Annotated in this window: 109 protein-coding genes and 5 pseudogenes (1 of these 114 cut by a window edge); 81 read left to right on the top strand and 33 right to left on the bottom strand. The window is 70.1% G+C overall.

Going from position 1 to position 113,068, the window contains the following annotated elements; genetic code table 11:
* The 14 genes from ACFPP6_RS30435 to ACFPP6_RS30370 all read left to right on the top strand — a co-directional run.
* Positions 1-286: the end of an NAD-dependent epimerase/dehydratase family protein gene (locus ACFPP6_RS30435; protein ID WP_382049261.1), read on the top strand. The gene continues 752 nt to the left of window position 1, outside the view; the window shows 286 of its 1,038 coding nt (coding positions 753-1,038); its start codon lies off the left edge, out of view; its stop codon occupies positions 284-286.
* A 17-nt stretch (positions 287-303) separates the two neighbouring features.
* Positions 304-1,080 (top strand): hypothetical protein, encoded by a 777-nt coding sequence (locus tag ACFPP6_RS30430; RefSeq protein WP_382049258.1) that lies wholly within the window; start codon positions 304-306, stop codon positions 1,078-1,080.
* Positions 1,061-2,419 (top strand): hypothetical protein, encoded by a 1,359-nt coding sequence (locus ACFPP6_RS30425; RefSeq protein ID WP_382049255.1) that lies wholly within the window; start codon positions 1,061-1,063, stop codon positions 2,417-2,419. Before ACFPP6_RS30430 ends, ACFPP6_RS30425 begins: the two co-directional genes overlap by 20 nt.
* A gap of 86 nt (positions 2,420-2,505) precedes the next feature.
* Entirely contained in the window at positions 2,506-3,381 is an 876-nt protein-coding gene (locus ACFPP6_RS30420; protein WP_382049252.1) for a glycosyltransferase family 2 protein, read from the top strand.
* 723 nt (positions 3,382-4,104) lie between these two features.
* Positions 4,105-4,296, top strand: a complete 192-nt coding sequence (locus tag ACFPP6_RS30415; protein WP_382049249.1) for a hypothetical protein — start codon at positions 4,105-4,107, stop codon at positions 4,294-4,296.
* Between the two features lie 240 nt (positions 4,297-4,536).
* Positions 4,537-4,752 (top strand): hypothetical protein, encoded by a 216-nt coding sequence (locus tag ACFPP6_RS30410; RefSeq protein ID WP_382049246.1) that lies wholly within the window; start codon positions 4,537-4,539, stop codon positions 4,750-4,752.
* Positions 4,753-4,828: 76 nt separating this feature from the next.
* On the top strand, positions 4,829-5,320 hold the full coding sequence (locus ACFPP6_RS30405; RefSeq protein ID WP_382049243.1) for a hypothetical protein: 492 nt from the start codon (positions 4,829-4,831) through the stop codon (positions 5,318-5,320).
* A gap of 41 nt (positions 5,321-5,361) precedes the next feature.
* The gene (locus ACFPP6_RS30400) at positions 5,362-7,749 is read left to right on the top strand and encodes a type IV secretory system conjugative DNA transfer family protein (protein WP_382049240.1); all 2,388 of its coding nucleotides are present in this window, start codon (positions 5,362-5,364) and stop codon (positions 7,747-7,749) included.
* Positions 7,746-8,864 carry a replication-relaxation family protein gene (locus tag ACFPP6_RS30395; protein WP_382049237.1) on the top strand — a complete coding sequence of 373 codons (1,119 nt, stop codon included), beginning with the start codon at positions 7,746-7,748 and terminating at the stop codon, positions 8,862-8,864. The genes ACFPP6_RS30400 and ACFPP6_RS30395 overlap by 4 nt, the downstream gene beginning before the upstream one ends.
* Positions 8,865-8,975: 111 nt before the next feature.
* The gene (locus ACFPP6_RS30390; protein WP_382049234.1) at positions 8,976-10,307 is read left to right on the top strand and encodes a ParB N-terminal domain-containing protein; all 1,332 of its coding nucleotides are present in this window, start codon (positions 8,976-8,978) and stop codon (positions 10,305-10,307) included.
* Positions 10,304-11,446: a hypothetical protein gene (locus ACFPP6_RS30385; RefSeq protein WP_382049231.1), complete on the top strand. Its 1,143-nt coding sequence runs from the start codon at positions 10,304-10,306 to the stop codon at positions 11,444-11,446. Before ACFPP6_RS30390 ends, ACFPP6_RS30385 begins: the two co-directional genes overlap by 4 nt.
* The gene (locus ACFPP6_RS30380) at positions 11,433-12,980 is read left to right on the top strand and encodes an amidoligase family protein (RefSeq protein ID WP_382049228.1); all 1,548 of its coding nucleotides are present in this window, start codon (positions 11,433-11,435) and stop codon (positions 12,978-12,980) included. The genes ACFPP6_RS30385 and ACFPP6_RS30380 overlap by 14 nt, the downstream gene beginning before the upstream one ends.
* A 26-nt stretch (positions 12,981-13,006) precedes the next feature.
* Positions 13,007-13,558 carry a hypothetical protein gene (locus tag ACFPP6_RS30375; RefSeq protein WP_382049225.1) on the top strand — a complete coding sequence of 184 codons (552 nt, stop codon included), beginning with the start codon at positions 13,007-13,009 and terminating at the stop codon, positions 13,556-13,558.
* The gene (locus tag ACFPP6_RS30370; RefSeq protein WP_382049222.1) at positions 13,558-15,186 is read left to right on the top strand and encodes an amidoligase family protein; all 1,629 of its coding nucleotides are present in this window, start codon (positions 13,558-13,560) and stop codon (positions 15,184-15,186) included. Before ACFPP6_RS30375 ends, ACFPP6_RS30370 begins: the two co-directional genes overlap by 1 nt.
* Before the next feature lie 76 nt (positions 15,187-15,262).
* Here ACFPP6_RS30370 and ACFPP6_RS30365 read toward each other — a convergent pair whose 3' ends face one another.
* The 3 genes from ACFPP6_RS30365 to ACFPP6_RS30355 all read right to left on the bottom strand — a co-directional run bounded on the left by ACFPP6_RS30365 (position 15,263) and on the right by ACFPP6_RS30355 (position 17,183).
* On the bottom strand, positions 15,263-15,529 hold the full coding sequence (locus ACFPP6_RS30365) for a hypothetical protein (protein ID WP_382049219.1): 267 nt from the start codon (positions 15,527-15,529) through the stop codon (positions 15,263-15,265).
* Positions 15,530-15,639: 110 nt separating this feature from the next.
* Positions 15,640-16,566 carry a class II glutamine amidotransferase gene (locus tag ACFPP6_RS30360; protein ID WP_382049216.1) on the bottom strand — a complete coding sequence of 309 codons (927 nt, stop codon included), beginning with the start codon at positions 16,564-16,566 and terminating at the stop codon, positions 15,640-15,642.
* 128 nt (positions 16,567-16,694) lie between these two features.
* Positions 16,695-17,183, bottom strand: coding sequence for a gamma-glutamylcyclotransferase family protein (locus tag ACFPP6_RS30355; RefSeq protein WP_382049213.1), 489 nt, complete (start codon positions 17,181-17,183; stop codon positions 16,695-16,697).
* A 597-nt stretch (positions 17,184-17,780) separates the two neighbouring features.
* Here ACFPP6_RS30355 and ACFPP6_RS30350 point away from each other — a divergent pair.
* From ACFPP6_RS30350 to ACFPP6_RS30265, 18 genes are all read left to right on the top strand, one after another.
* Positions 17,781-18,539, top strand: coding sequence for a hypothetical protein (locus ACFPP6_RS30350; RefSeq protein WP_382049210.1), 759 nt, complete (start codon positions 17,781-17,783; stop codon positions 18,537-18,539).
* Between the two features lie 441 nt (positions 18,540-18,980).
* On the top strand, positions 18,981-19,244 hold the full coding sequence (locus ACFPP6_RS30345) for a hypothetical protein (RefSeq protein WP_382049208.1): 264 nt from the start codon (positions 18,981-18,983) through the stop codon (positions 19,242-19,244).
* A gap of 279 nt (positions 19,245-19,523) precedes the next feature.
* Positions 19,524-19,958 (top strand): hypothetical protein, encoded by a 435-nt coding sequence (locus ACFPP6_RS30340; RefSeq protein WP_382049205.1) that lies wholly within the window; start codon positions 19,524-19,526, stop codon positions 19,956-19,958.
* A gap of 291 nt (positions 19,959-20,249) precedes the next feature.
* Entirely contained in the window at positions 20,250-20,588 is a 339-nt protein-coding gene (locus ACFPP6_RS30335) for a hypothetical protein (RefSeq protein ID WP_382049202.1), read from the top strand.
* Positions 20,589-20,677: 89 nt separating this feature from the next.
* Positions 20,678-21,709, top strand: a complete 1,032-nt coding sequence (locus tag ACFPP6_RS30330; protein ID WP_382049199.1) for an N-6 DNA methylase — start codon at positions 20,678-20,680, stop codon at positions 21,707-21,709.
* Positions 21,710-21,881: 172 nt separating this feature from the next.
* A complete protein-coding gene (locus ACFPP6_RS30325; RefSeq protein ID WP_382049196.1) occupies positions 21,882-22,361 on the top strand; it encodes a hypothetical protein in 480 nt (159 codons plus the stop codon).
* A 193-nt stretch (positions 22,362-22,554) separates the two neighbouring features.
* Positions 22,555-23,607, top strand: a complete 1,053-nt coding sequence (locus ACFPP6_RS30320; protein WP_382049193.1) for an N-6 DNA methylase — start codon at positions 22,555-22,557, stop codon at positions 23,605-23,607.
* A 457-nt stretch (positions 23,608-24,064) separates the two neighbouring features.
* Positions 24,065-24,262, top strand: a complete 198-nt coding sequence (locus ACFPP6_RS30315; RefSeq protein ID WP_382049190.1) for a hypothetical protein — start codon at positions 24,065-24,067, stop codon at positions 24,260-24,262.
* A gap of 175 nt (positions 24,263-24,437) precedes the next feature.
* The gene (locus ACFPP6_RS30310) at positions 24,438-24,851 is read left to right on the top strand and encodes a hypothetical protein (protein ID WP_382049187.1); all 414 of its coding nucleotides are present in this window, start codon (positions 24,438-24,440) and stop codon (positions 24,849-24,851) included.
* A gap of 42 nt (positions 24,852-24,893) precedes the next feature.
* Positions 24,894-25,121, top strand: coding sequence for a hypothetical protein (locus ACFPP6_RS30305; protein ID WP_382049184.1), 228 nt, complete (start codon positions 24,894-24,896; stop codon positions 25,119-25,121).
* Between the two features lie 138 nt (positions 25,122-25,259).
* Positions 25,260-26,450, top strand: a complete 1,191-nt coding sequence (locus tag ACFPP6_RS30300) for a hypothetical protein (protein WP_382049181.1) — start codon at positions 25,260-25,262, stop codon at positions 26,448-26,450.
* 325 nt (positions 26,451-26,775) lie between these two features.
* Positions 26,776-27,570, top strand: coding sequence for a YgjP-like metallopeptidase domain-containing protein (locus ACFPP6_RS30295; protein ID WP_382049178.1), 795 nt, complete (start codon positions 26,776-26,778; stop codon positions 27,568-27,570).
* Between the two features lie 89 nt (positions 27,571-27,659).
* Complete coding sequence (locus tag ACFPP6_RS30290) at positions 27,660-28,643, top strand: DUF4007 family protein (RefSeq protein ID WP_382049175.1); 984 nt, start codon at positions 27,660-27,662, stop codon at positions 28,641-28,643.
* Between the two features lie 104 nt (positions 28,644-28,747).
* Positions 28,748-29,662 carry a hypothetical protein gene (locus ACFPP6_RS30285; protein WP_382049173.1) on the top strand — a complete coding sequence of 305 codons (915 nt, stop codon included), beginning with the start codon at positions 28,748-28,750 and terminating at the stop codon, positions 29,660-29,662.
* 8 nt (positions 29,663-29,670) lie between these two features.
* Complete coding sequence (locus ACFPP6_RS30280; RefSeq protein WP_382049170.1) at positions 29,671-31,260, top strand: DNA cytosine methyltransferase; 1,590 nt, start codon at positions 29,671-29,673, stop codon at positions 31,258-31,260.
* 115 nt (positions 31,261-31,375) lie between these two features.
* Positions 31,376-32,017, top strand: a complete 642-nt coding sequence (locus tag ACFPP6_RS30275; RefSeq protein ID WP_382049167.1) for a TetR family transcriptional regulator — start codon at positions 31,376-31,378, stop codon at positions 32,015-32,017.
* An 80-nt stretch (positions 32,018-32,097) separates the two neighbouring features.
* Positions 32,098-32,658 (top strand): hypothetical protein, encoded by a 561-nt coding sequence (locus tag ACFPP6_RS30270; RefSeq protein WP_382049164.1) that lies wholly within the window; start codon positions 32,098-32,100, stop codon positions 32,656-32,658.
* A gap of 766 nt (positions 32,659-33,424) precedes the next feature.
* Entirely contained in the window at positions 33,425-34,417 is a 993-nt protein-coding gene (locus tag ACFPP6_RS30265; RefSeq protein WP_382049161.1) for a hypothetical protein, read from the top strand.
* A 139-nt stretch (positions 34,418-34,556) separates the two neighbouring features.
* Here the strand turns inward: ACFPP6_RS30265 and ACFPP6_RS30260 are convergent, their stop codons facing one another.
* Complete coding sequence (locus ACFPP6_RS30260) at positions 34,557-35,783, bottom strand: helix-turn-helix domain-containing protein (protein WP_382049158.1); 1,227 nt, start codon at positions 35,781-35,783, stop codon at positions 34,557-34,559.
* A 238-nt stretch (positions 35,784-36,021) separates the two neighbouring features.
* On the opposite strand from ACFPP6_RS30260, the gene ACFPP6_RS30255 reads away from it, so the two are divergent.
* The 16 genes from ACFPP6_RS30255 (at position 36,022) to ACFPP6_RS30180 (ending at position 52,005) form a co-directional block, all read left to right on the top strand.
* The gene (locus ACFPP6_RS30255; protein ID WP_382049155.1) at positions 36,022-37,023 is read left to right on the top strand and encodes a Gfo/Idh/MocA family protein; all 1,002 of its coding nucleotides are present in this window, start codon (positions 36,022-36,024) and stop codon (positions 37,021-37,023) included.
* Positions 37,020-38,273, top strand: coding sequence for a DegT/DnrJ/EryC1/StrS family aminotransferase (locus tag ACFPP6_RS30250; protein ID WP_382049152.1), 1,254 nt, complete (start codon positions 37,020-37,022; stop codon positions 38,271-38,273). Before ACFPP6_RS30255 ends, ACFPP6_RS30250 begins: the two co-directional genes overlap by 4 nt.
* Positions 38,270-38,722, top strand: coding sequence for an NUDIX hydrolase (locus tag ACFPP6_RS30245; protein WP_382049149.1), 453 nt, complete (start codon positions 38,270-38,272; stop codon positions 38,720-38,722). Before ACFPP6_RS30250 ends, ACFPP6_RS30245 begins: the two co-directional genes overlap by 4 nt.
* Before the next feature lie 945 nt (positions 38,723-39,667).
* Positions 39,668-40,120, top strand: a complete 453-nt coding sequence (locus tag ACFPP6_RS30240) for a helix-turn-helix transcriptional regulator (RefSeq protein ID WP_382049146.1) — start codon at positions 39,668-39,670, stop codon at positions 40,118-40,120.
* A gap of 156 nt (positions 40,121-40,276) precedes the next feature.
* Entirely contained in the window at positions 40,277-40,891 is a 615-nt protein-coding gene (locus tag ACFPP6_RS30235; protein WP_382049144.1) for a hypothetical protein, read from the top strand.
* Positions 40,892-41,376: 485 nt separating this feature from the next.
* Positions 41,377-41,844: an ATP/GTP-binding protein gene (locus ACFPP6_RS30230; protein ID WP_382049141.1), complete on the top strand. Its 468-nt coding sequence runs from the start codon at positions 41,377-41,379 to the stop codon at positions 41,842-41,844.
* 17 nt (positions 41,845-41,861) lie between these two features.
* Entirely contained in the window at positions 41,862-42,575 is a 714-nt protein-coding gene (locus ACFPP6_RS30225) for an SAF domain-containing protein (RefSeq protein ID WP_382049138.1), read from the top strand.
* Between the two features lies 1 nt (position 42,576).
* Positions 42,577-43,383 (top strand): hypothetical protein, encoded by an 807-nt coding sequence (locus ACFPP6_RS30220; protein ID WP_382049135.1) that lies wholly within the window; start codon positions 42,577-42,579, stop codon positions 43,381-43,383.
* 11 nt (positions 43,384-43,394) lie between these two features.
* Entirely contained in the window at positions 43,395-44,975 is a 1,581-nt protein-coding gene (locus ACFPP6_RS30215) for a CpaF family protein (RefSeq protein ID WP_382049133.1), read from the top strand.
* Positions 44,972-45,901 carry a type II secretion system F family protein gene (locus tag ACFPP6_RS30210; protein ID WP_382049131.1) on the top strand — a complete coding sequence of 310 codons (930 nt, stop codon included), beginning with the start codon at positions 44,972-44,974 and terminating at the stop codon, positions 45,899-45,901. The genes ACFPP6_RS30215 and ACFPP6_RS30210 overlap by 4 nt, the downstream gene beginning before the upstream one ends.
* Positions 45,898-46,797, top strand: a complete 900-nt coding sequence (locus tag ACFPP6_RS30205) for a type II secretion system F family protein (protein WP_382049128.1) — start codon at positions 45,898-45,900, stop codon at positions 46,795-46,797. The genes ACFPP6_RS30210 and ACFPP6_RS30205 overlap by 4 nt, the downstream gene beginning before the upstream one ends.
* 29 nt (positions 46,798-46,826) lie before the next feature.
* Positions 46,827-47,027 (top strand): hypothetical protein, encoded by a 201-nt coding sequence (locus tag ACFPP6_RS30200; protein WP_382049125.1) that lies wholly within the window; start codon positions 46,827-46,829, stop codon positions 47,025-47,027.
* Positions 47,024-47,437 carry a TadE family protein gene (locus ACFPP6_RS30195; protein ID WP_382049123.1) on the top strand — a complete coding sequence of 138 codons (414 nt, stop codon included), beginning with the start codon at positions 47,024-47,026 and terminating at the stop codon, positions 47,435-47,437. Before ACFPP6_RS30200 ends, ACFPP6_RS30195 begins: the two co-directional genes overlap by 4 nt.
* Positions 47,434-47,886 (top strand): TadE/TadG family type IV pilus assembly protein, encoded by a 453-nt coding sequence (locus ACFPP6_RS30190; protein ID WP_382049121.1) that lies wholly within the window; start codon positions 47,434-47,436, stop codon positions 47,884-47,886. Before ACFPP6_RS30195 ends, ACFPP6_RS30190 begins: the two co-directional genes overlap by 4 nt.
* 13 nt (positions 47,887-47,899) lie before the next feature.
* The gene (locus ACFPP6_RS30185) at positions 47,900-48,346 is read left to right on the top strand and encodes a pilus assembly protein TadG-related protein (protein ID WP_382049119.1); all 447 of its coding nucleotides are present in this window, start codon (positions 47,900-47,902) and stop codon (positions 48,344-48,346) included.
* Between the two features lie 2 nt (positions 48,347-48,348).
* Positions 48,349-52,005: a LysM peptidoglycan-binding domain-containing protein gene (locus tag ACFPP6_RS30180; protein ID WP_382049116.1), complete on the top strand. Its 3,657-nt coding sequence runs from the start codon at positions 48,349-48,351 to the stop codon at positions 52,003-52,005.
* Between the two features lie 203 nt (positions 52,006-52,208).
* Here the strand turns inward: ACFPP6_RS30180 and ACFPP6_RS30175 are convergent, their stop codons facing one another.
* Positions 52,209-53,093, bottom strand: coding sequence for a hypothetical protein (locus ACFPP6_RS30175; RefSeq protein ID WP_382049113.1), 885 nt, complete (start codon positions 53,091-53,093; stop codon positions 52,209-52,211).
* Positions 53,094-53,457: 364 nt separating this feature from the next.
* On the opposite strand from ACFPP6_RS30175, the gene ACFPP6_RS30170 reads away from it, so the two are divergent.
* Complete coding sequence (locus ACFPP6_RS30170; protein WP_382049110.1) at positions 53,458-53,580, top strand: hypothetical protein; 123 nt, start codon at positions 53,458-53,460, stop codon at positions 53,578-53,580.
* Positions 53,581-54,245: 665 nt separating this feature from the next.
* Here ACFPP6_RS30170 and ACFPP6_RS30165 read toward each other — a convergent pair.
* Positions 54,246-54,638, bottom strand: a complete 393-nt coding sequence (locus tag ACFPP6_RS30165; protein ID WP_382049107.1) for a hypothetical protein — start codon at positions 54,636-54,638, stop codon at positions 54,246-54,248.
* A gap of 132 nt (positions 54,639-54,770) precedes the next feature.
* Complete coding sequence (locus ACFPP6_RS30160) at positions 54,771-55,985, bottom strand: hypothetical protein (RefSeq protein WP_382049105.1); 1,215 nt, start codon at positions 55,983-55,985, stop codon at positions 54,771-54,773.
* Positions 55,986-56,543: 558 nt separating this feature from the next.
* Here ACFPP6_RS30160 and ACFPP6_RS30155 point away from each other — a divergent pair.
* The 4 genes from ACFPP6_RS30155 to ACFPP6_RS30140 all read left to right on the top strand — a co-directional run bounded on the left by ACFPP6_RS30155 (position 56,544) and on the right by ACFPP6_RS30140 (position 61,252).
* Entirely contained in the window at positions 56,544-58,370 is a 1,827-nt protein-coding gene (locus ACFPP6_RS30155; protein WP_382049102.1) for a hypothetical protein, read from the top strand.
* Between the two features lie 61 nt (positions 58,371-58,431).
* Entirely contained in the window at positions 58,432-59,667 is a 1,236-nt protein-coding gene (locus ACFPP6_RS30150) for a plasmid pRiA4b ORF-3 family protein (protein ID WP_382049099.1), read from the top strand.
* Between the two features lie 374 nt (positions 59,668-60,041).
* On the top strand, positions 60,042-60,215 hold the full coding sequence (locus tag ACFPP6_RS30145) for a hypothetical protein (RefSeq protein WP_382049096.1): 174 nt from the start codon (positions 60,042-60,044) through the stop codon (positions 60,213-60,215).
* A gap of 2 nt (positions 60,216-60,217) precedes the next feature.
* Complete coding sequence (locus ACFPP6_RS30140) at positions 60,218-61,252, top strand: hypothetical protein (RefSeq protein ID WP_382049093.1); 1,035 nt, start codon at positions 60,218-60,220, stop codon at positions 61,250-61,252.
* A 74-nt stretch (positions 61,253-61,326) separates the two neighbouring features.
* On the opposite strand, the gene ACFPP6_RS30135 is transcribed toward ACFPP6_RS30140, so the two are convergent.
* The 4 genes and pseudogenes from ACFPP6_RS30135 to ACFPP6_RS30120 all read right to left on the bottom strand — a co-directional run bounded on the left by ACFPP6_RS30135 (position 61,327) and on the right by ACFPP6_RS30120 (position 64,142).
* The gene (locus ACFPP6_RS30135) at positions 61,327-61,647 is read right to left on the bottom strand and encodes a hypothetical protein (RefSeq protein ID WP_382049360.1); all 321 of its coding nucleotides are present in this window, start codon (positions 61,645-61,647) and stop codon (positions 61,327-61,329) included.
* Positions 61,648-61,678: 31 nt separating this feature from the next.
* Positions 61,679-61,961 (bottom strand): annotated as a pseudogene (locus ACFPP6_RS30130) (ATP-binding protein); the annotation flags it as partial.
* Positions 61,962-62,008: 47 nt separating this feature from the next.
* Entirely contained in the window at positions 62,009-62,596 is a 588-nt protein-coding gene (locus ACFPP6_RS30125) for a hypothetical protein (RefSeq protein ID WP_382049090.1), read from the bottom strand.
* Positions 62,597-62,702: 106 nt separating this feature from the next.
* Entirely contained in the window at positions 62,703-64,142 is a 1,440-nt protein-coding gene (locus ACFPP6_RS30120) for a DUF2637 domain-containing protein (RefSeq protein WP_382049087.1), read from the bottom strand.
* A gap of 303 nt (positions 64,143-64,445) precedes the next feature.
* On the opposite strand from ACFPP6_RS30120, the gene ACFPP6_RS30115 reads away from it, so the two are divergent.
* The gene (locus ACFPP6_RS30115) at positions 64,446-65,159 is read left to right on the top strand and encodes a prepilin peptidase (RefSeq protein ID WP_382049085.1); all 714 of its coding nucleotides are present in this window, start codon (positions 64,446-64,448) and stop codon (positions 65,157-65,159) included.
* A gap of 74 nt (positions 65,160-65,233) precedes the next feature.
* On the top strand, positions 65,234-65,680 hold the full coding sequence (locus tag ACFPP6_RS30110; protein ID WP_382049082.1) for a hypothetical protein: 447 nt from the start codon (positions 65,234-65,236) through the stop codon (positions 65,678-65,680).
* A gap of 221 nt (positions 65,681-65,901) precedes the next feature.
* Here the strand turns inward: ACFPP6_RS30110 and ACFPP6_RS30105 are convergent, their stop codons facing one another.
* Complete coding sequence (locus tag ACFPP6_RS30105; protein ID WP_382049080.1) at positions 65,902-67,245, bottom strand: hypothetical protein; 1,344 nt, start codon at positions 67,243-67,245, stop codon at positions 65,902-65,904.
* Between the two features lie 8 nt (positions 67,246-67,253).
* On the opposite strand from ACFPP6_RS30105, the gene ACFPP6_RS30100 reads away from it, so the two are divergent.
* The 3 genes from ACFPP6_RS30100 (at position 67,254) to ACFPP6_RS30090 (ending at position 68,983) form a co-directional block, all read left to right on the top strand.
* Positions 67,254-67,763: a hypothetical protein gene (locus ACFPP6_RS30100; protein WP_382049077.1), complete on the top strand. Its 510-nt coding sequence runs from the start codon at positions 67,254-67,256 to the stop codon at positions 67,761-67,763.
* 76 nt (positions 67,764-67,839) lie between these two features.
* On the top strand, positions 67,840-68,304 hold the full coding sequence (locus ACFPP6_RS30095) for a hypothetical protein (protein WP_382049074.1): 465 nt from the start codon (positions 67,840-67,842) through the stop codon (positions 68,302-68,304).
* 136 nt (positions 68,305-68,440) lie between these two features.
* Entirely contained in the window at positions 68,441-68,983 is a 543-nt protein-coding gene (locus ACFPP6_RS30090) for a hypothetical protein (protein WP_382049071.1), read from the top strand.
* Between the two features lie 9 nt (positions 68,984-68,992).
* On the opposite strand, the gene ACFPP6_RS30085 is transcribed toward ACFPP6_RS30090, so the two are convergent.
* The 4 genes from ACFPP6_RS30085 to ku all read right to left on the bottom strand — a co-directional run bounded on the left by ACFPP6_RS30085 (position 68,993) and on the right by ku (position 71,490).
* Positions 68,993-69,700, bottom strand: a complete 708-nt coding sequence (locus tag ACFPP6_RS30085) for a hypothetical protein (RefSeq protein WP_382049068.1) — start codon at positions 69,698-69,700, stop codon at positions 68,993-68,995.
* Positions 69,701-69,929: 229 nt separating this feature from the next.
* Entirely contained in the window at positions 69,930-70,307 is a 378-nt protein-coding gene (locus ACFPP6_RS30080; RefSeq protein ID WP_382049065.1) for a toxin Doc, read from the bottom strand.
* 4 nt (positions 70,308-70,311) lie between these two features.
* The gene (locus ACFPP6_RS30075; protein ID WP_382049062.1) at positions 70,312-70,566 is read right to left on the bottom strand and encodes an antitoxin MazE7; all 255 of its coding nucleotides are present in this window, start codon (positions 70,564-70,566) and stop codon (positions 70,312-70,314) included.
* A gap of 153 nt (positions 70,567-70,719) precedes the next feature.
* Entirely contained in the window at positions 70,720-71,490 is a 771-nt protein-coding gene (gene ku, locus ACFPP6_RS30070; RefSeq protein ID WP_465269386.1) for a non-homologous end joining protein Ku, read from the bottom strand.
* Positions 71,491-71,895: 405 nt separating this feature from the next.
* Between ku and ACFPP6_RS30065 the strand changes: the two genes are divergently transcribed.
* Entirely contained in the window at positions 71,896-72,324 is a 429-nt protein-coding gene (locus ACFPP6_RS30065; protein WP_382049057.1) for a DUF3592 domain-containing protein, read from the top strand.
* Positions 72,325-72,642: 318 nt separating this feature from the next.
* Here the strand turns inward: ACFPP6_RS30065 and ACFPP6_RS30060 are convergent, their stop codons facing one another.
* The gene (locus tag ACFPP6_RS30060) at positions 72,643-72,777 is read right to left on the bottom strand and encodes a hypothetical protein (RefSeq protein ID WP_382049054.1); all 135 of its coding nucleotides are present in this window, start codon (positions 72,775-72,777) and stop codon (positions 72,643-72,645) included.
* Between the two features lie 114 nt (positions 72,778-72,891).
* Here ACFPP6_RS30060 and ACFPP6_RS30055 point away from each other — a divergent pair, with 114 nt between their 5' ends.
* Positions 72,892-73,431: a hypothetical protein gene (locus ACFPP6_RS30055; RefSeq protein ID WP_382049051.1), complete on the top strand. Its 540-nt coding sequence runs from the start codon at positions 72,892-72,894 to the stop codon at positions 73,429-73,431.
* Positions 73,432-73,706: 275 nt separating this feature from the next.
* Here the strand turns inward: ACFPP6_RS30055 and dapF are convergent, their stop codons facing one another.
* Together dapF and ACFPP6_RS30045 are read right to left on the bottom strand one after the other, a co-directional pair.
* Positions 73,707-74,576 carry a diaminopimelate epimerase gene (gene dapF / locus ACFPP6_RS30050; RefSeq protein ID WP_382049048.1) on the bottom strand — a complete coding sequence of 290 codons (870 nt, stop codon included), beginning with the start codon at positions 74,574-74,576 and terminating at the stop codon, positions 73,707-73,709.
* On the bottom strand, positions 74,573-74,854 hold the full coding sequence (locus ACFPP6_RS30045; RefSeq protein ID WP_382049045.1) for a hypothetical protein: 282 nt from the start codon (positions 74,852-74,854) through the stop codon (positions 74,573-74,575). Before ACFPP6_RS30045 ends, dapF begins: the two co-directional genes overlap by 4 nt.
* A gap of 106 nt (positions 74,855-74,960) precedes the next feature.
* Here ACFPP6_RS30045 and ACFPP6_RS30040 point away from each other — a divergent pair, with 106 nt between their 5' ends.
* From ACFPP6_RS30040 to ACFPP6_RS30030, 3 genes are all read left to right on the top strand, one after another.
* Positions 74,961-75,731, top strand: a complete 771-nt coding sequence (locus ACFPP6_RS30040; RefSeq protein WP_382049042.1) for a GntR family transcriptional regulator — start codon at positions 74,961-74,963, stop codon at positions 75,729-75,731.
* Between the two features lie 107 nt (positions 75,732-75,838).
* On the top strand, positions 75,839-76,744 hold the full coding sequence (locus ACFPP6_RS30035; protein WP_382049040.1) for a hypothetical protein: 906 nt from the start codon (positions 75,839-75,841) through the stop codon (positions 76,742-76,744).
* A gap of 166 nt (positions 76,745-76,910) precedes the next feature.
* Positions 76,911-77,954 carry a dihydrouridine synthase gene (locus ACFPP6_RS30030; protein WP_382049038.1) on the top strand — a complete coding sequence of 348 codons (1,044 nt, stop codon included), beginning with the start codon at positions 76,911-76,913 and terminating at the stop codon, positions 77,952-77,954.
* 87 nt (positions 77,955-78,041) lie between these two features.
* Here the strand turns inward: ACFPP6_RS30030 and ACFPP6_RS30025 are convergent, their stop codons facing one another.
* Positions 78,042-78,383, bottom strand: coding sequence for a hypothetical protein (locus ACFPP6_RS30025; RefSeq protein ID WP_382049035.1), 342 nt, complete (start codon positions 78,381-78,383; stop codon positions 78,042-78,044).
* 224 nt (positions 78,384-78,607) lie between these two features.
* Here ACFPP6_RS30025 and ACFPP6_RS30020 point away from each other — a divergent pair, with 224 nt between their 5' ends.
* On the top strand, positions 78,608-79,201 hold the full coding sequence (locus ACFPP6_RS30020) for a GNAT family N-acetyltransferase (RefSeq protein WP_382049033.1): 594 nt from the start codon (positions 78,608-78,610) through the stop codon (positions 79,199-79,201).
* Between the two features lie 112 nt (positions 79,202-79,313).
* On the opposite strand, the gene ACFPP6_RS30015 is transcribed toward ACFPP6_RS30020, so the two are convergent.
* Together ACFPP6_RS30015 and ACFPP6_RS30010 are read right to left on the bottom strand one after the other, a co-directional pair.
* On the bottom strand, positions 79,314-79,793 hold the full coding sequence (locus ACFPP6_RS30015) for an NUDIX hydrolase (RefSeq protein WP_382049357.1): 480 nt from the start codon (positions 79,791-79,793) through the stop codon (positions 79,314-79,316).
* Positions 79,794-79,893: 100 nt separating this feature from the next.
* The gene (locus ACFPP6_RS30010; protein WP_382049030.1) at positions 79,894-80,583 is read right to left on the bottom strand and encodes a hypothetical protein; all 690 of its coding nucleotides are present in this window, start codon (positions 80,581-80,583) and stop codon (positions 79,894-79,896) included.
* Positions 80,584-80,816: 233 nt separating this feature from the next.
* Here ACFPP6_RS30010 and ACFPP6_RS30005 point away from each other — a divergent pair, with 233 nt between their 5' ends.
* Positions 80,817-82,100 (top strand): hypothetical protein, encoded by a 1,284-nt coding sequence (locus ACFPP6_RS30005; RefSeq protein ID WP_382049027.1) that lies wholly within the window; start codon positions 80,817-80,819, stop codon positions 82,098-82,100.
* A 353-nt stretch (positions 82,101-82,453) separates the two neighbouring features.
* On the opposite strand, the gene ACFPP6_RS30000 is transcribed toward ACFPP6_RS30005, so the two are convergent.
* Positions 82,454-83,107 (bottom strand): DUF7691 family protein, encoded by a 654-nt coding sequence (locus ACFPP6_RS30000; RefSeq protein WP_382049024.1) that lies wholly within the window; start codon positions 83,105-83,107, stop codon positions 82,454-82,456.
* Between the two features lie 247 nt (positions 83,108-83,354).
* Between ACFPP6_RS30000 and ACFPP6_RS29995 the strand changes: the two genes are divergently transcribed.
* The 3 genes from ACFPP6_RS29995 (at position 83,355) to ACFPP6_RS29985 (ending at position 85,747) form a co-directional block, all read left to right on the top strand.
* Positions 83,355-84,944: a hypothetical protein gene (locus tag ACFPP6_RS29995; protein ID WP_382049021.1), complete on the top strand. Its 1,590-nt coding sequence runs from the start codon at positions 83,355-83,357 to the stop codon at positions 84,942-84,944.
* Between the two features lie 154 nt (positions 84,945-85,098).
* Positions 85,099-85,314 (top strand): e9imm peptide, encoded by a 216-nt coding sequence (locus ACFPP6_RS29990; protein ID WP_382049019.1) that lies wholly within the window; start codon positions 85,099-85,101, stop codon positions 85,312-85,314.
* A gap of 139 nt (positions 85,315-85,453) precedes the next feature.
* The gene (locus tag ACFPP6_RS29985) at positions 85,454-85,747 is read left to right on the top strand and encodes a hypothetical protein (protein ID WP_382049016.1); all 294 of its coding nucleotides are present in this window, start codon (positions 85,454-85,456) and stop codon (positions 85,745-85,747) included.
* A 144-nt stretch (positions 85,748-85,891) separates the two neighbouring features.
* On the opposite strand, the gene ACFPP6_RS29980 is transcribed toward ACFPP6_RS29985, so the two are convergent.
* Positions 85,892-86,476 (bottom strand): hypothetical protein, encoded by a 585-nt coding sequence (locus tag ACFPP6_RS29980; protein ID WP_382049015.1) that lies wholly within the window; start codon positions 86,474-86,476, stop codon positions 85,892-85,894.
* A gap of 369 nt (positions 86,477-86,845) precedes the next feature.
* The gene (locus ACFPP6_RS29975; protein WP_382049012.1) at positions 86,846-87,523 is read right to left on the bottom strand and encodes a hypothetical protein; all 678 of its coding nucleotides are present in this window, start codon (positions 87,521-87,523) and stop codon (positions 86,846-86,848) included.
* Between the two features lie 173 nt (positions 87,524-87,696).
* On the opposite strand from ACFPP6_RS29975, the pseudogene ACFPP6_RS29970 reads away from it, so the two are divergent.
* Positions 87,697-88,226: pseudogene (locus ACFPP6_RS29970) on the top strand (MinD/ParA family ATP-binding protein); the annotation flags it as partial.
* Between the two features lie 488 nt (positions 88,227-88,714).
* Here the strand turns inward: ACFPP6_RS29970 and ACFPP6_RS29965 are convergent.
* On the bottom strand, positions 88,715-89,491 hold the full coding sequence (locus ACFPP6_RS29965) for a hypothetical protein (RefSeq protein WP_382049010.1): 777 nt from the start codon (positions 89,489-89,491) through the stop codon (positions 88,715-88,717).
* A gap of 1,992 nt (positions 89,492-91,483) precedes the next feature.
* Between ACFPP6_RS29965 and ACFPP6_RS29960 the strand changes: the two genes are divergently transcribed.
* Positions 91,484-92,398, top strand: a complete 915-nt coding sequence (locus ACFPP6_RS29960) for an AAA family ATPase (protein ID WP_382049007.1) — start codon at positions 91,484-91,486, stop codon at positions 92,396-92,398.
* 635 nt (positions 92,399-93,033) lie between these two features.
* Positions 93,034-93,591, top strand: coding sequence for a hypothetical protein (locus tag ACFPP6_RS29955; RefSeq protein WP_382049004.1), 558 nt, complete (start codon positions 93,034-93,036; stop codon positions 93,589-93,591).
* A 141-nt stretch (positions 93,592-93,732) separates the two neighbouring features.
* On the opposite strand, the pseudogene ACFPP6_RS29950 reads toward ACFPP6_RS29955, so the two are convergent.
* Positions 93,733-94,403: pseudogene (locus ACFPP6_RS29950) on the bottom strand (transposase); the annotation flags it as partial.
* 695 nt (positions 94,404-95,098) lie between these two features.
* On the opposite strand from ACFPP6_RS29950, the gene ACFPP6_RS29945 reads away from it, so the two are divergent.
* The 4 genes from ACFPP6_RS29945 to ACFPP6_RS29930 all read left to right on the top strand — a co-directional run bounded on the left by ACFPP6_RS29945 (position 95,099) and on the right by ACFPP6_RS29930 (position 101,364).
* Positions 95,099-95,572 (top strand): hypothetical protein, encoded by a 474-nt coding sequence (locus ACFPP6_RS29945; RefSeq protein WP_382049001.1) that lies wholly within the window; start codon positions 95,099-95,101, stop codon positions 95,570-95,572.
* 855 nt (positions 95,573-96,427) lie between these two features.
* Complete coding sequence (locus ACFPP6_RS29940; protein WP_382048998.1) at positions 96,428-98,917, top strand: hypothetical protein; 2,490 nt, start codon at positions 96,428-96,430, stop codon at positions 98,915-98,917.
* A gap of 894 nt (positions 98,918-99,811) precedes the next feature.
* The gene (locus ACFPP6_RS29935; protein ID WP_382048995.1) at positions 99,812-100,006 is read left to right on the top strand and encodes a helix-turn-helix domain-containing protein; all 195 of its coding nucleotides are present in this window, start codon (positions 99,812-99,814) and stop codon (positions 100,004-100,006) included.
* 752 nt (positions 100,007-100,758) lie between these two features.
* The gene (locus ACFPP6_RS29930; protein ID WP_382048992.1) at positions 100,759-101,364 is read left to right on the top strand and encodes a glycosyltransferase family 2 protein; all 606 of its coding nucleotides are present in this window, start codon (positions 100,759-100,761) and stop codon (positions 101,362-101,364) included.
* 640 nt (positions 101,365-102,004) lie between these two features.
* Here ACFPP6_RS29930 and ACFPP6_RS29925 read toward each other — a convergent pair.
* The gene (locus ACFPP6_RS29925) at positions 102,005-102,274 is read right to left on the bottom strand and encodes a GNAT family N-acetyltransferase (RefSeq protein WP_382049355.1); all 270 of its coding nucleotides are present in this window, start codon (positions 102,272-102,274) and stop codon (positions 102,005-102,007) included.
* Positions 102,275-102,531: 257 nt separating this feature from the next.
* Positions 102,532-103,035 (bottom strand): hypothetical protein, encoded by a 504-nt coding sequence (locus tag ACFPP6_RS29920; RefSeq protein WP_382048989.1) that lies wholly within the window; start codon positions 103,033-103,035, stop codon positions 102,532-102,534.
* A gap of 173 nt (positions 103,036-103,208) precedes the next feature.
* Between ACFPP6_RS29920 and ACFPP6_RS29915 the strand changes: the two genes are divergently transcribed.
* The 4 genes and pseudogenes from ACFPP6_RS29915 (at position 103,209) to ACFPP6_RS29900 (ending at position 105,539) form a co-directional block, all read left to right on the top strand.
* Positions 103,209-103,352, top strand: a complete 144-nt coding sequence (locus tag ACFPP6_RS29915) for a hypothetical protein (RefSeq protein WP_382048986.1) — start codon at positions 103,209-103,211, stop codon at positions 103,350-103,352.
* Between the two features lie 360 nt (positions 103,353-103,712).
* Positions 103,713-103,883 (top strand): hypothetical protein, encoded by a 171-nt coding sequence (locus tag ACFPP6_RS29910; protein ID WP_382048983.1) that lies wholly within the window; start codon positions 103,713-103,715, stop codon positions 103,881-103,883.
* Positions 103,884-103,901: 18 nt separating this feature from the next.
* Positions 103,902-104,303: a hypothetical protein gene (locus tag ACFPP6_RS29905; RefSeq protein ID WP_382048980.1), complete on the top strand. Its 402-nt coding sequence runs from the start codon at positions 103,902-103,904 to the stop codon at positions 104,301-104,303.
* Between the two features lie 458 nt (positions 104,304-104,761).
* A pseudogene (locus ACFPP6_RS29900) lies at positions 104,762-105,539 on the top strand (IS5 family transposase).
* 107 nt (positions 105,540-105,646) lie between these two features.
* Here ACFPP6_RS29900 and ACFPP6_RS29895 read toward each other — a convergent pair.
* The 3 genes and pseudogenes from ACFPP6_RS29895 to ACFPP6_RS29885 all read right to left on the bottom strand — a co-directional run bounded on the left by ACFPP6_RS29895 (position 105,647) and on the right by ACFPP6_RS29885 (position 108,588).
* The gene (locus ACFPP6_RS29895; RefSeq protein ID WP_382048978.1) at positions 105,647-106,372 is read right to left on the bottom strand and encodes a hypothetical protein; all 726 of its coding nucleotides are present in this window, start codon (positions 106,370-106,372) and stop codon (positions 105,647-105,649) included.
* A 370-nt stretch (positions 106,373-106,742) separates the two neighbouring features.
* Positions 106,743-107,599, bottom strand: a pseudogene (locus tag ACFPP6_RS29890) (transposase); the annotation flags it as partial.
* 563 nt (positions 107,600-108,162) lie between these two features.
* Positions 108,163-108,588: a hypothetical protein gene (locus ACFPP6_RS29885; protein ID WP_382048975.1), complete on the bottom strand. Its 426-nt coding sequence runs from the start codon at positions 108,586-108,588 to the stop codon at positions 108,163-108,165.
* Positions 108,589-109,020: 432 nt separating this feature from the next.
* Between ACFPP6_RS29885 and ACFPP6_RS29880 the strand changes: the two genes are divergently transcribed.
* Positions 109,021-109,173 carry a hypothetical protein gene (locus tag ACFPP6_RS29880; protein WP_382048972.1) on the top strand — a complete coding sequence of 51 codons (153 nt, stop codon included), beginning with the start codon at positions 109,021-109,023 and terminating at the stop codon, positions 109,171-109,173.
* Between the two features lie 76 nt (positions 109,174-109,249).
* Here ACFPP6_RS29880 and ACFPP6_RS29875 read toward each other — a convergent pair whose 3' ends face one another.
* Complete coding sequence (locus tag ACFPP6_RS29875; protein ID WP_382048970.1) at positions 109,250-109,552, bottom strand: hypothetical protein; 303 nt, start codon at positions 109,550-109,552, stop codon at positions 109,250-109,252.
* A 392-nt stretch (positions 109,553-109,944) separates the two neighbouring features.
* Between ACFPP6_RS29875 and lanL the strand changes: the two genes are divergently transcribed.
* Positions 109,945-112,827 carry a class IV lanthionine synthetase LanL gene (gene lanL, locus ACFPP6_RS29870; RefSeq protein WP_382048967.1) on the top strand — a complete coding sequence of 961 codons (2,883 nt, stop codon included), beginning with the start codon at positions 109,945-109,947 and terminating at the stop codon, positions 112,825-112,827.
* Positions 112,828-113,068: the final 241 nt, after the last annotated feature.

Here is a 113,068-nt window from a genome sequence, read left to right as displayed (position 1 = left end):
GGAGCCCCGGGCGCACCGGGCCACGGTGAACGTCGGCACCGGCCGCGCCACCTCCATCAAGACGATCAGCGAGCTGGTGCTCAAGTACTACCCCGGCGTGCCGGTGATCGAGACGCCGATGCCGCCCGGTGATCCCATGGGCGGCCGCGCCGACATCACCCGTATGAAGGACCTCCTCGGATGGGAGCCGGCAATCAGCGTCGAGGAAGGCGTGCGCCGGTACGTGGCATGGCTGCGCACCACGCCGGGGGCCGTGCCGGGGTGGCTGCTCGCCGAGTCGGCGTGAGGCGGGAGACGAGCGAGATGACGAAGCCAGCCCTGCTGAAGGACCTCGCCGACAGGCGGGCCCTTCCCGCCCACCAGCAGATGGACCCGGGCACCGTGGAGTGGATCGCCGAGCACCGCCCGGCGACGTTCCCCGCCATGCCGCCCCGGCCCCGGTACGAGCCGTTGATGCTCGCCCCGGATGCCTCGTGGTTCGCCAGCGTCGAGCAGAGCGATTCCCTGCACGGCGTCCGGCACGGCGCCCGCGTGAGCCTGCTCGCGTCCGTCCTGGCCCACGAACAGGGCCTCGACGGAAACGAGGCAGCGGCGCTGTGCGTGGCGGCGGCCGTCCACGACTGCCGACGCCGCGACGACCGTACGGACGCGGGCCACGGCCAGCGGGCGGCGCGCTGGTTCGCGGGGCACGCCGTGAGCGTCACCGCGTGCTTCGGCCTGCGGCTGTCCGCCGACTGCCTGCTGCAGGCGACGACCGCCATCGCGTTGCACGACGTGCCGTACGAGCACTTCACGCTCGCGCAGGTCCGCGCCTACCGGCGCGCCCAGCAGGTCACCGACCTGCTCAAGGCGGCTGACTGCCTGGACCGCTACCGGCTCCCGGCGCTGCGCTGGTGGCCCGACACGGCCCGGTTACGCACGCCCGTGCCGGACTGGCTCCACCCGCTCGCCTTCGATCTGGTCGTCCGCAGCGAGCGGGCCCGGCTAGACGGCGCCGGGCACGAGGCCGCTCTGGCCCAGGCGTGCAGCATGATCTTCCCAGCGGAACCGGAGGTCCGCGATGCGAAGCCACTGGGCTGACGCCCACACCGACTACGCCTCCCCCGGGGCACGGCCCGGTCCGAGGGGGCTCGCCGACAGCGCGGCCGACTGGCGCCACCACCTCGAGGCTGAGACCCGCAACGGGTGGCTGCTGCGCGGCAACGCCATGGTCGAGGCGCTGGCCAGCGGGCGCCCGATCCACCTGATGCACACCACCGTGGCCCTGGACGCCATCCGCGCCAGCGGGCAGCTCTACGCGTCCAGCGGGTGCCTGGTCGCCGCGCTGTACTGCGCCCCCCTCACCGCGCAGAACGGCGGCTTGCGCCCGCACAACCTCGGCTCCTACCTGCTGGAGACCAAGCCCTACACCCGGACCCTCGTCTTCGAGATCACCCCGGACGCCCCCGTACCGTCCCTGGGAATCGACTACCTGCGCCTGGGCGGCATCCACCTGCGGACCTACCTCCGCCGCCGCAGCTTCCTGACCGGCGCCGAGGACGAACAACTGCGCGGGGCCGCCGTCGGCCGAGTCCGGGCGGCCGCACGGTTCCTCGATGTCCTGCTCGCGGCCGCGCGCGGCACGGTTGCCGACGAGCGCGCCTTCATCGACGACCTCGCCGCGACGGTCCCGGTGTTCCCGTTCCTGGGATACGTGTACTTCGAAGTGCTGTCCGAGTATCTGATGCTGCACTCTTCCAGCACGGAGACCCAGCGGTGCGCGGACGCGGGGGAGCTGAACAACCGGCTCTACAAGCGCCTGGCGCACCGGGCCGTCGAGGGCATGGACCAGCTCTTCGATCTTTCCCGGTTCCATCCCCAGCACGACGAGCTCGTACGGCTCATCTCCGGGATCGAGTCCGGTCTGGCGCCGGGCGTGGCCCGGTACGTGTGCCGTCGGCTCCCGCACGTGTTCGCCTGCCTGGCGCTCGCGCCCGGGCAGGACGCCGGGGCCTTCACCTTCCGGGGCGCGGACTTCCAGGATCTGGTGCAGGCGGCGCCGGGGCTGCTGGGGCAGATGCTGTTTCGCGAGATGCGGATCACCGACCGCTACCCCCAGCTCTACCTGGCGTTCGAGCAAGCCAAGGCCATGGAGGCGTGGGATTTCTGGAACGAGCGGGGTATCCCCACGCCCTTCAACGGGACCATCCCCAAGGGCGAGATCGGCATCAACCCGGCCTACCCCCGCGCGGGGTGCCGGATCTGGACCGCCGAGGTCGGCGCGGGCGGGCTGGTTCACCCGGTCGAGGAGCTGGACGTGTCCCTCGTGCCGCGTCTGGCCGAGCTGCGCATGACGGCGATGCGCCGGGACGGGGCCGGGAAGGCCGCAGGCCACGCGCGGGCGCCGGTGTCCGGCGGGCGCCGGACGGTGGGCGTGTAGGGAACGCCGGGGTGAACGCGATCACCTGCGCCGGCCGTGTGATGTGTACCCTGCCGCGGACAGGAACCTGGAAGAGGAAGCCCACAGTGAGCACTGGAACACCGCCCCCGACGATCGGCGTCGTCGTTCTGACCATGAACGACCGGCCCGAGGAGTTCCCCCGGGCGATGGCCACGGTCCTCGCCCAGGAGGGTGTCGATCTCGACGTTGTGGTGGTGGGCAACGGCGTGGAGCCCGAGCAGGTGCCGCCCGGGGTCCGTACGGTCACGCTGCCGGAGAACGTGGGCATCCCCGAAGGCCGCAACGTCGGCGCGGCGAACGTCAAGGGCGACTACATCCTCTTCTTCGACAACGACGCGATCCTTCCCGCGCCCGACGTCGCCGCCCGGCTCGCCGCCCGACTGCGCCAGGATGCCGAGCTGGCGTACGTCCAGCCGCGCATCGCCGACCCGGACACCGGCGTCACCGTGCGCCGGTGGGTGCCGAGGCTGCGCGCGGACGCCACCCGGCCGGGCACCGTGACCGTCATGGCCGAAGGCATCATGCTGATGCGCCGCGACGTCTTCGAGCGCGTCGGAGGGTGGCCGGGCCACTTCTTCCTCTTCCACGAAGGCATCGACCTCGCCTGGCGGTGCTGGGACCACGGATACACCGGCTACTACATGCCCGAGGTCATCGTGCACCACCCGGCGACCGACCCCGCCCGGCACGCGACGTTCTACCGGATGAACGCCCGCAACCGCGTCTGGCTGGCGCGCCGGAACCTGCCCCGCGTCCTGATCCCCGCCAACCTGGCCACCTGGGTGCTGCTGGCCCTGTGGCGCTTTCGCAGCGCGGACGCCCGGCGGGCCTCCCTCGCGGGCTTCCGCGAAGGCCTCCGTACGGACTGCGGGCCACGCTCGCCCATGAGCTGGCACACGGTCTTCCGTCTCACCCGCGCCGGACGACCACCGATCTTCTAACGGGGGCGTGCGAGTAATCGCGCGCCCCCTTCCATGGGCAGTGCCCCGGAGCACCGATGGCGGAGATGAGCAGCACCACCTCCGCCAGGAGGCGCTGCCCGTCACCTCGCACACGCATCGCACACCCTGTGTTCGAGGCCGCGCAACGCTTGAGACTCCAGTGCCACCTGGGGTTTTCCCGACTCGCCGTCAAACCGGAGCCCTTAGTGACCATGACAGGCGTAGCGAATGCTTGGCGACGCCCAAGCGGGGCTTGGCTTCTTCATGGCTCCGTGGCAGGTGGCGGGGAGCACCTGGCCGGCGGAGGTGACACGGATCGCCTCCGCCGGCCAGGTGCTGAAGACCCTGCACGACGCCCGTCCCACGGCGAATCAGGAGGCCCACCGATGACTGATTCACCGTCCGTACCGCCTCCGGCGCCCCGACCTCGCGGAGGAACTGCTGCGCCGCCAGGACCTGGACCAGCACGCTCGTGGTGTCCGGGAGAACGGCCAACGCGCCAAGATCGACTGAGAAGCTGGCCCGCAATGATCGCGAGAACGCCGCCTGGCTGAAGGCTCTCCTGGACGGGCACGGCTGGCTTGGCATGACGCTCGTCGGTGAGGCAGCATCCCGGGGCGCGTGGCTGCTTGCCCAGCACGCGGACCACGATGATCACGTCCAGTCCCGGGCCCTTGAGCTCCTGGAAGGCGCCATGCAGGCGGGGGATGCCGAGGGGTGGCAGTGGGCGATGCTTCTGGACCGCTGCCGCGTCCGGAAGGCCAGCCGCAGATCTACGGGACGCAGTACCTCACCAACGCGGGGGAACTTCGGCCCCGGCCCATCGAGGACCCCGAGCAGATGGACGAGCGGCGTGCCGCCGTCGGCCTGGAACCGCACGCCGGGTACGACGCGCGGATGCGGGAGGGCCGCTAGCCCCTCCGGCCCCCGCGGCAGGTGGCCCCGGTCACCTGCGCCGGCGAGGTGCTGGGCGCCACCTGCTCTGCACGTGCCCGTCCGCCCCGCGACCACCGGAGGCGCGATGAAGTTGCTCCGCAAGCCGACCACCACCCACCCCCAGTCTCCCAGTCCGAACAGCTGCTCTCCGGCTACCTGCGCCACGACAAGAACTGAGTCCAGCACGCGGACCCGCTGCTGCGCATGAGCTTTGGGTCCATGGCCAAGCAATTCCCCGCCATGCTCGCCGTGATCGCCCGCATCGCCTGGGCACGAAGACCCCGCGCCCTCACCGTCCTCGTCGGCGCGCAACTCGCCTCCGGCCTCATGACCGCGTTCTTCGCAGGGCTGGCGCACCCCTCTTCGAAAATGATCGCGAAGGATGTCACACCGCAGGGCTCATCGACACCTCTATGGGTGATCCCCCCCACCTGACCTCAATCGGGAGATACCCCATGGACTCGACACCTGCCACGCAGTCGGCAGCCCGCGCCTGGGCCGGTGGTGCCCGGTGACGACCAACGACGTGATCGACAAGCTCGTCGCCGGCACCCACACCGTGCCCGAGCACGCCCAGGCCGTGGCCCGGTGGGCCCTGGGCAACGCGTGGTGGATCACCCTCCTGGCCGCGGTCGTCCTGGTGCTCACGCAGGTGCTGCGCCATCTGGTCACCCGCCAGCTCCTGAAGCAGGAGCGCCTCGCCTTCGAACTGCTGCCCACCAACGGCTTCGACCCGGGCCTCGAGGACGTCATCCGATTCGCCAAGGGCATCGCCCAGGCGCAGCGCACGGTCTCGCGGTGGGCGTTCACCCCCGCGCGGGGCACGGCGATGCGGGTCCGGCTGGTGTCGTCCGGAGGCCCCCTCTCGCTGCGTGTCGAGGGGCCGGCCCGGGCGGCTTCGGTCCTGCGTCACCAGGGCTACGCGCAGTGCGAGCTGCGGGCGGTGGACGCCCGGGCGAATCAGACCGAGCGGCCGCGCATCCGCCTGGGCGCAGCGGCCTGACCGTTCACCACAACCGTGTGAGGAAGGAGAGGAAGCAGGAGATGGCGAACCCTAAGAACCGTGGTGGGCGGGTCCGGCTGACGAAGGATTCCGGCCCGGCGCCGGCCCGGAGTGGCAAGAAGGAGAAGGAGGTGCACGTGGCGCGGGCCGAGCTCGCGCTGGCCCTGCCCGACTACCTCGCGCTGCGTGAGGTTCCGCTGCGTCCCGATCCCCTGGAGGCTCTGGCCGCGGCGGTCGCGGACGTGCGGGAGGAGCTGAGCGAGCGGGTCGACGTGGTGCTGGACCTGGTGCCGGTCTCCGCGCGGGCGGTGAACCGGAAGCGGCAGCGGCTCCTGGCGCACGCGCGGCGCCGTCCCCAGGACATGCCGGCCATACCCGGTATGCCGGTGCAGCAGTCCGCCGGCCGCGGGATCGGCCTCGACCGGTTGTCCTCGATCGCCTCGGAGGCCCTTCGCGAGGCGCAGGGCAACACCGGTTCCCGGGCGGCCAGCCGTCCGCTGGTGGTGCAGCGGCCGCCGCGGATGTCCGACCTCAAGGCCGGACTGGGCAAGTTCGCCGGCGGGGCGGACGCGGTGTTCGAGTTGCAGATGCTGCTGCGCGCCTGTTCGAGCGACCCGGGCCGGGCCCGGGTGCTCCTGGACCAGGTCCTCGCCACGCTCGAGGCGTGGGCCGGCGACAACCACCTGCGCCCCGTCGGGCTCCACCTCGGAGTGACCCAGGTCCGGGCGGATGCGTGGTTGTACCGACGGAGCTTCGACCGGCGTTTCGAGACGGGTGAGTTCGCGCCGCGCAAGCGCGGGTGGGTCACCGGGACCGAGATCGCCGGGCTCATCAAGCCGCCGACGAAGCACAACATGGCGGCCAACATCGCCCGCTCGGGCGGTGTGGTGCCCCCGCCCCCGCCGAGCCTGCCGACCTGGACCGGGCAGCCGGACCTGATCCCGCTGGGCTGGGTGGCCAAGCCGGGCGGTGGCGAGCGCCTGGCCGGCCTGCCCCTGGCGTACCTGCTCTTCGCCCTATTTTTGGGCAAAGCGGGCTACGGCAAGACGGAGATGAGCCTGGTCCAGGCGATCGCGCTGGCCCACAACGGGCACGGCATCCTCTTCCTGGACCCGCACGGCGACGGCTGGCAGCGCGCCCGCCCTTACCTGGCCCACCGCCACCTCGCGCCGCGGATGTGGGAGATCGACCTGACCTCCCCCGACCTGGACGCCCCGGCGGGGTCGTGGAACCCGCTGTCGATGGAGAACCGCACCGAGGCGGACATCCCCGACATCGTGAATGCGATCGTCACCGGGTTCGCGAGCGCGCTGAACTGGAGCGACTCCGCCGGGCGCGCGAAGACGATCCTGACCCGGTCGGTGGAGTCCCTGGTCTACCTGTCGTGGCTGCTGTCGCAGGCAGGCCGGCCGGACCTCGCGCCGACGATCTTCCAGATCCGCTCGATCCTCAACGACGAAGTCTGGCGCGAGTCGGTCACGCCGTACCTGCCCAAGAATCTTCAGGACTTCTGGTCGCAGCAGTTCCCGAAGTACTCCCAGGACGCCACGCCGGTGGTCACGAACGTCATCGAGCGCCTGGACTCTTCGAACGCGCTCAAGGCCTTCCTGGGATCCAGCCTGAGCACGTACGACATCCGGCATGCCATGGACACCGGCAAGATCGTCTTCGTGTGCCCGTCGGGCACCGGCGACACCGACCGGATCGTCTCCTGCTTGCTGATCTTCGACCTCTTTAGGGCCGGCCTGTCCCGCCGCGATGTCCCCGTGGCCGATCGCAAGGACTTCTTCGCCTTCATCGACGAGCTCACCGCGGTCGACGGCGCCTCGAAGGGCCATCTGGCCGCTATCGCCGAACAGCTGCGGAAGTTCAAGGTCAAGCTGCTCGCCATGACGCAGATGGCGCAGCGCCTGAGCGCCACGACGCGGCAGGGCCTGCTTCAGAACTTGTCGATCCTCTCCACGACGGCCAGTGACGTCGACGAGGCCCAGCTCGTGGTCAAGCGGTGGGGCAAGAAGGTCCAGGCGGACACCGTCACGCAGCTCCAGCGCTACCACTACGTGATGTCCGTGACCCTCGACGGCAGCGCGACCGACCCTTTCAAGGTCCGCGGCGCCAGTGTGGAGGACCTCTACGGCGACTACTACCGGCCCGACGACCTGGACAAGCTCGACAAGTCGGTCGATCAGAACCTGCGGCGGCGGCCCGTCCGCGACATCCTCGCCGATCTCAGCAAGCTCGATGGCCGCATTCGGCTGTTCCTGGCCACGCTCCCGCCGCCGCAGATCGACCAGGAGGAGCCGCCGGCCGACGACAGCGCGTTCGCCCCCGTGGACGAAGACCCTCACGCCGCGCCCGCACCGGAGCCCGATCCTCAGGGCGACGGCGGCGAGGACACCGGCTACACCGGAGGGACGGACTTCGCATGAGCGTCATCCTCGAGCACGTCCCCCACGGCGAGCCGACCGGCCGTCCGCGGCTGCACGCCCTGTCCACCTCGGCCCTGCACGCCCTGTACCAGCACCGGGTCATCTCCACCGACCAGTTGCGCCGGCTGCTGACGCCCGTCGCGCAGCGCCCGGTGTACCTGCTGCGCAAGCTGGGCGAGCTCAAGGCCATGGGCCTGGTCGACCACGTGCGGGCCAAGGGCCGCTGGAGCGGCGCGAATGTCATCCAGCAGCCGTACCTGTGGTTCCTCACCGAGGCGGGCGCCGAGGTTGTGGAGGAGGCCGGCGAGCTTGTCTCCCGGCCCTACCGGGTCACGCCCGAATCGGTCGCCAGCACCCGCCAGGCCCATACCCTCGCGGTCAACGAGGCCGGCCTCGCGTTCTTCGAGCACGCCCGCAGGCTTGCCCACGAGTGCGGGCCGCTCGACTGGATGCCCGAGGTCGCCCACCGTATCCGCGACGGCCAGCGCCGCTTCGAGGACGACCACGTCATCGCCGACGCCGTCCTGCGCTACGTCCACCTCGAGCGCGGCCGACGCACCATGTTCAATCTCTTTCTCGAGGTCGACCGCGGCACGATGAGCATGGCGCGCCTGGCCGCGAAGCTGACCGCGTACGGGCGGCTGTACGAGTACGTCCCGCAGCACCCGGACCGCTCGCGGCGTTCCGCCGCGGCCACGCGGCCCGCCTGGCAGTACGTCTATCCGGTCTTCCCGCGGCTGCTGGTGATCCTCGACGCCGAGCGCCGATCGGTGCGCAGGTCGCTGGCCGAGCAGCTGGCCGCCCGCACCGAGGACCTCTACAGCCTCACCCGGGCCGACCCGCGGTTGATGCGGCTGGCCGGTCAGCTGTCGGTCGGCGTGACCACGCTTCAGCTGCTCCAGGAGCGCGGGCCGTTCGAGCCGATCTTCACCCCGTTGCTGCGCGGCACCTCCGAGGTCCGGCCGGCACCGACCGATGTCTTCCTGCGGCCCCCACGGCCCGCCGGCGGCGGGCGTCCGGGCGGCACCGCCGAGCCGGCCCCCGCCCGCGGTCCAGAACCCGCCGCGGCGACGCCCCGCGCGCAGGCTCCGGCCCGGGCGAAGGCAGCCCGGTGAGCGGCAGAGGGCCGGCCGCGCGGCCCTTACTGCGCGGCAGCTCCACGACGACGTCCTGTCGCTGCCGCTCCACCACGCCTTTGACGACCCCCCAGAAGGGAGGACCCCCCTATGACCAGCCCGGCTCCGAGCGCACTGTCCCGTACCTCCAGCACCATGGCGCAGCTCACCGAGGCCCTCCAGCACTCGGAGCGGCTGCGGCAGCGGCGCTTCGAATGGCTGCCGATGCGCGGCAGCGTCCACACCGACATCCAGGGTCGCGGCCCGGGCCCGAGTACCAGTGCCGAGGGCCTTGCGGACCTGATCACCTCCATCTCCGCCGCGGGCGTGCTCCACCCGGTCCTCATCGAGGAGCTCTCCCAGCCCGACGGCAGCGTCAACCAGCGCCTGGTGATCGGCGAGCGCCGCTACCGGGCCCTTCGCTGGGGCGCGGTCAACCAGCCCGACAACCCGCACTTCGAGGCTCTGCCGGCCGTCATCTGCCCTGGCCCCATTACCGACGAGGAGCGCCGCACCTGGCAGTTGGTGGAGAACCTGGCCCGTGAGGACCTCCAGCCGGGCGAGCTCGCCAAGGCCCTGCTCCTGGAGCGCAGCGCGATCCTGTACACCCAGCTGCTGAACGCCGAGATCTACGTCGACGACGAGATCCTGCTGATCGAGGACCCGGTCGCCCGGTTCCAGGCGCTGGAGAAGCTCCGCGGCTCGGATGCCGGCCTCGCCGCCCCGTGGCCGCTGGTCCTGCGCCGCCTGGGGCTCCAGATCACCGCCCGCCGCGCGCGGGAGCTGGTCTCTGCCTTCCGCACGCTGCCGCGCGAGGTCTCCAGCGACATGGACGAGCACCAGGTCTCGCTGGCCGCGCGCACGAACCTTGCCCGGCTGACCCGCGGCCGCCGTGAGGCCGCCGCTGAGATCTGGCAGGCCGTCAAGCGCCTGGGCCGCTCCGACCTGCTGTCGGCCGTGGTCAAGGCCAAGGCACAGGACCCGGAGATCAGCGCCGAGGACGCGGTCAAGGCCGCCGGCATCATGCGCGAGGAGGCCAACGCCGCCCGCTCCGCCGCCCTCACGCGGACACCCGAGGAACAGGACGACGAGCCCGGCCCGCATCAGCAGGATGACGCGGCCGGCGAGGGCTCCGGTGCAGGACCGGCCCCGGCCGACGGCGATCACACGGGCGACCCGCACGCTCCGGCTCCGACAGCCGCCGTGTCCCCGATTCCTGCGGGCGAGGTTCGCCAGGAGGAATCCGACCCGGAGCCGGAGTCGGCATCGCCGGTCGACCCGGAGGTGGCCAGCGGTGCTCTCGACTCGCTGCGCGCGCTCAACGGCCAGCTGGCCGAAGGCCGTGTTCTGCACCGCTTCGACGCCGGCTCGCTGCGGATGCTCCTCACCGACCTGAACCGACGGCTTCCCGCCGACCGCACCACTGAAAGACACGCAGCATGAACGTTTCCCTGCCCATGCCCACCCTCGGCCGCCCCGTCCCCACTCCGGCCGCGGGATGCAACTGCGCCGTGTGCGACTTCTTCATCGACAACCCTGCCGCCCTCGAGCCCGTCTGCTCCGGCAGCTCCTCCAGCTGCGAATACTGCGGCTGCGCGCGCGCCGAAGCCGTGACACCCACCGAGGGACCGGCCGGAGCGTGCAGCCGCTGCCCCATCCGCTGCGGCTCACGCCCCGACATCGCCTCCTGGATGCGCGACATCGGCGGAACCCTCCACTTCACCGGCCTGACCGTGCCCGGGACCCTTCCCGAGCTCCCGGCGTTCATCCCGCAGGTCGACGGACACGACGTCCCCGGCCTCGACGCCCAGCTGCAATGGCCCGCCTACGCGATCGGGCTGCGCCGGGTGCTCAGCCCCAAGAGCCACAAGGTCTACCCCCGCTACGCCGGCAAGACCGTCCACCAGGCCCTGGGCCTGCGCCCCGAGCAGAAGGCCGTCCTCGTCGGCTACGCGGAGGACCCGCTCGTCGAGGCGTACTGGACCCGGCGTAAGGAGGACGGCATCGCCGAGACCCTCGCCGCCCAGGAATGGGACCTGGTCCTCACCCCCAACACGTCCATGTACTTCAACCAGCCGAGGGCCGAGAACCTCATCAACATGCGGCGCAACGTCATGCTCGCCGCCGAACTCGCCGACGCCGGCGTCCCCGCGGTGCCCTGCGTCTACTGGCTCCGCCTGGAGGATCTCGACCGGTACATCGACTGGATCGATGACAGCCCCATCACCCCGCCGGCGCTCGCCGTGAACCTCCAGACCTTCCGCACCCAGGCCGACTGGGAGGAAATGGCCGTACCCGGGCTGGCCTACCTGGCCGCCACCCTGCCCGAGGACATCCCGATGGTCCTCACCGGCGCCAGCCGCGCCGACCGGATCGCCACCTTGCAGGCGCTCTTCCCCGGCCGGCTCTACCTGGTGAGCCAGAACCCCCTCCAGTACGCGCGGCACGGCGCGGTCATGACCCACCAGGGCCGGGTCGACACCCAGGCTCGCACCGAGGACCTCTTCACCGCCAACGTCCGCCACTACGCCGAGCTCGCCGGCATCACCGACCCCTCCGGAGGAAAACGTGGGATCCGGTAGCCGCATCGACCACCAGCACCACCTCATCGCCACCACCGCCAGCGCGTCCATATCCACCTCCGACGACGCACAGCCATTCGGCGCCGCGGAGGAACAGCAGCACCTGATCAGCGAGATCCTGCGGCTGGGCCAGCGCATCGAGCTCGGCCAGGCCACGGACGCCGAGGCGCAGCGTTTCACCGAGGCACGCAACGAGCTCCGCAGCGAGTGGGGAAACGACGACATCCCGTCAGATACAGACGGACTCCCGGAATCTGCACCGGATGACGACGAGCGCGTGGCGCAGGAGGCGCGGGACCTCGAGGAGCAGGTCCTCCTCGGGCAGGCCACCATCGAGCAGACCGAGCGGCTCTCCGAACTGCACGAACGCCTCCAGCCCGCGGAGGACCGGGCCGTCCAGCGGGCAGCCGCCCAGCAGGTTCTCGACGAGATGCTCGCCGAGCAGCAGGCCGCGACCGCGCTGCACGTGCAGGCACGCGACCGGCTGCCCGACGAGCCTGCCGTCAGCTACGAGGAGGACTTCGACGCCTTCCAGCGCGCCTACGACGCCGCCCGCGAGCGGACCGCGCGCGGCGAGGCCGCGATCCCCTACCTGACCGAGGACGCCACCGGCGGCCTCGGTGCCCGAGACGGCGGCCGCGGATTCGGCGTCGAGCTGGAATTCGACGTCGACGGCGACTACGACACCCGCAGCGAGGCCCGTGAACGCATCGCCCTGGACATGTACCGGGCCGGGCTGTCCCGGGATGAGGGAGTCCACGGCTACCACGCCCAGCAGTACTCCGGATACACGGACGCGGCCAACGCCTGGCGTATGGAGACCGACTGCACGGTCACCGGCGAGATCGTCTCGCCCATCCTCTACGATGAGCCGGCCACCTGGCAGAACCTGGCGACGATGTGCGAGATCATCGAGCGGCACGGCGGCCACGCCTCCTTCCGTACCGGCGGCCACGTCCACGTCGGCATGCACGACTATGGCGTCGACGTCGCCAACCACTTCCGGCTGATGCAGACCTACAAGGCCTACGAGGACGTCCTGTATCGTCTCGCCCAAAATCCCGGCGCTCCAGGGAACCTGCACCGCGGCCCGGACTGGTGCACCCCCAACCGCGTCCCTGCGGACGGCTACCGGGACCTCTACTCCGTCGAAGCCAGCGCCCACCACGGCCAGGCGGTGAACCTCAGCGGTGCCCGCGGTCGCCAGAGCGACCACGGTGAATTCCGGATCTGGGACGGCTCCCTGAACCCGTCGGTCATCCAGACGCAGGTCAAACTGTCCCTGGGCATCACTGCTGCTGCCGTCCGCGACGCCGGAAGCACGCACAGGCCGGCCGGAGGCGATCCGGTGCAGCTGGGCGGCCACCGGCAGCGCCTGCGGGAGGCCGGCCTGCTTGGCCGCCGGCTCACCGGCGAGCAGTGGCGCACCAGCACGCTGAACTTTCGCCGGCTGGTCGACGAGGTCTTCCACCGCTCCCAGGACAAGGAGCAGGCGACGGCCCTCTTCGCCTCCACACGCTGGCAACGCCGCTAACCACCCCATACCGATAGGAAGACGACATGACTGTTATCCGCGCCCGCAACGCCTCGGCCGCCGCCGAACCGCCCGCCCCGCCGAAGAAGGACGACCAGTCCCTCTACCGCTTCGAGATGCTCTACGAAGGCGCCACCTGGCGCGCGTGGGCCGACACCCCCTCCGAGCTCCTCGAAGCGCTGATCCCGGAGTACCCCACGCTGGAGACGCCGCGTGACCGTGCGGCCGCGAGGATCCGGCTCGCCCTGCGCACGCAGGTCCGGATGCAGGCGTCCTTGGCCATGGCCCCGGAGCTCGAGGAGTGCACAGCCGAACAGCGCGCCGTGCTGCTCGGAAGCCGGGAAACCCCGCCGACCGTCCGGCAGTGGGATGCCCCCGTGCCGCTGGTACTGGTCTCCACCTTCTACCGCCCGGAGGGCCGACTGCCCCGCCCCGAAGGCCCGGAGGGCTCACTGGTGTGGATCGACCCGGGCGACGACTGGAGCCTGCTGCTGTCCCTGCACCAGGCCGGCGTCATCCACGTCAACATCCGCACCGACATGGCGCCGCCCGCGCCCGAGCCGGACGAGGGGAACTGATGGGATCCGGCAGCCGAATAGAGCACCAGCACCACACCGTTGCGGTCACCCGCCCGAGCACGGAACTCGCGAGCGAAGAGGCAATCGCGGCGCTGCGCAACGCCCTGCAACGTGAGCGGCCCGCCATGCCAGTCATCTTTGCGGACCCGATGGCCCCGCACCAGTGCATGGACCTCATCGAGCGCCCGGGGACCATGGTGTGGTTTCCCGAGTCGGCGGATTTCGTGCGCGAGACCGTCACCGATGAGCGCGATGCCCTCGTCGCGGTGCAAGGGTCCACCGTCCCCGACAGCGGTAGCGGATTCTTCCCGCTTGACGGCGAGGTGCGCGTGTCCAGGGACACCGACGGACGTCTCGCTGTCGCACCCGGAGACGTGCGCTGCGGTCTGCAAGAGCCGCACCAGAGGGACGAAGACGGGCTCTGCGAACACCAGCGGATGGTGGGACAACTTGTCCAGGACCGCCTCAATGCCCCCAGCTCGACCGTCACAGACCGCCTGGCAGCCCAAGAAGTCCTTGATGAGGTCGCCGCGGAGCATGCAGCCTCAGTTGCCGAGCAGGAGCGCCTGCGCGCCGAGCACGCTGCGCAGCCGGCTGCCCGGTCGTACAGCGAGGACTTCGACGCCTTCCAGGAAGCCTACGACCAGGCCCAGGCGCGCCGCCGGGCCGGTGAACCGCCGGTGCCGTACCTGACGGAGAACGCGACGGGCGGCCTCGGCGCCCGGGAAGGCGGCAGGGCCTTCGGCCTGGAGCTCGAGTTCGACTTCCCGCCGAGCATGGACTACGCCCAGCGGCAGCGGGCGCAGCAGGCCATCGCCCGGGAGATGCACGAGGCCGGGATAGCTCCCGACCCCCACATTCACGGGTGGCACGCCTCCGCGCGCGCGGGATACACCGATGACGCGAACGCATGGCGTGTGGAGCACGACAGCACGGTCGCCGGCGAGATCGTCTCGCCGATCCTCTACGACGAGCCGCAGACCTGGAACAACCTGGCGAGGGTATGCGAGATCATCAGGAGGAACGGTGGCGTGGCCAGCGCCCGTACGGGCGGGCACGTGCACGTGTCGGTGCCGGACTACGACCACACCGTCGAGAACCACAACCGGCTCCTGGGCACCGTGGGCGCGTACGAGGACGTGCTCTACCGGCTCGCGCAGAACCCGGCCCGCCGGCAGCACCGGGGCCTGCGCTGGTGCCGGCCGAACCGTGAGCCGAGCGCGCCGTACACCTCGGTAGCCGCCGTCAGAAATGCGAACAATTCGCACGGTATCGGCCTTAACTTCCAGTCGGTGGACGGACGTTCAAGCGACCACGCGGAGTTCCGCATGTGGGACGGCTCGCTGGAGCCCGGCGTCATCCAGGCCCAGGTCAATGTCTCCCTCGGCCTGGCCAACGCGGCCCTGCGCGAAGCGGGCACCGCTCCGCCGCCTCCCCGCGAGCCCGTGGGCAGCCAGCGCGCCGCCCTGGAACGAGACGGCCTGTCGCGGCGGCGGCTGAGCGGCGAGCGCTGGCAGCAGAGCACCGCCTCCTTCCGCAGCATGGTGGACCGGATCTTCCCCCGCGAGGAGAACCGGGCGCAGGCCGCCGCCCTCTTCGCCGCCACACGCTGGCACCGCGGCTCGTAGCCGACATCCGCACAGCCAAAAAGGCCCCTGTTCCCTCCAAGTGGAGAAAACAGGGGCCTTCTGGCTCGGGGTCCGGTCAGCCGCGGGTGGCGGCGAGGGTGACGTCCACCGCCGGCCCGCGCCGTTGCACGGCTCCGAGCAGCGCGTGGAGTTCTCCGTGCTCGGGATGCCGTGCGAGAAGCCCGTCCGGGTCGAGGAAGATGACGCGCCGGTCCCCGCCGAGGTCGGCGAACTGGCCGAAGCGCTGCGTGGACGCCTCCGGGCCCAGCTCGCGGCATTCGATCGTGTGGAGGGCGCGCCTCAGCTGGTCGACGACCTCGCCGACCTCAGCGTCGGGCGGCAATGCCCTCGCCCCTCGAACGGATGGGCCCATGTACAGCGCGGCAGCTGAAGGTGAGAAGTTCACGCGCCGCATTCTCCTCCGGTACCGGCGCGCGGCACAGGTCTTCGCGGTCAGACCCACATGGGCGTGGATCGGCGCAGCACCGGGTCGGGGAGAGTCCGGTGGCTGATCAGCTTCTGGTCGGCAGCGCGGTCGTTCTTGGTGAAGCCCCGGTAGGCGACGATGGGCGCCAGCCGGTCATCGCGGGCTCGGGCGGTAGCCGTGAACCGGTGGCGCCCCGCGAGGAGGGGCGCCCCCGTGGAGTGGTCCACGAGCAGGAGGGTGCCCTCGGGCATGAGCCAGATGCGGCTCCGCTGGATCCGTACCCCGCTGCGGCGGGCAGCGACAGGGAACCAACCGGGATTCGAGGCCCAGAAGAGGTTGCCGTCGTCGTCCACGGCGACGGCCAGCGGGCTGACGGCGGTGCGGGCCAGCATGACCAGGTTCGGCCACCGGCGGTCGGTCCACGCGAGCGCGGCACGCCCCAGGGTGGACTCCAGGATCTGAAGGGTGGCGGCGATGACGCCGCCCGCCTGGTCGAGGGCCTGCATCAGGACCTCGGTGTCGGTCTGCCCCTTGGGGTCGGGCAGCTCGTAGGCGTCCCGTAGATCCAGCGCGTCGACGTCGCCGTTGTGTGTGCCGATCAGCTGGCCGACCTGAAGCGGGCTGGAGTTCGCCAGACGGCGGGTATCGCCCTGGGTCGCCCAGCGGGTGTGCCCCAGAGCGGCGGGTGACCGGTCGAGCACCTCGGTCAGCTTGGGGTCCCAGATCTTGCTGAACGGTCCCGCGCCCTTGACGACCCTCCAGCCACCGGCATGCACGTCGCGCCGGGAGACCACCGGTGATGCCACCGTGGCCGTCGGGCCGGTGGCCATGGCCAGACCCGCAGCGTCGGTGCCTCGCTCCTCGGCAAGGACACCCAGGTGGAAGCACATGATGGAGGCCCGCGACGGGTCGTCGCAGGCCTGATTACGAATAAATCCGAACAAACCGCACATACAAGGTCCTTCGCTGCCCCTGTCGTTCACGCACGGGGCAGGGGCGCATCACGGCCGACGCTGGGGCGCCGTCCGGGGTTGAGCGTCAGTGAAAGGGGCGTGCGCACCCGCAACGCACGCGGCGCCGCTCAGGCGAGGCGGCGGCGGGACGACCGGCGTACGGCCGCCCGTCGAGGCGAGCTAGGGGTCCGGGCGAAGCCGCTGGCCACCCAGTCGCCGCCCGGCACCTCCGGGCAGTCCATGAGCCAGCTCTCGTGGTGGGCGGGACCGGCCTCGTAGAAATAGGCACGCACCGACTCGCCGTCGGCGCACTGCACCACGCGCCGCCGACGCACGTAGAGGCTGTCGAACTCGGCGCCCGTGTAGCCCTCCAGGTGGTCCAGGCGACGAAGGACCATATTCCAGACCTCGGGGCGCACATCCATGAGCTCACCGACCACGCGCCGACCCTCACGGGGGACGGCGAACGGCACGACGGAACCCAGCAGCGTGTAGTCCTCCAGGGACGCGGAGCGCTCGCGCACGGTATGCCCCGCCAGAATCCTCCGGTAGTTCCCTTGCTGCGCCCGCAGCGTGCCGTAGACGAACACCGGGAGCTGCTCAGTCATCCGCGTCATGTTCGCCACCTCCTTGCATAGCACCGCCAGACCACGTCCAGCGGATGACTTGGACACCAGCCCTGTAGGCGGGCTGGCGAAAACAGGCCGTTCACGCGGCCATTGGGAATCGCCGTCGAACCTCGACCGCACATCAAATATACCGCATAGAAAACATTTAAGCAATGCCAGGCTCTCGCTCCGGCGTTGCACGTCGGCGGCGTCGCGATTTCGCGCCGCCAAGGGACCCGGTCATTCGCCGTATCGACAGGCAGGAGGTACCGCGGCGACCGAGGTCCGCGCCCTGGAGTGCGAGCAGAGCCGCGCGACGGCCGTACGCCCGGGCGGCCAGAGGGGCCTGCCCGCTCCGGCGGTCCGCCGAGCGGCAGGCGAAGCCGGCATAGCAGAATTGCTTAAATAGTTTGCGGGGGGTACCTTCAATGGAGCCCTACCTGCATCCCTTCCGGCCGACCGAGCGGAAGACGCAGGAGGGCGCGATAGACCCGTACAGTTCGGCGCCCATGAGGGCGGCCCGCCACCGCGGCGCACATGCGCCAGCCCTTGGAGCGACAGATGATCCCGGCAGGTTCGCAGACCCGGTACACGACCGTCCTCAGGATGGCCAAGCGGTACAAAGTGCACCGGAATGCGGCCCTGCTGTGGACCGGCGAGCCCGACTTCCCCGACGCGATCGACAAGGCCGAGAACACCTTGGTGTACGACGAGGCGAAGGTCGACGAATGGGTGAAGCGGCACAAGCCGGGCCTGTGGGCGAGCGGGCAGAAGAGCGCGAAGGACCTGGGCCTGCCCGAGGGTAACGACCGCGACCTGCTGACGCTCGAGGAGATCGGGGAGCTCGAAGGAGCATTCCTGGGTCGCGAAGCCACGCCCGTCGAGACGCTGCGCACCTATCTCTCGCCCTCGAAGGGGACGATGCCGGGGCCCGACAGGGAGCCGGGCGACGGCGGCAAGCCGGAGGTCGAGGAAAGGATGTGGTTCCGTAGCACCGCCTACGACTTCATCACGCGCCCCCGTAAGGTCCGCCGGAAGAAGACGGAGAGCACTCCGACTGCGAAGAAGAAGGCGCCGGCCACTCCCCGCGCCACCGTGTCCGAGGCCGCCCTCCCCACAGGCAGCTCCTCGGACCTGCTGACCCTGAAAGAGATCGCCGAGCTCGACGCCGCGGCACGCGGGCGCAGTAAGCCCCTGGCCCTCTCATCGCTCGCCACCTACCGGTCGCAGGGCCTCCTGGCCCAGCCGGACAGAGTGCCAGGCGACAAGGGGCAGCCCGAGGTCGCCGAGGAGATGTGGTTCCGAAGCACCGCGTATGAGTTCATCAACAGCCGGCGTAAGCCCGGCCGGCCCTCGAAAGCATGACGGTACGCCGAAATGCTGCACGCCCGTATCGCGTGCAGTGCGCCCGAAGCGGAGTCCTGACGATGGAGAAGCGTGATGGCCACGCGGAGGCGTAGCGCCCGTATCGACCGCGCCGGCATCGGCGAGCAGTACGGAGTCGGCGAAACCGTCGACTCCTGGGCCCGCCTGCTCAACTTCCCGCGGCCGGTCGGGGACGATGAGTGGGATGCCCGGGAAGTGGACTCCTGGGTACGAGCGAATCGACCGCAGTCGTGGCCGGGCAAACGCACGCCACAGGCGGGGAGCTCGCCCCGTGAAGGGGAGGTTCCGCAGGCCGGTGCGCGCCGGCCGCGGGGCGGCGCGACGCCTGCCGAAGGGCCTTCTGAAGCCCGCTCTTCAGGGCAGCGCAGCACTGCCGCAACACCACCCGCACCGAAGGCCGGAAGAGGCGTGCCGGCGGTCGTGATCCCTCCTCCCGAGGGGCACCCGGAAGACCTGCTCGACATCGACGACTATCGGACGATCTGGGGCAACGCGACCCGGGGGACGCGTGTCGAGCGCGTGACCCTGTCGAAGTACATGAGCCTCGGCCGCTTGCCCCAGCCGGACCGGATGCCCGATGACGGGCTGGAGCCGGAGGTCCTCAAACCCATGTGGTTCCGCAAGACCGTCAACAAGAGCATCGCCGACCGCAGGCCCACGGGCCGCCCCCACAAGAAGGCCTGACCCGCGGCCGACCGGATCCTGCACCTCGTCGCCGCTGGGCAGGCCACGGGGCGCACCGACCTCTGGCCTGCCCGTCCACAGGGGGGTTGCTTAACTGTTTTCACTTTGGTATGCTTGACCTGTCAAGCCGGAGAGGGGTCATCAAGGCGGCGGCATGAACCGCCTCCTGACGGTGGCGCACGGAGACATCACCCCGCAACGCGTCCCGACTCTCCCTCGCCCGCCACCCCAGCTTCGCCCGGCCAGCCCTGGGCCAAACCGCAAGAAGATGGAGACGCCGTGGACGCCGCCAGCATCGACGCCATCACCGAGATGGACCTCGCCCGTGCCGCCCTGAAGCAGAAGGCCAGGATGGTCATCAAGGCCGTGAGCGCCGCGCTCGGCCAGTTGTACCCCGAGGGCGCATACGTTGCCCTCCTCTGCCGTGAGAGCGACCGCCCCGACACCGCCCGCATCGGCGGCCTCTACGACGCCCAGCACCACGGTCACATCGGCCCGACGAGGAAGGGTCATGCCATCTACCCGCCGAGCCGTGTCGGGGACTGGCCGTTGCGCCGCCTGCCCAAGCGCATCACGCGCCAGCACTTCGGCTCGCACGCCGATGGCGAGCGGACTATGAATGACCTCCTTACGGAGGCCTACCGGGCGGGAGTCAACTTCCCTTACGGCCGCAGGGGAGGACTCTCCTACGGCCCCCGGATCGATATCCGCTGACGGCCCGACATGCGCCACAAGGCCCGCCCGCCCCTTCTGCGCCACGGCGCTCCCCAGCGCCCGGCGGAGAGCCTGCCTGGGCGCCCGCGCCGCCGCGCCGTGCGCCACCGGCCCCGGCTCCACGTCGTGGGCACATCCATCCGCACTACTGCCTAATTGTTTCCTTGGTGGTCTGTTTCGCGTTCGCTCCGAAGTGTCTGCGCAGACCCCGCCTTCATCACCAAGAGCCAGCACACCGCGCGGGTCAACGGCCCTTGCCCGCGCATTCCGCCCCCGATTTCGAGAACACCCGTGTTCACCTCCCCTTCCGACTGCCCCGATTGCGGCGTCCGCCCCGGCCAACTGCACCACGATGGTTGCGACGTGGCGCGCTGCGCCACCACCGGACAGCAGCGCGCCGGCTGCGGCCACTCCGGCAGCACCTGTATCACCCGATGGACCGGCCACTGGCCGGGCGACGCCGAGTGCTGGGAGTACGGCTTCTTCATCCAGCCTGACCCCGGCGCTCCCCCGAACACCCCACCCCTGCCGGACATCAACCGGCTTTACCTCGAGTGCGACTGGGATCCCGCCCAGCAGCGCATGATCCGCCGCGCATCGAGCTCGCCGCCCGAGTCCAGCCACCAGTGAGGCGCCTCCGCGCTCGGAAGGCGGACATCCGCCCGGCAGTCGCTGCACCCGCACCCGCCACCAAACGGGGCGTACTGGAGATATGCACCATGAGCCATCAAGACCTTACCGACCAGATCGCCGCAGCGCTGAAGGCCCGCAGGCTCCACGCTGCACCCAAGACCGCCCAGGCCAGTGGATGTGACAACCCCGGATGCGCCCGGCACGCCGGTGCGAGCTCCTTCCCCCACTTCCCCTCCACCGCGCGTTCCGGCGCCGACTTCGGTGAAGCCGTAGCCGATGCGTGGTACAAGGCCTCCGGAAGCAGCCGCATGGACATCCCGGTAGGCATCGTCGCCGCCCTGGCCCTGTGGCCCACCAAGACCGAAGGCGCGGCCCACGCAGGCCGCCTTGCCAGCTACTTCGCCGCGCAACCCGGCCCGGTACTGGTCCAGGGCTACGCCGAGTGCTTCGCCGCGAGCTGGATGCAGCGTCCCGACTTGCTCGATGTTGCCACCCCCATCACCCAGTGGACGGAGGAGGACCTGGACCAGACGCTGTTGCGAGGGGTCCAGGCCGTGACCCGCGCAGCTGTCCGGTCCGGGGTGTTGCACTACACCGGCTCCAGCGACCCGGCCTTCCGGTCCACCATCGACCTGATGTCCTGGACCGTCACCGCGCTGCGGCATCACAGCTCCCGGAAGGGTCTCGGTGAATACCACACCCCGCCGGATATCGCGGCCGCTATGGCGAGTGTCCTCACGGCCAAGCAGCTGCCCGAGCCCGGAGAGTGGTTCTGCGAGCCGACCGCCGGCACCGGCAGCATGTTCCGCACGCTCGCGGAGGCCCTGCGCGATCACAACCTCGACCCGCACGACTTCGGCTGGATGATGCAGGAGCTCTCCCCCGTTGCCGCTGCGGCCGCCGCAGTGAACGTGCTCGTGTGGGACCTGGGGCCCCGCGCGCTGGTTGCCTGCGGTGACACCCTCGCGCAGGGCGACCTCACCGCCGCAGCGCTCGCCCACCAGCGCGAGATGTTCGCCCACCGGGACCGGATCACCGATGCGACCGTCGCCGCCGTTGCCACCCACAAGGCGAACCGCCTGTTGAACTCCCTCTTCCCGAACTCCACCGCAGCCTGACGCAGCAGAACGCCACTTGGACCGCACGGTCTCATGCGTCATCGCCCCGCGACGCGTGCACGAGACCATGCGCAGCCAGCATCCGGCGCCTTCAACCTGCCGCCCCCGCACTGTGGCCCTCCGGACCGGAGGGCCACAGTCACCGCCAGCCACACCTTCCGCAGGAGATTCCGTGCCTCCGACAGTGCCGACCAGTCGCTCCATGGCCTACCTCAAGACGGCGTCCGCTCACCCGCAGGGCCATCTGTCCGGCGCCCGTATCAGCAGTGGGCTGCTTCGCAGACTTCTCCAGGCCCGCTACTTCTACCGCAATGACCAGGACGGGTTCGTCATGGACGTCGAGGAGGCACTGGCCTCCTCCGGTGACCAGCCCCTCATCATCACCTTGGCCGGCCGCCGTGCCGCACTGACCACGGCCCAGCTCACGGCCCTGACCAACGGCGTCGGCCCCGACGGGCGCCTCGCGCCTTCGGTGCCGTGGCCGACAACACATGCACTCGCCGCCCTGGGCCTCACGGAATTCCGCGACCAGCAGGGCAGCCCCCAGCTGCACAACGGCGACGACGGCGTCAGCGGCCGCACGCACCACGCCTTCCGGACACCCCTCGGCCAACTCGTTGCCGAGCTCAACGAGAACGACGACCGCGCGTAGCCCGCAGCGCCCGGCCCTCCTGGAGGCGGGCCACGGATGCCGCACCCAGCACCCTCCTTAGGCCGCGCCTGTGGCCACCTCTGCCCGACTCCGGCCACCGGCGCAGCGCCGACCTGCGAGCCCGACGGACGCGCTCACCAGACCACCTACCCGGCGGGCCGCACAGCCCGCCGCCCTTCTACAGGAGAGATTCATGCCTTTCAGCGGTGTCACCCGCGTCTACCGGCCCGACGACGATGAGGCGCATCTGCTCGGTCCGCAGGACGGCGAATCCACCGCCCACGCGCTGTGCCGTGCCAAGCCGCCCGCAGCGGACGGGTGGAGAGGAACCGGGAACCCGGTGGAGGCCGGGCAGGCCGCCGCCTTGCCCCTCTGCGCGGCGTGCCGTCGCTTGGCCGACTGGGCCGCAGGAGCATGGTGGTTGCCCTCGGCCCACGCTCGCCGGGCCTTTCTGCCGGAGGACCCGCAAGAGCACAGCCGGCAGGTCTGCGATCTGGTCGCCGCGTTCTGGCCCTCCGGCGCGGCCGTCGAGGTCCCCCTCGGCACCGCGGCGACGGTTGCCCTGCTCCCTCTCGCGGACTCCCAGGCTCCGGTCCTCGCCCGCACGATCGCTGAGCTTCCGCCAGGCGGCCTGATCGAGCTGATGCGCGCGACGTGGGCCGAGCTGTGGGTACGGCACCCCTACCTCACCGAATGCGCGGGCCTGCTCTACCGGTGGCTGGGCACGGCATCCGACGAGACCGCGCAGCAGGTGACCGAGCTGACCCACCTCCTCTTGCGAGCGGGTCTCGTGGAGCACGGGGCCGACCCAAGGCGGTACCTCAAGGCGGACCTGCTCGGCCGGCTGCTCCAGCAGCTGACCGCCCGGGGCGAGAAGGGACGGCGCGGCGCCTTCCACACCCCGGACTTCGTGTGCGACTTCATGAGCGAGATCCTGTCCGGCCTGTCCGAAGGCGAAAGCACCGGAGAGCTGGCGGCCGGCAGCGGAGCCATGTGGCGGGCCGCAGCGGCCCAACTGCGCTGGGAAGGCAAGGACCCTGCGGAGTTCCCCTGGGTCGGCGTCGAGATCGATCCCCTCGCAGCCGCGACGCTGGCCGCGAACTCCCTGCTGTGGCGCCTGGGCGACGACGTCCTCATCGCCTGTGCCGACGGGCTCTCCAGGGACAGCGGTCTGGGACGCGCACACGAACACCGGACCCAGGCGACCGCCCGCCGGAATGCCTTCGTGGAGTCGCCGTCGCAGTAGCAAGGAGAAGCGACCGGCTCGCGCAGGCCGGCCTGTGCCAACGGCGAGGCCTGAAGCGGCCATGACCTCGGGGATGAACCCCCGACAGGCATTGCTTAACTGTTTTCCTAGGGGTATATTTAGTGGTGCAGCGAGGGGCTCCGCCCGCTCGGTCGAGCCCGCCCCCGTCGGCATCCACCCACTTCTCAATCATGGGGATATCCATGACATCTTTGACGATTCCGCCCGCAACTGTCGGCCGCGGCTTCATACGCCAGAGCCTTGACCAGGGCATCCACCCGGCTACTCGGCAACGGCTACTGGAGCCCTGGACAACGGCACCGTCCGCCACGTGCGGCGGGTGCGCCTTCCTGACGGAACGCGTTCGCGACAAGGGCACGACGCGAGCGACGTATCTGAAGTGCCGCCTCAAGGCGCAACGCCGCCGCGGCCCCGACCTCCAGCGCGACTTCCCGGCGTGCACGGCGTACCGCGCGGCGCCGGACGCCAGCGACAACGCGAACGCCTCGCCCTCCAGTGCCTGACCGAGCCCGACCCCGCCCCGGCGGAGGCCGACACGCAGCGCCCCCAGCAGGCCGGGCGCCGCAGAGGCCACGCACAGGTCCGCCGGTGCACGCCGCGCCGCCTCATCTCCCCCAGTTCGACGACCACCTGACGCCCCAGCGCGCCTCTTCGACCACCGCGTCCCCTCGCACCCGCCGGACCCTTCCGCCTGCCCCGCGGAGGGCGGCGGGCCGGGCGCATTTGCCACAGGCTCCGACCAGACGAAAGGGACTGCCACCATGGGTCTCACATGGACCACCCGAGGCTCTCTTACTTTCCATCCGCCGATGCCGCTCGCGTCCATCTCCGAGGTTCTGCTGGGCCCCTGGCCCGTCTTCGAGATCGCCCCGCCCGCCATCGATCCGCAGGCCCTCGCTGCCCTTGTCAAGGACCGGGAGCGCATCCTGGTTCCCGCGGACATCGCGACGTACAACTTCAAGGGCCTACCGTCGCACATCCAGTCCGCCCACATCCACTGGGACGCCCACTACAGCTTGATCGGCAACACGCTGAGGCAGTTGACGGTCCCTGCCGTCACGATCGGCCACGGCTTCGACGACGCCATCACCTGGGTCGGTGAAGACGGCTCCGAGGGCGAGATCGCCTTCTTCGAGGACGGGGAGCTCATCTGGGACGAGCTCCGCCTCCCGCCCGGCTCCCGGCCCCGCACCTACGACACCTTCGGAGAAACCGGGTTGTAACGCTCGCCCCGTACGCACCACCCCCGCACACGAGGAGCCCAAGTGAACGCCAACGCCCCCATCTCGAGCGGCCGCGAGTACTACGTGATCAGCACCATCGGCCCGGACGGGCGCTTCACGGTCCTGGACGTGGAGGCCGCCCCGGCCGGCCGCCGAGAGGCCAACGAGCGATTCGACGCCCTGTTCGTCGAGCCCTACATCACCGTGAGCAACGTTTTCGCCGACAGCGCGGCGCAGGCGGCTGAGATCCTGCGGCGGGACTGCGCGTAACTCTGGGCGTCTCACCGAATCAGAGTTATTGCTTAATTGTTTTCTCTGGGGTATCTTTTTGGTTACCGGGGCGCGGCAGTCCGGCGATCACCGCCCGGCCCCCCGGTTCCTGAACTTTCACCCTGTTTGTGAGGCACTGTGCTGGATTCCAACTTCTCCACGTCCGACCCGGCCAACTGGCGCTGGACTGCGCCGGAGCCGCGCCAGCTCGCCGAGATGCGACAGCAGATGGAGGAGTGGCAGCGGACGAACATCGGGCTCATGGCGATGAAGAGCTCGCTGATGGACGGGAACTCCAGCCTCTTCCCCTACATCGACGTTGCGGATCCGGCCGCCACGGGGGCCTTGGTTCTGTGCGGCCAGGAGGCGCAGCGTCTCTCGGAGGCCCGGTTGTACTACGCCGACGAGGACACCACCGCCGCGTCGCTGGCCGCGGCGGCCACGCCTCCGGGCGAGCCGGTCAGCGCGGACCGTCTGCCGTCGCCAAGCGGGCTGATGGTCTTCGCCGACCCCATCGGCTCGTACGCGGTGAACACCCGCACGGCGGCGCCCGGCCAGGGCGGGGAGCCGGTGCAGCTGCACACGCCGATCGTGGCGGTCTCCTGGTCGCTGTGGCGCCCGCGCGTCGGGCGCGTGCCGGTGGAGTGGATCGCCAACACCGCGCACGGCCGGGAGTTCGTCCACCCGGCTGAGCAGGGCATATGGCTCACCTTCTACACCGCGTGCGGGGCCGCTCTGCGCGGCGTGGATCCCGGCACGATGCTGCACAGCCCAGCGTTGGGTGACACCGCCCGCGCCGGGGAGCTGGTCGCGGCCCTGGACTTCCCCGGGCGGCCGGAGCTGACGTGGGACAACGAGACCGTGCTCTTCCTCGGCCGGAAGTTCCCCGAGGCGGGCTCTCCGCTCGGCACGACCGGCGGCTGGGCCCAGACCGTCTACACCGCCTGGCAACTGATGTCCCAGACCGGCGAGCACGCGTGGACCGAGACCGAGGTCGTGCCCCGTGACCGGGCCGGGCGCAAGCGCGACCGGCGCGCGGGCATCACCGGGAACGGTGATGTGAACGTGGTGCGGCTGCGGGCCAGCCACCGGCCGTCGGCCGAGGCCACCGAGCGCGACCGCCAGGACTGCGACGGCCGTAGGCCGCCGCGCACGGACTACCGCTGGGAGGTCCCGCCCTACCGAAGCCCCAACCGCTGCCTGAACACCCGTCTGCACGCCGTCGGCGGCTGCACACACGCCGAGCGGATCATCCGCCAGCACGTCAACGGCCCCAAGGGCAAGCCCGTACGCCGCCCGCGCGGCCCCGTCTACGTCTGGGCCGCCTGACCGGCGGGCCCCGGCATCGGGTGGCCCCGAGCCGTGGCCACCCAGCCCTCCCCCGTGAGCACGACCAGCGGGGCGCGGCCAGGACGAACCCGGCGTGGCCGCGCCCGCTTCCGACAGCCCTCGCACCACGATCTGGCGGCCGGCCTCGAGCAGGTCGCCGAGACAACCCGACACGAGCTGCCGGCCCACCCCGCGGCGCCGATGGCCGTCGGAGACCGGCTTTCCCGGGCCGCTGCCGCGGCTCGTCGCACCGAGGCGTGCAGGTCTGCGCGCCCCTCACCCCGGCGCCGGCGCCCCTGCCCCGCCCAACCGAACCAGGATTCCCATGCCTTCTTCTGCTCAGAATCTCGCACTGGCGAAGCTCATCCGCCAGGCCGTCATCGACGACGGAGTGCTCGCCGCCGAGGACTTCGCCGTCGTCATCTCCAACCGCCGCAAGAACATCGTCATCACCACCGACATCTCGGGCCGGCACACCGTAAGAGTCCGGCCCCCGATAGCCCCGCAGAGAGTTGTCGACTTCGTCCGGAACAAGGCCGCAGAGCTGGAGCGCAACGCCATCAAGCTCGCCGCGATGGCTCCCCGCCACCCCGTCAAGCATCTGGTCGACGGCGAGGAGTTCACCTGGCTCGGCCAGACCATGCGCCTACACCTGACGGAGCAGGCGGGCCCGGCGCGGCGCGTCCGGCACGACAGCGGATGGCAGCTGGTCGTCAGCGCGGCCGACGTCCGCGACCGCGGGGCCGGCGTACTCACCGACTGGTACTGCCGGGAAGGCCTTGCCTGGGTGGAACGCAACGCGCCCTCCTGGTGGCGGCGGATAGCGCCCGGCAGCAGGGCGCAGCCCGGCCTGGACGTCCGCGACCTCGGGAAGGTCCGGGCCGGCGTGTTCAACGGGCGTGCCGACCAGGTGGCGTTCCACTGGCCGCTCTTCCAGCTCCCCGCGGCGCTGTGTGAGTACGTCCTGGTGCACGAGCTGGCCCACGCCACCCGTCCGCCGGGGAAGCCGCACGGCCCGGAGTTCTGGGCCTGCGTCAAGCGCGTCATGCCCGACGGCCGGCGGCGCCAGCGGCTGATGCGCCAGGCGTGGCTCGACATCTGGACCGGCGCCACCCGCTGACCCACGCCGCCCTGTACCTCTCCCTTCGCGCCGGCCACACGTCCGCGGCCGCGTATCCCGTCTTCCCCTCTCTTCTTCAGGAGTCTGCTGTGTCCGATCGCCTCCCGCTGGAGGGCTGTGTCCCCTCGTTCGGCCGGCACCGTACGTATCCGCCGCGAGCCGGCTGGCTGCTCAAGGTCCACCACGCCGTCCAGGAGGACCCACAGTTGTTCGCCCGTGCCGACGCCCCCGTCACGCTCGGCGTGGGCTCCAGCATGGTGCCGGCGCTGCGCTTTTGGTCTCGCGCCTTCGGCCTGTCCACCGACGCCCCGATCGGTGGGCCCCGTTCCGGCCTGCAACCGACGCGCCGCGGGCACTGGCTGCTCGGAGAGGACGGTGCCGACCCGTACCTGGAGGACCCCGGCAGCCTGTGGCTGCTGCACTGGTGGCTCCTCCAGCCGACGTGCCAGGTCCCCACGTGGTATCAGCTCTTTGCCCGGGCAGGGCTCTCGCGCATGACCCGGGACGCAGTCCGGGCCGGTGTGCAGCGCGACGCCGTGGACAGCGGCTGGTCCGCCCCCTCCGACAGCGCGCTCACGCGCGACGTCACCGCCTTCGTCTCCATGTACGGGCCCACGCCCGTCCCGCGAGGGCACGATCACGCGCCGGTCGAGGAGGAGCTCTCCAACCCCTTCCGCGCCTTGAACGTGCTGCGCGTCGAGGAGGCCCGCGGCCGCCACCGTCCCGGCACGCAGGAACTGGTCATCGACCGGAGCGCCGGCCGTACCGTGCCCGCCGCAGTCATCGCCTACGCCTGCCTGGCCTTCGCCGACCGCGCGGCGCCCGGCGCGCGCAGTATCGCCCTGGGCCGACTGCGGACGGACCCGGGCAGCCCGGGCCGCGTCCTCCTGCTGGATGGCCGGACCTTGCAGCGCGCGCTGTCCCGGATCGCGGAGTCCGACCCGGGCCTGGGCCTGGCAGTCGTGGACTCGGGCGACGAGCCGACGGTGACCTTTCGCGCCCGCCCGGACGTTCTGGCGGACCAGGTGCTGGCGGCCCACTACGAGCTGGGGCGCGGGCCCGGCCACCGCTGAACCAGGCACCGGCCTGCACTCGGCGACGAGGTCCGCCACCGCCTCCGCGCGCCACCCTTTGCGCCCACACGGGCGTTCTCCCCATCGCCTTCCCGGAGATTCCCATGAGCACGACCAAGTCCGGTGCTACCGGCTCGCCTTGCACGCCGCCGACGCCGAGCCAGCAGCCGGTTCAGATCGAGCTGTTCCCGGCTCCGGACACTCCGGACCACACCGGTGTGTTGCGGCATGCCGTGACACACCGGGCCGACCCGGTCAGTGACCCGGGCACGGTCGCCCGGCGGGAGGACGACGGCGGCCCGGGCCGGGAGGAGGTGCAGGAGACCGACCTGGACCGGTCGTGCGAGGAGGTGGCCGCGTGGCTTCGGGCCCTGGATGCCGAGGTGGAGGCCGAGCTGGTTGCGGAGACCGGCATGGACGAGGCCAATCGCCTCAAGCTGGAGTGGGACCGGGCCCTCGCGCAGAGGGCGGTTCCGGCCCTGGGGATCGCGCGCTCCCACGTCGCTCTGCTGGAGGCGGCGCAGGCCTGGCAGCTGGTCCGCACGGACGACGGCGCGTATGTGGTGCGGCGCTCGCGGGATGCCGAGGGGGGCCGGAAGGTCAGCGGCGAGCGCGTGGTGCTCATGCTCCAGGCCCGCTACTTCAAGGAGGTCACCGAGAGCAGCGGCCTGGTGCGGGTGCGGCTGACCATCCGTGGCGCGCAGGCCCTCTATCTGATCGGGCTTCACCCCGCCGGCGTGCACGGTGACGAGCGGGCCGCGTACCGGGCCCGGTGGGCGAAGGTTGCGGGCCGGTCGCGGATGAGCCGGGACGCGCGCAAGACCGCGGCCCGGCGCCTGGCCCCGCTGCCTTCGCACGCGGCGGACCGGTACGGGGACCGGCCGGTGACGGTGGCCGAGCAGGCATGGCGGACGGCCCGGGCCCTCGACGTGGTCTCGGGCCTGGGCGGGGCGGATGCGTGGGAGAGCGAGGGGGGCGCCGTGTTCGGCGTTGCGGCGATCGAGCCGCGGGCGTGGTGATGCTGTCATTGGCCGAGCTCGAAGAGCTCGCGGAGACGGAGGTCCAGGGCGAGGAGACGCTGGCGGCGCTTGCCGGGCATGCGGCGGTCGTCGAGTGCCAGGCCGCGGCGGACCTGCTCACCGCCTTCGCGCAGGAGAACCCCGGCAACGAGGCGGCGCAGGACTGGGCATTCGTGGCGGCGGAGCGGGTCTCCGAATGCGCTCTCGCGGTCGTGGACGGCTACGAGGATGTGGCCGCCGAGTATGCCCGCGCAGCGAAGGGCGAGCGTGCCGCGGTGGCGCTGGGCCGACTCGACGATGCGGGTCCGATGACGCCGCAGCGGCTCGCCGCGCTGGACGCGGAGACCCTGGAGCTCTTGCGCTGGTACGCACACCCGTGGCCGGTGCGGTGGCTGTGGCCCCCGGAGCGCGACACCTTCGGACGCCCCATTCGCCCTTATGTGATTAATTTGTTCCACGGGCCGGGGGGCTGGTCGGTCGGCATCCGCGACGTGCTGGGCGCGGACGTGGACATGGTCGGCGTCGACCTCGACCCCGGGGCGGTGGCGACGGCCACCGCGGCCGGCTTCGAGGTGATCTGCGCGAGCGTGACCGACCTCGACCCGGAGAGCCCGGGACTGCGGCACGTGACGGGGGCCATCCTCTCCCCACCCTGCCAGCCGTTCAGCCCGGCAGGCCTGCGCCGGGGCCGGTACGCCGCGGCGATCGACCTGGTCATCACCGTGATCCGGTATGCGGGGGCGGCGGCCGGGTTCCTCGCCCTGGTGCACGCCGACGGCGCGGACGCGGGATTCGCCCCGCGCTCGGGCGACTCCTGGGAAGAGGTCCGCGAGCACCTTCAGGACCTAGAGGATCCCCGGGCGGGGCTCATGGCCGAAGTGGTCATCTTTCCGCTGGCCATGCTCTCCCGCGGCGGCTCGATCCAGTGGGTGGCGGTCGAGCAGTCCAGCGCCCTGCCGCAGCAGATCGAGGACGCGCTCTTCGCCGAGTTCCGCCAGGCCGGCTGGCGCACGGTGGAGGCCGTCACCCTCGACGCCGTGGACTACGGCGCCGCCTCGCACCGCAAGCGCCGCTTCATGACGGCCTTCCGCACCTCGGCCCCGCTCGTGGACATCCGCCCGAGCGCACCCTTTCCGCAGACGACCTTCGCCGAGTGCGTCGGCTGGCCGGCCGGACGGATGGTCAACACCCGTGGCCAGCGCGGCATCAATCCCGCGACCGGCCGACCCAAGGGCGGCAACTCCTTCAGCGCGGACAAGCCGTCCCCCTGCATCACGGCAACGGCCTACGGCTGGAAAGACGAGGAGACGGGCGAGCGCATCGGTCAGGCCAACATCGCGCGCCTGGTCGGCTTCCCGGGCACCTTCCCCTGGCAGCACGTAGGACGCGGCGAGGGCATCCGCAACAAGGCGCAGCAGGCAGCCGACGCCGTCTGCCCGATGGTGGCGGCCGCGGTCATCGGGCGCGTGCTCAATCAGCAGTGGGAGGACAAAGCGCGGGAGTACGTCAAGGAGTTGTACCCAGGGGCGGTGGAGGCCGTGGCTGTGGATCCCCGAGTGTGGCGGCGTGCGGTCCAGGAGGCCCTCTTCCATACATAAGAGGTTGCTTAACTGTTTCTCTGTTGGTATCTTTCTGGTGTGCGGAGAGCCGTCTCTGCGAAACCCCGCCGACTGCCCTGTGCCCCTCCTTCGCCACAACTGACAGGAGCTCCTCATGCCTGGCCCCCTCCTCACCACCGACGGGCGTCCCCTCCGCGCCGCGGCTCTGCGGACCCGCCGGACGCTGCTCGACAGTCTCGTCACCGAGCTGAAGACGACCCCCTACCGCGACATCCGGATCGCCGACGTCGCCCGGCGCGCCAAGACCTCGCCCGCGGCCTTCTACCACTACTTCACGGACCTCGACGCGGCGGTAGCGGCCCTGGCGGAGGACGTCGCGCGCTTCGTCAGCCCCGTGCACACCACAGGGGGCCTCGACCGGGAGACCGTCTCCGAGCTGGTGGAGGCCTTCTTCCGCTTCTACCGCGCGAACCGGACCGTTCTGCGAGCCGTCGAGGCCAAGGCGGCCGAGGGGGACGAGCGGTTCACCGAGCTGCGCCGGAAGATCTACGGCGGGCTCAACACCTCCCTCGTGATGACCCTCATCGGCGCCTACCCGCGGGCGGCCGACCGCGAGGCTCGTGAGGCCACCGCCGCCTCGCTCACTCTGCTCCTGACCTCGGCGGCCGCCCAGCAGCCCCAGCAGTCGGGCTGGTCCTTTGCCCCCGACCCCGTGCGTGTCGCTGTCATCGACCTCGTCCACACGGCCATCGCCCGCCGCCCGGCCACCCCTCTCACCACGTCCCTGACGCCCTGACAGCCCTCCCCGGCCCGGCGCCCGCGCCGGGCCGGGGCCGTCGCTCCGCCCGCCCACATCCGGAAGGACTACCGAACCCCGTGTCACCTGACGCCCGCCCGCCCACCGGCTCCGCCGAGCAGATCCGCACCTTCATCACCGCGCAGATGGCCGTGCGGGCGTTCTGCCACGCCCACGGGTACAACCCGGACGAGCTTGGCACTGCCTCCGCGCGGCGGGCCGCAGACGCTCTGACCGCCATCCTCGTAGAGCTGGAAGACCGCGGGGCCGTCGCGGCGGCGATCGTCGCCTCCACCGGCGTCGGCAACAGCGGCATGAACCTGGCCCATGCGACCACCGTCGACTGCCTCGGCGAAGAGGAGTGGGCCACCGACCCCATGGACAACACCGTCCTCGCCGAGATCATCGCCTGCGGCATGGTCACCGGCTGGGCCACCGGCATCGTCGCCCGCGGCACCGGCGCCGACGGCCAGCAGACCGCGTACGGGTGGCACGTGCGAGACGGTGCGTTCGTGCCCCTCGCGGCGGCCGAGACGTTCGCTGCTTACTCCACGGACAGCGCCACGGGTGAACCGGTACCCCCGCCGCGCGGCCTGGAGTTCGAGGATGCCTGCGCACTCGACCTCCCTCACCCGGCATGACCGGCTACCCGGCCGGGCCCGTGTTCGCGACGACCAGCAGCAGCCGGGTCCGGCACGAGATCCGGCCCCGCGCGCGGACGTGGTCCTGGTGCGGCACCCAAGCCGCGTTGCCGGACGACGACCGACTTCCCCTGTGCCGCAATTGCCGCGCGCGGAAGGCCGCCGCCGAACGTCGGCAGCGCCCCCGTTTGCGATGACCAACCACCGGGTCAGCCTCTTCATGTTGTCCGCGCCCTGGAGCGCGCGTCTGGATCCGGCCTGAGGGCGGGTCTTACGATCAAGACCGACGATGATCAACCCGCCGATCCCCGGCCGCCGGCTCGTCCGGACGCCCCCAACGAAGGTGCCCCCGTTGTCCGTCGAGACCGGCTCGCCCCCCAGTTCCTGGCCGTGTCCGCCAGCCGGCCCGGCGGACCGGCCGGCGGACAGGGCTCCCGGCCCACCGCGAGTGCAGGTTCCGGTGGACCATGCTGGCCATCCACGCGCTCGAGACGCAGCACCAGCTCGTCGACAATCCCTGCGGGACAGCCAGCCCCGCCCCGCCCATCGCGACGGGCCAGCTCTCCCTCGCCACTCGATCTTCACGACCAGGAGGCCACGGGGTCAGGCCCTTGCCCTGCGATGACCGCAGCTAGAACGCCACCATGCGGCTGGCGCTCGTACGCCGCACACGCACGCCGTTGACCTGGAACGGCGCACCACCACCCGTCCGGCAGGTCAGCGAGTTCCCTCACCCACTATGCCCGCTTCGACTAGAAGGACCGTGATGCGCACTTCCCGTATGGCCACAGCCCTCACCGCGACGACGCTGATCACCGTGCTGACGGCCAGCTGCGGCCACGACAGTGAGAGCCGCTCAGCCGCCGAGCCGACCCCCGCGGGATCAACCGCTTCCCGCACCGCACCGGCGCAGCCCGCGCTCGAGGGCATTGCCGCCTTCGGCACCCCTGCCTCCGTGGCCGGCGACTGGATCGTCGAGCTGCGCACCCCGGAGAAGACTGAGGCCCCTGCGGACAGCCAGTCACTTCCCTCCGGATGGACGGCACTGCGGACCACGATGAGGTTCACCAATCGGGCGGACCACATATCAATGCTGCCGCGCACCGTTCTGACCATGCGCTACGGCGCCGACGGGCGCGCCGCAGTGCTCTTCTCGGGCGCCGGCCTGCCCGGGCTCCCGGAACGGGGAACGACCACCCGGGTGAAGCCCGGCGGATCCTTCGCCGCGGACATCGGCCTGGCCGTCCCTGCGGCGGCGGCCGGCGAGCGCGCGACCGCGACCGCTGAGGTCACCAAGGAAGGCATGGCCGAGGCCGAGAACCTCTTCTTCGAAGGCACACTGCCTGGGCAGGCAGCCTCGACAGCACCCGGGTCCAGCAGCTCACAAGGACCTGCTGCCGGCGCCACAGTCCCCTTGGGCACCTGGTCAACGTCCGGGCTTCGCCTATCCCCCATCAGCCTCGCTCAGGGCGAAGCCGGAGGACGTCGCGCCGAGCTCGAGCTCTCGGTCGCGAACAAGAGCGCCGACCCCAAAAAGGGCATGGGCGTCTCCCTGCGCATCCTCACCGGCGACGCCCTGAAGCAGGTCGCCAGCGTCACCCCCGGCCTCGGGTACAAGGACGCCCCGATCGCACCGAACCGCACCGCCACGGCAATGGTCCGCTTCACCATCCCAGACACCACGGTCCCCGGCCCCATCACCGTCGAGGCAATCACTACGGGCGGGACCCGCACCACCTTCGACGGAACCCTGCGCTGAGCCAAGATCCCACGGCCGCGATGATGGCTCGTCCTTTTCGGCGGGTGGAACCGTTAGGCGAGGACACCGATGCGGGCGGCGAGAGCGCGTAGCTCGGTGGTTGTTCGTCCGGAGACCAGCAGTCCGGAGACCAGGGCTTTCACCGCCGGGCGGGCGTGGGTCTCTTCCGGGGCGTGGTGTTCGGCGGCCAGGAGTGCGCGGATGCAGTCGTCCCGGCGGTTGCAGCGGGCGAGGGCCGTGGCGATGTCGGTGTAGTAGCGGGCTCGCCGCTCGGTGCTCGGCAGGCTTCCGGGCGCCACCGCCTTGGCCGCGGCGAGGGCGGCTGAGGGTGGAGCTGGACGGTGGTGGGGCTGAAGCCGCCGCCGTGGTCCCGTAGCACGGCGGCCGGGCCGAGCTCCTGGGCGATGGCGGCGGCCTCGCCGGTCAGCTCCCGCATCCCGGCCGCGTCGCCAGCGCGGGCGGCGGTGTAGGCGGCGGACTGGATCAGCAGGCCCCGCTGGGCCGCCAAGGCCGGCTCCCCGCCACGGAGAGCGGGGTGGTCGGCGGCCGCCAGGGCGATGGACAGCGCCTGCTCGTGCCAGCCGGCCTTGCGGGCCAGGACCGCGAGCTGCCGCGCAGCCTCCGCGACCAGCAGGGGCTGGCCGACGGCTTCGGCGGCCTGACGGGCCCGGTCGGCGGCCATCCAGCCGAGCTGCTGCTCGTCCAGCTTGATCAGCATGCGCGTGGCCAGCAGATAGCTGTGCGCCAGCAGCCCCTCGTCCCCAGCGCCTCCGGCCCGGGCATGAGCCGCACAGATCAGCCGGGGCAGCCGCACGGCCAGGCTGCCGTACGCGCAGGCATGGAAGTCCGTGAAGGCCCGGGACAGATCCGTGTGCAGGACCGCCACCGAAGGCACGGTGACGCCGGCGTGGAGGCCGAGCATGGCGTCCCGAACGCGCGCGACCAAGGCCTCGCCCACGGCGACGTTCTCGGAAGGCGTCTTGCCGGTGGGCAGGATGGGGACACCGACGGCCGCGGCGGCCGTGACCGCGAGGTTCGCGAGCAACTTCCTGCGCCGCACCGGGTCCTCCCCGTCTCCTCGACGAGCCGTCCCTGCCACCCTAGAGCCCGGAAGGCGGGGGTAGGCGGTAGTTGGGCCGATCGCCCGCCCGTGCCGGACGTCCGGCTGCGGGGCCAGGCCAAGGGCCTGCGGCGGGATGCCCAGGGCGTCGGCGAAGCGCCGCAGCACCGTGACGTCGGTCAGCGGCGAGATGCCGCGCTCGTACCGGGAGACCTGGGCCGCGGAGAACCCGGTCAGCGCACCGAGCTGGGCCAGGGTCAGGCCCTGCTTCTTGCGTGTCTGCCGGACCAGGCAGCCAACGGTCATGTCCGCCACCAGCTGTGCTCGGACCGCGTCCATACCGTCCCCGCTCGTCGGCGAGAGATGGGCCGCCGCTCACCGTACCGGCGCCCACGGCCGCGGGACAGGGGCCTTGCACCGGATGCAAACGGCTTTGCGGCCCACGGCAATGCCCCTGCCGCCGACGACGCGGCCGCGGTCTCCTCGAAGAGCAGGCGGCCCGGACGGCGGGCCACCGCCGCGCATCCGAAAGGGGATGTGAGCGATGAACGTACGCAAGCGGGCCGCGATGGTGGGGCTCGGCGGCCAGGCCACCAGCAACCACCTGCCCGGCCTCGCCCAGTGCCACCTCGCCGAGCTGGTCGGGCTCTGCGACGTCGACGCCAACCGGCTCGCCGCCGCAGCCGACGCGCACCAGATGCCCGGCTTCACCACCGTGGCGGGCCTGCTGCAGGAGGTCCGGCCGGACTTCGTCATCGCCGCGGTACCGCATCACGCCGGGCAGCAGGTCGTTGCCGCGTGCGCCGAGGCCGGGGTGCACGTGCTCAAGGAGAAGCCGTTCGCCACCGACCCCTACGAGGCGGCCGAGCTGGCCGCGCTGTGCGACAAGGCGGGGATCGAGCTGATGGTCACCGTCCAGCGCCGCTTCCACCCCGTCTACGCCGCCGCCCTCCAGCTGCTGGAGCGGATCGGCACCCCGTACCTGGTCGAGGGCCGCTACACGTTCCACTGCCTCAACCCGGCCGCCGGCTGGCGCGGCCGCGCCAAGCTCGCCGGCGGCGGATGCCTGGCGGACATGGGCTACCACCTCATCGACCTGCTCATCTGGTACCTCGGCCTGCCCGACCGCGTCCTTGCGGACACCTCGGCCGCCGCGGCGCCGGGCGCCGAGTACGACGCGGAGGACACCGCCCTGGTCCACCTCGCCTACGACTCCGGCCTGTACGGCTCGCTGCTGGTCTCCCGCTCCGCCGGCCCGAAGACCGAGCACCTGGCCATCACCGGCCCCCACGGCACGCTCGCCGTCGAACGCGGCACCGTCCGCCTCCTCGACCCCAGCGGTCAGGTGATCGAGGCGCTGCTGCGCGAGCCGGCCTGGCCCTGCCCGCCCGCCGTGCAGATCGACCGCTTCTGCCACGTCCTGGACGGCACCGCCCCCAACCCCTCCGGCCCGGCCGCCCACCTGCCGCACGCCGCATTCCTGGCCGCCGCCTACGCCTCCGCCACCACCAACCACCCCGCCGATCCCAAGGAGTTCCTCGCATGAACGACTCCCCACTCGCCCTGCTCGGCGGCGAACCGGCCGTAACCGTCGCGGGCCCGCACTTCGCCTGGCCGCCGATCGAGGACGCCGACCGGCGCGCGGTCGCCGCCCAACTGGAGACATCCGTCTCGATCCCCGACCGCTCCGGCATCGTCGCCGACCTCGAGGACGCGCTCGCCTCCTACCTCGGCGTCCGGCACGTCGTAACCACCTGCACGGGAACGGCCGCGCTGCACTCGATGTACGCCGCAGCCGGGATCGGCCCCGGCGACGAGGTCATCGTCCCGGCCCTCACCTTCCACGCCACCGCCACCCCGCTCTTCCACCTCGGTGCCCACCCCGTCCTCGCCGACGTCGACGACCGCGGCCAGCTCGACCTCGAGGACGCCGACCGCCGGCTGACCGCCCGGACGAAGGCCGTCGTCGCGGCGCACCTGTGGGGGCTGCCCGAGGACATGGACGCGCTGGTGTCCTTCGCCGACGAGCTCGAGCTGATGCTGCTGGAGGACGGCTCCCACGCCCACGGCGCCACCTGGAACCACCAGACGGTCGGCACGTTCGGCGCCGCGTCCGCGTTCAGCCTCAACGGCCCCAAACCGCTCTCGGCCGGCGAGGGCGGGCTCGTCGCCACCGACGACACCGAGCTGTACTACCGCGTCCTGCTGCACGGCCAGTACAACAAGCGCTGCCGCCGCGAGATCCCCGCCGACCACCCGCTCGCCCGCTTCGCGGTCACCGGCATGGGCCTGAAACTGCGCATCCACCCCTTCGCCGCCGCGCTCGCCCGCACCCAGCTCACTCGCCTCGATGTTCACCTTGCCGGGCGCCAGCGCATCGCGGCGCGGATGTGTGCCGCCCTGGACAGCGTCCCGGGTATCCACGTACCGGACCTGCCGACGGCGGCGCGGCCATCGTGGTACGCGCTGCCCCTGCACTACGAGCGAGCCGAGCTCGGCGGGCTACCGCTGGAGCGGTTCCTCGACGCCGTCCACGCCGAGGGCGCCAAAGAGGCGGACCAGCCGGGCTCGACCTGCCCTTTGGTCACTCATCCGCTGTTCCAGGCCCCTGGGGACCTGCTGCCTGGCTACGCTGGCCGTCAAGGCACCGCCGCCGGCGCCTTCCCAGCGGCGGAGTACGTGCACGCCACCACCTTCAAGCTGCCGGTCTGGCACCGCGAGGAGGACGTCCACCTCGCCGACGCCTACGCCGCGGCCATCGCCAAAGTCGCCTCCCACGCCAAGGACCTGATGTGAGCTCCCTCGACACCGCCCTGCTCGACGACCTCGCCCGCACTGCCAAACGCGACGGCATCGCCAAGACCGTCGTCGGCGCCGTCATCGCCGAGATCGATGGCAAGGTCCTCCTGCTGCACCGCCCGGCCGACGACTACCTCGGCGGCCTGTGGGAGCTGCCCTCCGGCGGTGTGGACACCGGTGAGACCCTCATCGAGGCCCTGCGGCGGGAAATCGCCGAGGAAACTGGGCTGACGGTCACGGCCATCGGCGACTACCTCGGCCACTTCGACTACCGCTCCGGCAGCGGCCGCGCCACCCGCCAGTTCAACTTCACCACCACCGTCACGGGCGAGACGGTCACGCTCACCGAGCACGACGCACACCTTTGGGCCGACCGCACCCAGCAGAACCAGGTCTCCAGCGCCGTCCAGACCGTTCTCGACGCCTGGCGCAACCAGGCAGTCTGACCGGCTCCCGAGCCCGACCGGGCCCCGGCCGCCCTCTCCCGGAGGGCGGCCGGGGGCTGCCGCTGTACGGGGCCAGCGCCGAGCCGGAGGCGTACTCTGATGAACCGAAGGCTACCGGCGGGTTCATGTCACCTGGTTCGCCGTTCGTCAGCGGCACCCCCTTTTTTGCGTCTCGGGGGCCGCGCTTCGTACGCTGCACAGGCCCCCGGCCCCGAGACGCAACTTGGGCCGGGGGCTTGTTGCGTGCAGCACGCCATCGGCGACACGGCAGGTTCGGCGCGACGGGTCCAGGGCAACGGTGTGGCAGAGGCTCCGAATCGTGAGGTGTGCCACAGCGCACTGGGCGAAGCGCTGGTATCCGACGGCTCGCCTGCCACGCCTCGCACGGGCGGCGTTCTCGCATTTCCGTCAAATTGGTTTACCCAACTGACGCGTACCGGCCTATTACGGCTGGAGTCTGACAGGTTGCCAGTTAAGCGTCGACACCCAGGGCGGCCGAAGAACGCTCCTCAACAGGTGGGCCTTTCACCCCGAATAAGCAAGATCGGTCATATCGCCCCAGACCGGGAAACCGGGGAGGTGAATCTTCCTTGACGTGTACAAACACGCGTGTCAAGGTCGGGTAAGTTACCGATCAGATTCACTCGGTTGCAGTACGGCAGGGGACGCGGGGAGGGGACTACATGCGTATCGGCCCATCAACGGTCGGTGCCTGCAAGGAAGCCCCTGACGCCAAGCAAGGCCGATTCGAGACGTTCTCCACGCCCGCACGGCTTCCCCGAATGCAGCGCACCGCCTCGTCGGCGGTTATCCTCCCGTTCGTCAGCACCATGATCATCACGGTGCAGCCCACAGCCTTTGCGGATGAACCGGCGTTCATCGTGGCTACATGCCGCCGCGGGGCGGTGTATCACGCAGAAGCTGTCCTGGGGAGGGCGAGTCACGGTGGCCAGTCGCGGCGTCGTCGGCTTCGATGCCGCTGCGCTGCGCACCCTGCGCACTGCCGCCGGCATCTCGCAGCACAAGCTCGCCGACCGCGTCCGTCTGCACGGCGCGCAGGTTGCCGGCCCGCACATCTGCCTGTACGAGCGCGGGAAGCGCACCCCACAGCTGCGCACTCTGACAGCTCTCGCCTCCGCCTTGGAAGTACCGCCTTCAGCACTTCTGGAGGACGACTCCTCCTTCCGTCTGTGCCGGCTGCGGCTGCGTATGGGCATGAGTCAGCGAAGTCTGGCCTCTGCGCTCGGCATCGCCCAGGCCCGCTGGTCCCGGATCGAACGGGGCCAGTCCACGCTCGACGAACACCATGTGCCGCTCGCCGCGAAGCTCCTCGGAGTCAGCGAGGGCCAGCTCCGCTCGGCCGTGGCCGCCGCCCGGCGCACAACAGCACGCTCCTGAAAGAGAAGCCCGCCCTGCGTCACGGGCCCTGACCGGAACGGGCGCTCGCAGGGCAAGCACCCGCAGGCGGCATCAGCACACTCCATGCGCTGAGCCTTCGCCAGATTCATGTACAAGACACGCTCTCCGAACAGCACTCATGAGGGGATATCGCCCATGGCCATATCGACGGCCGATCGTGGACAGACCCGTCGCGGCCTGCGCGCCGTTGCGTGGGGCGCTGCCGCGCTGACCTGTGTCTCCCTGCTGAGCGGCTGCGGCAGCAAGAAGAGTGACGAGTCGCTGGGGGAGGATCCCGTCCCCAGTGCTCCGTCCTCCGCCGCGTCGAGCGCGCCGGCCAGCGCTGACCCTCAGGATGCGGCCAAGGCCGAGGTGGTCGCGGTGTACCGCAAGTACTGGGATGCCCAGGTGCAGGCCTACGCGAAGGCCAGCCCGGTCGGCACCGACCTCGACAAGTACGCCTTCGACAAGGCGCTCAGCTTGGCCTTGGGCGAGCTGGCGAACCTGCACAACAACGGCAACGTGATCAAGGGCGAGGTAAAGGTCGATCCGAAGGTGTCGACTATCAGCCTCGATGAGAAGCCGAAGAAGGCCACGATCTCGGATTGCGTCGACGTCTCCCGATGGGTCCTACAGAACGCGAAGAGCGGGCAGGCGGTGCCGCTGCCGAAGGAGCGGCTCACCCGTTTCCAAGCGTCATTCTCGCTCCGGACCGTGGGGGACGCGTGGAAGGTCGTCGAATCCAAGCAACTGGACAAGCCGTGCGCATGAGGGAGACCTGGGCAGCCGCAGCCTGGGCAGCTGTCGTACTGTGCGTCTCTCTTCTCGTGCCCGTGCCTGCCGCCTGGGCAGATGGCGGCGGGATCGACGTACGGGGGTGTCAGAGCACCTGGATCTGCTCCAGCGTTCAGACCAAGGGGGCGAGCGGCGGCGGTGGAGGCGGAACCAGCAGCGACTCTGGCTCCGGTGGTGGCGGGAGTGGTGGGGGCGGTGGGGGCGGTGGTGCAGCAACCTGCACCAACGGTGAGCCATCCCGGGACATGCCGGCCTGCCACATCGACGGGGTAGGTGACTACGACGGCAATGGCTGCTATTGGCAAGTGAGAGAACCGCCCCCGCCCGCCGACGACCCGGTGTGGGATGGTCACAGCCCGAGTGAGGGCGCCATCTGGTCGCACAACTGCATGGACGGCAACGGTCGCGCCAACATCGGCAGTGGTTTCTTCGCCCAAGCTCCACCCGGTGCCGCTCCCCGTATGCCCACGGCAGCGGAACTGGCCCAGCAGGCGTTCAGCAAGATGAAGCTGGAGACGCCGAAGCTGGGTAGTGCTCCGCCGCCCGGCAGCAAGGGCCTGATCGGCATGCCGGTATGGATGTGGGTGGCGAAGTCGGACACGACCTGGGGCCCGCAGTCGACCACGGCGTCGGCCGGCGGCCTGTCCGTCACCGTGACGGCGAAGGTGACGGGTATCGACTGGAACATGGGCGACGGGCAGAGCGTCCACTGCGCCACACCGGGCACGCCCTATGACTCGAGCGTCGGCAAGAAGGACTCGCCGGACTGCGGCTACCGGTACACGAAGGTCGGCGAGTACCAGATCACGGCCACCACGACGTGGGTGGTCACCTGGACGGCGACGAACGGTGAGACCGGAACGCTGCCCAATCAGACCAGGTCAGCACAGACCACGGCGCGCGTCGGCGAGCTACAGGTCGTCAACTGAGCACGAGGAATCAAAAGATGGCGACGAAGATCGCGAAGCGAGACAAGAGCGGATCCGGCTCCGAGGCTCCTCAGGGGCCGCTGCCGATCACCCAGGACGCGCCGCGCAAGCGGCGCCGCCCGGTCGTGATGGGTGCGGGCCTTGCCCTGGCCGCCGTGGGGGCCCTGATCGCGGTGTGGGCGGTCGATGACGCCGGGGACCGGGTCAGCGTGATCGCGACGGCGAAGCCGATACCCGCCGGGGCCGTGATCAAGCCGTCGGACCTGGTCATCGCGCACGTCTCCCGTGATGCCGCGCTGCACCCGGTTCCGGTGTCCGAGAAGAAGGCGATCATTGGTAAGGCAGCGGCTGCGGATATCCCGGCAGGGATCCTGGTGACAAAGGATTCGGTGCGGGACAACGCCAGCCTGACGCAGGGCAAGGACGTCGTGGGCATCCTCGCCAAGCCGGGCCAGCTGCCCTCGCGGCCGCTGAAGCCGGGGGACCAGGTGATGGTCGTCTACACCCCGCAGGGCGGCAATGGAGGCGCTCAGGGCGCTGGCGCCAACGGCAAGGGGGACGGTAAGAACACCGGGCCCGACAGCCAGCCGGCCGTCGTGACCCGGGTCGGCGACGCGGACGCCAACGGTGCGCGCGTCGTCGACGTCGCTACCACGAGCGGCACCAGCGCGACCCTGGCGGCGTGGGCGGCCAACAGCAGTGCCTCGCTCGTGCTGAAGGCGAAGCACTGACATGGCCGTTATCGCTCTGGCATCCGGAAAGTCCAGTGGTGTGACCTGCTCCGCCCTGGCACTGACGCTGTCCTCGCCCCGTCCGTCGCTGCTGATCGAGGCCGACCCGGCCGGCGGCACGATCCGGGCCGGCTACCTGCAAGGTGAGGGCACCGCCCAGGTCGGGCTGCACCGCCTGGCCGCCGCCGACCGGCAGGGCACCCTCGCACAGGAGTTCCGCCACCACTGGGTCTCCCTGGACCAGGCGCACAGCGGTCAGCGCATGCTGCTGCCGGGTCTGCCCGACCCGGCGCAGGCCCCCTCGATGGCCCGTACGTGGGATGCGATCGCCGAGCTGATCGCTGTCATGGACGGGCACGGCTACGACGTCATCATCGACGCCGGGCGGGTCGTGTCCCAGTCCGAGACGCGGCTGAGCACCTCGGTCTATCCGGCGCCGTTGCTGCGGGCTGCGGACGTGGTTCTGCTCGTGGTGCGCTCGACGCAGGCGTCGGTGGTCTCGGCGGCGCCGGCCGCGCGGGTGCTGCGGGAGGAGCTCGCGCACAACGGGACCGGCGCGGATGCTCTCGGGCTGCTGATCGTGGAGGAGGGTTCGCTGACCTCGACCCAGATCCAGCAGGGGCTCCGGGTTCCGGCGTATGCGGCGCTGGAGTGGGATCCCGACACCGCGGATGTGCTCACCCACGGAGCTTTTAGGAAGTCCGGGCGCAGCCTGCTGCGGTCGGCGCGGTCGGCCCATGACCGGCTCAACGAGATCGTCACCCGGCGGCGCATCCAGCTCGCGCGGCCCGCACCGGTCCAGGGCTGAAGGAAGGAACCATGACTGTGAACACGGCGGGCCCTGGCCTGCCCGACCCCGCGTCGTCCCTGGACGCCGCGTTCGCGCAGGCGCTCAGCAGCCGTACGTCCGTGCCCGGATCGGCTTCCCCGGCCGCGGTGCCGGCTCCCGTGGCCCCGGCTGTCGCGGAGACCGCGAAGGCCCCGGCGGCCGGCGGGTACTTCAGCACGTTGCCGGTGCCCTACGAGGTCATCGCCGAGTTGCGGCACCAGGCGAGCCTGAAGGTCAGCCAGGCTGCGGCCGCCGACGGCACGATGAGCGACGCGGACCGCCGCCAGCATGGCATCACGATCATCAGCAAGACGGTCAGCGAATGGGCGATCAAATACGCCGCGACGGGACAGCCACCGCTGACCGCCGAGCAGGAGGGCACCCTGCGCCGAGCCGTCTATGACGAGCTTTTCCGCGCCGGCCGCCTGCAACCGCTGCTCGACGACCCGAACGTCGAGAACATTTTGATCAACGGCGACAAGGTCCGCGTCGACTACTCGGACAGGCCGTCGCAGATGTGGGAGCCGATCGCCCCCAGCGACGCCGAGCTCGTGCGGCTGATCAACCACATCGCGCGGATGGGCGGCCAGGGCGAGCGCGCGCTGACCCCGGCGACCCCGAACCTGAACATGAGGCTGGCGGACGGTTCCCGTCTCGCAGCCTCGTACGGGATCACGCCGCGGCCGCAGATCGTCATCCGCCGCCACCGCACCCGCGGCCAGGGCCTGGACGACCTCGTGAAGCTCGGATCGATCGACTCCACCCTCGCCGCGTTCATCAAAGCCTCCGTCAAGGCCCGCAAGAACATCATCATCGTCGGCTCCCAGGGCGTGGGAAAAACGTCCCTGCTGCGCGCTGCCGCACGCGAGATCCCGCGGACCGAGCGGGTCGGCACCCTCGAGAGCGAGTACGAGCTCTACCTGCACGAGGACCCCGACGGCCCGGAGGTCGTGGCCTACGAAGGGCGCGAGTCCAACGGCGAGCGCGGCCCGGACGGCCGGCTGATGGGCGAGCTGACGCTCAGCGACCTCTTCCCGCAGCTGCTGCGTATGTCGCTGCGCCGCATCATCGTCGGCGAGGTCCGCTCCAAGGAAGTCGTCCCGATGCTCCACGCGATGAACGAGGGCGAAGGCGGGTCCATGTGCACCTTGCACGCCCGCAGCGCGGCACTGAGCATCGAGCGTCTGACCACGCTGTGCCTGGAGGCGGGCATCGGCATGTCCGAGCAGCTGGCGCTCCGTCTGATCGCACAGGCGGTGGACCTGGTCGTCTTCATCCGCCTGGTCGACGAGACCGAGCTCGTGGACTCCAGCGGGAAGCCCGGCCGCAAACACCGGTTCGTCAGCCACGTCATGGAAATCACCGGGATCGGCGAGAACGGGCGCCCCTCCCACCAGATGATCTTCGAGCCCCGTGAACAGGACGGCCACCGCGAACCGCGGGCCGTCCCGCAGATGATGCCCAGCCCCGCCTACCTCGCCGACATCGAGCGCGTCGGCTTCGACCGGAGCCTGCTGATGCAGCCGTGGGGCGCGTGGACGGAGCGGCTGAACACGGTGATGCCGGTATGACGCTCACCTTCTCGTCCCTGATCGCGGCCGTGGCCGCCGTCATGGTGGTCGCGGGGCTGTTCATGGCCGTGGCCGGCGGCGTCGGCTGGGCACCGGGTCCGCCCCGGCGCCGAAGCCGCATCGAGCAGCGCCTGCGCGCCTCCCTCGGCCTGGGCCCCAACGCGGCGCAGCCGGCCGCCTGGTGGGCGAAGCGCAGTACGCGTCTGGGCGGCGCCGTGGTGCTGGGGCTCGCGGTGTGGCTGTTCAGCTCGTGGCCGATGGGCGGTCTGGTGACCGCGGTCATCGTGGTCGGGCTGCCGTGGCTGCTCAACCCCGGCTCCGGCGCCAAGGAGCAGATCGCGCGCCTGGAGGCCGTCGAGGAGTGGGTGCGCCGCCTGTCGGACATCCACACGGTGGGCGTGAGCCTGGAGCAGAGCATCCAGCGCAGTTTGCAGACCGTGCCCAAGCCGATCGCCGGTGAAGTCACCCGCCTCGTCTCGCGTCTCCAGGCCGGATGGCTGCCGCAGGACGCCTACCGGGCGTTCGCCGACGAGATGGACGACGCGATCTGCGACGAGGTCGCCGCGCTGCTGATCCTGCACGTCGAGGACCGCGGTGCCGGTCTCGGCCGGGCCCTGAACGACCTCGCCGCAGCGCTCGCCCAGGAAGTCCTCTCCCGCCGCGACGTGGAGGCCGACCGCCAGAAGCCGAGGACAAATGACCGCTGGGTGACGATCTTCTGCCTGGTGATCTTCGCGGTGTCGATGCTGTCCGGGGCGTACGTGGAGCCCTACACCACCCCGGTCGGGCAGTTGATGCTCATCGGCCTGGGCATCGCCTTCGTGCTGGTCAAGATCTGGATGCGCCGCATGGCCGTGATCGAGCCCTCGCCGCGGTTCCTCTCCTCGGCGGACCGCACCCCCACGGAGAAGGAGGCGGCCCGGTGATCTCCCCGTACGCCATCATCGGCGGCGCCGCCGTCGGCCTCGGCCTGGTCATCGTCTACCGGGGCCTGCGGCCCGGCCGGCCGGACGTCGGCGACGTCCTGGCCCGCATGGACGCCTCCCGGCTGGAGAATCTCCAGCCCGTGCGCACCGACGGGACCCCGGCCACCGGACTCGAGCGCGTGGGCGCCGCCCTGCTGCGCTCGGCCGGCGAAGGAACGTTGCGCCTGCCGCGCCAGGAGCTCGAGCTGATCGGCCGCACCCCCACCAAGCACGTGGGCATGAAGGTGGCGCTCGCGCTGTACGGTCTGCTGCTGCCTACGATCGGGGTTTCCCTGGCCGCGCTGGCCGGCTACCCGCTGCCGCTTCCCGTACCTGCGGCCGCCGGCCTGGTCATGGCCTTGTTGTTCTGGTTCGTGCCGGACGTGCACGCCAAGCAGCGCGCCACCGAGGTGCGGGCGGATTTCCGGCACGCCATCAAGGCCTACCTGCGTCTGGTCCAGCTGGAGCGGGCTGCGGACGCCGCCCCCACCCAGGCCCTCAAGCGCGCGGCCGAGGTTGGCGAGGGCTGGGTCTTCACCAAGATCCGCGATGCGATCACCCGCGCCGAGCTGGAGGGCATCAGCCCGTGGGAGGGCCTCAAGCGGCTCTCGATCGAGCTGGATGTCCCCGAGCTCGGCGCACCGGCGGACATCATCTCGATCGCCGGCGAGGAAGGCGCGGCGGTCGGCGAGACCCTCGGCGCGCAGGCCCGCTCGCTGTCCGGGGCTCTGCTCACCGCGGCCAAGGCCAAGGCGAACGACGCCTCCGAGCGGATGATCATGCCGGTGTCCGTCCTGGTCGTGATCATGACCGCTTACATCGGTTATCCCGCGCTCACGCGCATCATGGCCAGCTAACCCAAACCCACCTGAAGTGAGGTAAATCCATGTTCAACGACCCGATCTGGTCGGTGCTTTCGGTGCGCGCCCAGGACGTGATGGCGCGTCTGAAGCAGGCCCGTGAGGAGGACCGCGGGGGGATGAGCATCGAGGCGATGATCCTCGTCGGAGCCCTCGTCGTCATCGCCGGTATCGCGGCCGCGGTGCTCCTGGCCAAGGTCAACGAGAAGAAGGACGCCATCAAGTGAGACCGGCGCTGCGCCGCTGGTCCCGCTCCCTGGCCAGCGCGGCTAGGGAGCGGGACCGTGGCGCGCTCAGCCTCGAACTCATGATCGTGTTCCCGGCCGTTCTGCTACTGATCCTGTTCGCCGTTCACGTGGGTCTGTGGTGGCACGCGCGCAATGTCGCGTTGGCCGCCGCCCAGCAGGGGGTGGAGCGGGCACGCGTCCGCGGCGCCAGCATCGGCACCGGCACCTCGGAAGCGCGGAGCTTCCTGGAACGGGCGGGCGGGAGCATCTCCGGCGCGCACGTCAGCGGCAGCCGGGGCCAGACAGTGAGGATCGAGGTCACCGGGCACGTCGCCACCGTCGTGCCCGGGCTGACGCTGCCCATCAGCCAGCACGCCGAGGCCGCGACCGAACGGATCACCACCCCGTGACCACCTACCTGAGCCGACTGCGCGCCCGGGCCCGCCGCGACGACGGCGCCCTCTCGCTCGAGGCAATGATCCTGCTACCACTGCTGATCCTGGTCGTGTGCCTGATCATCGCCTTCGGGCGGATACAGGCCGCCGGGAACGTGGTGGACACCGCCGCCCGCAACGCCTCCCGCGCCGCCTCGCTCGAACGCAGCGGCGGCGCCGGAAGCGCGGCCGGAGAGCGCGTTGCCCAGGACGTCCTGAGCCATCAGGGCCTGCCCTGCACCTCCGTGACGGTCAGCATCTCCACGGCCGGCTTCGCCGCCCGCCTGGGCGACCCGTCCGTCACCACCGCGACCGTCAGCTGCACCGTACGCCTGTCCGACATCGGAATGCCGGGGCTGCCCGGGAGCAAGACGCTCACCGCCAACTTCACCAGCCCGATTGATACCTACCGCCAGCGAAACTGAGACCAGGGACCCTATGACCGCCGCCCGCTCCCCCGTGCCGTCCCGCCTGCGGGGCGTACTCACCGCCGCCCGGCGCGACGACGGCGCCATGTCCCTGTTCGTCCTAGTCACGATCGTCGGCCTGTTCGCCATCGCCGCACTCGTCATCGACGGCGGCGGCAAACTGCGCACGCTCAGCCACGCCGAAGGGGTGGCACAGGAAGCAGCCCGGGCCGGCGGCCAGGCCATCGACGCCGGCAAAGCGATCAGCGGGCAGGGCATCACGGTGGACCGCAACGCCGCCGTAGCCGCCGCGCGTTCCTACCTCGCCGCCGCGGGCGCCAGCGGCACCGTCTCGGTCAGCGACGACGGGGCGGCACTGAAGGTCACCGTCGACGAGACCTACACTCCCAAGTTCCTGCCCGGCGGGGGCTGGTCCGTCACCGGCCGGGGCAGCGCCGATCTGGTCTACCGGGGATGACGATGAAACAACGTTCCAAGCCGGCCGCGTTCCTACGCGGCCTGATATGCCTCGCAGTGCTCGTCGCACTGCTGGTCCTCGTTCCGTACCTCCTGCTCCAGGTCGGCGTCCTGCCGCACCACGTGCCCTCCCTCGACGACGTCACCACCGCGCTGACCAGCCCGGACGACGGGCAGCTGTTCCTGGGGGCCATCACCCTCATCGGCTGGTACGGCTACCTGAGCTTCGCCGCGTCGGTGCTCCTGGAGCTCTTCTCCGCCCTGCGCCACCGCAGCGCCCCCCGCATCAAGGTCCTGGGCGGCACTCAGCGCCTGGCCGGTACCCTCGTCGGCGGCATCATCCTGCTCCTGCCCACCTCCGCCGCGTTCGCCGCCACCACCCCGGCCACCGCTGCCAGCGTCGCCGTGACCGCCCCGCAGACCACCGGCACTCCCGCTGCGGCCGCCACCGCGCACTCCGCCCCGGCCACGAAGGCCGCCCCCTACACGGGTCCGGTCCACGAGGTGAAGCAGGGCGAGTCGCTGTGGGAGATCGCCGAGCAGCGCCTGGGCTCGGGCACGCGCTGGCACGACATCGTCACGGCCAACGAAGGCGTCCCGCAGGCCGACGGCACCGTGATCACCGCGGACACCGCCTTCCTCCAGCCCGGCTGGACGCTGCGCCTGCCGGCCGATGCCAAACCCGCTGCCACTCCGGCCCCCGCGGAGGCGGGCGGTGCGCGGACCCAGCTCGACGGCGCGCGGTCCGGCGCCCCTGCGGCCACGCCGGCCACACACACCGTCAAGGAGGGCGAGTCCCTGTCCTCCATCGCCCAGGACGAGCTCGGCGACGCGGGCGCCTACCAGGAAATCGCCCGACTGAACCAGGGCACGAAGCAGAGCGACGGCCGTGTCCTGACCGACCCGAACGAGATCTACCCGGACTGGCAGCTGAAGCTCCCGGCCAAGACCACCCCGGCCCCGGGCGCCCAGCACGACAAGCCCGCGCCCGAGAACACCCCCCGCCCCGCCCCGGACGGAGGCCAGCACCAGAGCCCGGCGCCCGACGGTTCGAAGGCGCCCAGCGCCAGCCCCGAGAAGGAGAAGCCGACGCACACCCCGGCCCCCGCTTCCGGCGGCGAGCACACCACACCCGCGCCCGAGACCCCCAAGGCCCCGCCGGCCGACGCCCCTTCGCAAGCCCCGGCCGCCCCCGCGGCCGGCCAGAGCGAAGACGCCCCCGTCTCGGTCACCACCATCGCGGCAGCCACCAGCCTGTTCGCCGCCGCCGTCCTGGCCGGGCTCGGCACCCGCCGCGCGCTCCAGCAGCGCCGCCGCCGGCACAAGCGCCGCATCCCCATGCCCGAGCGCAACGGCGCCGTCGACCAGCTGGAGACCCAGCTGCGCGCCGTCTCCGACGAGCCCAGCCTCGCCCTGCTGGACCGCGCCCTGCGCACCCTGGCCGCCAACTGCTCCCAGTACAAGCGGCCGCTGCCCGAGATCGACGCCGTGCGCGTGGCCACCACCGGCATCGAACTTCACCTGTCCGCCCCGGTCCCGCCGCTGGCCCCCTTCACCCAGCACGAGGAGCACCCCGACCGCTGGTGGTGCCCTGCCCGCACCAACGACCTCCTCGGCGACGACGACGCACGCGACATCACCGCCCCCTACCCGGCCCTGGTCAGCATCGGCGCCACCGAGACCGGCGAGCCCGTCCTGATCAACCTCGAAGCCGCCGGCGTCCTGCGCCTTCACGGCAGCGACGACGACGTCCGCGCCGTCATCCGCGCCATCGCCGTCGAACTGGCCTCCGGTCAGCTCGCCGACGACACCTCGCTGCTGCTCTCCGGCACCGGCGCCGAGCTCGAGCCCCTCTACCCCACCCGCATCGAGCACCACGCCACTCTGGCCGAGGCCCTGCCCGAGATGCAGGCCCACGACGCCTTCCAGCGCAGCGCCCTGGCCGAGGGCGAGCTCGACAGCCTCCACCAGGCGCGCCTTGCGGCCGACGGCGGCGACAGCTGGACCCCCAAGATCCTCTTGGCTACCACCGCGCCGGCCGAGCAGGACGCGTCCGTCCTGGCCGACCTGCTCTCCTCCCGGCCTCGCACCGCCGTCGCCGTGGTCACCGCGGCCGCCGACACGCTCGCCCTGCCCGGCGCCTGGACCCTGCCCCTGGGCCCCACCGGCCCCATCCAGCTGCCGGGCTTGGACCTGACGGTCACCGTGCAGCGCCTGCACGACGACGCCTACGCGCCGCTCGTCCAGCTGCTGGCCACCTCCCAGCGCACCGACGACGTCCCGGCACCGGCCTGGACCAACCCGCCCCACGCCGAGGAGCCTGCCGCGGCACCGGCCGGGCCGGAGCTCACCAAGAAGGTCGCGGTCACCGTGCGCACCGTGGAGACGAGCGGCATCTCCGCCATCTCCGTCCCCGCGCCGGTGCCCGCCGGCCCTTCCGAGGATGACGGCGACAGCGCGCTGGCACCGGCCGTCTCGGGTACCGACGCGCCGCCAGCCGACGAGCTCGCCCCTGCCCCCGCGCCGCACGAGGCGGAGTCCGTGGAAGCGGCCGTGGAGGAGACGGCCCGCGACGAGGCGAGTGCGGGCGCGGACTTCGATACCGCACTCCACGAGGTTCTCCAGGAGAGCGCCGAACGCGCCGAGCCGGCCGACGCGGACGCCGCGGCACTCGAGCCGCAGGCATCCGCGCCGGCGCAGGAGCTCGACGAGGAGGCCTCGGCGCTGGCGCCGGCAACCCTCGGCGAGCCCGAGACCACCTCCCCCGTCCTGGCACCGGCGGTCGTTCCCCAGCCGGCCGACGAGGAGCCCGCTCCTGCGGCTGCGCAGGCCCCGCGGATCACGGCCGTCAGCTCCAACGTCCTCGCCGCGCTCAACACGCCGCCGGACCCGCCCGCCGCACCGCAGATCCGGGTCCTCGGCCCGGTCGACATCGTCGGCACGCTCGGCAAACTCGAAGCCAGCCGCCGCCACGTCCTCACCGAGATCGCCGCCTGGCTCGTCCTTCACCCCGGACAGGTCCGCCAGGAACTCGACGAGGCGATCTGGCCCGGCCTGCGCACCAGTGCCGGCAGCCGCAACGCCTACATCAGCAAGCTGCGCACCTGGCTCGGCCGGGATCCCCTACTGCCGGCCGACGACCCGCAGGCCCAGTACCTCCCACCGATCAAGGAAGGCATCTACCGGTTCAACGACCAGGTCACCAGCGACTGGCACGCCTTCCAGAATCTCTACCGGCACGGCATGCACGACACCGGGACCGAGGCCGACATCGCGCTCGCGCAAGCCCTGGCCCTGGTCCGCGGCAGGCCGTTCAGCGACATCGACCAGTCCCGCTACGTCTGGGCCGAGCACGACATCCAGGAGATGATCTCCGCGGGCGTCGACGTCGCCCACGAGCTCTTCGAGCGCCGGCTCGCCGCCCGCGACTTCCGCGCCGCCGCCTCCGCGGCAACGCGCGGCCTGACCTGCGACCCCAGCTCCGAGATCCTCTACCGCGACATGTTCGCCCTCTACAGCGAAACCGGCGACCGCGTCGGAATGGAACGCATCGCGCACCAGCTCGCGCGCATCGCCGCCGAGACCGGCGTCGATTCCTCCCCAGAGACGATCGCGCTGATCAACGCGCTGATGGACGCGAACCGGGTCGCCTCTGCGTGATGTCCGGTGGTGGGGCGCAGTGATGCGTCCCACCTTCCGCACCCGCACCGCGAAGCCGCGGCCTTCGCGCTACCGCTCGCCACGCGCGAACGCCTCGGCTACGTCGCCGGTCTGGTGGGTCGGTGGTCACCGCCAGGGGGACGGCCACTCCTCCTCGTTACCCGCCTCGGCAGCCCAGCGACGAGGAGACCGCAGGAGCCGGGTCAGCTCCGCCGGCCCCGGCCGGGACGCCCCTGCCACCATGCCGTCAGATCCCTCGGGTCGTACCAGTCGGTGCGGTCCAGCGTCAGCGGGATCGGCAGCCGGGGCCGCGCGCTGTAGGCCGCCGGGTTCCGCTTCGCGCGGGCGATGGCCTGTGCGAGGGCGTCGCGCGTCGTGCCCAGGAGGCCGGCGGCCTCCGCGACCATCACCATCGGCGGCAACCCGTCGGTCAGCTCCTCCAGCCGGTCGCGGGCCTGCGCCTCGTGCCCGTACACCCAGTGCTTCGACGAGTACAGCGTGGGAGCGCCCTCGAACCGGAGGGCCTCCACGATCACCCACACGTGGTGTTCCCCATCGGCGTGGACGGTGTGCCGGGTCATGGACAGCTCGCGGCGCAGGATGGTGTCGGCCTCCAGGGCACGGGCGGTCTGCCGGCTGTCGGCCAGCTCGCTGTCCACCGACGTCGCGTCGACCCACCCCGCCCACACCTCAGGGTTCAGTGCGGGGAAGTTCACTGCGTCCACGACGGTCCGTAGGAGGCGCTCGGTGGCCTCGTACCGACGCGGCAGCGCGGCCACCCACTCCCTGCGGGCCCGGTGGAGGGCTTCCTCTTCCGGAGTCACGTAGTTCCGCAGCTCCCACGGTTTCTGGAGCTCCTCAGTGGAGGTGTGAGCCGGAGGCAGCAGGAGCCCCTTGACCGCGAGGCCGTCCTCCCACACGATGACGCTTCGCACGGTTCGGTTCAGCTCCACGCTGGCCAGCGGCAGGTCCCCGGTGTGCGCCGTGACCGTGCCCAGGAGGTAGCGAGGGGACTCCTCCAGCGTTCGCCGGGCGGTTTCCGCGTCCAGGGCAATGGCCGTGTGGCCGTCCGGATCGGTGAGCAGCACCCGCGTGGCGTCGTCGGGGATCTCCGGTACCCGCGGCCAGACACCGTCGTTCTTACCTGGCAGTTGAATGATCTCTTTGCCTCATGGCGCGATGCTCCGTCGGAACGGCCCAGTGGAGTAGTTCGTCCCGACTACTCACACCCCGAGGAAGTGGAACGCATGAGGCCGTTCTGCCAGCTGATGAACGTTCCGCTCCGGTGCACTCTAGAGTGGTCCGGATTTCGCACTGTCGACAACGGGGCTTACGAAGTCATCGTGATCTGCGCCGGCCCTCTCTACCGAGTCCGGCGATGGCTGCGCCGAAAGCGTCAGCTCCGCCATGCCCAGCCAGGCGATTTCGTACTCTGAGGTCATTTTCTCCGGGGTGGGGAAGCACACGAGCGACAGCACGCAAGGACCGCTCGCGCCCAGGAGCCCGCCGGCCTCCGCGACCAACGCCATCGGCGGCAACCAGTTGGTCAGCTCCTCCAGCCAGTCGCAGGCCTGACCCAACGCCGTCGGAGTCGTCGCGAGTCGGCTGCCCGGTGAGTATCACCGGCGCCGACAAGACCGTCCTCGCCCAGGCCCTCGCCGTCCGCGGCCCGCCAGCACTCCGGCGCCGCGTCTATGGCCCCGAGCGGATCACGAGTGCCAGGTGACGTCACGACTGTCGCCGGCGTTGTAGTCCGTGTGACGGCCACTCCATCACCCGGCGTCGGCTCCGCGCAGGGCATGGAGCCCATCTTCGAATCGTTGGCGGCCTACTGGGCGGCTGCGGGACGGATAGTGCCAGGCCGCCTGGACGCGCAGTGGGAGGAGCTCTCTCAGGCGCAGCACTGGCCTCGCACTGCCTCAGCGAGCCACGCACCAGCGCAGGAATAGCCGGTGCTTGCAGTACAGGAACACCGCGGGTGCGCCTCCACCGGGGCGATGGATCCGGTGGTCATCGGCCAGTGAGGGAGCTGGCCGGGCCAGCGGGGCGCGGTCCGAGCACGGCCACGGCGCCGGGGATGGAACAGATCCCGGCCACCTGCGTCGGCGAGGGCAGTCCAGCACTGTCGGCTCGGCGTGATGGCGTCTGCGGCGAGTCGGGTGTGGAGGGTTGCCGGTGGCGGGCCAGTTCACGGAAGTAGGTCATGCCAGCCGGCCGCGCGCTGACCTGTACGGCCTGTGTCATCGGTCGAGCGGCCCGGTGCCCTGCCAGGCCCGGACTAGCACCATGCCGAAGAACCGGCGCCATACGCTGGGTTCCTGGGCGACCAGGACGGGACGGAGGGACTCCTGAACGTGGGCAGGCAATCTGTTGGGGTCCGGGAAGCCGAAGCCAGGATCGCCGACGAGCCGCACGCCGCGCTGCTCTGCGTAGTCCTGGAGGCCGGCGGCCATCTGCTCCAGGACCTGGGCCCCGAACGCCGGGTCCTTGCCCTCGGAGCGCCGGATCCACCGGTAGATGAAGACGAGGGACTCGTTCGCGTAGTCCGGCCGCGGGGCACCTCCGTGGGCGTACATGGTGCCGATGGCCGGCCTACTGCCGCTCCTCGACTCCTGCCCAGGCTCCATGCTCATCACGGCCCCTCCCCTTCGGTGATCTCTAGCGCGCCCCGCCGCCTGTCCGTGGGGGCGGACAGCAGCACCCTGTGGCGGTGACGCGACCCTCTCATCGCCAGGCGCATGGGATCCCTGGTGCGTGGGTGGCGGTCAGGCGTCGCGGAACCCACGGGCCGCGTCGCGGGCCAGACCGGGTGAGAACGGGGTGAACCAGTCGAGTGGTGCGAGGTTGACCATGCCGAGCGCTTGGTTGACGTCGCTGCTGCTGTCCTCGATGCCGTCGAGGGCGGCGTCGAAGAGCATCAGGACGTCGTGGTCTTGGAAGAGCACGTCGGAGCAGGCACTCCAGTCGAAGTCCCGGCGTTGTTCGGGGAGGCCGGCCGCTGCTTCGCGCACCAGGCGCGGGCGGTTGCGCTCCAGAGCCCGGGCGCGCGCGATGCCCAGGTGCAAGGCCATCTCCTCGCCGGTACACCGCGGCTCGACCTCGGTCTTCCCGTTGAGGTCGTCGAGGAGATCGTCGAAGGAGCGGGCCATCTCGCGCCGCCAGGCGCTGCCCTGGCGGAAGGTCACCGGCGGCAGTTTGCCGAACAGCCCTCCGGCACCGCGCTGCAAGGGCTCGTCACCCAGTGCCGCAGCCTCCTGCCATGCCTCATTCGACAGCTCATTCAGGGCCAGGCGCAGGACCGCTACGGTGCGCGGGGTGAGGATGCCGTCGTCGTCCTCGTCGTCTTCCCAGTCCCCGACGTCCTCGTTCCAGGGCTCGGCACCGCCGTAGCGGGCTCGAAGGCGCAGGTTTTCACGCACGCGGTGCGCTGCCTGTTCGGGAGCCGCGAGGGTGTTGTCGATGATCAGCAGCTCGTCGGAGAAGGGATCGGCGCTCAGCATCGCTGCGGCTTCCTCGAGGAGGGCGGCTCCCGGGCAGCTGGTGACCGCGGTCCGGGGGAACACCACGGCGAAGTAGTTGTCCGTGAGACGGTCTATGACGCTGGATGCCACCCCGGCGACGATCAGCGGATCGTCCCAGGGGGCCGGCAGCTCCAGCTGGTCGATGACCAGCACGCTGCCCGGCATGTCGACGAAGTCCTCGAACTTGTCACTGAACGTCCCGTCCGGCTTGAGGAGCTGACCGGACACGACGGCGGGGAAGTCCTGTTCGTCAGCCATCCGAGCGCTCAAGTTCTCGGACTGCCAGTACATCCCCCGGGTCGCGCGCAGGCTCCCGACCGTCTCGGAATCGGCGGTGATGTGCACGGTCCACGTCTGCACGCCCTGCTCGGAAGGGTCGACGAGGCGATGGTCGTGGTGGAAGTCCAGGGACAGCTTGGCGGGGTCGGCCTTCGCTGCCGTCGAGGACGTGTCGTTCATCGGCTTCCTCTCGAGACGCGCCCATGGGCGGGCCGGACCAGCCTAGGGGGCTCCGGCGCATGGCCGGGGCGGTCGGGGAAGGCATTCCTCCGGTCCGGAAGGCGCGCGCGAGGATGAGCGACGCCGGTGTACGGCGCACCCGGCCCCTGTGCGGTGCTCACCCCCGCAGGGCTGGGGTCCCGGTCATCGGGCGGGTTGGTTCGCTCAGTATGCGAGCGCGTCAGTCGGACGCCCGTGCGCTCGGCACTGGGCGAGCAGCCCGTCATGGTAGACCTCGCTATGCGAAGGCATGGGGAATTCAGGGGATTTCATTCCATGGTGGTGGGGTGTTCCGCGAAAGGGCTGCGCAGCGGTCTCTGGGTGCGCCAGGGTCGGAGCGTCGATCGCTGTTCGCGCTGAACCCCCGGGATGTCCGCCGTGATACCTGCTCCTGACGACCGCGTGCGCCGATGCGCGGAGGCCTTCGGCTGCCGGGCGGATGGCCTTGTGGAGGGGTTGGTCCGGTTCGCCGGCCAGGCCCCACCCGGCCCTGTGTCGGCGCCGCTCCTTCAGGCAGCAGTGACCCGGATCGCGGAGGCACAAGCCCTGCCGGACTGGCTGGAGCTCGCGCGCCTGTGGCTGTCGTTCGGGCGCTTCAGGCCCCGCACCGACCCCGAAGTCCTTTCGCCTGCTGCCCAGTCGGTTCTGACGGGAATCCGTCGTGCTGTCGCCGAGCTGGACGACGAGGCATTGCGCACTGCCGCGCTGGAGTTCGTTCCCCGCGGGTGGCTGGTGGAAGCCCTGGCTGATGCCCTCCTCGTCCATGCCGCGGACCGAGACGATGCCTGCGGCAGCACACCGTTGTGGGAGGAGGACGGCCGCCGTGAAGAGGAACGGCGGCTGTCCCTGGCCACGGCGGCCGAGTACGAGCTCCAGGCGGTGACAACCGACGCGCCGGCCTCCTGGGGGCCTGCTGTGCGTCCCGCGCTGACGTGCGCTGTCGTCTGGCGTGCGGCCACGCTCGCCGCGGTGTCCGCCCATGTGGCCGGCGAGCCGGAGGCACCTCATCTGTCCTGGAAGCTAGCCGGGCCCGGCCACTGGGTGGCAACCACATGGCTGCCGGGCGCCACGCACCCGGTCACCGTCGAGATCTCCGAACGCACTGCATCCTCCGAACGGCCCGTCGGGCGTCTTCCCCTGGCTGTTGAAGGCGCTTTCCGCTGGTCGGTCACGTGGAACACGGGATCGGGCGCGTGCGTGGTGGAGGCCGGGAACAGCAGTGGGCTGGGCTACGCCCAGTGGCATGCGGGGCAGTTCCTCACGCGGATGCGGAACGCGCCCGGCGGTGCACGGCATGCCGGCCGCCTGCTCATTCCGGTGGTGGCGGGCGCGGCCGACCGGGTTGTGGTGCCGGTGCGGACGCTGGGCCTGGGCGAGGTGCTGGACGCGGTCTTCAGCCGCTTCGGCCAGGAACTGACCGCCCCGTTGTTGACCGAGGCCGGGCGTCGCGTGTGGCTGTCGTTGCCGCACAGCCTGGGCAGGGAGCCGGTCAGCGCCGTCGCCGCGATCCTCGCCGACCTCGAAGCGCCCGTACCGGAACAGGGCGAGGAAGTGAACCGCGCGATGGCCGACGAGGCGGCCTTCACCTCGTTCCTTGCCGCGCACGCCGTCGCGCTGACCGCCGGGGCCCGCGCCTACCTGGCGGGGCTTGCCGACAGCGGACCGGGGCCGGACAGCATCGGCCACCGGCATCAGGCTGCGATGCGCTCGCTCCTGGCGCTGCTGGAAACCAGCCCGCAGGCCGCGGCCGCGGCCGAGTGGGAGATCGGCCCGCCTCCCGCCGGCGGGTACCGAACCCTGCTGGATCCCGAGCACCTCGGCGACCACGTGCGCTTCCACGCTCCCCGCGGAGACCGGCCCGAGGGCGTGACGCCTTCCCAGCTGGCCATGGTGCGCGAAGAGATCTGCCAAGGCGTGGCCGCCACGACGACGACGCAGATGCGCTCCTTCTTCCACGGCCATTTCCTTCCCGACCCGCCCGTGCGCTTCGCGGTCTCCTTCCGCATCACGGACGATCCGACCGAGGCCGACCTGTCCTACGCGCCCGAGGTGTCGCCGGGCACAGCCGAGCTCTGCCTGCCGGCCACGGCGGACTGGAGCGAGCGCGTAGCCGCCGGCGAGGCGGTGCTCGCCGGGCTCCCGGTCACCGAAGTCCTGCGCCGCGACCGGACGGGCCGCCCGGACGTGGTCCGGATCGTCGAGCCGGACGTGCTGCCGCAAGAGCCTGAAGACCCCGATGACCGCGTGGTCCGATGGGATCTCAAAGCCCTCACCCGGATCGTCAACGTGGACTGGAGCACCTCAGGGCCTCGCCTGTTCACCCCCGCGCCCGCCGGGGGCCGATAGCCTCCGGCTCACCCGCCCCGGGCCCGTCCGCCACCTCTCTGGAGTCTCTGGAGCCGAACGCGTGATCACCGCCAAGTTGTCCGCCGTCGACAAGCTCCAGCGCCTGGTGCAGTGGGTCGGCGACGGGCAGCCGCTCACCACGAACGGCCACCTGCGCCTCGCCGATGCCCGGTATCTGGTGGAAACCCTGCACACCGGCGACGAGGAGTTCGCCGGCACCCACCAGCACCACCAGCGCGTACGCTCCAGCGCCGACCTGTGGAACCTCCAGGACCTTCTCGGCTGGGCGAAGACCGCCCGCCTGGTGAAGGTCGAACACCGCCGCCTGCTCCCGGTCAAGAAGAATGCCCACCAGGCCGAAGACCCGCAGCGCCTGCGGAACGCGCTGCTGAAGTCCCTCCAGACCTCGCCCAAGGCCTACCTCGGCCGCTACCACTTCCTGTCGTACTTCCACGAGGACGCCGACCTTGGCCACCAGGCCATGTGGGAGAACTGCCCCACCGAGGCCGGCGGCGATCCGGTCCCGGTCGCCGAGATCGCCGGCGCGGTGTGGTACGCCCTGATCGAGCATGACGACGATCCGCCCCAGGGCGCCCACCTGAAGGACTGCCAGCATCTGGTCCAGCGCGACGTGACCTACCTCCTCGCCCGCTACGCCGACCTCGGCGTCCTGTGCCTGTCCCAGGACAAGAAGACCGTGACCCTCACCGAGTTCGGCGCCACCTGGGCCGCCGAGCAGTTCAACCCGCACGCCTTCGAGCTGCGTATCGCCCTCGACGGGGTCACGCACCCCAAGGTCTGGCGCCGCCTGCACGTCCCTGACCACTGGACGGTGGACGACCTGGGGCGGGCCCTGGAGGACGTCATGGGGTGGCACGAGGGCCGTGGCCGACTGCTGTCCATCGCCGGCAGGACGTACGCGGACCAATGGGAGTGGCAGGCGCAGTGTGAGGCGAGGGCGGTGACCCTGGATCGCGTCCTGGAGGCCGGTCAGCGACTGCGCTTCGTCTACGACCTCGAGGAGGCCGAGTGGCGGCATACCGTCAGCGTCGAGCGCCGCTTCCCCCAGCCTGGCCTCCTCTTCCCGGCCCGATGCGTGGACGGAGCCGGCAACTGCCCACCCGAGGACTGCGACGGCCCGGACAGCTACGCACGGCTCAAGCTGGCGCTCGCCGACACCGGCCCGGACCGCGGCGAGAAGATCTCGTACATCCTCGGGTACGACCTCGACGACGACTTCGACCCGGAGGCGTTCACCACCACCGCGGCCAATGCCCGCCTGCGGGGCGAGGGCTAGTGGGCCCCGGTGTCACCACCCGGGGCCTCAACCGGGGGTGAACAGGGCACTGGGGAGACCGGCCGGTACCCAGCCGTACCCGTCGTCGTGACCCCCGCCTCCGTGCCACCCGGGCCCGGCGCCCGTCCGTGCCGCTGGCCGGCTTCGGCTGTCGGCTGCCCCGGCTGCCGCGTCCCGGGCCGTGCCACCACGTCGCTCCCCGCCGGCCCGCCGGTCCTCGGAGAGCAGGGGGCTGGTGCCCCGCGAGGTTTCCCTCAGTTCACCAGGAGCGGCATGGGGAGATAGGCGTGCAGGCCGGCCCCGGCTTCCCAGGGGCGCGGGTCTGCCCTGCCGGGGCGCCCGGCAGGAAGCCGCCCGGGGAAGGAATCCCGCCCATGAATGTCAGCCCGTTCACGCCCGGGGGAGGCGGCAGCCCGCTGCCCGCGCTGCTCCTGGTGGTCGTGGCCGCTGTCCTGTCCGCGCAGAGCGAGGCGTGGGCGAGCGCGCTGGGAACGGCCGCCGCCGTCTACACCGTCATCGTCACCGGCAACCAGGACCGCAGGAGCTGACCATGCCCCGAACAAACCCGTCCGCCCTCGAACTCGCGCTGGTCACCGCGGTCGGAAAACTCGGATTCACCACCACTCCCACTCAGCTGGAGCGCTGGCGCGCCCAGCTGTGGCTGGCCCGGACCGCGGACTGGACCGACCCCGTCACGGGGGAGCTCCGGCCCGAGATTGTGCACCGGACCGCCTGTCTGGCGGACGCCTCCAGGCCCGGCCGCAGCATCAGCTGGATCGGCTGGATCTTCTGGGCGATCGACGCCACCTCCGAGACCACGACGCGGCTGCGCGCGGCGGTGGCCAGCGCTCTCGAGCGGCCCTTGACGCGGGCGGGCATCGACGTCGGCCAGATCCCCGAGGGCGACGGCGATGAGGCGTTCGGCGCTCGCCAGGCATTGGCGGCCGGGATGCTCGAGAACCGGCGCTGCCCCCGGCGGGACTTCGACGGGCACCTGCGCGCGGGCGCGGCCGCCGCCGGTGTCGAGCTGCCGCCGTCCCGGTCGGTGTCGAACATCTTTCACAAGGCCCTGATGGCCCCGGCCGCCCGGATGGTGGTCGGCGGTACCGGCGACGTCGCCTTCGACGAGCTGATGGAGGCGTGGACGGCCGCCACACCGGACAACCCCGAGCTGACCGAGCCCATCCGCGCCGCCCACCGTGACGCCGCTCTCGCCGGCGTCGACCTGTTCGCCCACTCCCCCATGGCAGGCGGCCTGCGCGGCCTGATCCGCGCCGTCCAGGAGGCCGACGACCAGCGGTTGTGTGCGGCGGTGCGCGCCTGCACCAAGGGCACCGGCGCCCTGGCCATCCTGCTCCTGCAACGCGCACCGAACGAACCGGAGATCCTTCGGCCCCTGATGGCTGACGAGATGTGGGACCGGTGGGTCCGCGTCGGGGGCTTCGCCCCGGTCCTCGGGATGGGTGGCGAGGCCGCGATCGCCGTCAGCGTCGCCCAGTCCCTCATCATCCCCGGGTGGGCCGAGGGGCTGGAGCGCTACCAGGCCCTGATGGACACGCTGCTGGCCCAGCCGCCCAGCGCATGACCACCGCCGACGGGCCCGGCTCTCGCGCGCACGCCGCGCGAAGAACCGATGCCGGTATCTGGGCCAGGCGGGGCTCATGGATGAGACGTCCGTGGCGAAGCCGAGTCGTCTACGGAACGTGATCGATCGCGAGGGTTCTCGCACGGTTCCAGCCCCAGCCCGGCCGGGTTCGCCATCAGCTCCGTGAAGAACGTCGTCCCGCCCCCGACACTGCTCCCGTCGGAGTCGGTGTCCTCGGCGACCAGCTCGTCCAGCAGCGTTCGCGTCGTCGCCGACAACCGCTCCGTGGTCGCCTTGCAGAACCGCTCCTCAAACGTGCTCACCGCGCTGCCCACCAGCCGCCCCACCTTCGCCGGGGCCGGCGGCTCCAGATGCTCCTTGCGGCAGCGCGCCACCACCGCCTCCGCCAGCCGCTCCCACGACAGGGAGGTTGCTGGAGACCGCGATCGAGCGTCGTTCGTAGGCGGCGTCGACCAGGCGGTAGAAGCCTTCGGCGGCGCCCGGGGAGACGGGGAGGAGACCGATGTCGTCGACGATGATCAGGTCGGAGCGGATGATCTTCGCGAGGGGCCCGGGCGATGGAGTCGTCGGCGCGGTGGCGGCGGACCGGTGCCCCGAGGTCTTCGATGGTGGACCAGGAGACGGTCAGGCTGGCCTCGACCGCGGTCTGTCCGAGGGCCTCGGTGAAGTGGCTCTTGCCGGAGCGCGACTTGACTCGAAGCCGCCGCGGGCGCAACGTGCCGACGTTGTCCGTGGTCAGTGGTACGAATAGTGGGTCAGGACGCGTCCGATGAACAGCGCAGTGTCGATGTCGGGCGGGAGCGTCAGGGCGAGAGCGAGGGCGGATGCGTAGTCGGGGCGAGACAGGGTCAGACCGTCGCCGGTCAGGTACTTGGCCCGGTTCAGGCCGCCCTGGCTGCGGGCGGCGGTGTGCCAGTCGCGCTCGTAGCGGTTGAGTGCGCGCTTGGTCTGGAAGTAGATGTCGAAGCCGAGCATGCCGGCGTAGGCCGTCTCCTCGTGTGTGGTGCGGGCGGTCTGCGGCCACTCGCGTAGCAGTTGCCCGCCGGAGACGACGGCGAGTTTCTCCAGGACGCGCACGTACTTGTAGCCCGGCTGGATCTTCGCGTCGAAGTCCTTCTCATCCAGGCCGTAGAAGCGGGCTTCGGGATCGCTCGGGGCGACCCAGGCCCGCCCCAGTCCGCGCGCGTCGAGCACGTACTGGGTGCGCGGCTCGGTCACGTCGAAGGGGTCGAGCCCGTCGGCGGGGCAGTCGTACTTCGTCTGGGTCGGCGGCAAGAACGGCATCGGGTCGCGGCCCCAGGTCGAAGGGGTGATTGCTGTCATGAGATCCATGATCGGACACCGCCTGACACAGTGTGAGGCTCGGATGAGACGGGACAGTGGGCCCGGTATCGGTGAAGCTGGTGCCGGGCCCACCGTGCCAGGGACGTCAGGCAGGCAGGCTGTCGTCCTGCTGCTGCCATTCGAGGTTGAGCTGGTCAGTGCTTTCTCGGACGACGATCGGGCCGTAGTGCTTCTCGAGCTTCGCGTACTGCGTACGGCCGGATCCCTCCTGCTTGTAGCCGGCCCACCGGGCAAGGTCGGGCTTCTTCAGCTCCACTCCGGCCTTCTGGTGGGCGAGGTAGATCCGCTCGGCCTTCTGGCTCTTGGTCTCGCCCGGCTGGGCGAGACCCACATCGATCCGCGGGGCCTCGTCGGATGCCGGCGCGCCCTCGTCGCCGGCGGGGTGTTCGTCGGTGGGCTCGTCGTCCTCCGCGTGCTGCTCCGCCTCATCGCCGTCCTCTTCGTCCGCGGTGGGCACTGCGGGCTCATCCGGCGCCGGCTCCTGCTGCGGGACGGGGACGGCGGTCTCGGCGGGCGGCGTGAGCGCATCCTGCGGCACCGCGGCGGGCCGGGTCAGGCTCTCGGCCACCACCACGGCCTCCTCAAGGCGCGGTTCGGGCTCGGCGGTGAATGCGGTCTCCTCGCGGAGTGCCGGCTCGACGGGCGTCTGCGGCTCGGGAGCCGGGAGGTGCGGCGGGTGCGGGAGGACCGGTGCAGGGTCGGCCGGCGTGAACGGCTCGAGGGCGGGCGCCGGGGCCTGGGGCAGTTCGGGCTGCGGGAGCGGCTGGTCGGTGGTGATGTCAGCGGGGCGTTCCTCGGCCGCCGCGGCGGTGTCAGTGACGGCGATGCCCAGCCGTGCCTTGCGCAGCGGGCGGAGCTCGTCGGCGGTGGCCTTGCTGCGCCAGCGCCAGCCGTGTTCGCTGCGGAGGTCCTGCTCGTAGAGCTTGCGGTTCTGGTAGCGGGTCAGGCCGATGCGGTAGGAGCGGATGCCCCACAGGCGCATGTCGCGGAAGATCGACCAGGTCGCTGCTGGCTGGAGCAGCCAGCGGGAGAGGGGGATGGCGTCGCGGCGGCCGCTCTCGTCGAGGTCCATTGCCTGGGCGACGGCGCTGCGGACGGCTTCGGTGATCGCGATGAACAGCAGGGGGATGACGCCGTGCATGGCTGAGCCGACCAGGTCGGGCCAGGAGGCTGCCCCGTTGAATGCGATCGTGGCCGCGGTGAGCATCCAGGCGATGTGGCGCAGGAGCGGGAAGGGCAGGTCGATCCAGGTCAGGGCGAGGTCGAGGGCCAGGAGCACGGCGATGCCGATGTCGATGCCGAGCGGGAAGACGTCGGCGAACCAGCCGAAGCCCTTGCGTTCGGCGAGGTCGCGTACCGAGGCGTACGAGCCGACGAATCCGACGGCGGCGATGACGATGGCGCCGAAGCCGATGGTGCCGAAGAGCGCCTTGCGGCCCTTGGTCCACGTCAGTTCCCGGCGGCGGCTTTCGCCGCGGGTGGCCTGCGGCTGCTCCAGGGCGTTGGTGCCCAGCCCTGATATCACGAATGTCCCTTTCGCTGCGTCCGCGCGCACGTGCGCCCATCACCCATAGAGGTGGCCTGGACGGCCGTCGTGTGACGCGAACCAGCCGCCCAGATTCCTCGGTCCCCCATCCGGTGAATCCGAACGGTATGAAATCCGCAGTCTACGAAGCACCTCGTTTTGGCCGATCAAGGCCCCTCTGGTCAGCCCAGACGCGAAGGAATGCCGCAGTCCGCCACTGTTCGAACGGGCGGGCGGGCTTCGCTTAGGCTTCAGGGGCCGTCCGCGCCGGTGGCCGGAACATGCCGTCGTGGGGAGTGCTGGATGCTGGGGACCGTCGCCGTCGCGTTCGTGGCTGGGCTGCTGTCCGGCGCCGCGGCCCGGCCGCTGGTCTTCACCCGGGCCGTCCCCGCCGGCGAAGCGCCGCGCGAGCACTGCCCCGGCTGCAACGCCGCGCTGTTCTCCTCCAAGCGCCGGGGCCGGCTGTTGCTCGGCCGGTGCGGGACCTGTCGGCGCGCTTTCCCTCCGGCACGCGGCGTGCCCGAACTGCTGTCGGGGGCGGCCTTCGCCTCGATCGCGGCCACGGGCGCCGGCGGCTTCACGGCTGCGGCCCATTACTGGCTCGCCGCCTGCGGTGTGGCCCTCGTGTTGATCGACGTCGCCGTCAAGCGCCTTCCCGACGTCCTGACGCTGCCCGCCTCCGCCGGGACACTCCTGCTGCTGGCCGGGGCCTGGTTCACCGGCGAGCCCGGAAGCCTGGGCCGCGCGCTCGCGGCCGCGGCCGCCCTCGGCGCGGGCTACCTCGTTCTCGCCTTCGCCGGGATGGGTATGGGCGACGTCAAACTCGCCCCGGCCGCCGGGGCCCTGCTCGGCTGGCACAGCTGGTCCGCCGTCATCACCGGCACGTTCACCGGGTTCCTCCTCGGCGCGGTGGCTGCAGTCGCGCTGGTGGTCACCGGACGGGCGCACCGCAAGCAGCAGGTGGCCTTCGGCCCGTTCCTCCTCGCCGGGGCGCTGAGCGTCTCGTTGCTGGCCTGACCTCCGCCCCTGTCTGTGACGACGGCCGGCGTGATCGCCCTTAGGATCGATCACTTGTCCACTAGGGGGAATGCATGCGCAAGATCATCATGGGCGCGGCTCTGGTCCTGACCACGGCTCTGCTGACGGGCTGCGGCAGCGACGACAGCCCGGCAAAATCCGAGAAGCCCGCTGCGTCCACGCAGCCGAACGCGAAGGCAAAGCCGGAGGGCGGGAGCGGCGAGGTCAAGCACGAGGTCACCCTCGAAGTCCTCGGCACCGGCACCACGTCGGTCTACTACAACCTCGACACCAACAAGATGGAGCAGGTCCAGCTGCCCTGGAAGAAGACCTCGACCGTCACCTTGACGACGGACGCCGAGAAGAAGGTCGGCCTCGGGGTGTCCGTCGTCCCCGGCTCCGTCAAGGGCCCCGACGGCTTCCTGCACGCCGCGCCCTGCGTCATTACCGTCGACGGCAAGAAGGTCGCGGACAACCAGGACGGCAAGTCCGACAAGATGTGCGAGTTCAAGGTGAAGTGAGACCTCCGCGGGAACCGACGGTTCCGGCAGGGCCTCCGTCCGTGCCCGCGAGGGTGAGACCCCGCGAAAGCGCCACCCTGCCGGGGCACTTGATGCCAGTGTGGCGTGCCATGCGAGGACAACCCGGGACCGGGGGCGGCGACCTGCTCCTGGCGGACGAACGAACACAGGTGCGCAGCGCCGAGCCCGCCACACGGCGGCGTACGGCGAAGGGCGCAGCGTCAGGTGCCAGGCCGGACGCCGGGCAGCCGGTGATGTGGAGCCCGGACGAGCGCGGCCTGGTGGAGCTCGACCGCCAGCAGCGGGGCCTGGACGTGGCAGCGGGATGCCGGGGCCAGCAGCGGCTCGAACAACAGCTCCTCCAGGCACTGATCCCCCTGAACCAGCGCGCCGGCCTGGCCAGGGCATCGACTCTGGAGCATCTGTTCGGGATCACTGCCGCGACTATGGGCGCCGCCTGCCTGCACCTGGAAGTCCTCCCCGCGATGTGGCCGGCCGTGGCCGCCGCCCTGCGCCCCCATCTCCTCCACCAGCCCGAGGGCCCGCCGCGACTGTACGGAATCACCGGGCTGCGCGAGGAACACCCACCCCCTGAGGGAGGAAGCATCGCGCTCGTGGCCTGGGGCGGCCACGGCCGTCTCGTCTTCCACCACCCCCATGGCCATACGAGCACCACGGGCCCGGAGACGAACCTGCCCGACGGTCTGGTGCGCACCGACCTCCACCGCACCGAGGAACTCCATCACCTGGAGCACCGGGCACGGCGCGAGGACCGGTGGGAGTCCGAGGAGACGCACCAGGCCAGCCGTGCCCTGCGGTCCGCCCTCAGCCGCCTCCCGCGCGTGGAACACTTCGGCCACGCGGCTCCTCAGCCTGTGCTGGTAGAGCTCGGCCCGCCCAAATATGTGATCGAGCCGCAGCCCCTCCGCGAAGAGGACCCCACGCCGCAGAGCAAGGAACTGCTGCGCGCCCAGGAGAACCTCGTCGACCAGGCCTCGGCACCTCAGGCCCGAACCCGCGCCGCCGCCTGTCCCGAACAACAGCGGCTCGAACACCACCTGGTCGAGGCACTGGGATCCAACCTGGACGAGTACGGCGACGCCCCCGGCCAGTTCCTGTGGGTCACCCACGCCCTCGCCGGCGCCGCCTGCCTGCACCTGACGATCGACCTTTGGCGGTTTCCCGGCGTCTTCGACGAACTGATCCCCTACCTCGACGAGGACGGCGTCCTCCAGGGCACGCCCGGACTGCGCCAACAACCCGGCACCGACCCGCATCAGGTCGAGTTCGTCCTGCATGGCGGTCACGGGCGCCTGATCGTTCACCTCACCGACGAGCACCGGGGCGAATGGGAGGAGTGGGAAGGCGAGAACGCCCTGTTCTGGGTGTGGTGCGATGCCGGGTGCCCTCCGGCCCCCTGCCCGCGGCAGACCCTCGCCACCCGCGACCGGCGCCTCATCCACCGGTTGCACCTGCTGCCCGAGCTGCATCCCGCCGAGCACCGAGCCCTCATCACCGCCGGCGACCAGGCCCAGTGGGCAGCCACCAGCCGCCAGCTCCGCCACGCCCTCACTTGCCCCCGCCCGCCGCAGCACACCACCGCCCCTATCCCCTGGCCACGCCCCGCGGCCCCCGCACCACCTCGACCCCTCCGCTCGCGCCGAGCCGGGCCCCGGACGCGCGGGAACTCGCGCCGGAGGAGTTCACCGCCGTGCCGGGAGCCCGGAGCACCGAAGACCTCGCCGCCGGGCTCACCCGTCAGCTCCTGCCGCTGCTCGCCGCCGGCGCCGCGCAGCCGGGCGACGTACTCGTCGACCCCAACGCCCTCGCCCACACATTGGGCGGGCCCCGCGCCACCGCTCAGGGGACCCTCATCCTGCGGAGCGTCGCCACCCGGTACGGGCTGGTCCGCAACCGGCCCCTGCGCCCCGGCGACCCGCCCTCCCAGCTCGGCCTGGGCCACACCATGACGTGGGAGATCAGCCCCGCCGCCGACGTCCTCGCAGACGCCCTCGCCGCCGAACTCGACGTTCCCGCGCGCGGCGTCACCGGGCCGCCCGGGCCGCGGAGTGTCCGACCCTGACGGCACGATGGGACTCCGACAGGACCGGACGACATACCCGGTCCCAGGTCTCACACCCGGCGAGGGGGCACACGGCGTGACCGAGGGTGCGGAGGGATTCCGCGCGGCCACCGGGGACGAGCACCCGTCCGGCCTCGACCAGAATGCCGAGGACCGGGCGGCCGCCGTGCGGCAGGCCATGGACGGGCTGTGGCAGATCCGCAGGGTGATGAACCCAGCGGCCGGCCGACCTGTGGCCGGGCCGGCGGAATGGGAACGCCGTCAGCCGCTGCGCGCTGTCGCCCTCGCCCTGGAGGCGGCCGGGATCCCCGCATCCGCCCTCGGCCCCGACGGCCGGCGAGCCGCCGCCGGCTACCGCGTGAGCCACGTCGACGGGGTCGTCCGCGTGGAATGGCTCGGCCCGCCCGGCAGCAAGGCCGTCTACGAGCAGCACGAGCAGCTCCAGCGCTGCGCCCGGGCCCTTGAGGACCTCGGCTGGCAGGTCCTGGAGTACCGCGGAGCACGCCGGCACCGCTGGCTGGAAGTCGAGCCGCCGCCGTAGGCGCACGGGCGAGAGGAGGCCGCGTGGGGTGACGGCACCCAGCGTCCATCACCAGAGTGGGGCCGGTGTCAGTGCCCGCCGCTATGGTCCTGGGGGCAGGATGTTCGAGGGAACGGGTGGGGCAGTGGAAGCAGTCATGACGCTGGGACTGACCTTGGGGTGGCTGGTGGCCATCGCCCTCGTGGTCATCGCCGCGGCCAAGGCACAGCATCCCGAGCCACGCCGGCCGTCGCTGATGCCCAAGCCGTTCCTCTGGATGTCCTGCGTGGCCGCTGCCTTCGGCAGCTTGCAGATCGGCCGCGCCCTGAATCTGCTCCCGACCCCCGACAACACGGCTCTGTCGGCCACCCAGGTGGTGCTGTGGAGTGCCGGGATCCTTGGGCTGCCGCCCGTTGTAGGGCGAGTGCGTTCCGCCAGGCGCTGGGACTACCACCTCGCCCCGCTCGTCGTCGACCTCCTCCCCCAGCTCACCGTCATACAGCGGCGCAGTGCGGACACCGCGACCGGGGCACTGCTGGAGACCTCGCGGTCGGCCGCGTTCGACGGGCAGGGGCTGCGTGCGCTGAAGGGTCTGTGCGAGGCCGCCGAGCGCATCGAGCACCACCAGTCCCCCGGTACGGACGAGTGGGTTGCCCTGTATGGGCGTCTGACCGACCTGCGCGGCAAGTACAAGGTCTGAGCTTGAGATTTAGGGCCGCGAGTACAAACGCGATGCGGGAGCGAGATCGGCTGGCCGCTCAGGTGTGCTGCTGATGTTGCTGCGTGTTTCCAGCAGAGCGCGCAGGTCGTCTTCGCTCGCTTCGCTGTGGTCGAGCAGATGGTGGGCCACGGACGTGATCTGCGGCCAGTACAGCTTGATCAGAGCGTCCGCTCGAGAGTAGACCTCAGCTACGTCCACATGGTCCCAGGAATCGCGCAGGGTATCTGGTCGGCCGGTCCCCCAGGTGAATTGGACCGGCCGCTCGGTCTTGACCGCCCTCAAGCTCGCCTGGTCGCCCAAGCCTCCGATCACATCATTGAGGAATGCGGTGGCAGGGGTGAGAAGACGTTGTTCATCGAGCCACCGGTGCGCCGCGCGCACACCTGCCATGTGGAATGTCACGAGATCTTCGAGCGGCGCGACGAACGGGCCAAGCGCCACATGCCCCGTCTCCACATACGTGCCGGGTGGGGCCGGTGCCAGATCTGAGCGGACGTGCAAAGTAGCCCGAGTGACGGGCAACCCGAGCACTATGCCGACGACAGCATGCCCTGCTTCGTGGTGCGCATCGCGTGCGTGCAGTTGCCCCGGGGAAAGGCCGCCAGCGGCGGTGTCGGGATCCAGGATCTCACTAGGAAACGGGTTCGAGTACTGCGTATGGACCTCAAGACCATTGACACTGCCCTCAAACCACATGCCTTCTATCTCCCATAACTCTACTGTCGCCGAGCGTAGTTGGTCGCGGACTTCCAGCGGACTGCGCCTTGTGGTTGCACTGCTCCCACTCGCCGACCGTCTCCCGCCCTGGCGCGGTGGGCCTCGGATTCGACGCCGAAGCACGATGAGCGCCTTCTTCAAACCGCAGCAGTGCAGCTGACGTCATGACACAGCACAGGCCGCGGGTCCGGAAAGGCTTACTTCGCTGTCAGGGTCTTTTCCAGGACCGGAGGCGGTCGGCGATCTGGTACGAGTCCAGGCGCAAGGTGGCAATGTCCCTGATCAGGTCGCGCCAGGGCTCGTAAGAGGTGTCGACGCGCTCGCCGGAGGCCTCCAGGTAGGCGATGGCGAGGCCGTATCCGTACGCCTCGTTGCGCGCCGGCAGGGGCCGCAGCAGGACGCACTCCTCCAGGAACACCGCGGCGCGCCAGTAGGCGTCGGGATGCTCCTGGTCAAGGCGTGGCGGGTCCACTCGGTGCCGGGCAGCCATGCCGACCAGTACGGACAGGTCATTGACGGTGAGGTCGGTGCGGAGGATGTCCTCCTGGCGGGCCAGGAGCCACCGGTAGTCGACGAGGAGATCCACAGGGTCAGGCCGCCTGCGGGGTCTGGTGCGCGACGGGCGGAAGGCCACCGAATTCGGCATCGAACTTGGCGAGCACGTCCCGGGTCAGCGCGCGCCGGAAAGCCTCGGTCGCGGTGTCCAGGGCGCGCTGCTGCTCCTCGCGCCTCGCGAGGTCTGCGAGGAAGTCCTTGAGCGGTGTTTCCCCGGCGAGCGCCTTGAGGCGGGCATGGGTGACCTTGTCGACCTTGACGCTGGTGTCCTTGCCGCTGCTGTCGTCCATGCACCGAGTATGCCCACTGGTATACCGGCTGCGCTACCACCTTGAGCCTTCTCGTGGCCGCGTCGCTAGACCGCCGTCTCCAGCAGGCGCCCCGCGGTCATTGGCCTTGCGGCTGGCGACCGGGGCGACGCCGTGGACCAGCCGGCCTGGAGGTCATGGCTGCTGATCGCGGCGTGCCGCCCGGATCGAGGCCTCCAAGGCGGCCATGAGGTCGACGGGCTGGGGAGGCCCGGCGGGCGGCTCGAGTTGTCCGCCGGCGGCTTTCGCCTCTACCACGCGCTCGAGCGCGGCGACGTACTCATCGTGCAGCTCGGGCGGCGCGTCCTGGGCCAGGGCCTCGACGAGGACCTCGGCCATCCCCAGTTCCCGGTCCGTCGGCGGCACCGCGGGAGCCCGGTGCTCCGGCGGCTCATTGCGTTCGTGCGGCCAGTACAGGGTATGGACCATGAGCCGGGAGCCGCCAGTACGCAGGACCGCGGGGCGTTCGCGCATGCGGATGGCGATCTTGCCGACGCCGACGCGGCCCGAGCGCGCCAGCGCCGTGGCGAGCAGGGCGCTCGCGCGGTCGGCGCCGGGCCCGTACGGCTCGGCGTAGTAGGAGCGGTGGAAGAGCGCCGGGTCGACGCTGCCGACGGGGACGAAGCCGACCAAAGCCAGGATCTTGCGGGCGGGCAGGGGAAGACGGGCGAGATCGTCGTCGTGGAGGACGACCGTGCCGGTCGGTGTCTCGACCCCGTGGGCGACCTGCTCGTAGGGGACCTCCTGGCCGTCGGCCTCGCATACGCGCCGGTGCTTGATCCGGCCGCCGTCCAGCCCATGGACTTCGTGCGTCCGTCCCGGGTGCTCGGTACGCGTGGCGGGGTAGAGCTGGACGGGGAGAACGATCATCCCCACGCTGATCGTCCCGCTCCACACCGGCCTCATGCGCCGACCTGGTCACCGGCGTCGGCACGTGCCGGTTCCCTACAGGCTGGCGCCGAGCTCGACCCAGGGGGGTGATCTTTCATGGCCTCCAGCATCGTGGCCGCCTTGGCCGCGCGCACGCCGGAGGCGTCCCTAGGCCCGTGTGCGGGCCGCCCGGCACGGAACGTCGCCACGCGGCGGCTGGTGTCAGATGTTCGGCGGGTGGCTTGAGCTGTCCGACGGCCGCTTGCATCGCGGCCAGCGCTCCGCGGCGGCACGGTGCTCGCAGTGCTGCTCGGATGGGGCGCGGTTCTCCGAGGGTCCAGCGCTCCGGCTTTGTCTCTGGCGCTCGAAACGATCATGAGTCAGGATCTGGTCGGGTCGCCGGTGCGCGTCCCGGACAACCATGGACGCCAGGAGTTACGTATGAACCAAGCCCTCGTGATCGGCCTGCTGATCCTGGCGGCCTTCGGCTCGTTCTGCGGGTTCCTCACGTGGCAGCTTGTCAGTCGGCTGCTTTCTCTATTCCGTGGCATATCGGTGCAGGGCCGATGCGTACGCCGCTACTCGACGGAGTCCAGCGACAACGGGACCAGCTGGCACCACGTCTACGGGTTCACGACCCAGGACGGGCAGTACGTCGAGTTCGAGGAAGATGCCATGTTCATGACGCAGGGGCAGGCCGTGACGATCCACTACCGAGCCTCGAACCCTGCCCGTTCGGCCACCGTCATGGGGCGAGGAGGGGCCTGGTCACCGCTGTTCGGGCAGCTCCTCGGCATCTTCGTCACAGGCATGTTCACCCTACTCGGCGCGGCCTTCGTCTGGATCGGGATCAGCAAGCCGGGCTTGTAGGCCGAGGACGCCGTGGGGGCGGCCCGCAGAGCCGGACAGCGTCACCACCACGATCTTCCCCATGGCCAACGACGGCATCCGTGCTGGGGCGGGTCGCCCCGGCAAAACCGCACAGTCGTGCTTTGTCCCCCGCCGTCGCCGTGGGAGTGCCGTCCCTGCTTGCCGCACGGGGTGCGGTCAAGCGCTGCGGCCGCCCGCGTAGTTCCATCCCGTGCCGGGGCGTCGACGTGATGGCCGGGCGGGTGTCGGGCAGCTGCCGGTTCGGCCGGGGGCTGTGCTTCGCCCGGACGGCGCGCCCAGCAGCCGGCGGTGTCGCGGTCAGACGCCGGACAGCATGCAGAACGGCGCCGCCAACAGCGCGAGGTACAGGCGGGCCAGGGCGAAGCGGAGCGCGGCGACACGCCGGGGCAGGAGTGCGGCGACCACGCCTGTGGCGCCGACGAGGCACAGCACGCGCCAGGACAGGTGGAGCGGGCGCCACCATCGCTCGGTCCCGTGAATCCCCCTGATCGTCCGTACTGTCGGAGCAGACTCGGGATCAGGAGCCGCCTCGAAGGGAGAAGTGCCGTGGCCGATCGCCCCCGCCAGCACACCAAGCAGCTGAAAAACGCGCTCAAGGCGCTGGATATCCACTGGACCCCCGACACCGTGCAGAGCGACGCCGTCGGCGCCGTGATGTGGGCGAACGTGCTGATGGGTGCGGCGGAAGCACACCTGATGGGGGCCGAGATGGACGCCATGCAGGCAGGCGTCGACGTCGAGCCTCTTCGCGAGGCCTTCGGGCCGGTCCGTGACGAGGTCGTGGCGACTGCCTCGCCGGTCGACCCGGAGCCCTTGCTGCTGGCGACGCGCACCAGCCAGTTGGTAAGCGACCTCGCCCGGGCCGCGGGGCCTGATGAGCAGGACCCGGACGACCAGGTCCTCGCGGCTGCGCGCGACGCCGCGGCGGTTGCCTCGGCCCTCGTCGGCTACCGGGCGGCCGTGCGCAAGGCTGGTCAGCCGGAGATGGACCCGAGGGAGTTCTTCACCCTGGCGGTAGCCATGGTGGGGCAGCTCACGCAACGGCTGGCCGGGCTAACCGGCCCCGACTCCCCCGAGTCCGGCTGACCACATCTGTCATCGCCGTATCGGCCCGTCACCGGTGGGACCGAGGCGGGGGCTGTCGTACGGTCAGAGTGCCGCACTGACAGGACTGCGGCTGGGCGGCCCCTTGTCCACTTCGCACGTCGCACGGGGCCGCCCTCAAGGCGGCAGCGGCGTGGATGCCGGGGAAGTCGAAGGGGGCGCGTGGGCGCTGGAGGGGCTCTGGCGGCGGGGCGCTGCGCCGGCGGGAGCGAGAGCCTGCGAGATGTTGCGGCGCCGCCGCGCCTCCGGGGGCTGACCTACGCCGTACGGGGCAGGTGAAGGGCCCCCTGGGCGGTGATGACGGCGGGCCCCGTGAGCTCCATGTCGCCGTCGGGCAGCACGGCTATGTGCAGGCGCCCGCCGAGCAGGTCGACGTGGTAGTCGGCTGCCCCGGTCTGGCCGGTGCGGCGCCGGTGGGCGGCGACGGCGGCGCAGGCGCCGGTACCGCAGGCGCGGGTCTCGCCGACGCCTCGTTCGTGGACGCGCAGAGCGAGGTGGCCTGGGCCGCGGACGGCGACGAACTCGGTGGTGAAACCGTGTGGGTAGGTGTCGGCCGGCTCGGCTGTGGGCGGGGTGCGCAGGTCTCCGGCGTCGGCGGGGTCGTTGACGAAGACGACGGCGTGGGGGTTGCCCATGTCGACGTGAGTGGCGGGCCGGCTCGCCCCGGCGGTGGTGATGGTGATGTGGTCGGGGCCGGGGAAGAGCGGGGTGCCCATGGCCACGCTGACCGGGCCCTGGAGGTCCTGGCACCTGCTGGGAACGCGGACGCGGCGGATGCCGGCGCGGGTGGCGATGGCGAGGGTGCCCGGCGCGCACAGGCCGGTGTCGACGAGGAAGCGGGCGAAGAGCCTGATGCCATTGCCGCACATCGCGCCGAGGCTGCCGTCCCGGTTGCGGTAGTCCATGAACCACTCGGCGGCGCCGGCCATGGCGGCGGCTTCGGGATCGTCGGCGCAGCGGACGGCGCGCAGGATGCCGTCGGCGCCAGCGCCGGTGTGGGAGTCGGTCAGGCGGCGGGTGGTCTCGGCGGTCAGGCGCAGGCGGCCGTCGGGGTCGGGCAGGACCAGGAAGGAGTTCTCGCAGCCGTGTCCCTTGGCGAAGGGCAGGGTGATGGGTGGGGAGGTCATGGGCGGGGGCCTTGTCGTCGTAGCGTGATGCGCAGCCAGGCGATTTGCCCGTCAGGTGTTCTGCTGACGCCGTATTCGGTGCCGAGTTCGAGGACGGCCACCAGGCGGGTCCAGCGGCGTAAGGCGGCGTCGGTGACATCGGCTTCGATGCGGACGGCGCCGAGCTCGGCGATGACGCGGGGCGTGGTGCCGGTCAGCTCGCTGAGCTGCTGGACTACGGTCGCGGCGGCCGCCTGGATGGCGGCGTTCTGGTGGCGGTCGTAGCCCACTGCACCCACATTCGAATAACGGTAATTACTGCGCGCTCTTATTGGTCCCCCATTTTTTTATTGGTGGACTAAATTGTCAATCCGTTTCACCAAAGGCTGCGGGCAAGGGAGATGCATGGCTGACCGGCAGGAGGCGGGCTACCTGCGCGTGGCCCAGGCCATCCGGGACCGCATCGCCGACGGCACCTGGCCACCCGGCCACAAACTCCCCAACCGCCCCGGCTTGGCTGACGAGTTCGGCGTCGGGGAGAACACGGTCCGCCAGGCCCTGGAGATCCTGCTCGGCGAGGGCCTGCTGGAGTCTTTCCGCGGCCGCGGCCGCGGCACTTTCGTCCGCGCCCCGCGCGAGCGCCACATCCTGCCGCGCACCGCGAACCCGGCTGCCACGCCCGGCCGCCTCGGGCTCGCCCCGGCCGGCTTCCCCACGAGCTTGGAGGCCGAGAGCACCGCCAGGGTCCCGGCCCCGGCGCCGGTCGCCGCTCGCCTGGGCATCGAGGTGGGCGAGCTGTGCGTGCGCACGGACTACGAGGTCCTCGCCGACCGGCGATGCGTGCTGACGGCCACCAGCTGGGAGCCCTACGCCATCACCGCCGGGACACCGGTCGTCCTGCCCGAGGGCGGACCGCTCGCCGGCCGCGGCGTGCAGGAGCGGATGGCCACCATCGGCATCACCGTCGCGCGCGTCACCGAGGTGCCGCGCCCCGTCCTGCTCGACCGCGAGAGCGCGCAGCTGCTCGGTGCGACCCCGGGGGCGCAGGCGGTGCTGATCGAGCGTACGCACTACGACACCGACGGCCGCCCCGTGGAGACCGCGGACATCGTGGTGCCGGCCGAGCGGTGGGACATCACGTACGACATCCCGCTGGCGCCGGTGCCCCGCACCTGACACCGGACCTGCCGGGGTGCCCGCGCCCGCCGGGCGGGGGCGGCTTTTGGTCATCAACAAGGTCGCGGCCCCTGAAGGGGGCCGTTATAGGGGAGGGGACGGGTTCCATGGCTGCACCGCGCCGCGATTCAGCGGGCCGGGCTGTCGACGCCTTAGCGTCACCCGCGCTCGCGAATGTCATCGGGCTTGCCGGGATCGTCACGCCGATCGTCGCGTGGCTCACCGCGCGCGGGACCACGAAGAACGTCCTTCTGGTCGTCGAGACGGTGATCGTGATGCTGCTGGTCGGCAGCCATATCTGGCTGCGCAAGCGCTTCATCCAGCTCCGGCGGGCCAATAACCTGCGGGACATGGATGACTCGCACTACTACGACCTGGTCCGCGCGAAGCTCGAGCGTGAGCTCGTCTCCGACTACAGTGCCGTCGCCGACGGCCACATGCAGGTCTACGCCAGCGAAGTCCCGCGCCTGTCGGTCATGCTGCTCCAGACGCTCCTGGAATCCGAGTCACAGCCCCAGCGGATACTCGCCAGCGATCTGACCACCGACCCCGCCCTGCTGACCCGCCGCCGCGACTACCTCGCCGCCAACCGCCAACTGCTGAACAACGGCGGCACCATCCAGCGCCTGTTCATCGCCCGCGAACGCGACCTCCTGCGCGCCGACTACGCCCGCCCCCTGCTCCAGCTCATCGACTCCCACCGCGAGATGGGCGTCACCTGCGGACTGGCCGTCCGCGACCGGCTGCGCGCCGACCAGGCGGTCGACGTCATCATCATCGCCTCGGCCGCCGCCCTCGTCGAAGACGAACAAGGCGACGCCGACTACACCAAGGGCCGCTCGACCGTGCACTTCAAGGGTGTCGACCGCTGGATCAGCCGGTTCGAGAGCGTCTGGGGCAATGGCAGCGACTCCGCGCCGGCCGCCCTGCGCGCGTACGAGAGCGCCGCCCGCCCCTTGCTCGATGCGGCCTGGGACGAGACCCGCATGCGGCAGACCGTCGACACCTTGTAGGACCTCACCCGCACTCATGACGAAGGCCCGGCTCGCGCCGGGCCTTCCGCACGTCCAGGGCCGGGCGGACGGATGTCCGGAACCCCTCCCATAAATAGTGGACCAATATGTACGCTGCGCGATGAACGGTGGGGAGACACCCGCCCCCTGCGCCACCAGGACCACCATGACCCTCTGCTTAGCCCTCCTGATCACCGGCACCGCACTGCGCCAGGTCGACCGCGCGTACTTCGCCCTGCGCCGTCCCCGCACCGCCCCGGCCGCCGAGCTCATAGCCCACCAGCGCCGCCGGGCCAACAACACCACGCCCCTGCTGCTCCTCGCCGGGCAGTGGGTACACATAGCCGGCTGGTGGCTCCTGGCCGCCCAGGGCCCCCTCGCCGCCACGATCGCCGCCGTCGCCGTCGCGATCCATTTCCGGCACTTGCAGGAGATCAGCCACGCGGCCGTCCACGGCATCCTCGCCCGCACCCCGCGCGCCAACCTGCTGCTCGCCGAAGTCTTCGCCCACTACCCCCTCGGCCTGGCCCCCGTCCCCGTCCGCCGCCTACGGCACGTGCGCGACCACCACCCCAACGCGGCCATCCCCGGCACCGACCCCAACCTCGCCGAGCTCCACACCGCGGGACTGCGCCCGGGCCTCACCCGCGCCGCCTTCGCCGCCGCCCTCGTCTACCCGCTCACCCCCCGCGGCATCCGCACGACCACCACCACGATCACCGCCGTCATGCGCCGCTTCCCCGGCCGCGCCGCCGCCGCCATCGCCCTGGCCGGCACCGCGTACCTCGTCGGCGGCACGGCTGGACTCCTGTGGGGGCTGCTCGTCCCCCGGCTGCTGCTGTACCCGCAGCTCGCCCACCTCAGCCTGATCGTCGAGCACACCTGGTTCGACCCCCAGGTGCGCACCGGCTCCCCGGCCTGGGTCGAAGCCGGCCGCTGCCTGCGCCTCTACCCGCGCAACCGCGCCCTCGCCGCGCTCACCGCCGCCACCTGGCTCCCCTACGGCGACCTCCGCCACTACGCGCACTCCGCCCATTCCGGCCTGCGCTGGAACTACCTCCCCGCCCTCGAGCGCCACCTCGCCCCGCCCCACTTCACCCCCGACGGTCTCCTCCTCGGCACCTCCTCCGTTGCCCGGCGCCACTTCGACGCCCTCACCCCGGCCCAGGCCAGCAACGCCCGCGAGGACGAGCCGGCCGTGACCGCGTAGAGCAGCCGAGACGCCGAGGGCCCGGATCCACAGGATCCGGGCCCTCGGCGTCTCGGCGAGTGGCGGCACTGGGTGCCACCGGGATGATCAGTTGGGGTTCTTGCCCACCATCTGCGACAGCAGCTCGATGATCTGCGCCTGGTTGCGGCCGATGTTCTCCGCGAGCGAATCGACCTTCTCTTCAAGGGCGCCGAACCGGCCCTCGAGCGTGTCAAAACGGCCGTTGACCTTGGTGAACCCGTCGCGGACCTCGCGGCGCAGCGCCGCTTGGCCCTCGATGACGGCCGCGAAGTTGCCGCCGGTCTGCACCTGCAGCGCCTCGACACGGTCCTCGACCGCTTCGACGCGCCGGGTGAGCGAGTCGATCTCGTTCTGCTCGATGCGGTCCTCGGCCACGCGGGGCTCCCCCAGGTCATGTGCGGTGGTCATCAGGTTCTCCACGATATCGCGCCCGGGCGGAACCGTACCCCCGTCCGGGTGTCCCAGGTCCGGGCCCGGCACAGCCGCGGCCGCCCTGCCAGTCCTGAGCACGACTGTCTCCCGGCGCGGTTTCCCTCCGTGCGACAGCTCGCCTGGCCGGACAGCAGTCTCCGCGGGAACGGAACACGCAGAAAAGGCTCGGCGCCCCGGCCGCGCCGTGTGACACTGCGCCGATGACCGAGATTGAGACCACGCGCTTAATCCTGCGCCGCTTCCGCATCCAGGACGCGGCTCCCATGGCGGCCTACCGCAACGACCCGGACATAGCCCGCTACCAGGCATGGCCTTCGCCCCTTACTCCTGAAGCCGCGACCGACCAGGCTCGCGTCTACAGCGAACAGGACCCCGAGCAGCCCGGCTGGTTCCAGTACGCCATCGAACTCAAGGTCGACCGGAGCCTGGCGGGCGACCTCGGTGTGAACCTCCACGACAACCGCATGCAGGCCGACCTCGGCTACACCCTCGCCCCGGCCTTGCACGGCCAGGGATACGCCATCGAGGCCGTCCGCGCCGTACTCGGCCACCTCTTCCGCCAGGGACTGCACCGGGTCTCCGCCGAATGCGACACCCGCAACACCCCCTCGGCCCGCCTGCTGGAACGCGCCGGCTTCACCCTCGAAGGCCGGCGCCCCGAGTTCACCATGAACATCAACACCGGCGAGTGGACCGACACTCTCCTCTACGGCCTGCTGGCCCGCCACTGGCGGAACCCGGTAGCCGGCCCGCATCCGGCAGCAAAGGCCACCGGGCTCGTCCCGCGCTCCTGACCTGTCTCACGGTGGCGGAGCTGGTGCGGCCGTTTGCGGTGCGAGCGGCCCCGGTGGCCGTCGGCACGAAAGGCGGCGGGCAACTCCGAAAGGGCGTAGCACTCGGGTTGCCCTACCGCAACTCGTTGTCCTCCAGGTACGCGCATCCCTCGGTCCGTCCTGCCAGCACTCCGAGGGCGGCCGTGATGAGCACCGAGGGCTCGGGCCGGCCGTCGGCCATCACTTGCTCCGGCGCCCACCACCGGATATCCAGGACCTCGTCCTCCTGCCGGCGGATCCCGCGGAACTGCTCGGCGGGGACGTTCATGGCGAACACGAAGTGCAGTGAGTCCCGCGTGCGCTGCAGCGGCCCGAACCACGTGCCCGGGCGTGCGTGCCGGATGACCAGGAGCCGTCCGGCCTCACCGTGAAGCCCGGTTTCCTCGTGGACCTCCCGTATGGCTGCCTGCTTGAGCGTCTCTCCTTCCTCCACCTTGCCTCCGGGCAGGGTCCACAGCCCGGAGCGGGCGTGGTGCACGAGGAGCACGTGCCCGTCCTGCCGCTGGATCAGCCCCCAGGCGCCCGCGCCGAACCGCATCCGGTCGTCCCCCATGCTCACCGAGCGCCTCCCTGGTTCCGCTCACCACACGGGCGTTGCCCTGGGCGGCCCACCCGTGACACGCCCGCCTTCTTCCGCGTCCCCGCTGCTTCGCTCACACCAGGGGGATCCAGCCGAGGAAGATGTGGCCGGCGGCGCCGTAGCGCAGGATGTCGGTGGGGCCGGCCGTGGAGGTCGGCTCGCAGGCGGTGGAGACGCCCAGCAGCAGGCCGCCCTGCTTCCGGCACGCCTTGATGGTCTGCAGGTCCGCCGAGGACGACCATCGCCCGTCCAGGCCCGCGTCGATGTGGATGGTTGTGCCCTTCAGGCTGGCGCGGGGCGGGGTCTGGTCGGCCACCCACTTGTCGACAATCAGCTCGCGGCCCATCGGGCGGAATCCGCGGGCCCGCCAGTGCCGTTCGGTGTTCACGCTCCATCCGTCGCCGCCGTCCTGGTCCAGGTGCACGCCTTCCAGGTGCGGGCAGACGATGAACATCGCGCGCGGGCCACGGGGGCCGTCATCGCCCATGGGCAGGGTGAAGAAGCGGCTGGTCCACGACATGTGAGCGCCCGCCGCCATCGAGCGGAGCTCGTACCAGCCCGAGGGCCGGCAGCTTTGGTGGTTGAGTGTCGCGCTCAAGAACGGGCCGCAGGCGTCGATGGTGAGTGCGGGCGCCTGGTCGCCGAGAGCCTTCCCGCAGGTCTGGCAGTCTCGCTTGTGCAGGTTGAACGCCGCCTCCTGGCGGGCCTTCTCCGGCAGGCGGGATGTGATCTCGTCCGCGATGTAGAGCTCGGTCACGGCCACTGGCTGCCTCCCCTGCCGCCAGGGCCCGCCCGTCGTGCCCTGCTGCCGCAGAGCATGGAGCAGTCCGCCCACCGGCACGCCGCCGATGCCCCCGACTGCCCGATTCGCCGCGCGCAATGGCCGAGAAGGCGTTGTTGCCGGGGCTGGCCCGGGTCCATTGGCCTTGGCTCGTCTTCCGCGCATCCGGCATTCGTGATCCCCTGACCTCCTGTGGATCAAGGGGGGTGGGGGCGGTGGACAAGGCACGCCTGTTCCAGAGCAGCACGGTCGGCAAGAAGGTCTTCGCGCACGAGATCGACGACGAACCGTGGTGGCGCAGCCAGAAAATCGCGCTGGTCTGCGCGTTCTGCATGACGCGGGTGGTGTCCCAGCGCACGACGGTGGGCCGGGCTCCCCGGGGCGCGCTGTTCCGGCTCGCCAAGGATCGGCAGCACGAGAACACGTGCCCCCTCAACCCCACCGAAGTCCTGCAGAAGATCGCACGCGGCTCCCAGGGCACGGCCGTCATCGAAGGCGACGAACTGCACCTGGTGCTGCCCGACGACCTCGGCCAGATCGGCGCCACCACCCCCGCCATCGACACCGGCTCCGCCGCCCCCGGTGACCGGATCGGCGTGAACATCTCCACGCTGGGGCCGCTGCTGCCTCCTTTGATCAACAGTGCGGTCGTCATCGCCCGGTTCCTGCAGAAGCACGACTACGACGCCGACGTGGTCGCCCAGTTCAAGGTGCGCCGCCCGGGTGAGACCAAGGCGGTGGGCTGGGGCGAGTTCTGCCACGGCCCTACGCCCGACGATCACGCCCGCCTGTACGCGCGCGTGACCCGCGGGCCGAAGCCCCGGCATCCGGTCGCCGTCTACGGCCGAGTGGTCGCTGTCGAAAACGACCGCCATGAACGGCCGGTCCTCCGGCTCGCCGACGGGCACGGCTTCACCGTACGCATTCGCTCCGACCACGCCAGCCTCCTGACCCCGCTCACCGCCGGAGCCTTCGTGCTGGCCGTCGGCACCTGGAGAACGTGGACACCCTCCAGGGGCAGGCCCGAGCTGCAGATGTTCGCCGAAGAGCACTGGCAGCTCGCCCACTGGACCTACGACGCCGCCACCGGACACAGCAGCCGGCCCGCCTGCCCGCCGCCGCTCTCCCTCGCCCAGCGCACTCTCCGGCAGGCCCGTGTGACGGCAGCCACACGCAAGCCCGCACCAGAACGAGGCGCCGCTTCCTCCCGTAGGTCACAGCCCAGCGGGCCGCTTGCACCCCTCATACCGCCACCGGCCACGGCACCTCCAGCGCCCGTGGAAGCGCCGACGACCCCAGCTCCCCTGGCCCCGCCGTCCCCGCCGGCGTCGGTGTCCCCGCCCGAGCCGGTCGTACAGAATGGGGTGCCTGCTGAGCCCGCGCTCCCGGAACGACCGCCGCTGCCGCCCTTGCCGCTGCGGCCCCCGGCGCCGCCGCGACCGGCTGCCGAGCCCCGCCGCGCGCGTCGGGGATGGTGGCCATTCGGCCGCCGACGCTGAACCGTGCCCCAGCTGGCGCCCCTTCGCCATGGGCGTCCCCGTCTACGTCAACGCCCCGTACGCAGTCATCTTCCCGAGGTGGCGAACCGTTCTGTCCGCGCTCCGAGACCCGAATGAGTCGGTGGGCTCGGCGCTGCCGTCCCCATGCTGAGGCTGGCGGTCGTGGCGAGGATGGGTGGGTGCGCGCCGCTAGGAGGGGTGGTGTCCATAGTCATCAGCTCACACCGTGTGGCCGGCCGTATCCGTCCCCGTACCCATGCCGCACCACCATCCGTACTCATGGAACAGGGACACCGCGTGCCGCGCCCCGGGACGGATGACCGCCCGCAGGGCCTCGCCGAACGGGCAGTCGCTCAGGTGAGGGCGAAGAAGAGGGTGTCCTGGGTGTACCAGTCGAGCTTCTCCGTGGCGTACACCCAGTTCTCGTGCTCGTCGTCCAGCTTCTCGATGAGTTCCTGGATGTCGTAGCGGGTGCTGGGGTCCAGCTGGTCCAGGACGGCGCGGTAGGCGTCGGCGGCGGGCTTGACCTTGTCCAGCGGCATGTGGCCGATGGCGGGGTAGCCGTCGACCGAGTGCGGGACGTACGGGAATCCGGCCGGCGGTAGAGCCGGGTAGAGGAAGTCGTAGGGCAGCAACTCGGCCGGTACGCCCAGGCTCTTCATGACCTCGTCGACGTGGCTGAAGAAGGTGGCGGGCCCGGAGAAGGTGCCCAGGTGGCCGGGGTCGGAGGCGTTGTGGTCGATGATGATCTGCAGGGCGGCGTGGTAGGCGTTGCCGGCGTACTCGGCGTTGGAGTCGGTGTGCCCGGCGATGAGGTGGTCGAGGGCCTCGGGGACAGGAAGGCCCCAGTCGATGTCTTGGCGGACGAGTTCGTCCTGGCGGGCCTGAGCGCTCGTGCGCATCTCGGCGAGGCGGTGCTGCTGGTCGTCGGAGAGGTTGCCGTTGCTGCCCAGGAAGGCCAGGACATCGGCCTTGTCGGCGGTGGAGTACCAGATGTTGTGGCTCATGATCGCCATCGTGCCAAGGGCCACTGACAACGGGCGGTGCCGGAACCGGCGTCCCGTCCGGCACGCTTCCGGTATCCAGGCCGTCCACGGTCCCGAGCCCGGCGCTGGCTGCACCGGACCGGTTGGCGGCGGTCGCCGGGCGGGGAGACGGTTGCCCGGCGGAACAACATCGCGAAGAGCGTCAGCGACGGACAACGCTGGTACCTGAGTACGGTACGAGCAGTGGGTGTTGTGGGGAGGGTGGGGTATGCGCAGGGTGCTGCTGGACGAGGCGGTGGCCGTGGGGGACTACCTCGAGGTGGCCTCGGAGCGCGTGACACCGGACCGTCGGCGCCGCGGGGAGGAGTACCTGCGTGTGGAGTGGGTCGAGCACATCGCGCGGCCGGCGTTCCTGGACCCGGCCTCGAAGCAGATCCGCACGCGCTTTGCTGCGCGCGATGTGGTCGTGGCGGTGCTGTGCGAGGGCATGCCGGGGGCGGTGCTGCTGCGCGGCGGGGATCACCATGTGGAGACGGCCGTGGAGCGGGCGCGGCAGACCTGGGATGCCGCGCACCCGAGCTGGCCGGTCCGGCGGGAGCCGCTGTTCGTCGGCGGCGAGGTCCCCCGCCACCGGCACGGGGACCGGGCCCGACTGGAGGCGGACGCCAGCGAGGACGCTGAGGACACCGAGGAGCCGACTCCCCACGACACCGCCCCGGTCAGGCGCCGGCGGGCGGTCGCGTTCACCAAGGCGGCAGGCCAGGTGATGGTCGGCGACTACGTCCAGATTCACGCCGAGCGCTCTCCGGCCGACGACATGGGGGTGGACGAGGGCTTCCACCGCGTCGAATGGGCCGGCCATCTGCCCCCGGAGCGCGCCGGCGGCCTACTGGCCGACCCCGGGTGGGCTCAAGGAGCCGTGACCCTGCTGTCCGTGCACGGGCTGCCCGGCCTGCTGGTACTGCCCGAGACCGACGTCCGCGTCCTGGTGCAGCCGAACCCCGAGCGCATTGCCGCCGATCAGCGCGAGCGCTGGCACGACGGGCCCGTCTACGAGCTCACCGGCATGACCGTGCCCGACGTGGAGACCCTACGCACAGGGGACGCCGCGCGACGGCCGGCGGCCCCCGACGACGAAGCTGACCTGTATCCCAGCATGTTCGCTGATCCGCACCACCGCGTCCTGCACCTGAGCGGGACCACCGGCGTGCGGCCCGTGGCGGCCACCGAACTCCCGTGGCCCCACAGCCTCTTCAAATGCCCTTATGCCGAGCGCGCGAAGGCGCTCGCCCGCACCTACCCGGACACCCCCGGCGTGGCCCAGGCCGCCCACGCCGAACTCTTCACCCAGCTGCGCCCGCAGGAGTTCGCGGCCTGCCCCTACCACCAGGCCGACGACTGGGAGGCGATCGCCCAGGCCGTCCTCGCCCATGCCGAGGCCGAGCAGGCCGGCGACGACGAGCGGGCCGAGGAGCTCTACGCCATGGAGCACTTGAGCGAACGCGACCGGAAGTGGGCGCGTCGGATGGTCGCCGATCACCTCTGGTGGGACGAGGGCCAGGCCAGGATCACCAATGGGCAGCACCGGGTGTGCGCGATGAGGGCGGCGGGCGTGACCAGCCTCCCCGTTTACGGCCGCTACCTCCCGGACCAGGCGCCCGCGGCGACGACCGACGCGAAGCGCCATGCCCGCCAGGCCGTCACCGCGTTCTGGACCGGCCACCTGACCGCCCTGTGGGGTCCGCGCTCCTGGCGCCGGCGACTGGGCCCGGCCCTCGCGCGCTACCGCTTCCTGTGGGGCCTCCTGCCGCAGGGCGACCGGCAGGCGACGTCGAGGAAGGGCAGTGCGCGGCACTGACCGGTCGGCACTTCACTGCCATGCGGGCCTCGGCCGCCCGGCGGGCCGAACGCCCCGTCCGTGGCAGTAGCGTTGCCAGCGCCTTCGTCCGGACCACCAGCCGGGGGGCTGGACGCGGACATCACGGAAGGGGGATGCGGTGGATACGGCGAGGATGAGCCGGGAAGAGGCCATTGCCCTGGTGCAGCGGATCATGAACGCGGACTTCGCCACGGAGGATGAGGTGAACGGCTGGCTGGAGACGCTCGATGGGGCGCTGGGCTGTCCCTCCGGGCATGTCAGCGACTTGATCTTCTGGCCCCCGGACGGGGAGCTCTCGGCCGGCGAAGTGGTCGGCCAGGCCCTCGTGTACCGGCCGATCGCACTGTGAGCGCGTGGGGCTATCAAGGTGCGCGGGCGCGCCCTGCCCCGATGGGCGTCCGGGATCTGCTGGCCGTGGATGAGTAGGCTGCCCAGCGATCCGTCTCGGCCGGACTCCGTACATCTTTGCCCCGGTTTGGAGAGTCGTCTTGGGGTTCTTCGACTTCGACGCTGACGAAGAGGACTGCTGCCCGAACTGCGGGTACATCTGCCTGCGCGTCATCCGGGGCGAGCAGGCCAACGTGCCGCAGGCTGTGGCCGCCTTCGAACTCGACGTGCTGGTGGAAATGCACGACGAGGTCGTGGACGATGGCGGCACCATCGTGCATGCCAAGCGCGAGCGCCAGCCCTTCCGCTTCGATGCCGCGGCCGAGCCCCACCCGGTCACCAACGGCGGCGCGGTGGACGGGGTGAGCTGCGCGGTCAGTGCCTGCTACTGCTGACCACCCGGCCGGGCCGACCAGCTCATGACGCCAGGTGGCGCGTGCCGCGTCGACGCCGTCGTGGACGAGGGGAGATGGGGCCTGCCGCCCCCCGGCCCGGCCGGATCAGCCGGCCGTGGCGGAGCAGGGGCGACGCCCCTGGTGCTACTGGTTCCCCGGTGCGCTGCGGGCATCACGCTCGGCCCGCTTCGCTCGCATCCACCTCAACCGGCTCGTCCCTTCGGGACGCTCGCGCTCCCACTGGGCCTCCTCGGCCGCCTCCGCGGCGCGGGTCTGGGCGTGCGGTGTCGCGATGCGGGCGTAGTCCAGGGCCTTCGCCACGGTCGCGAGGACGGCGCTGGCGAAACGGGGGTCATCCCGGTCGGCGGCCGCGGCGCTGAACGCCGTCGGGAAGATCAGCTCCGGGCGCGGGTTGGTGATGTCCCACTCGACGTGGCCGCGCGTACTGGCGTCCACGACGTCGGGGACCAGGAGCGTGGCGTGCGCGCGGATCTGACGCTGGAGCGAGGTGCTCTCCGGGTCGTCGGTGTCGAGGTGGGCTTCGTGGCCGACCGTGACGTGGACGTCGTAGGGGCCCCAGCTGTAGCGGGCGCTCTGGCCGTCCAGCCGTACGACGGCGAGGGACCGGGATGCGCCGATGCTGTGCGGGTGGGCTTGGCGCAGCCCGGGGAACTCGGCGGTCACAGCAGCAGCGGTCTGTTCGGCAGGGTCAGGAATGGGTGCGGTCACGGCAGGTAAGCCTTTCGGCGCCGGGGCATGGGTGATGTACCCCCTGAGCCGGGGCCAGGGGGCCGTCCCTGCGCCGAGCAGGGCCACCCCGTGGATCGAGGTGGGCGGGGATCGCGGCTGCGCGTGCCGTTCAGGCATGGCGATGCACGGCGGGTCATCCCCGCGCTCGCGGGGTCAAAGGCGCCGCGGGCCCAGACCCGTGGTCCCGAGGGCAGTTGGGAAACGGCTGCGGTCAGAGCGTAGCCGCCAGCCATGGACAGGGGAAGACGGCACGGTCCCGCTCAACGTGAACCGGGCGCAGCACGACGAACCGCGTCGAGCCGCCACGGCTCCAGCGACATGCGCCCGGCCTGCCCGCCTCCCTGTGGGCTACCGGGTCGAGGCGGTCGACGGCTGGCCGTGCTGCGCCTGCTTGATCCGTTCGACGGTCATCCGGGTGATGGCCATGAGCCGGTCGGAGGGAATGCTCGTCGCCGGGCTCCAGGTGTACTTGATGCTGGCGATCACCGCCCCCTGCCGGACATTGATCCCCTGGCCCTGCCATCCCTGACCGGGGGAGATCTCGAAGCCGTCGATCTGGTCGCCGGGAGGGTTCTTCCCGACTTCGTCCTCGGTGCCCTTGCCGGCGAACAGCGCGGCGGCCTGCTCGGGGGTGCGGAAGGAGATGAGCCGGATCGCCAGTTCCTGGTCCCGAGCGTTGGTGTAGGCGGCGATGCCGAGAGCGACTGCCTGCGCGCACCACTGCGCCGGCCATTCCTCGGACTGGCAGACGGCGGCATCGTCGGCGTCCCACGCCTTGCGGTTACGGGACTGGTCCAGCTCGGCCGGGACGCTGAACTGGTCCGGCAGCGCGGGCTCGAGCCGTTTGGTGTCCAGGATCATCTCTGCGAGCTGCGGGGCTGTGGTCCGCTTGGCGGGCCCTTCGGCCGGCAGCGTCCCGGAGCCGCCGTCCGAGCCGCAGCCGGTGGTCATGGTGGCGGCCGCGAGCACCATGGTCAGGGAGGCGACTACGGACCGGGCGCGCACCCTCTGCCTGTACGTGTACATGATCACCACGATACGGGTGCAGCGCCCGGCCCGGCTGCTCCCCTTCAGCCCCGGCGTCTCCCACCGCTGCAGGTGACTGCGCCGTGGCGATGACTGCGCCGGAGGGGTCGGGCCTGGCCCCTCCGGCGCGGGCCGGGCGCTCTTGCCGGGGCGGTAGCATCGCGGATGCGGCACTGGGCCGCCAGTACCCGGTCATCCTCACCGACTCCGGCACCGGCCTGCTCTACAGCGCCATGCGCGGAGTCCTGGACCTGGCTGACCAGTTGATCACCGTCGCCACCCCTCAGTCGACAGAGCCTCCAGCGCCAGCACCACCCTGGACTGGCTCAACGCCCACGGCTACACCGACCTGGTCAGCAGGGGCCTCACAGTGGTCTCGGCCGTAAGGGAGAAGGGCCGGATGGTCAAGGTGGAGGACATCGTCGCTCACTTTTCCGCCCGGTGCCGCGGAGTCGTCGTAGTCCCCTTCGACGAGCACCTGGCGGTCGGTGCCGAGGTGGACCTCGACATGATGCGGCCCAAGACCCGCGACGCTTACCTGAACCTGTGCACCCTCGTCTCCGAGGGCTTCGCCACCCGCAGGGCCACATCGCCCCCCGCCCCGGCCGTCAATGCCTTCCGGGCCGAACCAGCCGAGCAGCACCGCTATAGGAATCCAGCCGGGTATCCGCAGCACAGCCACTTCCCTTCGCACCCACGGTGACCGGCTCCAGACACAGGCCTGGGCGACCGGACAGCGCCGTAGAGGGAAGGTCCGCAGCCATCTTTGGCTTCAACAGCAGCTGGCGGCAGTCTTTGCAGAGGCGGTTGGCGACCAGGTGACAGGCCTGAAAATGCTCCTGCAGGCGGCCACCAGGACACGCCCTGAGTCGGCAAGCTTCCCGCAACACCAAGAGGTGGGACAGCACTCCCTTACGAGCACTCGTTGCCGCCGCAGCCGTGGGTTCCGAGGAGTGCATCCGCACGCGAGCAGCGACGCGCGCCCTCCGGCTCCTCAGCGAAGGTCAGCCCACCCGCGGGCGAGATCTGTTCACCTCGACAGGCAACACACTCCGAGCCCCCGAATCACCTGAGCCTATGGTGCCAAGCCCAAAGGTGTGTCGGCGGCGACAGGCACAGCAAATACCCCGCCTGCCCGTGTCCGGACCAAGGGAGGTGACATCAAGGAGACAGCCCTGTAAGGGCAACGCTTCATGGAGCGCTTCGACTCCTATACCGCCCGATCAGGCTCCGGGCTGCCTTCAAAGCCGCAACTGCTTCGCCCGTACTCGCCGGCTCCTGGCCTACCTCCTCCGCAGCTCGGTCGATCTCCTCCACAGCGAACCTCAGATGGACGATGATGCTGGCCTCAGAAGCAGGGCCCACAGGCTCCTCAAGCCGATCCGCCAAATCATCCAGCCACTCGTCAGCATCCTCGTCGGTGATCAGCGCAGCCCTATGATGGAGAAGCTGAGCGGACGCGTTGCGAACCCGTTCGCAGTTCAAGGCGACCCAGTTGCTCCGGCTGTCCTCGTCCTGAACCACGCCTCGCTCGTGGGCTCTCAGGACGCCCGGTGCCCGCAGAGCAGAGGGCCCTAGCTCGACCGCGACTCGTAGCCGCTGCATCCGCTGGACCGTCCCGTTCTTAGTGGTGATACCAAGAGGGTCGCCGAGTTGCCGCCAGGTTGCACCAGCTTCATTACCGTCCCGGAGCGCTGCCAGTTCCTCCCGGTCAAGCAGCAGACGCAGTTGCTGAATGAGGACCAGGCGATCAATGGCCTCGGCACGTCGAGCAAGGCGGGGTAGGGCGCTCTTGTGCTTACTTCCAAAGAGAACAACGGACAGCTCGGCCCCCGGTGCCTCGATATCAGGAAACTCCTCCCGACGAGGATTTTCAGCAGTACTGTGGCGCTGCTCGAAGCGTGCCATGGTCCGAGTGGTGTCCAGCAACACCGGGCGGAGAGGCTTCGGCTGCTCCTTCTGCTCCATGCAAGCTCCCTAGAAAAGGGCAACACTCTGTTGCCGGGGTCTTCGGCAGGCTCGCCCATCTCCTCCAACCCACCCCTCTGTCATGGTCCAAACGCGCAGGTCAGAGGCACAATCATTGGGCAAGCACGTGTCCGGTCTCGCTGGGGTGAGATGGCCCCACGCGACCCAAGGCATCTTTTCAAAAGTGTCTCAGACCAAGCGAGCCGCCAGTCGGCCGGTAGTCCGTGGCGAGTGATTTGAGGCGGTGGCCCACATAGAGCCTGGGACAGCAAGCCCCTGACTGTCTCACTCAAGCCGAGCGGTTCAGACCTCACGAAGCGCCCCGACCGGGTTAGACCTTGGCGCTGGCCCAAAGTGCCCGCAGCAGCCCTGCCAACACAATGCCGGTCGCAGCACCCCGTTGTCCCCACCTGGCCCTTTGCTCCGAGGAGGGGACAACAGAGTGCTGCCGTCGCCGATCCGCTGCTGGTGACCAAGCGCCGAGGCGGTTGGTGGCACCTGCTGCCAGCTCCCCTGCCTGGCGATCTCGGCGGGCGAGTCGATGAGCTGCTCAAAGTGTTAGGGACGGCAGCGTCACCACAGCCGCGAGGCCCTCGCCCTTCAGGGCTTCCCGCACGGCCGCCAGGCCGCGGCGACCAGGGTTGCAATCTGTCCGCTTGAGGACGCTAAGGGTTCTACTTGTCTGCACCCAGGAAGCCGCTGCCGCCGATGTCCAGAGTTGCCATGGGTCACCAAGGTAGACCGGTTCCAGTGGATACCGGCGCAGCTACGGCCTATTCGACGGATTGTGTGACCTCGTGGACGATCCCGCCCTGCCGCCGGCCAGAGCTCAACAGCGAAGGCAGCAGCCCCGCCTTCGCTGTCAACCTGCCGACTGGCCCCGAACCGCCGCGACGGATCACTCGCGTCTGGGAGCAACCGGCCACTTCCCCGGACCTTGATCACTCACCTCCCCGGTACTGCCACGGCAGCGGGTGCTCCATTAGCTGCCACCCCGCTGAACTCGTGCACCACCAATCACCGCTGACTCGCCCGATCGGGCAATTCCCGGAGGACATGACCACGCCAAATACGAGGCCATCGTCGCGCCCGATCAGGGTTCGACCTGCCTTCAAAGCCGCGACCTGCTTTGCCCGTACTCACCGGCTCCTGCCCTACCCCCTCCACAGCGGACCACAGATGGACGATGATGCCGGCCTCAGAAGCAGGCCACGCCCTGCACCGCAGTGGGGGAGGCCCCTTCGCCAGAGGTGCCTCTTGATTGCGCTTCGGGGCATACCCAGACATCGCCAGGCCATCCATCTATCCCAAATTTTCACTGATGACTGTCTTGAGTGCCATTCAGGCTTATAGCCGATATATGTAGATGCTTCATGACTCTGAACCGTCGATCTGGAGCCTGTTAGTTGACTCAGTCTCAGGTAATGAGATGGCAAAATGCCCCTTGACCTGCAGTTTCACATATTCTCAAGCTAGGACACAAGAGAGGACACATTACGGGACACGGGGACACACCTGCCGCGCAGAATCGGTCGACTGCCCAGCGCAAGCCTCGTTGGAAGCACCCCACCCTCCAGGCTCTTCGGTGGTGAGTTAACGTCAGCCTTCACTGAGAAGCTTCGGCGCGACCACCAACGGAGGCAAGCCAGGGGAGCTGCAAACTGGCAGATCCATGGGGCGAAGAAGCCGTGCCTTCATCAAGGAACCCACCGCCCTCTGCTAGCGTGGCTCCGCCGCTCAACAACAAGGGCGGTAACGGGATGCCCGTCGCGCTGAGGTGGCGCCGCCCTGACTGACCGTCTGTGAGTGCTTTGCGATGGACCGCGATCCAACACCCCGCGAACATTTGCGAAGCTCATACCGACTTCGAAGCTCACCGCAATTTGAGCGTCAGGACAGCGTCGCAAACCAGATGCGGGTACACCCAGCCAATCCGTCCGCAAGGGCCGCCAAGTAGCAACTCGCCAAAAGAGAAGCAGGTAGTAAACCGACATGGCCGACCACCTCACTCAGGGACCGATCGAGGGGCAGACATCCCCCGTTTCCCCCGACGCCTCATTGGCGCCAGCAACATTCCTCCCGAAGCAGATGCCCTCTCCGGAACTCTCGTTCCCTGGAGGCATCAACCCTGCGGTACGGGCTCTCGTTGAAGATCTGCCTGAGCCTCTCCGCACTGCAGTGATCGCTGCTCTGAACACTCCAGGCGGCGTGAGGATCACGATGGGCAACGCTAAGGGCGGCGTCATGAAGACGACGCTGTCCGTCTACATCGCGCTCATCCTCTCGCTCACCGGTGAGCCGGTTCTCCTCGTCGATGCCGACGACACCAACAAGACCTGCTTGAAGTGGCAGGCGGCAGCAGGAGAAGATTGGCCGGCATCCATCACCGTTGTCGGATACAGCGGTCCCGCGATGGCCAAGCAGGTGACTGACCTCATGGCCCGAGGCTTCAAGCACCTCATCATCGACGTGGGCCCCACAGACAAGGGCGTCCTCAAGACCGCATGGATGCTGACGAAGCGTGGCATCGTGCCCACCCAGCAGCACGTCGGCGACATCGTTCAGCTGACGACGACGTTCAACCTCCTCAAGGAGATGGGTGAGCCCATCGATCTCAGCGTCATGCTGGCGAAGTCGTTCCCCAAGCGCAGCAGCTACGGGAATGCGCGCGAGTACATCCTCGGTCTGATCAACGGGCAATCCTCTGATCACCCGAATGGCCTACCGACGGTGGGTCTACTCGACGCTACAGTTCCGCTCCTGGAAGGCATCGCCGAGACCTGGGGGTCAATCCCAGACGAATTCGGGCACTTCAGCACAGTCCTCGCCGAGACTCTCGGCGTACCGTCCTCCGTGATTGCCGAGCGCGAAGCTGCTTGGCAGAAGATGACGGAGGAGCAGCTGTAATGCCCCAAGGACAAAGCGCCAGCTCCGGCCGCAAGGGAAAGCGGCCCAAAGCCAGCGCCGCATTTGGAAAACTCAACCAGCTCTCGGCATCAGGCGCGCTCTCCGCCATCAACAACGGCGACGCACCTGGAGTGCCGTCCGCAGCAGAACCCGAGCCGGCACCTGCCCAAGCAACCGAAGCACCGCCCGCTACCGCACCGGAACCGGCAGCCCAGGAAGCAGCTGAAGCATCAGTACCGGCGACCCCGCCGTACGCAACCGAATCTGTGCCCGATCCGGCACCCGAGCCTCAAGATCGGATCGAGCCGCAGCCCCTATCTAGCACGTCCGGGGCAATCTCGGCTCCCTTGCCACTGCCAAGCCCCAAATCTGGGCTCGCCTCGCAGCCGTACAGTGCGTCGGAGGGCAGCCCGGCTGAGCGCGGCCCCCGCGACGAGCCGATGAGCGCGAACCGAACGCCCCTCCAGCATCGCGAAAGCGGGCTTCTGACTTCGGAGCCGGCCGCGCCGTCGCAAGAGGCGGTGCGCCCTCCCGTCGCGCCCTCCCGTGAGCTGCAGAGCCTTCCAAGGCATGGGCGACTCGTCCGGCAGGATGGATCCGACGGCAGCCAGACAGCACACGAAGCAACAACCTCCGTGGCGGTGCGGCGTTCTGCAGCCCCATCACTGCACGGGACGAGCGGGTATTCGGAACAGCGTCTCCTTGAGGCCCTTCCCCCAAACCTGGCAGACAAGGTGGCGGGGCTTCCTATCGCCTACAACGAGCTGGCGCAGAGCTTTCGCCGAGCGCAGGCGACTCGCACTGGCACGAAGCCGGAGAAGCGGAATATCCGGCTACACCCAGACATCGCCAGAGCCGTTAACCACCAACTGGTCCATGACAAGAAGCGGCTCGGGCTTCGGAATCTCAAGCCCAGCCACTACGTGGACGCAGCTATCACCCTCGCCCAGGGCGTCGCAGTCGAGGACCTCATCGCAGCGGCGGATGGGTTTCGCGACAGTCACCTGGGCGAGGAGGCTGGAGCTGGGTCACCGAACCACTACAGCATCAGCAAGGAGAATGACACCTGGCTTGACGACATGGTGGACGAGCTCCTGTTGGCCAACACGACGGGCTTGCACGGCCACATGATCAACGTCATCATCCAGTCCTTCCTTGAGCAGCTCAGGGTCGAGCTTCCAAGCAACGACTGACCTGCCTGCACGGGCGTCAGGGGCAGACCCTCTCGGAGGGACTGTTGGCAAATTCGGCCCGAGCTTTGCCTCGCCGCGTTACGCGGCGAGGCAAAGTGCTGCCATGAGGGTGGTGCGGGTACCGACGCGAGGTATTCCGGTGATCCAGGCGTCGATCTGCTGTAGTACCTCCACCTCCAGAAGTGACCGCAGCTTCAGCGGCGCCTCGGGTGCCCACACTGCTTTGAGCAGGTGCGTCCCGTCCATGCCGATCCGCAGACCCACCTCAGTGCGCCGGGACCAGGCTCTGGGGAAACGCGACTCTTCGATCCGGGTGGCATGGTGGCTGAACCAGTCCGGCAAGGTGTGGGCGTCAAGCCAGGCCGGTTCGGCCCGGGCCACCGCGTTCAGCGCCGGCCGCAAGGTCTCTCCCGCGAGTTCGAGCCACTTCAGCGCACATGCCGCTGACAGCATGTGCGTGGGGTCGGTTCGCCTCTACCCTCCGCTTCGACAGCACTGAGAAGTTGAAGCTGGCATCAGGCAGCTCCAACCCCAGCACGTACTTCCAATCGATGCGGGCTCGTACCGCGTCTGCGGCCTGCCGGTCGATCAGCCCCTCAATGAATTGCAGCACCACCACCAGCGCCAGTCGGCCCGGCCATCAGGCAGGCTTCCCCCGCACCGAAAACAACGAGGCGAAGTCCTGGTCCCGAAACAACACCCCCAACTCGCCCCGGACCCTGATCGCCAGACTGCCCTTGGGGAACGCAGCCTGCGCCACCCGCCACCGTCTCGGGCAGACCCTCACCAGACTCCCGCGGCTGCAACGACATCCACGCCCTCCCCATACGCCAACGTCGGCTTCCAAGATCCAGTTGTGATCTTGGAAGCCGACGCTACGGAGCCGCGGATTCGCCAGCAGCGTCTCTCAGAGGGTCCACCCCTGACCTGATTCACATATTCACATGTTGGGACACGTCCTGGCACACAAGGCAGGACACAGGGACACGCGCCCTTCTGGCGCGGCACCTTGGGGCCCCCTCGTACTGCGGTCCTCTTGTTCTGCAATCTCACCCCTCCGCGCCCGTCAAATCAGCTCACCCCTCCGACAACTGCATGCCGCGCACTGCTGGCCCAGCGCTGCCGGGCGCCACCCTGTAGTGCGCCAAACTGAGCGACCGTCGTGCACTTTGTTCCGGAGCGCCCTGCCTCTCCTGGTCCGCAAGACACAATGCAGGGGCCAGGGCTCGCATAGAAGCAGCTCCCAGCCGACGTCTCATTGGCCATCTACCTGCAGAAATGCGCGAACTTCGTGAGCCGCTGACACGTCAGAGCGCCGCGAACGACTCCGGAGCGCCTTGCTGCTAGACACGCCGAAGAAAGCAGATTCGCAGCGAAGATGCACGAGGGTCGTATGATTCGCTGCAGCGGGTTGTAGTCTCGCTCCGAGCTCGTCTCGTGTTGCCGTTCTGTATTGAGGGAGGTTCAGGTGCCACCACGCCGGTCGTCTGTACGTAGCAACGGGACCGTGTCCCAGCGCACTGTGTCCGACTGGTCTGGCGTCAGCGCAGGAACGCTCAAAAATCTGGCTCGCATCGGCCTGCTACCCGAGGCACATCAACTGCGCCCGCACGACGTCGTCCTCGCCCGCGTTGCTTCCGCCCTGGGCGCAACGAGGTCGACGAACCGTGACACGCAGCAAGGCGAGCGCACCACAACAGCCTTCCAGCGTGACTGGGATGCAGTGCGCGTCGTCATGGAACTGCTTCTCACCACGGGGGAGCCCGGTGACGAAGCCGACAGCGTGCACCCCCGAACCCGGCTGGTGGCATTCCCGGAGCATGTTGCCCTAGTCCATCAGGACTATGAGCTTCTCCAACTGAGCGAGCAGGCGCTGGCCAAGCAGTGGCCGTACCACGTTCTCCCTATCGGAGCCTGGCACGCCGAACTCCAAGCACGTCTCGCAGGCACGTTCGAAGGAGCGGCCCAGATAGCTGCCTAAAAATCGAACGGCACCCACATACCTGCCGCAAACAGAGTGGGTGCCGAACCGAAAAGGCTAAGTAGCCTCTCTCGCCGCCTTGAGGTTACCAGCCCCCAGCCGAGACGTCTCCACGCATTGGAGCCTCGGCTATACGTGTCTCGTCCGCTACGACGTGTTGAAACTGGTAGCCCATGCCGTCTTCGCCTGAGAGGAGTGGGGCTCCAAAGCGGTTCCGCCCCCTCCTTCTCTCACACGCCACTGCTGTCGGCCCTAACTCGTCCGCGACGTGCATCGGGTCGCACGCAAGGCCGCAGCCTCCTCACGCTGCCTTGGGCACCCCTCGCTCAAGCCCACAGAGAACCTTCCAGCCACTGCTAGCTCCTGGCATCCGTTCCTGCTGCCGAGCGCACCAAGATCGCGCGCAACGCGTTCTTCCTTCCGCACCATCGTCCACAGAGTTGGCGCGGGAGAGTGCCTCTAGCCACCCGTGATCCCTGGAACCGACCGTCCCAGGATCTCTGGCTGCCAAGGGGGAGAGCTACCCACATCACTACCTGAATACCTCGCGTCCGACTATCCCTGCTTGTCCAAGCGGGCCGGACGGCGATGGCGGTTTCTCTTCTTCCTCCTCGACAGGAGCAGATCATAGCTACCCGCACGAGGGCTGGCTCAGTGTTGCCTTCATCAGGTTCGAGCTATCAGCCCAATAGGTCTCAACCTCGCTCTTCTGGGGCGCAATCACCCTCCTTCTCGGCTGGCTTCAGCCGCCGGACTCTGGTGGCCCAAGCGGGTCCGGTTCCTTCTGGCTCGCCGGGCCATCCGCTCAAGCTCGGGCGCGGGATGCGTGCGCGTTTGTTCGCTGCTATCCGGGCCTTGCTGGCTGAGGAGTCGGTCGCTGGGTTGCCGGACACGGCTCGTCTGAGCTTGATCGTGCTGATGGCCAAGGGCAGCTTCGTGTCGTGCAAGACCGCGATTCGCGCTCGTGAGCTCGGTCGTTGGATCGGCATGTCGAGGTCCACGGTGGCTCATGATGTGCTGCCGGCGTTCCGCAAGTCGGATGCTGCGCGGTATCGGGTCACGGCGGCTGAGTCTGGGCAGACCACTGGTCTGGAATTCGTGGTCATGGCGGTGTGGCGGGCACGTCGCAGTGGTGACGTGTCCCATCCGCTGGCGCTGAGCAAGCGTGAGCTGGTCACGTTGCTGCGGTTGATCGAGGCGCTCTTTGCTCCGGGGTGGGGGCCTGATGGGACGTCGGCCGGGATGCTGGCTGCGCATACGGGGCCGGGTGCGGCGACCGATCGTCTTGCGCTGCTGCTCCTGGTGCTCCAGGCGCGTCCGGACGGCCGGGTGCGCCTGGTCGGTGGGACGGTTCCCAAGGGCAGAGGGCGGCCTGCAGCAACGGTGGCGCAGCTGTTGGGTTGTTCGGTCTCCGGGGGCGGCAAGGTATTGGGCCGAATCAAGAAGCTCGGTAGGGCGGAGACCCCGCGGGTGAAGACGGCCTCGCTGCTGCGTGGGAAGTCGCTGCTGGTGGTGCCGGCGGTGGCAGCCGCTCACAGCGGTGCTGATGCCAGTGCCGGGCCGCAGGAGGACCGGAGCTCTGATTGCGGTGTGGTGTGCGAGAACTGCGCGCAGTTGGTGGAGCGTGAGGAAGAGGTCGCCAAGGAGGATGCCGGCGCGGGGGAGTACCTGGGCAGCCGACAGGAAGCCGCCAGTGGGGGAGAGGACGGGGGTGTCGAGCGCCCCGGTACTGCACTCGGTGATCTTGAGGAGGACGGGCAGGTAGTTGTCCTTGGGAACACTGAGGGGGAAGGTACTGTGGCCGAGGCTCGGACCGTGGTTTCAGAGCGCCCCGCTGATGGCCCCCTTCACGCACTTCACCCTCGGACTTCTACGGTGGTTCTTAAGGGTGCGGGAAGTATTCGTTTTTCCGGCGAAGCCGCTGGGGGGTCCTGCGGTCGGCCGGATCGCGCGTGTGCGCATGAGGACGCTCCGCTCGTCTTGGAACTGGTGGTTGGCCCTGCCCGGGGTAGTGGTGACGGTGGCCCGCTGCGCGGGGAAAAGCATGCTTCCTCCTGCCTTGATGTCTTCCTGCCCGCTGCTGACGGGGTGAGGGATGCCTGTCGTGAGGGTCTGGACGCGTGGACCGAGGCGACCGGGGGGCCACCTCCGGTGTGGGCCCCGGTACCCAAGGGCTGGGAGGAGCTTCTGGCGCCGGTCGCCATGGTGTGGGGCCGCCTGGACCGCCTTGCTGCCAGGGCAACTGTGCGTACTGCCGTGCACCGGGAGATTCGGTGTTTGGACGGTCTTTTCGGGCCGGGGAGGGGCATGGTGCTGCTGGGGTCCCGGCTGCGGCGGCGGGCTGCCGAGCAGGGTCGGCGGCCTATTGCGGATCCGGTCGGGTGGCTGGTCGGCTGGGCGATCCCGCGGCGTGCGGTGTGCCCGGATGCGCGATGTGACGACGGCCGGCGGATGGACACAGGCGCGTCGTGCGAGCGGTGCGCCGAGCGTCACCGTGATCTTGTGGCGCGGCGCCGGGCGGTGGGCATGGAGCTTGCCTTGCTGCTGGGAGCGAAGGCACCGGCGGGGGAGTATCGGAGGATGTACGAGGCCCGGCTCCAGGAGGTGACGCGGCAGGCTGAGGAGGATCAGGCGGCGCGCCGGGAGAAGGCCGCGGTGGAGAGCGCGCAGCGGCAGGAGGCACTGGCTGCGCACCGGGCCGAGCAGGAGCTCCTTGAGGAGCGGGAGCAAGCACGCCCGTGTGCAGTGTGTGGGCGGGCTCGCTCGGGCGGGTTGTGCGAGATCTGTGGCCATGGCTGTGCCGCCGAGACCGCGTTCACCGAGGCGGTGGCGCTTGGTCTGGCTGCTCGGGGCCGCCTTGCTGCGGCTACGGCTTGGGTGGGGGAGGCGGAGTACACCGCCTGGCTGGAGGGCGAAATCCGTGCCTTGGTCGACCAGGAGGTCAACCAGGCGGTGGCGGAGGGTGCGACGGAGCTGACAGCCGCGGTCCTGCGCAAGTTGGCCGCGGAGCGGCAGCGATCCGTCATCCGCGAGGAGGCCTTGCGGCTTTTCGCGACCGGGGCGGAAGCACGGGGGGAGGCCGAGGGGGTGTACGCGGCGAGGATGCGCCGGTGGCATCTGCATCCGTGCGACGGGCAGCACGACTGTGATGCTTTCGTGCGCGAGGATGCCGAGCGCGTTGCGGAGCAGGCTCGGTGGCGGGTGGCGGAGAACCTGCTCGAGCAGCGGTTGGCCCTGGTGCAGGCGCAGCGGGCGGTGCCGGTGGTGGTGGAGCCGGATGCGTACGCGTTGGGTGCGGCGCGGGCTCGGGCTGCGATGTGTCCCCGGGCGGGGGTGTCGGCATGAGGCGGTACCTGCTCGGTCCGTCGCGATCCGACGGCACCTGGGCGGGCAGCGTGACCGTGCAGGGCATGGTGGCCGGGTGCGGGCCGGCGCATGAGGGGTTATTGGCGTGGCGGGGTCGGCGTCGGCTTATGGCGTGGGTGGAAGGCCTGCCGGGGCTGACGATGCGGGTGCGCCGGCTGCTGCTGGAGGGGGACGTGGAGGGCCGGTATGCGCGGCGGTCGCCGGGGGATGCGGGGTATGCGCTGACGATGGCGCTGGCGGTTGCGGTTTCGCAGCCGGGCCGGGCGTGGTCGCCGGCCTTGTTTTACGAGGCGCTGGTGCTGCGGCCGACGGCTGGCGGGGCGTGGGCGCGGTCGCTGCGGGTGCGTAAGTCCGACGGATATGTGTTGGCCAAGCTCACCGCGATGCTGGAGAGGGCACGGGCCTTCGCAGGGTCGGGGGAGCCGGTCACATGCCGGGCGGACGCGCTGGTCGAGGTCGCGAGGGTGCGGGTGGCGGTTGAGCGGCACTGCTGGTCGGGATCGCAGGGCGGGGTGGATGAGAGGAACCTCGTGGCGCGGCTCGCGCGGTGCGAGCGGGCCGGCGGGCTCGAGCACGATGTCTCGGTGCGGCAGCTCGCGGAGTTGGCGGGCTGTGCGAAGTCGACGGTGGAGGGCAGCAACATCCGGCTGGCGGCGGCGGGCTGGCTCAAGCGTGTACGGGTCGGGCCCGGGAGCGGCCGCACGTCGGTGTGGCTGCTGCAGATCCCCGCTCACCTTGCTGGCTCCGGCAGGGGCAGTAACGTGTGTGCGTCGTCGGGACACAGACACAGCTGGGAGGGAGAGGGGGGCGGAGGGTGTCCCGGCGCTGCACACTGCCGGGCCGTGGCGCGACAGCCGGGCGCTGGGGGCGGTGATGGCCCACGATGCGTTCCACCACTGGGCTCATGCCGGGAGCGGGGCGCGGCTGCTGTCCTGCCTGCACCCCCTGGACGGGAGGAGTGCACGGGAGCTTGCGGAAGCGGCTGGCCTGCACCGCACCACGGTCCAGCGGCGGATGCACCGTCTCGTGGCGGACGGTCTCGCCGAGCAGGCCGACGACCTCTACTAGCTGCCCCGCCGCCTCGTGGCCGCGACTGGCCTGGACCTGGAGGCGGAGGAGCTCCAGCGCGTGGCCGAGCAGCGGGGCACTGACGGCCTGAGCGAACGCCGCCGTCGGCGCCATGCCGAGCAGCGGGCCGCCTACCAGCAGTTCCTTGCCTGGCAGGCCGAACGTGCAGCCCGCCGTGTTTGCTGCGGGAACGCTCGATCTCGTACTGAATTTTCCGATCTCGCGTAAGCCGCTTCTCCTGCTGCCCATCGGAGCCGTCTACAGCGTCGCCTACTACGCGATCTTCCGTTTCTCGATCACCCGCTTCAACCTCCGCACACCCGGCCGGACAGTCGACGGCTCATCAAAACCCGAGAGAAGGAGCCATGCACATGACGCCTAAAACCCTTCACGTTGATGCCGTACTACGGACGAGGCGTCCTCTTCCCCGTCGTGATCACCGACCACCGGCCGCTCTGGAGCTGCGCCCTACCAGGCGCAATGCCTCACCAAGGGCCGGATGGCTGCGACCTGCTCGCTGTGCGCTGGTGCGGACCGAAAGACGATGAACCCGCAGCGCCCACCCTCCTGCTCGCAGCGGCACGCCGCGCCCCGGTGGCACCGGCGCCGGATGCCGAACTTGCCCGATTTCGCGACACCCTCCACGAACAACTGCGCCTGATAGGCCTGCCTCCCACCGCCGTACTCGGCACCTGGGCTGAGCGGCCCGGCAGGACCTGCGCCGCATCCCGCAGCGCTTGACCAACTGCCACATGAACAACCCGCACCCACTCCTGGAGAAATGCATGCACACCACGCCAGAGCCGCAGGTCGCCATCGTCACCGCGACCCGCCTGCTTCCCAACCGTCTCGAGTACCTCAAACTGCTCCACGAGAGCCTCCGCGCTCAGGAAGGGGCAAGCTGGGAATGGGCGCTCTCCCTCGACGGCGCTGACCCCGAGCGTCTGCCGCCGCAGATAGCCAACGATCCGCGCGTGAAGATCCATCCGATCCCGCGTTCCGTCGGTGCCGCGACCGCCCGCAACCTCGCCACCAACCGAGTGTCGGCGCCATATATGACCTATTGCGATGACGGTGATCTTTTGCCCCCTGGCTCGCTCGCCTTGCGCTACCACCGGGCCGTTGAAACCGGACTGGGCTGGATTGCGGGTCGGAGTGCTGACCTTTTCCCCGACGGCACGACTCGCACCTGGGAGTGCCCCACGCCTCCGGGCCGTCACCTGGCCGGCGACGTGTGGACGTACTGGTCATCACCTGAAAAGACCATTCCAATCGGGCCCACCACACTCCTGGCCCGCACCAGTCCCGTGCTCGCGGCAGGCGGCCACGGAGGCCTCATTCAGGGGAGGACTACATGATGATCATGGGGGTTACCAGCCTGAGCAGCGGCGAGCTCATTCCCGAGGTTACGTATCTCTACCGAAAGCACTCGGAGCAAATGACCCGCGGTCTGGAGTATGAAGCGCTTGAAAATCAGGCGCGGTACTTCGCATGGAATTTTGGATCGAGCCTTCGATCCACCCTGCACTCATCCAGTCATGCAAGTTCAACGATGCCATGAGCAGTTCGCGTGATCGCGAGGATTTCCCAGACTCGAAACAGGACTTTACCAACCCATGCGATGGGCTTCCCCGAAGTCCACCCGTCAGGTAGTAGTCGGCGGTCTTTCACGGCGGAACGTTCACCACTCCGCACGGGCGCGCACGATGCCGCTACACGGGCCACTGAGTTCCTCAGACGCTCTCACGTTCAGGCTTTGATCCCAAGGCCACGTCGTCATTGGCATGATGCCGCCCGGCGCTGACGTCCCCCTCCCCGGCCGTCTCATCCGCCAAGGACGCACCTCACTCATCGGTTCCCTCCGCACCCGGCCCGCCATCCCCCGCTACGCCCAGGTGCTGCAACGTTGATGAACTGAAGGTCGGTGGTGATCGCAAAGTTCCCCCGGTCCTTCCAAGAGTGATAGGTGACCGGGTTGCACCGTGATCGAGTGAGCGGCTAGCGGGTCTGCTCGATCCGGTAGAGGGCCTTGCCGTTGTGTGGACGAATGCCGAGGGCCCTGTAGAAGGCGAGCGCGGTCGGGTTGTCCTGGTCGGCCGTCCATTCCACGCGGGGGCACCCAGCTTCCGTAGCCGCCTGCCGGACGCGGTCCATCAGAGCGGTGGTGATACCTCGCCGCCGCGCGTTCTCGCGGAGCGGCCCGCCGACCTGCCCATCCCCTGACTGCCGGTCTTCCCCAGCCACCACAGTCCTCCCACCCGGGACCATCACTGCACCATCCATCACCATAGGCGCCAACCCGGCCATTGCGAGGGGACTTTGCGATGGGTGCCCAGAACCGGCACGGTTGCCCCGTGGCCTTCGTGTCGGAAAGCTGAGAATGCGCTACCCGAGCGGCACTCTGTCCAAATCTGTCCCCCGATGGCCAAGGGCTGGCACCGCCGCCTCGGCGGCCGGCCTGCGGGAGGGAGAAGCCATGACCACCCTGCCCCGCCTGGCGCCCTCACCCAGTCTGGTCGGGTGGCCTAACGCCACATATCCGCACCATTGCGCCCACTCGGGTCCATCGTCAAGAGGTCTTCGTGAAGACCCGAGAGGGGGCGATCGGTGGGACACCCGTCCTCATCCGATTCCATGACCGCCCAGCCGACATCGACCCCCGGCACGTCCGTGTCCCTGCCGCAGTCGAGCTTGCCCACCGCGGCGGATACCGCTTCGCAGGCGATGGCCCGCGCCAGCAGCACCAGGTCGTCCCGGTCTGCCCCCGCATCCAACAAACGCCGAGCTGCCGCCACCTGTTCCAAAGCCCCCGGGCTGGCCCAGTTGTCGATCGCGCCCTGCCACAAAGAGCGGAGCAGCACGAACCGTGCCAGCTGAGGGCGGTTCTCATCAATCTCAGACCGCACCCAATCCTGTGCGTCAGCCGCGCCCAGGGCCTCGAACTGCGTCCGGAGCGAGTCCGCCGCGGCTTGCTTCGACGGTGTCAGTCCGGACAACCACGACTGCCACGTCGCCTCGACATCATTCATCGCACCAGGATGCCCCCGGACGCCACAGCGAGGTGAACAATTCACGAGAATGCCGATCCTCATCACCGTCGGGCGTGTGAGCGCGGCCGGTACACCCGCACGGCCTTCATTCTCTTCCTCCCCGGTCTCCGCTCTCCACCTTCGCCGCCCGCGCATGGAGCCAGCGCCCAGAGATGATCGGCATCGCCGAAACCCTGCTCTGCTCCCGCCGGCCTCCCCACCGCCGTCGTCTCGACCCGAGGGGAAGCGACAAGGACCGCCACGACTGGCCCCTGGACCAGGCCATCGACCACGTGCGCACCCACCCCACCTCCTGAAACCCCTCCCATTGCCACTGCGCTGCAGGGCTGGCAAAAGCAGGCGCAGCCTGATCAAAATCCTGCCACCCGGCACGCTCGCGCCGGAAAGCTGAGCGGCCTGGAAAGATCACTTCATGTTGCCAACCATGGAGATCACCGCCGAGGCGGCCGTGCCCCTCCCGGTGAACCGTTCCGCCACCACCCTCCGATGAGAGATTCCCGCGTCATGCAGCAGCTGGCTGTGAGCAGCCGGCGGCCTGCGAAGAGCCGTGTGCGTCATGGCAGCCCTTCCTGCGCCAGCCGGCACGGACCCCGGCCAGAATCCACCGCACGACCGCCGACGCCATTCTCGGCGCGATTGAGGTCGGCGGCTGCGAGATGCTCGGGATCGAATGGGACCAGGGCGATCACTCGATCAGGCACCACGGTGAGCGGGACGCCGGCCAGGTCTACCCGGTCACCCTCGAAGCCGACGAGGCAGGAGAGATGGTGATGCGATGGAGCATCCCGTCCTACGCCGTCGACGGCCAAGACGTCTGCGACAGGTAGCCGTGGCAGGATGTGCGGATGGTGACATCCCGCGCCCGTGCCCGTGTGCGGGAGATCAGCGACACAGAGCTGGCTGCCTTCCTGGCACACGAGGCTCTCCTAGCGATACGTGTTCTGGCCCGCCGCGCCAAGATGTCCCCGGAGGAGAATTCGCACGCCGAGATCATCGACCAGATCAACGAACTGGCCGACTTCTGCCGCGACATGCAGGCCGCGGACACCCCGCATCCCAGACGACCCCCTGGTGGTACCGCCCCCAGCAGGCGGGAACAGGCGATGCACAACCGGCCGATGATCTACCCGTGGAACGCCGCCAATGAAGAGCGGCGGGCGTGGAACCTACGCCGCATCGACGAGGCCGGGTACCAGTGGACACCACCACCTGCGCTTGCGACCCCTCTCAAGGACGTGCCGCCCTGAGCATGCGCCAGCGCCTGAGTCTGCTGACCGGCTGGCCAGGGCCGTTCTTGAGCTCACTCGGGAGCGGTTGACGAGATCCCGTCCGGTCACTCCGATCGGGCGGGATCTTCTCGTTTCTGGGGTGTTCGGGAGGTCTGGGTGCTGGCAGAGGCTGAGTCCAGGCGTCGTCGGATCCGGGCCTGCTGTCGTTTTGGCGGACGAAGGCATGCCGATGCCGTCGGCCGTGGTCGGCGGCCGACGGGTGCGCGTGTGTGGTTCGCGGGTCAGGACGATGCCGAAGGCGGCGGTCTGCTTCCGGAACCATGGATGCGCGAGCGGTGGGCTTCGTCGAGGCTGAGGTCGACGGGTGCCAGGGCCTCGAAGTCGTTTTCGGTGAGGACGTCTCCGGTGCGTTGGCTGAGCCACGTCTCAAGGGTCGTCAGGTTCGCGACGGTGAGCATGAGGGCGACCAGGAGAGTCTGGGCGACTCCTTGTTCCAGCGTGTGGTGCCGGAGGCGCCGACGCGGCCACAGGGTGGTGGGGCGGCGTCGGCACGGCGACCGGGAAATGCTGGCCGCAATCGTGTTCGTGGCCACGTCGGGCTGCACCCTGGCAGCAGCTGCCGTCCGCATCGTTCGGCCCCTCGGGGGCGATGGCCCGCCGTCGGTTCAGCGAATGGAGCAAAGCACGCGTGTGGGCTAAGCTCCACCGCCTGGTTCTCGATGAACTCGGCGCCCGTGTCGAGCTGGACTGGACGCGCTGCGCCACCGACTCTGTGAACATGCGGGCCCTGAAAAGGGGGACCTAACAGGCCCGAATCCTGTAGATCGGGGCAAGTACGGCTCGAAGATCCACCTGATCACGGACCGGACCGGCCTGCCTCTGTCCGTGGGCATCTCAGCGGCCAACACCCACGACCGTCAGGCACTGGTGCCGCTGGTGACCGGCATCCCGCCCATCTGCTCCCGCCGAGGACCCCGCCGACGCAAACCTGCCAAACTCCACGGAGACAAAGGCTACGACTACAACCACCTGCGGCAATGGTTACGAGCCTGCGGCATCACGCCCAAGATCGCCTGCAAAGGTGTCGACTCCAGCGAGCGACTGGGCCGCCACCGCTGGACCATCGGACGCACTATGGTCTGGCTCGCCGGCTGCCGACGCCTGCATCGCCGCTACGAACGCACAGCCAGCCATTTCCTGGCCTTCACCAGCATCGCCTGCACCCTCATCTGCTATCGCCGCCTCGCCAAATGAGATGACTTGTTAGCCGTCCAATGAACCAACGCGCACCACACCAGGCGGTTTCGAAAGTCGCCCCCTCTCACACTCCCGGTACGGTCCATCCCTCTCGTCGGTTGTGATCAGGTGGCTCTGCCTGCGTGGGCGCTTCCGGTGGTAGCGGGCACGGCGTCTGCCCAGTGCACGGTGACGTTCACCGTCAGGCCGGGGGTGTGCGGGTCGAGGACAGGCACACCGGGCGAGGACTGGTGCATCTCGAGTGCCTCGTGGACAGCGGACTCGGCTACCGCGGTGCCGGCGCACAACAGCATCGCCGCCTCCGGACCGTGCTCAGTGACGTGATCCAGGGCGCGGAAGGTCCGTAAGGGAAACGCAATGACGCCCTGGTCGCGGAAGACCGGACTGCGACGCGGGTCGTATCGCCGGGGCGCGGAGGGGTTCGCCCGGTCGCGGCAGCCCACGTGCAGATACGCCCGCTGCTCAGCAAAGGCGAGCCGGTCGAGGGAGAAGAAAGTTTCAGGATGCAGCCAGGCGCCGGCCAGATGCCAGACGTCGATCAGTTCGAGCCAAAGAGGGTGCCACATGTTGAACGGCGCGTCGTTCAGCGGTGGCAGTCCAGTGAGCCGCGCCCCAGCGGGCAAAGGGCGGCCGGAGGCCGTCCCGCGCCACAGGGGCGCGGCGGGGTACTGATCGAAGGCGACGTCGACGCCCGTGATGAACTGGTCGAGCGGTGCCCTGTCCCATGAGAAGTCGTGAAGCCACTGCCCCACAAGGGCCGCGCCGGCGGTTGCCCACGGAGTGCCGCAGGCATCCGGCGCGAGCCCCCAGCCAGTGGAACCGGTCTTCATCACCGCGGTTCGCCTCCGAGGTCGTTCACATGGTGCGCGGCGACCAAGGCACGGAGCGGGTTAGGCACTATGCCGATGGCGCTGCTCTGACGTACGGATGGGCTGGGTCATTGGTATGGGCAAGCGGCTCCCACATCTCGTCACGGACGATGATCACCGTCGGTGCGCTAGGCGGTTGGTTCACAGGATTCCATACCTTTCTTCCTGGGTTGATCGCGGTCGTTCGTAACCGATAGAGCCTACGAAAGGCAGGCCGTATGCCATGAGGAACGAGCCGGTGCAGGAGTGAGTGCATGTAGTGGTGCACCATCTAACGCAAGATAGTTTGAGAGTTTGTGATTCTCGCAAAGGTGCAGCTCACAGCCTCATGATGGACACGGTCCCATGCGCGGGCCTCGGCCTTGCCGTAGCGGGGCGTGTCGTTGAAGGTCACCACCTGTGGCTCCGGCCAGGTCGCCGGCTTCGCCAGGCGGAACTACGGTCCGTGCTTGGGCGGCCGGCTGCCCCTCGGGCCATAGACGCGCGGCGGCTTTGGCAGCCGCAGAACGCGATCCGAACGAAGGCGCCCGACCAGCTCGACGGGCAGGTCGCGCAGCACCCAGGCGAGGCGCATCACGTCATAGCCCGCGTCCATCACGACCAGGATGTCCCGGTCGTCACGCTGCCACTGGCCAGCCGCGATCAGCCGCTCGACCACAGCCCGCAGCTGGTCGGCGGTGACGGCCGCGGCGTCTTCGGTGGGCCCCAGCCGGACCGCGTCCAGGACCTGCGTCCACGAGGTGCGGTCCGAGGTGAGCGCGGCGACGAACGAGTACGGTCAGCCCGGCACTACGTGGTCCGATGAGCGGCCGTTGCGGCCGTGGACCAGGCAGAACAGCCGATCCGGCGAGCAGGCGGCGTCCGAGCGCAGTCATGGGGAGACGTCCACCGTGAGCACAATCCGCCCGTCGAACCGCGGCAGAGGCCGCGATATCAGCAGGTCACGCGAGGCATCAGTGTCGAGACGGCCATGGTTCAAGGCCCGTACAGCGAGCCATAGCCGCGCTGATGCTCGGCGAGCAGCGACAACTCCACCGGCGTCCGAGTCGGACCCTCTGCGCACAGCAGCGCGTCGGCCAGTTCGAAAAACGCATCCGCCCGCGCGGACAGACATTCGTGGACGGCCGTCCGAAAGCGTGACAGCTCCGCGAACGCCTCCCGTTCGCCAGCACGCACCAGCACACTCATCCCACGGCCTTCCTTGTGAACTCCTGCATCTCGTCGCAGAGTTCAGGATCACGAGGAAGGCCGCCTTCATACCCTGTGATCACTCCAAAGAGTGACCGCGCGGCCGGGCCCGACGATAAGGAACAAGCTGATTGCGCCAGCCCCGCGGCCGGGCCAGGAACACATCATACTTGCGTGCCGCCCGCTCCCCTCCCGCAAGCCCGGCCCGCTCCCCCCCGGCGTCAGATCACGGCGGATCGCCCGGTGCAGCGTCGTCAACGACGGTGCGTCAGCAGTCGGGGACTGCTGAGCGGCACGGAGGACCAGCTCGCGATGAACCGCCCGCACGTCGTTCGTCGTCGAGTTGTGTGGTGAGGGAGACCAGCCGGTCGCGTTCGCCTCGGTGTTCCTCGGCGGTTTCTTCGAGCGTCTTCAGGAGCAGTGCGGCCTGGGCAAGGGCATCCCGGCCTTCTCCTTGCCTCTCTGCCGCGATGATCGCTCCGGTCAGTTCCTCTTCCCTGGCCGCAGCCTGCTCGGCACGCCGGTCGAGGAGATCGCGCCGTGTGGTGAGGTTGGTGGCGGCGTCACTCGAGCGTGTCGAGGACGGTGTCGGCGTCGGTCACCTGGCGCGCTGCCAGGCTCTGACAAGCGCTGGTGGCTGCCGCCGCGGTGTCCCTCCCTTGCGAGATCTCTTCCTGCAGCGCCGTTATGCGGACGACGGCGGTGTTCAGGCGTTCGGCCTGGGCTGTGGCTGTGGCTGAGTCGGCGGCCGCACCGGCTGCGGCGGCCGTCTCCCGCGGGTTGTCCGGCATGGGGGCCCGTTTGGCTTTCGCATCGCCCAGGAGTTGCTGGAGCGCGCGGCCGTGGCGGGCGGCCAGGTTCCGCACTGCTTCCAGTGATTCTGCACCGAACAGTTCACGGAGCCGTTCGCTGCGCTCCTTGGGAGCGGCGGTGAGGAGTTGGTCGAACTTGCCCTGCGGGAGCAGCCCGACCCTCAGGAAGGACCTCATAGCTCATCTGCAGTACAGTCTTGATGCGGTTGTCGACGGCCGTGGCGCCGTCGGTCTCCTCACCGGCCCAGTTTTCAGGTGGTGCCGGCCCGCGTTCGGGTTGGTGGCGTGCATGGTGCGGTGGACACGCCAGTTCTGCCCGTCGTGTACAAAGGTGAGTTCGACGCTCATGGCCTGTGCGCCGTCGGCGATGAGTTGCTGTGGTCTGTACGTGACATCCGCCGTGAGGGCTCGCATGTGGTCTGGACAGGCTGGGAGAACACGGGCAACGGCGGCGGGACCCTTCCCGACTTCCGTTTCGACGGCGCTCAGTACGACGGGGAACAGGCCCGAGCGGCGGCAGCCTGGGGCTGGGCTCGGGGTCCTGAGCCCAGCCGACGCGCGGTCACAGTGGAAACGGGGCGTCGGGGTGCCAGTACGGAAGGTGCCCCGTTGGAGTTGCACACGGTCCGCCAGATCAGCGTCGTCCACCCCACCTGGCGCGCCCGCGCTGTCGGCATCTGCCGGTTCTGGCGCGACGGTGGCTTCGCCGTCGGAGCCGTCCTCGCCGGAGTCCTCGCCGGCGCCTGGAGGATCGCCCCCTAACGCGACCTCAGGCCTGACCGTCGCCCTGCGGATGTACGAGACCCATCCCTGGGCGGGACGGGCCCGTTGGATCGTCTCAGGACCCCATCAAGACGCTTGATCCGAGGGTCGTGCCTTGCTTTCCGGCGTTGAGGGTGCCTGTGGTCAAGCCGTTGCAGCCGGGGAGGGGGAAGGCCACGGCCTTCCGGGTAGTGTCGTTGTAGATTTCGAGCTCCCGCGGTAGTCCGGGAAGATTGATGCAGCCTTTGGGGTTGGGGTACTTGACCCCGTTGATGACGAGTTCATCATGGACCACTGCCTGGGCCGAAGTGGGAACGACCACCGAGATCAGAGTGGCCGCAGCGAGGGCACCCAACAGGGTGGACAAGCGTCGCTTCATTACCGCGCTCCTCTTATGTGGAGGTGTGATCTTCTTTCCCACCGTCGCCTGCTGGCACCCGGTCGTACGGGGGCGCTCATGGGTGAGCTGTGATATTCAATGACCGCTGAGCGCCACGTTGGCTCGTTCGAGCTCCTGACACACGTTTCCCTTGGTGAGCGGTCCATGGCATCGCAGGGCCGCCTGAAGCGGACATTGCGGACGGGTGGGCGGACGCTGTCATTCGCGACGCCGAACCCGGAACAGAGTTCATTCGATCGGGTGAATGTCATCCTATTACCCCAGTCTTCCCGTTGTTCATCAGTATGGTTATCTGTGCCGTATAGTTCTGGCCGACCGCTGCCGGTTCGAGGGAAGAACCGCGGTCGGCTGTCAGCGGCACTGGGGGACCGATGGATGTTCTGCTGGGTACATCCGGCGTTCCTGGGCAACCTTCGCCGTCGCTCGCCCGTATGCCCTGCATCGTGCGGTCGGCCCTGGCCGGGCTGAGGGGTGACGCGTGGCAATTGAAAATTGATGAGTTCTGGGCCGTCGCGTATCCGCCTGCGCATACTCCTCGTCAGCAGGGCTGGAAGATTCACGTCAGCGCCGCGCGGGAAGCCGCTCCGGCAGTGCTGGCGCGTGTGGCCCGGGTCGCCGCCGAGGAGAAATGCGCGTTCAAGTTCCCCCGCGACTGCGATCACGTACGACTGATCAACTCCCGTGACCTCGACCGTGGCTCCGTGGGAAAGTTCATCACGCTCTATCCCCGCGACGACGACCACTTCGTCACGGTAGCCAAGGAAGCCCACGCGGCCACTGCCGGGCTTCCCGGGCCGTTGGTCCTCTCCGACCGCGCCTACTGCGCTGGAAGCCTGGTTCACTACAGATACGGTGGATTCACCGGCGGAGGAGCGGAGCTGAGTCTGGACGGGGTCTGGCGCCGGATGGTGACAGGCCCCAACGGCGAGCGGTCAGAGGACCGCCGGACGGTGCGTGCCGCGCCTCCCGCCTGGGCCGCCGATCCGTTCGGAGGGCAGAAGGTGACCGCGTCGGCCAGGCAGCCGGGAAAGGTGGGCGTGCTGCTTGGCGGGCGCTATGTGCTCCGCCGCGCGCTGCGGCACGCCGCTAAAGGCGGCGTGTTCGTGGGGACGGATACCGCCACAGGCAACGACGTTGTGGTCAAACAGGCCCGCGCGCACATCGAGGTGGACAGCTCGGGGCGGGAGGCGTGCGCCGCGCTGCGGCACGAGGCCACGATGATGGCACTGCTGGCTCCGGCAGGGTTGACTCCACGGCCATTGTCCCTCATCGAGCGGGAGAGGCAGCTGTTCCTGGTCCAGGAGCGCGTGCCCGGTCGCACCCTGGACGCCTGGGTCTCGGCGCGGCTGGACAGCGAGGAAGGGCCGGGCGTGCCGTGGCCGCAGGCCGCTGTGATGGCCCGGGCACTGATCGGTCTGGTGCGACAAGCACATGCTCTGGGGGTGGCCGTGGGGGATCTCGCGCCGGGGAATGTGCTGGTGCGTCCCGACGACACGCTGCGGCTGATCGACCTGGAGCAGGCCGCCCGCGCCAGGGAGGCGGTGGGTGGTGCGGGGACGCCCGGCTATCAGGCCCCCGAGCGGACGGCGGCCAGCCTGCCCGGTGCCGTCAGGGCCGCGGCCCTGTGCGGTGACCTCTTCTCCCTGGGCGGGCTGCTGTTTCTGCTCAGTACCGGTCATCACCCGCCGGGCGGCGAAGCCATGGAGGACCGGATACCCACCGCCGTGTCCGCGACCCGGCCGGCTCCGGACGGGGACGAGGCGGTACCGGAACGGCTCGGCCCATGGCTGGCGTCAACCGCCCGGTACGGGCATACAGCCCGGGAACTGGCCCCACTGGTACTGGGCCTGCGCCGCGCCCAGCCCGGGCTGCGGTGCTCGCTGGCCCGGGCACACGCCGCGGTGGAGGCTGCTGCGAAGACCGGCAATGATAGGCCGCCCGCCCGGAGCAGAACAAGCTGCAGGCCTGGGCTCTTCACCGCTATCGACCAGATCCTCGCCGACGGAATATTCCATCTCGCCGCCACTGCCACCCCGGACCACCCCTACCGGCTGTGGCCCACCACCCCCGGCGGGGAGACCACCGACCCCTGCAACGTCCAGCACGGCGCGGCTGGCGTCCTGGCCCTGCTCGCACGGGCTGCCGCCACGCCCACTCTTCCCGGAGATGTACGAGCCACCGCCCGGGACACTACCCGCCTCGCTGCTGCCTGGATCACACGCCACCCGGTCACGGACGACACCGCCCTGCCCGGCCTGTACTTCGGCCGTTCAGGCACCGCCTGGGCCCTACTCGATGCCGCCGATCTGCTGACCGACCCTACCCTGCTAGCCGACGCCGAGGAACTCGCCGTCCGCGTGCCCCTCCGCTGGCCCAACCCCGACATCGCCCATGGAGCTGCCGGCGCCGGCATGCTGAGCCTGCGCATGGCCGCGGTCCGATCCACGTACCTCGAGCGCGCCGACCATTGCGCCCGCGAGCTACTGGCCCGCATGCACCCCACCCCGCACGGTCCGGTGTGGACGGTGCCCCACGACTTCAGCTCCGCCTTCGCCGGCCAGACCCACCTCGGCTACGCACATGGAGCGGCAGGCATCGGCGCCTTCCTGCTTGCCGTCGCCGACGCCACTGGCACACCGGCATACCGGAAAGCGGCCCTGCGCGCGGGCCACACACTCGCCACGACCGCCCGCACCGCACAGGATGGGCCGCGCCACGCCGCATGGTGGCCCCGAAGTGCGGACGACGCCGCGCACATCCGGCTCTCCCACTGGTGCTCCGGCTCCGCCGGAGCCGGTACGTTCCTGCTGCGCCTGTGGCAAGCCACCGCGACACCATGGGCACTGGACCTGGCATCGGCCGCCGGGCAAGCAGTCCTGCGAGAACGCTGGCACGCCACAACTGCCTTCTGCCACGGTCTCGCCGGCAGCGGCGAACTCCTCCTCGACCTTGCGACAGCCACCGGCTCGCAGTACTGGAACACCGCCGCACGGGCACTGGCTGACCAGCTCACCACCCGCTGCACCACCCGCCAAGGCCGCCTCGTCCCCCTCGATGAGACCGGCCGTGGATGCGGCACTGGCTACGGCGCCGGCATTGCGGGCGTCCTTGCCTTCCTGCTGCGATTGCGCCACGGCGGCCTACGCCTGTGGGAACCGCCCACACTTGGCGACCGCGCCCCCCAGACCTGCGGCACTGCAACAACCCAGCCGCGGCGAAACACCATCACACCACCCAGCAAGGAGGAACCCTGATGGGCCACCACGAATCCTCCAGCGAGGACCTGCGGGATCTGGACGACCTGCCCGAGGAGGACGAAATCGACGGACCCCGCCCCTACAACGTCTGCCTGATCACACTGAACAACAACTGACTTTTCGGGATTAGTGTCGGCTGGTTGGTGATCACGAGTCCGGCGCCGGTGAGGCATCCGTCGGTGAGGTGGCTGCGGTACTGGATCGTGCGGAGTCCGTGTCGGCACGTGCGGATGAGGTG

It is taken from the genome of Streptomyces aureoversilis (genome assembly GCF_042657885.1).
GTDB classification, from domain to species: domain Bacteria; phylum Actinomycetota; class Actinomycetes; order Streptomycetales; family Streptomycetaceae; genus Streptomyces; species Streptomyces aureoversilis.
Note: the sequence above shows the minus strand (reverse complement) of the source record. Positions and strands in the feature narration are given on the sequence as shown.

Excerpts from the sequence above, each read along its gene's own strand:
- ACFPP6_RS30430 (WP_382049258.1), top strand. The coding sequence starts at position 304 with ATGACGAAGCCAGCCCTGCTGAAGGACCTCGCCGACAGGCGGGCCCTT.
- ACFPP6_RS30425 (WP_382049255.1), top strand. The coding sequence starts at position 1,061 with ATGCGAAGCCACTGGGCTGACGCCCACACCGACTACGCCTCCCCCGGG.
- ACFPP6_RS30410 (WP_382049246.1), top strand. The coding sequence starts at position 4,537 with ATGGCCAAGCAATTCCCCGCCATGCTCGCCGTGATCGCCCGCATCGCC.
- ACFPP6_RS30400 (WP_382049240.1), top strand. The coding sequence starts at position 5,362 with ATGGCGAACCCTAAGAACCGTGGTGGGCGGGTCCGGCTGACGAAGGAT.
- ACFPP6_RS30395 (WP_382049237.1), top strand. The coding sequence starts at position 7,746 with ATGAGCGTCATCCTCGAGCACGTCCCCCACGGCGAGCCGACCGGCCGT.
- ACFPP6_RS30390 (WP_382049234.1), top strand. The coding sequence starts at position 8,976 with ATGACCAGCCCGGCTCCGAGCGCACTGTCCCGTACCTCCAGCACCATG.
- ACFPP6_RS30385 (WP_382049231.1), top strand. The coding sequence starts at position 10,304 with ATGAACGTTTCCCTGCCCATGCCCACCCTCGGCCGCCCCGTCCCCACT.
- ACFPP6_RS30375 (WP_382049225.1), top strand. The coding sequence starts at position 13,007 with ATGACTGTTATCCGCGCCCGCAACGCCTCGGCCGCCGCCGAACCGCCC.
- ACFPP6_RS30370 (WP_382049222.1), top strand. The coding sequence starts at position 13,558 with ATGGGATCCGGCAGCCGAATAGAGCACCAGCACCACACCGTTGCGGTC.
- ACFPP6_RS30360 (WP_382049216.1), bottom strand. The coding sequence starts at position 16,566 with ATGTGCGGTTTGTTCGGATTTATTCGTAATCAGGCCTGCGACGACCCG.
- ACFPP6_RS30355 (WP_382049213.1), bottom strand. The coding sequence starts at position 17,183 with ATGACGCGGATGACTGAGCAGCTCCCGGTGTTCGTCTACGGCACGCTG.
- ACFPP6_RS30350 (WP_382049210.1), top strand. The coding sequence starts at position 17,781 with ATGGCCAAGCGGTACAAAGTGCACCGGAATGCGGCCCTGCTGTGGACC.
- ACFPP6_RS30330 (WP_382049199.1), top strand. The coding sequence starts at position 20,678 with ATGAGCCATCAAGACCTTACCGACCAGATCGCCGCAGCGCTGAAGGCC.
- ACFPP6_RS30320 (WP_382049193.1), top strand. The coding sequence starts at position 22,555 with ATGCCTTTCAGCGGTGTCACCCGCGTCTACCGGCCCGACGACGATGAG.
- ACFPP6_RS30310 (WP_382049187.1), top strand. The coding sequence starts at position 24,438 with ATGCCGCTCGCGTCCATCTCCGAGGTTCTGCTGGGCCCCTGGCCCGTC.
- ACFPP6_RS30295 (WP_382049178.1), top strand. The coding sequence starts at position 26,776 with ATGCCTTCTTCTGCTCAGAATCTCGCACTGGCGAAGCTCATCCGCCAG.
- ACFPP6_RS30285 (WP_382049173.1), top strand. The coding sequence starts at position 28,748 with ATGAGCACGACCAAGTCCGGTGCTACCGGCTCGCCTTGCACGCCGCCG.
- ACFPP6_RS30275 (WP_382049167.1), top strand. The coding sequence starts at position 31,376 with ATGCCTGGCCCCCTCCTCACCACCGACGGGCGTCCCCTCCGCGCCGCG.
- ACFPP6_RS30265 (WP_382049161.1), top strand. The coding sequence starts at position 33,425 with ATGCGCACTTCCCGTATGGCCACAGCCCTCACCGCGACGACGCTGATC.
- ACFPP6_RS30260 (WP_382049158.1), bottom strand. The coding sequence starts at position 35,783 with ATGACCGTTGGCTGCCTGGTCCGGCAGACACGCAAGAAGCAGGGCCTG.
- ACFPP6_RS30255 (WP_382049155.1), top strand. The coding sequence starts at position 36,022 with ATGAACGTACGCAAGCGGGCCGCGATGGTGGGGCTCGGCGGCCAGGCC.
- ACFPP6_RS30250 (WP_382049152.1), top strand. The coding sequence starts at position 37,020 with ATGAACGACTCCCCACTCGCCCTGCTCGGCGGCGAACCGGCCGTAACC.
- ACFPP6_RS30235 (WP_382049144.1), top strand. The coding sequence starts at position 40,277 with ATGGCCATATCGACGGCCGATCGTGGACAGACCCGTCGCGGCCTGCGC.
- ACFPP6_RS30230 (WP_382049141.1), top strand. The coding sequence starts at position 41,377 with ATGCCCACGGCAGCGGAACTGGCCCAGCAGGCGTTCAGCAAGATGAAG.
- ACFPP6_RS30225 (WP_382049138.1), top strand. The coding sequence starts at position 41,862 with ATGGCGACGAAGATCGCGAAGCGAGACAAGAGCGGATCCGGCTCCGAG.
- ACFPP6_RS30220 (WP_382049135.1), top strand. The coding sequence starts at position 42,577 with ATGGCCGTTATCGCTCTGGCATCCGGAAAGTCCAGTGGTGTGACCTGC.
- ACFPP6_RS30215 (WP_382049133.1), top strand. The coding sequence starts at position 43,395 with ATGACTGTGAACACGGCGGGCCCTGGCCTGCCCGACCCCGCGTCGTCC.
- ACFPP6_RS30210 (WP_382049131.1), top strand. The coding sequence starts at position 44,972 with ATGACGCTCACCTTCTCGTCCCTGATCGCGGCCGTGGCCGCCGTCATG.
- ACFPP6_RS30200 (WP_382049125.1), top strand. The coding sequence starts at position 46,827 with ATGTTCAACGACCCGATCTGGTCGGTGCTTTCGGTGCGCGCCCAGGAC.
- ACFPP6_RS30185 (WP_382049119.1), top strand. The coding sequence starts at position 47,900 with ATGACCGCCGCCCGCTCCCCCGTGCCGTCCCGCCTGCGGGGCGTACTC.
- ACFPP6_RS30180 (WP_382049116.1), top strand. The coding sequence starts at position 48,349 with ATGAAACAACGTTCCAAGCCGGCCGCGTTCCTACGCGGCCTGATATGC.
- ACFPP6_RS30165 (WP_382049107.1), bottom strand. The coding sequence starts at position 54,638 with ATGAGCATGGAGCCTGGGCAGGAGTCGAGGAGCGGCAGTAGGCCGGCC.
- ACFPP6_RS30160 (WP_382049105.1), bottom strand. The coding sequence starts at position 55,985 with ATGAACGACACGTCCTCGACGGCAGCGAAGGCCGACCCCGCCAAGCTG.
- ACFPP6_RS30145 (WP_382049096.1), top strand. The coding sequence starts at position 60,042 with ATGAATGTCAGCCCGTTCACGCCCGGGGGAGGCGGCAGCCCGCTGCCC.
- ACFPP6_RS30140 (WP_382049093.1), top strand. The coding sequence starts at position 60,218 with ATGCCCCGAACAAACCCGTCCGCCCTCGAACTCGCGCTGGTCACCGCG.
- ACFPP6_RS30125 (WP_382049090.1), bottom strand. The coding sequence starts at position 62,596 with ATGACAGCAATCACCCCTTCGACCTGGGGCCGCGACCCGATGCCGTTC.
- ACFPP6_RS30115 (WP_382049085.1), top strand. The coding sequence starts at position 64,446 with ATGCTGGGGACCGTCGCCGTCGCGTTCGTGGCTGGGCTGCTGTCCGGC.
- ACFPP6_RS30110 (WP_382049082.1), top strand. The coding sequence starts at position 65,234 with ATGCGCAAGATCATCATGGGCGCGGCTCTGGTCCTGACCACGGCTCTG.
- ACFPP6_RS30090 (WP_382049071.1), top strand. The coding sequence starts at position 68,441 with ATGACGCTGGGACTGACCTTGGGGTGGCTGGTGGCCATCGCCCTCGTG.
- ACFPP6_RS30085 (WP_382049068.1), bottom strand. The coding sequence starts at position 69,700 with ATGTGGTTTGAGGGCAGTGTCAATGGTCTTGAGGTCCATACGCAGTAC.
- ACFPP6_RS30075 (WP_382049062.1), bottom strand. The coding sequence starts at position 70,566 with ATGGACGACAGCAGCGGCAAGGACACCAGCGTCAAGGTCGACAAGGTC.
- ku (WP_465269386.1), bottom strand. The coding sequence starts at position 71,490 with ATGAGGCCGGTGTGGAGCGGGACGATCAGCGTGGGGATGATCGTTCTC.
- ACFPP6_RS30065 (WP_382049057.1), top strand. The coding sequence starts at position 71,896 with ATGAACCAAGCCCTCGTGATCGGCCTGCTGATCCTGGCGGCCTTCGGC.
- dapF (WP_382049048.1), bottom strand. The coding sequence starts at position 74,576 with ATGACCTCCCCACCCATCACCCTGCCCTTCGCCAAGGGACACGGCTGC.
- ACFPP6_RS30040 (WP_382049042.1), top strand. The coding sequence starts at position 74,961 with ATGGCTGACCGGCAGGAGGCGGGCTACCTGCGCGTGGCCCAGGCCATC.
- ACFPP6_RS30035 (WP_382049040.1), top strand. The coding sequence starts at position 75,839 with ATGGCTGCACCGCGCCGCGATTCAGCGGGCCGGGCTGTCGACGCCTTA.
- ACFPP6_RS30030 (WP_382049038.1), top strand. The coding sequence starts at position 76,911 with ATGACCCTCTGCTTAGCCCTCCTGATCACCGGCACCGCACTGCGCCAG.
- ACFPP6_RS30025 (WP_382049035.1), bottom strand. The coding sequence starts at position 78,383 with ATGACCACCGCACATGACCTGGGGGAGCCCCGCGTGGCCGAGGACCGC.
- ACFPP6_RS30020 (WP_382049033.1), top strand. The coding sequence starts at position 78,608 with ATGACCGAGATTGAGACCACGCGCTTAATCCTGCGCCGCTTCCGCATC.
- ACFPP6_RS30015 (WP_382049357.1), bottom strand. The coding sequence starts at position 79,793 with ATGGGGGACGACCGGATGCGGTTCGGCGCGGGCGCCTGGGGGCTGATC.
- ACFPP6_RS30000 (WP_382049024.1), bottom strand. The coding sequence starts at position 83,107 with ATGAGCCACAACATCTGGTACTCCACCGCCGACAAGGCCGATGTCCTG.
- ACFPP6_RS29995 (WP_382049021.1), top strand. The coding sequence starts at position 83,355 with ATGCGCAGGGTGCTGCTGGACGAGGCGGTGGCCGTGGGGGACTACCTC.
- ACFPP6_RS29990 (WP_382049019.1), top strand. The coding sequence starts at position 85,099 with ATGAGCCGGGAAGAGGCCATTGCCCTGGTGCAGCGGATCATGAACGCG.
- ACFPP6_RS29975 (WP_382049012.1), bottom strand. The coding sequence starts at position 87,523 with ATGTACACGTACAGGCAGAGGGTGCGCGCCCGGTCCGTAGTCGCCTCC.
- ACFPP6_RS29965 (WP_382049010.1), bottom strand. The coding sequence starts at position 89,491 with ATGGAGCAGAAGGAGCAGCCGAAGCCTCTCCGCCCGGTGTTGCTGGAC.
- ACFPP6_RS29960 (WP_382049007.1), top strand. The coding sequence starts at position 91,484 with ATGGCCGACCACCTCACTCAGGGACCGATCGAGGGGCAGACATCCCCC.
- ACFPP6_RS29935 (WP_382048995.1), top strand. The coding sequence starts at position 99,812 with ATGGCCCACGATGCGTTCCACCACTGGGCTCATGCCGGGAGCGGGGCG.
- ACFPP6_RS29930 (WP_382048992.1), top strand. The coding sequence starts at position 100,759 with ATGAACAACCCGCACCCACTCCTGGAGAAATGCATGCACACCACGCCA.
- ACFPP6_RS29925 (WP_382049355.1), bottom strand. The coding sequence starts at position 102,274 with ATGGTCCCGGGTGGGAGGACTGTGGTGGCTGGGGAAGACCGGCAGTCA.
- ACFPP6_RS29920 (WP_382048989.1), bottom strand. The coding sequence starts at position 103,035 with ATGAATGATGTCGAGGCGACGTGGCAGTCGTGGTTGTCCGGACTGACA.
- ACFPP6_RS29915 (WP_382048986.1), top strand. The coding sequence starts at position 103,209 with ATGATCGGCATCGCCGAAACCCTGCTCTGCTCCCGCCGGCCTCCCCAC.
- ACFPP6_RS29910 (WP_382048983.1), top strand. The coding sequence starts at position 103,713 with ATGCTCGGGATCGAATGGGACCAGGGCGATCACTCGATCAGGCACCAC.
- ACFPP6_RS29905 (WP_382048980.1), top strand. The coding sequence starts at position 103,902 with ATGGTGACATCCCGCGCCCGTGCCCGTGTGCGGGAGATCAGCGACACA.
- ACFPP6_RS29895 (WP_382048978.1), bottom strand. The coding sequence starts at position 106,372 with ATGAAGACCGGTTCCACTGGCTGGGGGCTCGCGCCGGATGCCTGCGGC.
- ACFPP6_RS29885 (WP_382048975.1), bottom strand. The coding sequence starts at position 108,588 with ATGAGGTCCTTCCTGAGGGTCGGGCTGCTCCCGCAGGGCAAGTTCGAC.
- ACFPP6_RS29875 (WP_382048970.1), bottom strand. The coding sequence starts at position 109,552 with ATGAAGCGACGCTTGTCCACCCTGTTGGGTGCCCTCGCTGCGGCCACT.
- lanL (WP_382048967.1), top strand. The coding sequence starts at position 109,945 with ATGGATGTTCTGCTGGGTACATCCGGCGTTCCTGGGCAACCTTCGCCG.